The 115,343-nt window shown below is 53.2% G+C and carries 96 protein-coding genes and 2 pseudogenes (2 of these 98 running past the window's edge); 39 read left to right on the top strand and 59 right to left on the bottom strand.

The window, feature by feature from the left end; all coding sequences use genetic code 11:
- Both IAE55_RS12965 and IAE55_RS12960 read right to left on the bottom strand, forming a co-directional pair.
- A protein-coding gene (locus IAE55_RS12965; RefSeq protein WP_200632719.1) for a DEAD/DEAH box helicase crosses the window boundary here: on the bottom strand, positions 1 to 470 show its start. It extends 1,024 nt beyond the left edge of the window; only the first 470 of its 1,494 coding nucleotides appear in the window; it begins with the start codon at positions 468 to 470; the stop codon falls past the left edge of the window.
- Between the two features lie 358 nt (positions 471 to 828).
- The gene (locus tag IAE55_RS12960; RefSeq protein WP_200632717.1) at positions 829 to 7,089 is read right to left on the bottom strand and encodes a phosphodiester glycosidase family protein; all 6,261 of its coding nucleotides are present in this window, start codon (positions 7,087 to 7,089) and stop codon (positions 829 to 831) included.
- Between the two features lie 912 nt (positions 7,090 to 8,001).
- On the opposite strand from IAE55_RS12960, the gene IAE55_RS12955 reads away from it, so the two are divergent.
- The 5 genes from IAE55_RS12955 to IAE55_RS12935 all read left to right on the top strand — a co-directional run bounded on the left by IAE55_RS12955 (position 8,002) and on the right by IAE55_RS12935 (position 16,122).
- The gene (locus IAE55_RS12955) at positions 8,002 to 8,901 is read left to right on the top strand and encodes a carbohydrate ABC transporter permease (RefSeq protein ID WP_200632713.1); all 900 of its coding nucleotides are present in this window, start codon (positions 8,002 to 8,004) and stop codon (positions 8,899 to 8,901) included.
- Positions 8,902 to 8,916: 15 nt separating this feature from the next.
- The gene (locus IAE55_RS12950) at positions 8,917 to 9,792 is read left to right on the top strand and encodes a carbohydrate ABC transporter permease (protein ID WP_145164193.1); all 876 of its coding nucleotides are present in this window, start codon (positions 8,917 to 8,919) and stop codon (positions 9,790 to 9,792) included.
- A gap of 115 nt (positions 9,793 to 9,907) precedes the next feature.
- The gene (locus tag IAE55_RS12945; RefSeq protein WP_145164195.1) at positions 9,908 to 11,260 is read left to right on the top strand and encodes an ABC transporter substrate-binding protein; all 1,353 of its coding nucleotides are present in this window, start codon (positions 9,908 to 9,910) and stop codon (positions 11,258 to 11,260) included.
- A 156-nt stretch (positions 11,261 to 11,416) separates the two neighbouring features.
- Positions 11,417 to 14,674: a carbohydrate-binding protein gene (locus IAE55_RS12940; RefSeq protein WP_200632712.1), complete on the top strand. Its 3,258-nt coding sequence runs from the start codon at positions 11,417 to 11,419 to the stop codon at positions 14,672 to 14,674.
- 290 nt (positions 14,675 to 14,964) lie between these two features.
- On the top strand, positions 14,965 to 16,122 hold the full coding sequence (locus tag IAE55_RS12935) for an epoxide hydrolase family protein (RefSeq protein WP_200632711.1): 1,158 nt from the start codon (positions 14,965 to 14,967) through the stop codon (positions 16,120 to 16,122).
- A gap of 128 nt (positions 16,123 to 16,250) precedes the next feature.
- Here the strand turns inward: IAE55_RS12935 and msrA are convergent, their stop codons facing one another.
- Positions 16,251 to 17,225, bottom strand: coding sequence for a peptide-methionine (S)-S-oxide reductase MsrA (msrA, locus tag IAE55_RS12930; RefSeq protein ID WP_200632710.1), 975 nt, complete (start codon positions 17,223 to 17,225; stop codon positions 16,251 to 16,253).
- Between the two features lie 156 nt (positions 17,226 to 17,381).
- Between msrA and IAE55_RS12925 the strand changes: the two genes are divergently transcribed.
- Positions 17,382 to 18,053, top strand: coding sequence for a YitT family protein (locus IAE55_RS12925; RefSeq protein WP_234489507.1), 672 nt, complete (start codon positions 17,382 to 17,384; stop codon positions 18,051 to 18,053).
- Between the two features lie 56 nt (positions 18,054 to 18,109).
- Here IAE55_RS12925 and IAE55_RS12920 read toward each other — a convergent pair whose 3' ends face one another.
- Positions 18,110 to 19,411: an MFS transporter gene (locus IAE55_RS12920; protein ID WP_145164203.1), complete on the bottom strand. Its 1,302-nt coding sequence runs from the start codon at positions 19,409 to 19,411 to the stop codon at positions 18,110 to 18,112.
- A 539-nt stretch (positions 19,412 to 19,950) separates the two neighbouring features.
- Between IAE55_RS12920 and IAE55_RS12915 the strand changes: the two genes are divergently transcribed.
- Positions 19,951 to 20,394, top strand: a complete 444-nt coding sequence (locus IAE55_RS12915) for a LytR/AlgR family response regulator transcription factor (protein ID WP_200632708.1) — start codon at positions 19,951 to 19,953, stop codon at positions 20,392 to 20,394.
- Positions 20,395 to 20,470: 76 nt separating this feature from the next.
- Here the strand turns inward: IAE55_RS12915 and IAE55_RS12910 are convergent, their stop codons facing one another.
- The 4 genes from IAE55_RS12910 to IAE55_RS12895 form a co-directional block, all read right to left on the bottom strand.
- Positions 20,471 to 23,635 (bottom strand): hybrid sensor histidine kinase/response regulator, encoded by a 3,165-nt coding sequence (locus tag IAE55_RS12910; RefSeq protein ID WP_234489506.1) that lies wholly within the window; start codon positions 23,633 to 23,635, stop codon positions 20,471 to 20,473.
- 178 nt (positions 23,636 to 23,813) lie between these two features.
- Positions 23,814 to 25,556 carry a family 43 glycosylhydrolase gene (locus tag IAE55_RS12905; protein WP_200632706.1) on the bottom strand — a complete coding sequence of 581 codons (1,743 nt, stop codon included), beginning with the start codon at positions 25,554 to 25,556 and terminating at the stop codon, positions 23,814 to 23,816.
- Between the two features lie 423 nt (positions 25,557 to 25,979).
- A complete protein-coding gene (locus IAE55_RS12900) occupies positions 25,980 to 27,377 on the bottom strand; it encodes a family 43 glycosylhydrolase (protein ID WP_200632705.1) in 1,398 nt (465 codons plus the stop codon).
- A 57-nt stretch (positions 27,378 to 27,434) separates the two neighbouring features.
- The gene (locus tag IAE55_RS12895) at positions 27,435 to 29,186 is read right to left on the bottom strand and encodes a glycoside hydrolase family 2 protein (protein ID WP_200632703.1); all 1,752 of its coding nucleotides are present in this window, start codon (positions 29,184 to 29,186) and stop codon (positions 27,435 to 27,437) included.
- Between the two features lie 176 nt (positions 29,187 to 29,362).
- Between IAE55_RS12895 and IAE55_RS12890 the strand changes: the two genes are divergently transcribed.
- Positions 29,363 to 30,277, top strand: coding sequence for an ArsR/SmtB family transcription factor (locus IAE55_RS12890; protein WP_200632696.1), 915 nt, complete (start codon positions 29,363 to 29,365; stop codon positions 30,275 to 30,277).
- Between the two features lie 96 nt (positions 30,278 to 30,373).
- Here IAE55_RS12890 and IAE55_RS12885 read toward each other — a convergent pair whose 3' ends face one another.
- The 10 genes from IAE55_RS12885 to IAE55_RS12840 form a co-directional block, all read right to left on the bottom strand.
- Positions 30,374 to 31,333 carry a glycoside hydrolase family 43 protein gene (locus IAE55_RS12885; RefSeq protein WP_200632694.1) on the bottom strand — a complete coding sequence of 320 codons (960 nt, stop codon included), beginning with the start codon at positions 31,331 to 31,333 and terminating at the stop codon, positions 30,374 to 30,376.
- A 175-nt stretch (positions 31,334 to 31,508) separates the two neighbouring features.
- Positions 31,509 to 32,309 carry a helix-turn-helix transcriptional regulator gene (locus IAE55_RS12880; RefSeq protein ID WP_267918312.1) on the bottom strand — a complete coding sequence of 267 codons (801 nt, stop codon included), beginning with the start codon at positions 32,307 to 32,309 and terminating at the stop codon, positions 31,509 to 31,511.
- Between the two features lie 124 nt (positions 32,310 to 32,433).
- Positions 32,434 to 33,015, bottom strand: coding sequence for a hypothetical protein (locus IAE55_RS12875; RefSeq protein WP_200632690.1), 582 nt, complete (start codon positions 33,013 to 33,015; stop codon positions 32,434 to 32,436).
- A 208-nt stretch (positions 33,016 to 33,223) separates the two neighbouring features.
- Entirely contained in the window at positions 33,224 to 34,780 is a 1,557-nt protein-coding gene (spoVB, locus tag IAE55_RS12870) for a stage V sporulation protein B (protein ID WP_200632688.1), read from the bottom strand.
- A 284-nt stretch (positions 34,781 to 35,064) separates the two neighbouring features.
- On the bottom strand, positions 35,065 to 35,706 hold the full coding sequence (locus IAE55_RS12865; RefSeq protein WP_200632686.1) for a TetR/AcrR family transcriptional regulator: 642 nt from the start codon (positions 35,704 to 35,706) through the stop codon (positions 35,065 to 35,067).
- A gap of 217 nt (positions 35,707 to 35,923) precedes the next feature.
- Complete coding sequence (locus IAE55_RS12860; protein ID WP_105444241.1) at positions 35,924 to 36,757, bottom strand: MurR/RpiR family transcriptional regulator; 834 nt, start codon at positions 36,755 to 36,757, stop codon at positions 35,924 to 35,926.
- 72 nt (positions 36,758 to 36,829) lie between these two features.
- Positions 36,830 to 37,594 carry a PHP-associated domain-containing protein gene (locus IAE55_RS12855; protein ID WP_105444306.1) on the bottom strand — a complete coding sequence of 255 codons (765 nt, stop codon included), beginning with the start codon at positions 37,592 to 37,594 and terminating at the stop codon, positions 36,830 to 36,832.
- Positions 37,591 to 38,739 carry an ABC transporter ATP-binding protein gene (locus IAE55_RS12850; protein ID WP_200632684.1) on the bottom strand — a complete coding sequence of 383 codons (1,149 nt, stop codon included), beginning with the start codon at positions 38,737 to 38,739 and terminating at the stop codon, positions 37,591 to 37,593. The genes IAE55_RS12855 and IAE55_RS12850 overlap by 4 nt, the downstream gene beginning before the upstream one ends.
- The gene (locus IAE55_RS12845) at positions 38,740 to 40,566 is read right to left on the bottom strand and encodes an ABC transporter permease (RefSeq protein ID WP_200632682.1); all 1,827 of its coding nucleotides are present in this window, start codon (positions 40,564 to 40,566) and stop codon (positions 38,740 to 38,742) included. It lies immediately after the preceding gene.
- 41 nt (positions 40,567 to 40,607) lie between these two features.
- The gene (locus IAE55_RS12840) at positions 40,608 to 41,906 is read right to left on the bottom strand and encodes an ABC transporter substrate-binding protein (protein WP_234489504.1); all 1,299 of its coding nucleotides are present in this window, start codon (positions 41,904 to 41,906) and stop codon (positions 40,608 to 40,610) included.
- 435 nt (positions 41,907 to 42,341) lie between these two features.
- Here IAE55_RS12840 and IAE55_RS12835 point away from each other — a divergent pair, with 435 nt between their 5' ends.
- The 8 genes from IAE55_RS12835 (at position 42,342) to IAE55_RS12800 (ending at position 49,745) form a co-directional block, all read left to right on the top strand.
- Positions 42,342 to 43,136 carry a DUF6492 family protein gene (locus IAE55_RS12835; RefSeq protein WP_145164744.1) on the top strand — a complete coding sequence of 265 codons (795 nt, stop codon included), beginning with the start codon at positions 42,342 to 42,344 and terminating at the stop codon, positions 43,134 to 43,136.
- Positions 43,133 to 44,245, top strand: coding sequence for a glycosyltransferase family 4 protein (locus IAE55_RS12830; protein ID WP_145164746.1), 1,113 nt, complete (start codon positions 43,133 to 43,135; stop codon positions 44,243 to 44,245). Before IAE55_RS12835 ends, IAE55_RS12830 begins: the two co-directional genes overlap by 4 nt.
- A gap of 42 nt (positions 44,246 to 44,287) precedes the next feature.
- Complete coding sequence (locus IAE55_RS12825; RefSeq protein WP_200632680.1) at positions 44,288 to 45,628, top strand: sugar phosphate nucleotidyltransferase; 1,341 nt, start codon at positions 44,288 to 44,290, stop codon at positions 45,626 to 45,628.
- A gap of 126 nt (positions 45,629 to 45,754) precedes the next feature.
- Positions 45,755 to 46,324, top strand: a complete 570-nt coding sequence (locus tag IAE55_RS12820; protein ID WP_200632678.1) for a dihydrofolate reductase family protein — start codon at positions 45,755 to 45,757, stop codon at positions 46,322 to 46,324.
- 83 nt (positions 46,325 to 46,407) lie between these two features.
- The gene (locus IAE55_RS12815; protein WP_145164752.1) at positions 46,408 to 46,863 is read left to right on the top strand and encodes a GyrI-like domain-containing protein; all 456 of its coding nucleotides are present in this window, start codon (positions 46,408 to 46,410) and stop codon (positions 46,861 to 46,863) included.
- Between the two features lie 71 nt (positions 46,864 to 46,934).
- The gene (locus IAE55_RS12810; RefSeq protein WP_234489503.1) at positions 46,935 to 48,188 is read left to right on the top strand and encodes a sensor histidine kinase; all 1,254 of its coding nucleotides are present in this window, start codon (positions 46,935 to 46,937) and stop codon (positions 48,186 to 48,188) included.
- On the top strand, positions 48,175 to 48,819 hold the full coding sequence (locus IAE55_RS12805; protein ID WP_200632676.1) for a response regulator: 645 nt from the start codon (positions 48,175 to 48,177) through the stop codon (positions 48,817 to 48,819). The genes IAE55_RS12810 and IAE55_RS12805 overlap by 14 nt, the downstream gene beginning before the upstream one ends.
- 83 nt (positions 48,820 to 48,902) lie before the next feature.
- Complete coding sequence (locus IAE55_RS12800) at positions 48,903 to 49,745, top strand: CPBP family intramembrane glutamic endopeptidase (RefSeq protein WP_105444233.1); 843 nt, start codon at positions 48,903 to 48,905, stop codon at positions 49,743 to 49,745.
- A 79-nt stretch (positions 49,746 to 49,824) separates the two neighbouring features.
- On the opposite strand, the pseudogene IAE55_RS12795 reads toward IAE55_RS12800, so the two are convergent.
- The 6 genes and pseudogenes from IAE55_RS12795 to IAE55_RS12770 all read right to left on the bottom strand — a co-directional run bounded on the left by IAE55_RS12795 (position 49,825) and on the right by IAE55_RS12770 (position 53,446).
- Positions 49,825 to 50,398 (bottom strand): annotated as a pseudogene (locus IAE55_RS12795) (YdeI/OmpD-associated family protein).
- 3 nt (positions 50,399 to 50,401) lie between these two features.
- Positions 50,402 to 50,866, bottom strand: coding sequence for a VOC family protein (locus IAE55_RS12790; RefSeq protein WP_200632673.1), 465 nt, complete (start codon positions 50,864 to 50,866; stop codon positions 50,402 to 50,404).
- Between the two features lie 226 nt (positions 50,867 to 51,092).
- Complete coding sequence (locus IAE55_RS12785; protein WP_200632671.1) at positions 51,093 to 51,461, bottom strand: DoxX family protein; 369 nt, start codon at positions 51,459 to 51,461, stop codon at positions 51,093 to 51,095.
- A 37-nt stretch (positions 51,462 to 51,498) separates the two neighbouring features.
- On the bottom strand, positions 51,499 to 51,900 hold the full coding sequence (locus IAE55_RS12780) for an SRPBCC family protein (RefSeq protein WP_200632669.1): 402 nt from the start codon (positions 51,898 to 51,900) through the stop codon (positions 51,499 to 51,501).
- Positions 51,897 to 52,226 (bottom strand): ArsR/SmtB family transcription factor, encoded by a 330-nt coding sequence (locus IAE55_RS12775; protein WP_200632667.1) that lies wholly within the window; start codon positions 52,224 to 52,226, stop codon positions 51,897 to 51,899. Before IAE55_RS12775 ends, IAE55_RS12780 begins: the two co-directional genes overlap by 4 nt.
- Before the next feature lie 281 nt (positions 52,227 to 52,507).
- On the bottom strand, positions 52,508 to 53,446 hold the full coding sequence (locus tag IAE55_RS12770; RefSeq protein WP_200632659.1) for an alpha/beta hydrolase: 939 nt from the start codon (positions 53,444 to 53,446) through the stop codon (positions 52,508 to 52,510).
- 205 nt (positions 53,447 to 53,651) lie between these two features.
- On the opposite strand from IAE55_RS12770, the gene IAE55_RS12765 reads away from it, so the two are divergent.
- The 3 genes from IAE55_RS12765 to IAE55_RS12755 all read left to right on the top strand — a co-directional run bounded on the left by IAE55_RS12765 (position 53,652) and on the right by IAE55_RS12755 (position 55,611).
- On the top strand, positions 53,652 to 53,987 hold the full coding sequence (locus tag IAE55_RS12765; protein ID WP_105444226.1) for a winged helix-turn-helix transcriptional regulator: 336 nt from the start codon (positions 53,652 to 53,654) through the stop codon (positions 53,985 to 53,987).
- Positions 53,988 to 54,241: 254 nt separating this feature from the next.
- Positions 54,242 to 54,604: a MerR family transcriptional regulator gene (locus IAE55_RS12760; RefSeq protein WP_145164770.1), complete on the top strand. Its 363-nt coding sequence runs from the start codon at positions 54,242 to 54,244 to the stop codon at positions 54,602 to 54,604.
- 23 nt (positions 54,605 to 54,627) lie between these two features.
- Positions 54,628 to 55,611 carry an SDR family NAD(P)-dependent oxidoreductase gene (locus tag IAE55_RS12755; RefSeq protein WP_200632950.1) on the top strand — a complete coding sequence of 328 codons (984 nt, stop codon included), beginning with the start codon at positions 54,628 to 54,630 and terminating at the stop codon, positions 55,609 to 55,611.
- A gap of 165 nt (positions 55,612 to 55,776) precedes the next feature.
- On the opposite strand, the gene IAE55_RS12750 is transcribed toward IAE55_RS12755, so the two are convergent.
- Both IAE55_RS12750 and IAE55_RS12745 read right to left on the bottom strand, forming a co-directional pair.
- On the bottom strand, positions 55,777 to 59,379 hold the full coding sequence (locus IAE55_RS12750; RefSeq protein WP_200632657.1) for a discoidin domain-containing protein: 3,603 nt from the start codon (positions 59,377 to 59,379) through the stop codon (positions 55,777 to 55,779).
- Between the two features lie 337 nt (positions 59,380 to 59,716).
- The gene (locus IAE55_RS12745; RefSeq protein ID WP_145948423.1) at positions 59,717 to 60,565 is read right to left on the bottom strand and encodes a stalk domain-containing protein; all 849 of its coding nucleotides are present in this window, start codon (positions 60,563 to 60,565) and stop codon (positions 59,717 to 59,719) included.
- A gap of 202 nt (positions 60,566 to 60,767) precedes the next feature.
- Here IAE55_RS12745 and IAE55_RS12740 point away from each other — a divergent pair, with 202 nt between their 5' ends.
- Complete coding sequence (locus IAE55_RS12740) at positions 60,768 to 61,325, top strand: GNAT family N-acetyltransferase (protein WP_105444224.1); 558 nt, start codon at positions 60,768 to 60,770, stop codon at positions 61,323 to 61,325.
- A 177-nt stretch (positions 61,326 to 61,502) separates the two neighbouring features.
- Here IAE55_RS12740 and IAE55_RS12735 read toward each other — a convergent pair whose 3' ends face one another.
- On the bottom strand, positions 61,503 to 62,657 hold the full coding sequence (locus IAE55_RS12735; RefSeq protein ID WP_200632650.1) for an MFS transporter: 1,155 nt from the start codon (positions 62,655 to 62,657) through the stop codon (positions 61,503 to 61,505).
- 119 nt (positions 62,658 to 62,776) lie between these two features.
- Between IAE55_RS12735 and IAE55_RS12730 the strand changes: the two genes are divergently transcribed.
- Positions 62,777 to 63,685, top strand: coding sequence for a LysR family transcriptional regulator (locus IAE55_RS12730; protein ID WP_200632648.1), 909 nt, complete (start codon positions 62,777 to 62,779; stop codon positions 63,683 to 63,685).
- Between the two features lie 181 nt (positions 63,686 to 63,866).
- Here IAE55_RS12730 and IAE55_RS12725 read toward each other — a convergent pair whose 3' ends face one another.
- Positions 63,867 to 65,981, bottom strand: coding sequence for an S-layer homology domain-containing protein (locus IAE55_RS12725; protein WP_200632646.1), 2,115 nt, complete (start codon positions 65,979 to 65,981; stop codon positions 63,867 to 63,869).
- Positions 65,982 to 66,533: 552 nt separating this feature from the next.
- Here IAE55_RS12725 and IAE55_RS12720 point away from each other — a divergent pair.
- Positions 66,534 to 67,043, top strand: a complete 510-nt coding sequence (locus IAE55_RS12720; protein WP_200632638.1) for a tetratricopeptide repeat protein — start codon at positions 66,534 to 66,536, stop codon at positions 67,041 to 67,043.
- A 141-nt stretch (positions 67,044 to 67,184) separates the two neighbouring features.
- On the opposite strand, the gene IAE55_RS12715 is transcribed toward IAE55_RS12720, so the two are convergent.
- Positions 67,185 to 67,898 (bottom strand): class I SAM-dependent methyltransferase, encoded by a 714-nt coding sequence (locus tag IAE55_RS12715; RefSeq protein ID WP_200632636.1) that lies wholly within the window; start codon positions 67,896 to 67,898, stop codon positions 67,185 to 67,187.
- Positions 67,899 to 68,085: 187 nt separating this feature from the next.
- Between IAE55_RS12715 and IAE55_RS12710 the strand changes: the two genes are divergently transcribed.
- Positions 68,086 to 68,259: a hypothetical protein gene (locus IAE55_RS12710; RefSeq protein ID WP_167527123.1), complete on the top strand. Its 174-nt coding sequence runs from the start codon at positions 68,086 to 68,088 to the stop codon at positions 68,257 to 68,259.
- A gap of 208 nt (positions 68,260 to 68,467) precedes the next feature.
- Here IAE55_RS12710 and IAE55_RS12705 read toward each other — a convergent pair whose 3' ends face one another.
- Together IAE55_RS12705 and IAE55_RS12700 are read right to left on the bottom strand one after the other, a co-directional pair.
- A complete protein-coding gene (locus IAE55_RS12705; protein WP_200632634.1) occupies positions 68,468 to 69,283 on the bottom strand; it encodes an alpha/beta fold hydrolase in 816 nt (271 codons plus the stop codon).
- Positions 69,284 to 69,309: 26 nt separating this feature from the next.
- Positions 69,310 to 70,551, bottom strand: a complete 1,242-nt coding sequence (locus tag IAE55_RS12700; RefSeq protein WP_234489502.1) for a YbfB/YjiJ family MFS transporter — start codon at positions 70,549 to 70,551, stop codon at positions 69,310 to 69,312.
- Between the two features lie 115 nt (positions 70,552 to 70,666).
- On the opposite strand from IAE55_RS12700, the gene IAE55_RS12695 reads away from it, so the two are divergent.
- A complete protein-coding gene (locus tag IAE55_RS12695; protein ID WP_105444219.1) occupies positions 70,667 to 71,539 on the top strand; it encodes a LysR family transcriptional regulator in 873 nt (290 codons plus the stop codon).
- Between the two features lie 80 nt (positions 71,540 to 71,619).
- Here the strand turns inward: IAE55_RS12695 and IAE55_RS12690 are convergent, their stop codons facing one another.
- Positions 71,620 to 72,372: a hypothetical protein gene (locus tag IAE55_RS12690; RefSeq protein ID WP_200632632.1), complete on the bottom strand. Its 753-nt coding sequence runs from the start codon at positions 72,370 to 72,372 to the stop codon at positions 71,620 to 71,622.
- Between the two features lie 193 nt (positions 72,373 to 72,565).
- On the opposite strand from IAE55_RS12690, the gene IAE55_RS12685 reads away from it, so the two are divergent.
- Complete coding sequence (locus IAE55_RS12685; protein WP_200632631.1) at positions 72,566 to 73,360, top strand: SDR family NAD(P)-dependent oxidoreductase; 795 nt, start codon at positions 72,566 to 72,568, stop codon at positions 73,358 to 73,360.
- Positions 73,361 to 73,434: 74 nt separating this feature from the next.
- Here the strand turns inward: IAE55_RS12685 and IAE55_RS12680 are convergent, their stop codons facing one another.
- Complete coding sequence (locus IAE55_RS12680; protein WP_145948433.1) at positions 73,435 to 73,908, bottom strand: Uma2 family endonuclease; 474 nt, start codon at positions 73,906 to 73,908, stop codon at positions 73,435 to 73,437.
- Positions 73,909 to 74,082: 174 nt separating this feature from the next.
- A complete protein-coding gene (locus IAE55_RS12675; protein ID WP_145948434.1) occupies positions 74,083 to 74,874 on the bottom strand; it encodes an AraC family transcriptional regulator in 792 nt (263 codons plus the stop codon).
- 102 nt (positions 74,875 to 74,976) lie between these two features.
- On the opposite strand from IAE55_RS12675, the gene IAE55_RS12670 reads away from it, so the two are divergent.
- Positions 74,977 to 75,426 (top strand): SRPBCC domain-containing protein, encoded by a 450-nt coding sequence (locus tag IAE55_RS12670; protein ID WP_145164806.1) that lies wholly within the window; start codon positions 74,977 to 74,979, stop codon positions 75,424 to 75,426.
- A gap of 84 nt (positions 75,427 to 75,510) precedes the next feature.
- On the opposite strand, the gene IAE55_RS12665 is transcribed toward IAE55_RS12670, so the two are convergent.
- Complete coding sequence (locus tag IAE55_RS12665; protein WP_105444216.1) at positions 75,511 to 75,939, bottom strand: MarR family winged helix-turn-helix transcriptional regulator; 429 nt, start codon at positions 75,937 to 75,939, stop codon at positions 75,511 to 75,513.
- 161 nt (positions 75,940 to 76,100) lie between these two features.
- Here IAE55_RS12665 and IAE55_RS12660 point away from each other — a divergent pair, with 161 nt between their 5' ends.
- Positions 76,101 to 77,396: an amidohydrolase family protein gene (locus IAE55_RS12660; RefSeq protein ID WP_200632629.1), complete on the top strand. Its 1,296-nt coding sequence runs from the start codon at positions 76,101 to 76,103 to the stop codon at positions 77,394 to 77,396.
- A gap of 118 nt (positions 77,397 to 77,514) precedes the next feature.
- On the opposite strand, the gene IAE55_RS12655 is transcribed toward IAE55_RS12660, so the two are convergent.
- On the bottom strand, positions 77,515 to 77,991 hold the full coding sequence (locus IAE55_RS12655; RefSeq protein WP_145164810.1) for a nuclear transport factor 2 family protein: 477 nt from the start codon (positions 77,989 to 77,991) through the stop codon (positions 77,515 to 77,517).
- A gap of 136 nt (positions 77,992 to 78,127) precedes the next feature.
- Here IAE55_RS12655 and IAE55_RS12650 point away from each other — a divergent pair, with 136 nt between their 5' ends.
- Entirely contained in the window at positions 78,128 to 78,742 is a 615-nt protein-coding gene (locus tag IAE55_RS12650; RefSeq protein ID WP_145164812.1) for a TetR/AcrR family transcriptional regulator, read from the top strand.
- Between the two features lie 18 nt (positions 78,743 to 78,760).
- Here the strand turns inward: IAE55_RS12650 and IAE55_RS12645 are convergent, their stop codons facing one another.
- The 6 genes from IAE55_RS12645 to IAE55_RS12620 form a co-directional block, all read right to left on the bottom strand.
- Positions 78,761 to 80,185 carry a hypothetical protein gene (locus IAE55_RS12645; RefSeq protein WP_200632621.1) on the bottom strand — a complete coding sequence of 475 codons (1,425 nt, stop codon included), beginning with the start codon at positions 80,183 to 80,185 and terminating at the stop codon, positions 78,761 to 78,763.
- A 119-nt stretch (positions 80,186 to 80,304) separates the two neighbouring features.
- The gene (locus IAE55_RS12640) at positions 80,305 to 81,474 is read right to left on the bottom strand and encodes an MFS transporter (RefSeq protein ID WP_145164816.1); all 1,170 of its coding nucleotides are present in this window, start codon (positions 81,472 to 81,474) and stop codon (positions 80,305 to 80,307) included.
- 228 nt (positions 81,475 to 81,702) lie between these two features.
- Positions 81,703 to 81,981 carry an ArsR/SmtB family transcription factor gene (locus IAE55_RS12635; RefSeq protein ID WP_076173865.1) on the bottom strand — a complete coding sequence of 93 codons (279 nt, stop codon included), beginning with the start codon at positions 81,979 to 81,981 and terminating at the stop codon, positions 81,703 to 81,705.
- A gap of 272 nt (positions 81,982 to 82,253) precedes the next feature.
- Positions 82,254 to 82,796, bottom strand: coding sequence for a DinB family protein (locus IAE55_RS12630; RefSeq protein WP_105444211.1), 543 nt, complete (start codon positions 82,794 to 82,796; stop codon positions 82,254 to 82,256).
- Positions 82,797 to 82,862: 66 nt separating this feature from the next.
- Positions 82,863 to 83,810: a helix-turn-helix transcriptional regulator gene (locus IAE55_RS12625; protein ID WP_200632619.1), complete on the bottom strand. Its 948-nt coding sequence runs from the start codon at positions 83,808 to 83,810 to the stop codon at positions 82,863 to 82,865.
- Between the two features lie 43 nt (positions 83,811 to 83,853).
- Positions 83,854 to 84,468 carry a TetR/AcrR family transcriptional regulator gene (locus IAE55_RS12620; protein WP_200632617.1) on the bottom strand — a complete coding sequence of 205 codons (615 nt, stop codon included), beginning with the start codon at positions 84,466 to 84,468 and terminating at the stop codon, positions 83,854 to 83,856.
- A 136-nt stretch (positions 84,469 to 84,604) separates the two neighbouring features.
- Here IAE55_RS12620 and IAE55_RS12615 point away from each other — a divergent pair, with 136 nt between their 5' ends.
- Positions 84,605 to 85,801, top strand: coding sequence for an MFS transporter (locus IAE55_RS12615; RefSeq protein ID WP_200632941.1), 1,197 nt, complete (start codon positions 84,605 to 84,607; stop codon positions 85,799 to 85,801).
- 40 nt (positions 85,802 to 85,841) lie between these two features.
- A complete protein-coding gene (locus IAE55_RS12610; RefSeq protein WP_200632615.1) occupies positions 85,842 to 86,801 on the top strand; it encodes an aldo/keto reductase in 960 nt (319 codons plus the stop codon).
- Between the two features lie 109 nt (positions 86,802 to 86,910).
- Here IAE55_RS12610 and IAE55_RS12605 read toward each other — a convergent pair whose 3' ends face one another.
- Positions 86,911 to 87,567 (bottom strand): SDR family NAD(P)-dependent oxidoreductase, encoded by a 657-nt coding sequence (locus tag IAE55_RS12605; RefSeq protein WP_200632613.1) that lies wholly within the window; start codon positions 87,565 to 87,567, stop codon positions 86,911 to 86,913.
- Positions 87,568 to 87,795: 228 nt separating this feature from the next.
- Between IAE55_RS12605 and IAE55_RS12600 the strand changes: the two genes are divergently transcribed.
- Both IAE55_RS12600 and IAE55_RS12595 read left to right on the top strand, forming a co-directional pair.
- Positions 87,796 to 88,650, top strand: coding sequence for a helix-turn-helix transcriptional regulator (locus IAE55_RS12600; protein WP_200632939.1), 855 nt, complete (start codon positions 87,796 to 87,798; stop codon positions 88,648 to 88,650).
- A gap of 149 nt (positions 88,651 to 88,799) precedes the next feature.
- On the top strand, positions 88,800 to 89,672 hold the full coding sequence (locus IAE55_RS12595) for an SDR family oxidoreductase (protein WP_200632597.1): 873 nt from the start codon (positions 88,800 to 88,802) through the stop codon (positions 89,670 to 89,672).
- Positions 89,673 to 89,724: 52 nt separating this feature from the next.
- Here the strand turns inward: IAE55_RS12595 and IAE55_RS12590 are convergent, their stop codons facing one another.
- From IAE55_RS12590 to IAE55_RS12545, 10 genes are all read right to left on the bottom strand, one after another.
- Positions 89,725 to 90,129, bottom strand: coding sequence for a pentapeptide repeat-containing protein (locus IAE55_RS12590; protein WP_145948441.1), 405 nt, complete (start codon positions 90,127 to 90,129; stop codon positions 89,725 to 89,727).
- 94 nt (positions 90,130 to 90,223) lie between these two features.
- The gene (locus IAE55_RS12585; RefSeq protein ID WP_105444204.1) at positions 90,224 to 91,159 is read right to left on the bottom strand and encodes a sigma-70 family RNA polymerase sigma factor; all 936 of its coding nucleotides are present in this window, start codon (positions 91,157 to 91,159) and stop codon (positions 90,224 to 90,226) included.
- A gap of 80 nt (positions 91,160 to 91,239) precedes the next feature.
- The gene (locus IAE55_RS12580; protein ID WP_200632595.1) at positions 91,240 to 91,908 is read right to left on the bottom strand and encodes an FMN-dependent NADH-azoreductase; all 669 of its coding nucleotides are present in this window, start codon (positions 91,906 to 91,908) and stop codon (positions 91,240 to 91,242) included.
- Positions 91,909 to 92,058: 150 nt separating this feature from the next.
- Positions 92,059 to 93,198: a toxic anion resistance protein gene (locus IAE55_RS12575; RefSeq protein WP_200632588.1), complete on the bottom strand. Its 1,140-nt coding sequence runs from the start codon at positions 93,196 to 93,198 to the stop codon at positions 92,059 to 92,061.
- Positions 93,199 to 93,226: 28 nt separating this feature from the next.
- On the bottom strand, positions 93,227 to 94,912 hold the full coding sequence (locus IAE55_RS12570; RefSeq protein WP_200632586.1) for a vWA domain-containing protein: 1,686 nt from the start codon (positions 94,910 to 94,912) through the stop codon (positions 93,227 to 93,229).
- A 10-nt stretch (positions 94,913 to 94,922) separates the two neighbouring features.
- Positions 94,923 to 95,651 (bottom strand): hypothetical protein, encoded by a 729-nt coding sequence (locus tag IAE55_RS12565; protein WP_145948561.1) that lies wholly within the window; start codon positions 95,649 to 95,651, stop codon positions 94,923 to 94,925.
- A gap of 531 nt (positions 95,652 to 96,182) precedes the next feature.
- Positions 96,183 to 97,331: an MFS transporter gene (locus IAE55_RS12560; protein WP_200632584.1), complete on the bottom strand. Its 1,149-nt coding sequence runs from the start codon at positions 97,329 to 97,331 to the stop codon at positions 96,183 to 96,185.
- Positions 97,332 to 97,434: 103 nt separating this feature from the next.
- On the bottom strand, positions 97,435 to 98,511 hold the full coding sequence (locus IAE55_RS12555; RefSeq protein ID WP_145164837.1) for an LLM class flavin-dependent oxidoreductase: 1,077 nt from the start codon (positions 98,509 to 98,511) through the stop codon (positions 97,435 to 97,437).
- Positions 98,512 to 98,604: 93 nt separating this feature from the next.
- Positions 98,605 to 98,883 carry an ArsR/SmtB family transcription factor gene (locus IAE55_RS12550; RefSeq protein WP_105444201.1) on the bottom strand — a complete coding sequence of 93 codons (279 nt, stop codon included), beginning with the start codon at positions 98,881 to 98,883 and terminating at the stop codon, positions 98,605 to 98,607.
- Between the two features lie 188 nt (positions 98,884 to 99,071).
- Positions 99,072 to 99,575, bottom strand: coding sequence for a GNAT family N-acetyltransferase (locus IAE55_RS12545; protein ID WP_200632582.1), 504 nt, complete (start codon positions 99,573 to 99,575; stop codon positions 99,072 to 99,074).
- A gap of 420 nt (positions 99,576 to 99,995) precedes the next feature.
- Here IAE55_RS12545 and IAE55_RS12540 point away from each other — a divergent pair, with 420 nt between their 5' ends.
- The 3 genes from IAE55_RS12540 (at position 99,996) to IAE55_RS12530 (ending at position 101,860) form a co-directional block, all read left to right on the top strand.
- Entirely contained in the window at positions 99,996 to 100,580 is a 585-nt protein-coding gene (locus IAE55_RS12540) for a GNAT family N-acetyltransferase (RefSeq protein WP_234489501.1), read from the top strand.
- Between the two features lie 223 nt (positions 100,581 to 100,803).
- A complete protein-coding gene (locus tag IAE55_RS12535; protein ID WP_200632580.1) occupies positions 100,804 to 101,388 on the top strand; it encodes a helix-turn-helix domain-containing protein in 585 nt (194 codons plus the stop codon).
- 22 nt (positions 101,389 to 101,410) lie between these two features.
- Complete coding sequence (locus tag IAE55_RS12530; protein WP_200632578.1) at positions 101,411 to 101,860, top strand: VOC family protein; 450 nt, start codon at positions 101,411 to 101,413, stop codon at positions 101,858 to 101,860.
- Positions 101,861 to 101,934: 74 nt separating this feature from the next.
- Here the strand turns inward: IAE55_RS12530 and IAE55_RS12525 are convergent, their stop codons facing one another.
- The 3 genes and pseudogenes from IAE55_RS12525 to IAE55_RS12515 form a co-directional block, all read right to left on the bottom strand.
- Positions 101,935 to 103,155, bottom strand: a complete 1,221-nt coding sequence (locus IAE55_RS12525) for a copper amine oxidase N-terminal domain-containing protein (RefSeq protein ID WP_145164847.1) — start codon at positions 103,153 to 103,155, stop codon at positions 101,935 to 101,937.
- A gap of 87 nt (positions 103,156 to 103,242) precedes the next feature.
- A pseudogene (locus IAE55_RS12520) lies at positions 103,243 to 103,724 on the bottom strand (EVE domain-containing protein).
- 177 nt (positions 103,725 to 103,901) lie between these two features.
- Complete coding sequence (locus tag IAE55_RS12515; protein ID WP_200632576.1) at positions 103,902 to 104,252, bottom strand: hypothetical protein; 351 nt, start codon at positions 104,250 to 104,252, stop codon at positions 103,902 to 103,904.
- A gap of 169 nt (positions 104,253 to 104,421) precedes the next feature.
- Here IAE55_RS12515 and IAE55_RS12510 point away from each other — a divergent pair, with 169 nt between their 5' ends.
- Positions 104,422 to 105,243 carry a helix-turn-helix transcriptional regulator gene (locus tag IAE55_RS12510; protein WP_200632572.1) on the top strand — a complete coding sequence of 274 codons (822 nt, stop codon included), beginning with the start codon at positions 104,422 to 104,424 and terminating at the stop codon, positions 105,241 to 105,243.
- 107 nt (positions 105,244 to 105,350) lie between these two features.
- The gene (locus tag IAE55_RS12505; RefSeq protein ID WP_200632570.1) at positions 105,351 to 106,373 is read left to right on the top strand and encodes an aldo/keto reductase; all 1,023 of its coding nucleotides are present in this window, start codon (positions 105,351 to 105,353) and stop codon (positions 106,371 to 106,373) included.
- Positions 106,374 to 106,438: 65 nt separating this feature from the next.
- Here the strand turns inward: IAE55_RS12505 and IAE55_RS12500 are convergent, their stop codons facing one another.
- Positions 106,439 to 107,647, bottom strand: a complete 1,209-nt coding sequence (locus IAE55_RS12500; RefSeq protein WP_200632568.1) for an alpha/beta fold hydrolase — start codon at positions 107,645 to 107,647, stop codon at positions 106,439 to 106,441.
- A 300-nt stretch (positions 107,648 to 107,947) separates the two neighbouring features.
- Here IAE55_RS12500 and IAE55_RS12495 point away from each other — a divergent pair, with 300 nt between their 5' ends.
- Entirely contained in the window at positions 107,948 to 112,465 is a 4,518-nt protein-coding gene (locus IAE55_RS12495; protein WP_200632565.1) for a glycosyl hydrolase, read from the top strand.
- 89 nt (positions 112,466 to 112,554) lie between these two features.
- On the opposite strand, the gene IAE55_RS12490 is transcribed toward IAE55_RS12495, so the two are convergent.
- On the bottom strand, positions 112,555 to 113,682 hold the full coding sequence (locus tag IAE55_RS12490; protein ID WP_145164856.1) for a beta-ketoacyl-ACP synthase III: 1,128 nt from the start codon (positions 113,680 to 113,682) through the stop codon (positions 112,555 to 112,557).
- 528 nt (positions 113,683 to 114,210) lie between these two features.
- On the opposite strand from IAE55_RS12490, the gene IAE55_RS12485 reads away from it, so the two are divergent.
- Entirely contained in the window at positions 114,211 to 114,744 is a 534-nt protein-coding gene (locus tag IAE55_RS12485; protein WP_145028598.1) for a GNAT family N-acetyltransferase, read from the top strand.
- A gap of 322 nt (positions 114,745 to 115,066) precedes the next feature.
- On the opposite strand, the gene IAE55_RS12480 is transcribed toward IAE55_RS12485, so the two are convergent.
- A protein-coding gene (locus tag IAE55_RS12480; RefSeq protein ID WP_145164860.1) for an N-acetylmuramoyl-L-alanine amidase family protein crosses the window boundary here: on the bottom strand, positions 115,067 to 115,343 show its 3' end. Its footprint extends 1,142 nt past the window's final position; only the last 277 of its 1,419 coding nucleotides appear in the window; the start codon falls outside the window, past its right edge — the gene reads right to left on this strand; the stop codon is at positions 115,067 to 115,069.

Genomic DNA, 115,343 nt, shown 5'->3' with positions numbered 1-115,343 from the left:
TCATCCAGCACGAGCATTTGAATATGCTGCAGATCGATGTGCTTCTGATGGATCAGGTCGATGAGCCGGCCCGGCGTGGCGATCACGATATCCGCGCCCTGCTGCAGCGCCCGTTCCTGCGGCTTTTGCGGAACGCCGCCGACAATGACCACCGCACGCAAATCGGTATACTGGCTGTACGCCTTCACGTTATCCATAATCTGAATGGCCAGCTCTCTCGTCGGCGTCAAAATGAGCGCGCGGACCCTGCGGCCCGCCCCCGGTTTGCGGGGCTCCCGACTCAACAGCTGTATGATGGGCAGGGAAAATGCGGCGGTCTTGCCGGTTCCCGTCTGGGCGCAGCCCAAGAGATCCCGTCCGGCCAGCACGGCCGGAATGGATTGTGCCTGAATCGGCGTCGGCTCGGTATAGTTCTGTTTGGCCAGCGCTTTTAAAATATTCGGGTCAAGCTTCAAATCTTTAAAGTTCATATATGCTCCTTTTCCTTTAATCCTATATTCTTTAATCACTAAACCTGTGTACTTTTCATCCAAGTCACCACAAGCCGTTCTTTTACGTCGTAATACATAACGATACCACATCTGGACACCAAAAAAGAAGCGGAATCTTTCTCCGCTTCCTTAAAAATGATGTATATGGACTAAATTGGCAATAAGCTTCACGGAACGGAGCACGGATCAAGGGAATGAATGCGCAATGAAAGTGTTCCACCAGCTATATTACGGATGATGGCAAAAGAGACCGGAAGGGTCAGCTCACCAAGCTGTTCCCCGCCGGTCTTCTTGTTGTTGGATCTTCTAACTGGGTGGATCGTAAATTACCGGATCGTTATTTAATTTGCCCGTCTTGCCCCAGCTTGGTCAGAACGTTGTACAAGATCTGGGCCGTTTCGGCCCGGGTGGCCTGGCCGTCCGGATGAAACCGGCTAGGCCCCTGCCCTTGAATCAGTCCGGCGGCGTACGCAGACCGGACGGCTTCCCGCGCCCATGCCGGCGAACCGGCGACGTCCGTAAACGGCGCCTGTTCCCCGCCGGCTGCGGCAGTTCCGCCCGCGGCCCGGTAGGCGCGGACGATCATGGCCGCCGCTTCCTGGCGCTTGATCAAGGCGTCCGGCGCGAAGCTTGCGCCGCTGACGCCTTGGACGATGCCCGCCTTAGCGGCGGCTGCGACAGCTTCCGCGTACCATGCCGCGGAAGGCACGTCGCTGAAGGGCGCGCTGCCGTCGCCCTTCAGGTGCAGCAGGCGGACCAGCATCGCCGCCATTTCGGCGCGGGTCACCGGCTGATCCGGCGCGAAGCTGCCGCCGCCGACGCCGTCGATGAGATGCTTCGCCGCCAGCTCCCGGATCACGCCGGAAGCCCAGTGCCCGCTCGTATCGGCGAAGCTTTTGGCGTATTCCAGAACGGCGTAAGCGGCATCCAGCGAACTCACTTCGGCTTTCAGCTTGCTGTCTGTGACCGTTCCGCCGATGTAAGCCAGTTTGCCTTGGCTGTTCAGGCCATACAGCCCGGTCAGCTTGGCATCCAGCCCCGAAGCCACGGGGAGCTCCAGCGTTATCGGCTGCTGCAGCGCCGTGATCGGGTGAACCTGGCCATCCTTCGTCATGAGGCTCAGGTTGAGGGTGAAGAGGCTGCTTCCTGTGCGGAGCACCGCACCTTCCGCCTGCCCGGCCTTCGCCACCCGCTCTGCGGCCTCCGTCTCCGAGGCGCGGGATGCCGCCAGCCGAATCGTGCTGCCTTCGAGCTGATCGGCGGGCACCTTGCCGCTGGCCGCCTGCAGGATGCCTGCGGGCAGCGTCAGCTTCAGGTCAGCCGCGTTCACCGTCAGCGGCTGTCCCTGGAGCAGCGAGGCGGCGCTGCCCGGCAGAATCAGCTCGTTGAACGGCTGATCGGTGTCCAATACGGCTCCGCCTTTCACCAGAATCACCGTCAGCTGCGCGGCGTTCAGCTTCCATTTGCCGCCTTGGCCCGGCTTCGGATCCGGCAGGGCGGGTGGAGTCACCGGCGGCTGCACCGGTGCAGAAGAGTTCCCTCCACTGTTGCCTGAATTCCCACCGTTATTTCCTCCACCGTTGCCTGGGTCGCCTCCGCCAGGGTGATCTCCCCCGCCATTACCCGGATCGCCTCCGCCTGGATTATCTCCCCCGCCGTTACCCGGGTCGCCTCCGCCAGGATTGTCACCATCTCCCCCTCCCGGCTGCTCCGGAGCTTGAACGGTAAGTTCATACTCGGCCGACAACGATCCGTAAGCGGCCGATATCACCGTCTTCCCTTCGGCCAGCGCAGTCACTACGCCCTGTTCGCTCACCGAAGCGACGTCCTCATGGCTGCTGCTGAAGGTTACACCTTCCAGCACCTGGATGCGCGTGCCGTCTGCGTAGACCGCTTCCGTTACCGTCTGATCGGTCTCCCCTTCCTTCAGCACTACTTTGCCCGTCAGCGATAACGATTCCGGTTCGCCTTCCGGCGCCGGATTCACGGTGACGATCGTCTCCGCGAACAGATCCGGGTTCACCGTGCTTGCCGCCCGGATGACGGCCGTTCCCGTGCCGGCCGCCGTCAACCGGCCTTCCGGCGATACCGTCACCACTTTGCCGCCCTCCCCGGTCGGCTCGGCGCTATAGACGGACCACGTGACGCCGGGGTCCGCTCCATCCGGCTTCACCTTGGCGGTCAGCTGCCGGGTTTCGCCTACGGCCAGCTTCACGTCCTGCTGCTCGATCTCGACCGATTCCGGAGCCGGAGCCTTCGTCTGCTTAGACAGCGTAAACTCGTCGACGGTTCGTCCGCCGACCGTCTTCGTCACAAAGTTCAGGCTGTCGCCGTCTACCTCGACCGAAGCGTACATTTGCGTCGCTTCATCGTCGGCAATCCGCTGCCAGTCCCGCTTGGTCAGCGAGTAGAACTTCGGTCCGGTCGAGCCGGCCACGACATAGGTCGTCCCCTGCCCGTCCGGGACGATCTCGTTGTTCATCATCGGGAAGGTCCGCAGGTAAATATGATCATGACCGTTCAGGACGAGATCGACCCGATGCCGCTCAAGCACCGGCGCCCACAGCCGCCGGATGTCGGCCGTATCGTAAATGCTGCCGTACGGGCCTCGGTGGAAGATCGCGATCTTCCACTTTTTATCCGTCCTGGACAGGTCCTGGTCAAGCCACTCCTTCTGCTCCTCGTACTGGTACTCGCTGTTCATAACGGCAAAATGAATATTTTTGTAATCAAAGGAAAAATTGCTTCCCGCCAGGCTTGGCACACCGTTGCCCGGCTGGTTGAAATGGGCCAGGAAATCGTTGTTTTCCTTCGTTCCCATCACCTCATGGTTGCCGATCGCGCCGACCAGCGTCGTGTTCAGGAACGCCTCCTGCGCTTCGCTGAACCACCACTTCCATTCCTGCTCGTTGAAGCCTTTGTCGACCATGTCGCCGACATGGACCATAAACTCGGCGTCCGGCGAATCTTCCACCGCCTTCTTGACCGTGCTGCCCCACAGCTTGAACCCTGCCAAGTCTCCCGCCTGGGAGTCGGCGAAATACAGGAACTTGGTATGATCGCCGTCAGCCTCAGCTGTCCTGAACGTGCCCTGCGGGCTGTAATGGCCGCTTCCGTCACCGACGCGGTACACGTATTCGGTGCCCGGCTCAAGGCCGCTCACCGTCGCCTTATGTACACGGACCGCACCCAGATCGAGTGTCTGGTACAGATAGCTTGTTCCTTCCGTTTTCACCGCATTCGGCTGGTCAAACCCGGTAAAATCCGCTTTTTTCACCACTTCAACCACGGTCTGTTCCACCGCCGGGCTCGTGTGCCAGATGAATCCGCGGGATGCGGCCGGATCCTCGCCCATGCCCACGTTGATGTTGTACGGCGTTTCGGTACCGGACAGCGGCGACACCTTAAACTCCGCCACTGGGCTGTACTGGTCTCCCTTCATCGCCTGCACCTGATACGTCTTGACCTCAGCCGTCAGCAGCTTGGTGCTCAGCTCGCCCTGTGCATCGGTCGTTCCGACCGGACTGCCGTCCGCGGTGATCTGCGCGCCTTCTACCGGCTTCCCCGACTCGTCTTTGACCGAAAAGACCGTTTCGTAGCCCTGGATGTTGCCGTTCTCGTTCCAGGACAGCGACAGGGCGCTCTTGATATCCGATTTCAGCGGCAGCCCAAAGAAGGGATACACCACGCTGCCTGTACCGGCAAAGGTAACGTTACCGGACTCGAACCGGATTTCGTTCGTTCCGGCGGCGTCCTTTTTCACGTCAAAGCTGATTTGTCCGATCAAATCGCTGTCGGTCAGCCCCGCTTGGTCCAACCGGCTGAAGGTCAGCGCGGCCGTACCGTCCTCGCCGATGACTGCGCTTGCCTGGGTCGCATCCAGCTTGCCGCCCGGAATAAATTTGAGCTTCTCCACCTTGCTCAGGTCAAAAGCAAGCCGGAGCTGTCCTCCCTGCAAACCGGAGGCCTTCACCCCTTTGATATCCACCGTGTAGGTACGGCCCCCGTACAATTCCTTCGGCGTGTCATACGTCAGCTTCGAGCCGCCCGTGTCCACGTTGAAGGTCCACGCCTCGGTCGTCCGGTTGCCGGCCAGGTCTGTCACCGACACCTTGACCTGATGCAGCCCGTCCGCCAGCGGCGTCGCCGGGGTGTAATAAATCCGGCCTTCCGGCGGATACAGCGTGTGCTGCACGCGCTGGCCGTCCAGGTCAAACCGGATCGAGTCCGGATCGATCAGCGTCGTGCCCGGATGCTGCGCCGGATCATATCCCGCGTCTTCGCCGTACACCTTGATCACCGGTTGGTTGCTGCGGATCGTCTCTCCGTCCGCCGGTGAGAAGTCCTTCAGGACCGGCGGCTCCATATCGTCCTGGTTCGGACCGTACAAGGCCCGGATCTGATCGACGTAGATCGCCCCGGCATCCTTCTTGGCGGATGAAGTTTCCATGTAGCGCACCGGCATGTCCATGATCAACGGGAGCGTCCGCCCTTTGGGCACTTCCGCCTCCAGGTACTTCCACCCGGTCCAATCAATGCCGATATTCTGGTCGGTAAAGTCGAGCGGTATCGTTCCCTTGCTGTCGCGCAGCTGCGCACGCAGCCAGTGGGTTTTGCCGTCCCCGTACACCCACATGCTGATCTTTTCCGGATAACCCGGGATTTGAATGGCCTCCGCCTGCGTCTTGCTCTGCAGGTAGGCGCCCGAAGTTCCCGGTGTGCCGGTAAAATCATACTCCAGCTTCAGCGAACCGCTGCCGAAACGGACCAAATCTTCATTCGTCTCGATGCTCACCTTGGACGTTTTAAACTGCGCGCCGGCCGACGGCAGGTACTTGTCCAGGCCGTTTTCGAAATCCTCCAGCACGACCGGAGGCTGGCCGATGGTCACATCCATCTGAGCTTCCACCCCCTTGTAGCTCACCACAATTTTGCCGCTCAGCTCATTGCCTTCCGCCGCGGTAAAGACGCCGGCTTCGTCGATCGAGCCGATCGGACCCTCGACGCGCCATGTCAGCAGGCGGTTGTCGGCCTGCACCATCTGGCCGTCCCGGAGCGCTGTTACCTTCAGCGTCTCCGACTGACCAGGCGGGAAGCTGCGCAGCTGATCGCCAAATTTCAGCTCGGTCAGCGTATCGACTACCTCGACTTTGCCGGCTCCGCTTGCGCCCCCGGACGTGACGGCGATATCCGCCTGTCCGGGCGTGGAACCCGCCGTAAAGACGCCGCTGCCGTCGATCGTTCCGATCGCCGGGCTGACGCTCCACTCCGGCGTGCCGTCCATCACGGCCGGATGCAGGTTGGCATCGACGCCGGCCGCCTTAAAGGCCGCCGTCGAGCCGGCCAGCACCCTCGCCAGCTGCGGCTTCAAGACCAGCTTGTCCACCAGCCCTTCCGCCGCCTTGTTTACAAGCAGCAGCCCGTTGGCGGTCTTGCGCTCCCCGCCGTCCGAGGGGGAGTTCAGCAGCGTACGGCTGGTGTCGCCCGGCATGCGGGCGATAAATGTCGAAGAGCCGCCGCCGTCCAGGTTGATGGCGTTCACGACGCCCATTTCCTCCATGATCTGCCCCAGCTCAGCCAGCGTCACGCCTTCGCTGAAGCCCGGCTGGCGCCCGTCGATTTCCAGCATGACGACGGAGCCGTCCGCTTTCGTACCGATCGCCGTGCGCGGATGGGCCGCCGGGTCGGTGTTCAGCTGCGCCACCCCGTCCTTGACGAGCAGCGCGGAACCGCCGATGGCCATCCTCACGTCGCTCCAGGCCGGTTCGAGGCTGAAGGAAACCGATGCCGTATCGCCTGCCTTAAGGCCGGCGAGCACTGCGCGCTGGCTGCCGGAAGCCGACAGGATGACCTGCCCCGGGGCTATCGGCGTGCTGCCTTTGTCTTTATGGACGTCGGCTACCTTCAGCGCCAGCGTCTCCCCGCTCTTGACCTCTCCCTTCACGACGTCTAGAACAACTTCGTCTCCCAAATCGTTGGTCATGGTCGTGCCGTAGAAGTCGGGTGTGTACAATACGAGATCGTTATTGCCTCGCGTCCGGTTGATGGACGTAAGCTCGGTCTCCTGGCCGCCGATCTCCAGTGTCCGCGTAAGCTTCGGACTCGATCCATATATCGTCGTGCCGTCCTCCTTGATGCCAAACGCGTACCAGTCATTGGGCGGACTCGTCAGTATTTTTCCGCTGCCCATGAAGTAACCGAGCGGGACGCCGGAGGACATATCATAAAAGTCCCCGTTGATCCCGGCGATCACCCGATTCCCCGCTTTGTCGATATCCGCAGCCATTTTGCTGACCGGCTGCATGCCGTATACTTTGCCGTCCGTCATGCCGGGCTCAAGCGCCAGAGCCGGATTGGACGGATCGAACTCCACCATGTGCAGCTTCTCCAGCCCGCGGTCCAGCTTCATGTCCTTCCAGGTATAGACCGCGCCCGGTCCGATCTGGACCTGCCGCTCGTCGACGATGCTTCCGGCTGCCGCGGCCTGTGCGCCGGCTTCCGCCGCCAGCACGGGCCGCCCGCCGGGCAGAGCCAGGGTCAGAACCAGCGTGCCGGCCAGCAGCGACGCCCATAGGCTCCTCGTCCGTTTTCTTATCATTCCATCCTTGCCTCCCATTCGATCTGACAGAATTCGGGTCCTTCATAGAACGCCTCGACAGCAAAGTATAGCGGTAGCGTGTAAAGCCATCTCCCCTCTCTTCGTAAAATTTTGTCAGGTTAATGTAAAATAAAATTAAATATTCACTAACAATATAAAATTATATTTCACGATTGGATAGGAGCTTTGTAACTAAGATCGGGACAAAACCAGAGGTTTGAAGCCCTGTTTTAGCAGCAAATTTCGACAGTGAATATGAGTCCGGCAGGCGCGGCGCACCGCGAACAAAACGAAAGCCCTTGCGCATAAGCGCAAGAGCAGCATTGTCTTTTACATAGCATGATATATCATGTATTTTCTACCGCAGCCTCCTCCTCTCCGGACTAGAGTGAAAAAACAGATCCGGTATCCACGCTTGTTCGCTGCACGCAATAAAAGACATGAGCTCGCCCCTCTGCCCAGATTTGTCGGCTGTACCCCAGTTTTGTCGGTTATATCCCATTGCGGCACGATCCCGTATCCGATTCACACGGCTGCCATGACGAACGCCGAACCGCTTTATTCAGCCTCTTCCCCATTCGCCTCATATGATATGTGCATCCAATCGATAAATAATATAACAACAGTTATAAAAAACTTAATTTAGTATATTGACACTATACTGTTATGTCATTATATTGAGAAATGTAAGCGGTTTATTTACGTGACTTTGCCTAAAGAAGCAGATGAAATTGAAGAAAGGAGAAAAAACAGGGGGCCGGAGTGCAGTCAGGACGGACCGATCCACGGATCGCCTGCATTCCGAATGCAGTTGGTTACACCGTACTTTACTTTTACGCACAGGGCCGGGACATAACGGCGGGTACACGCACCGTTCCTGTCCGGATGCTGAATGAGGGAGGTATATGAAAAATGACGGTAAGCAAAAAGAAGCTTCGCGGCTGGGCCAAAGGCTATCTGTTTATTCTGCCTTCCATTATTGGCTTCAGCGTGTTTGTCGCCTATCCGCTGTTGTCGTCCATTTATTACGCCTTAACGGAATGGAGCGGCTACGATAAGCCCCGTTTTGTCGGCTTCGACAACTTTAAATACATGTTCACGGAGGACCCGGCCTTCTGGCCTTCGGTCCGGGCGACGCTGTATTTTGTCATCATGAGCGTTCCTTTATCGCTGATTCTGGGCCTTTTGCTGGCCATGCTGCTGAATAAAAGCCTGCCCGGCATCAAATGGTTCCGCACGATTTATTACCTGCCGACCGTCGTGCCGTCCATCGCGACACTCACGCTGTGGCTGTTTATCTATCAGCCCCAGTACGGACTCGCCAACTCGCTGCTTAGGCTACTCGGACTGCCCGAAGGCACCTGGCTGACGAGCGAAACGACCGCGCTTCCCTCCATCGTGCTGATCGGCCTATGGCAGGTCGGATCCGGCGTCATTATTTTCTTGAGCGGTCTGCAGTCTGTTCCCCAGGAGCTGTACGAGGCGGCCGAAGTCGACGGAGCCGTCCGCTGGCGGATGACCCTGCACATTACGATTCCCATGATTACTCCTATCCTGTTCCTTCAGCTTATACTCGGCATCATCGGCGCCTTCCAGGCATTCAACCAGGTACAGGTTCTGACCGGCGGCGGCCCGAACTTCTCCACATCCCTGCTCAACTTCAAAATTTACAACGACGCCTTTAACGGCCGCATGTTCGGCTATTCGATCGCGGAGGTCTGGGTGCTGTTCGTCATCATCATGATCTTCACCGCGCTGACTTACCGGTACTCGAACCGGTTCGTGTATTACGAAAGCGACAATTCGAAATAAGGAGGTTCCCTGCTGATGGTGATGCAAACGGAAGTACGGACAACAACACGCAAACCCAGACGGAAATTCAGCATCCTGGACACCATCCGGTTTATTATCCTGACCATCGGTGCCATCGCCATGCTGTTTCCGCTGCTGTGGATGGTGACCATTGCCCTGAAGGGCAACAATGACGTGTTTAAAATCCCGCCCGAGTGGTTTCCCCGGGAGCTTCACTGGTCCAACTTCGTAACCGGAACACGGGAGATCAACTTCTGGCAGACGTTCGGCAACTCGATGTTCATCGCGGTGGTGTGCACGATTGGCCAGGTCGCCAGCTCGGTGCTGGTCGGCTACGGGCTTGCCCGATTAAGCTTTCCCGGCCGGAAGCTGTGGTTCTCGCTGTTTGTGGGCAGCCTGATGCTGCCGGGCTTTGTCGGCATGATCCCGCTCTTTAACCTCTACACGAGCCTGGGCTGGTATGACACCTGGCTGCCGATCATCGTGCCTGCTTTTTTCGGGAACGCGACATTTTCATTCCTGTACGTCCAGTATTTGAAGACAATCTCCGTTTCCTTTGACGAGGCGGCCAAAATCGACGGCGCTTCCGACTTCTACATTCTGATGAAAGTGCTCGTACCCATGACAACGCCGGTCATCATGACGATGGTCATCTTCTCCTTCCAGGGAGCATGGAACCAGTATCTCGAGCCGCTGATTTATATTATCGACCCGAGCAAATGGACGCTGTCCCTGGCGATGGCTTCCTACAAAGGTACCTATGCGACCGCCTGGAACCTGTTCATGGCCGCGGATCTCATCTACATTCTGCCGATGCTGCTCATCTTTTTCTTCGGCCAGAAGTTCTTCATGCAGGGGCTTGGCTCCGTCAATTCCGCTTCATTAAAATAAATCAGCCGCCCCGGGCGGTTAGGAGGTGGTGCCTGCCGGCGGTGGGATCAAGGGAATGATATATCAGGTACAGGTGTTAAATGTATTCGAAATGAGATATCAGGGAGGTCTTTCTATGACAAAGGGTGCAAAAAAGTGGTTTAGCGGCATGCTCACGTTACTCCTGTTCTCCAGCCTGCTCGCCGCGTGCGGCGGTGGCGGGTCATCCGATTCCGCCGGTTCGGCGGGCACGTCCGATTCGGGTGGTACGTCCGGTTCGGAATCGTCCGGCAAGAAGGTCGAAGTAACGATGATCACCTGGGAATCGAAAGAAATGAACGATAAAATTATGGCGGCCATGAAGCAGTTTGAGCAGGAAAACCCCGACATTACGGTGAAACTCATCCCTACCCCACTCGACAATTACGGCGTCAAGGTCAACGGGATGCTGACCGCCAAGAAGGCTCCGGACATTTTTATGACAGGCAACGATATGCTGCTGGACAACGCATCCAAGGGACTGCTGTACGACTGGACGTCCCAGGCGGAGCAGGACAAGGAATTCATGGACGGTTTCTACAAAGGCGTCGTGGACAGCTGGCATTATGACGGCAAGCTCGTCGGTCTGCCCGGCCTGCTGAATACGTATGGCATTTTCTATAATAAAAAAGCGTTCCAGGACGCCGGTCTGACCGAGCCGAAAATCGGCTGGACTTATAACGATCTGTTCACAGCTATGGAGAAGCTGTCCAGCAAGCAGGGCGGTGTGCAGCAGTTCGGCTATTACGCTCCGCTTGATCCGTTCTATCTGTCGCTCTATTCGGTCTCCTCGGGCGCCGCTCCGTTCGCCGACTCCATCCTCAATCCGACCAAAGTGGAGATCAGCGACAAGTTCGTGGAAGGCGTGGAGAAATACAAAACCGCTATTGCAAACGGTTACATGAATCCGCCGACCTTTGATTTGACCAACGTCATGAGCTCCTTTAAGCAGGGCAAGGTGCCGATGACGCTTCAAGGCCAGTGGGTTGCGGACGATTTGATCCGTACGGCGCCGAAGGATCTGCAGTGGGGCTTCGTGCCGATGCCGGTCGTGAACACCCAATCCGAGATTTACGACGCGGTGGGCTGGTGCAGCCCGACAACGGTCAAAAATCCGGAAGCCGTCTGGAAAGTGCTGAAATTCCTGGATTCCAAAATGTACGAAGAAGTGCTTCCGCAAACGCCGGTCGCTCCTGCAGCGTACCAGGCATCCTCTTCCGCTTACTTTGAAGCGCTGAAGACGGCGGGCCATGCCGATGTCGGCGAAGGCATCGACCACATTTTGAAATCGCCTGATACGCAGCCGGTCCGCTTCCTCTCGTCCTGGGCAGGCAAAGCGAATCCGTTCATCGAAGCTTCCTGGAAGAATGTCCTGATGGGCAAAGCGCCGATCAGCGAGCTGAACACGATGGCGGATAAGATCAACAAGGTCATTTCGGAAGCCAAGTAACAAGTCGCGGGATTAACGGTCCCCTCTGCACTTCAGGCGTGTATATTCCTGCAAAACTCCTGCCTTTTATTAATCCGGACGCCGGATGCAGGCGGGGACCGTTCATATAATCCATCGTTACAGCGTTCCACAACCACCATAAAGGAGGAGACTTTAATGACTAAGAGCAATCGCCGCATGAACCGGCTGTTGAGCGTGCCGCTGGCGGCCGCCCTCACCCTCGGCTCCGTCACCGTCTGGGGACCGGGCACAACCTATGCGTTCAGCGCCGAGGACGGCGACACGGCCATCGAAGCGTTTAACGCCAAGTTCTGGGATCCGGCGGCCAATATGTTCTGGAGCAGCACCGATCACAAGGATCACCAGGGGTTCTGGGTGGAAGCCGAGCTGTGGGAATTGGTGATGGACTCGTATCTCCATACGTCAGATCCCGAGCTGAAGGCGCAGCTGCGCAAGCAGATCGACGACGTGTATACCGGCACGGTAGCCAAATACGGCAGCAACTGGACGAACAACCCCTTCAACGACGACATTATGTGGTGGGCGATGGGCAGTGCGCGGGCGTACCAAATTACCGGTGACCAGAAGTATTTGGACGCGGCAAAGTACCATTTTGACTGGGTATTCAATACGCAGTGGGACGAAGACTTTGCCGGCGGCGGCATCTGGTGGTTGAACAGCGAGCATAACACCAAAAATGCCTGCATCAACTTCCCGGCGGCCGAGGCGGCGGTCTATCTGTACAACGTCACCAAGGATCAGCATTATCTGGATGCCGCGAAGCAAATTTTCAAATGGGGCAAAACGATGCTGACCGACGGCAACGGCAAAGTGTTCGACCGGATCGAAAAGGAAAAAGGGCCGATCCCGGACGCGACGCACTACAACCAGGGTACATACATCGGGGCGGCGGTAGGCTTGTATCGCATTACCGGAGACACCTCCTATCTGGACGAAGCGGTCAAGGCGGCGGCTTTTACCAAAGACCATTTGGTCGATAACGGGGGCGTGCTGAACTTCGAAGGACCGAACGGTGACCTGAAGGGCGGCAAAACGATCCTGCTCCGCAACCTGTCCTTCCTGCAGAAGGCGCTGGACGAGCGGACCGAAAGCAAATACAAGGACTTCGGCGCACAGTTTGACGCCTGGGTCTCCTTCAATGCCGAGCTCGCCTGGACGCACCGGAACGCCGACAATATCGTCGATGGCAACTGGGCGGGACAGCTGCTCTCCGGCACTTACGAGTCCTGGTCGTCCGCTGCAGCGGTGGAAGCGCTGAATGCGCTGAAGCCTCAGGATGCCGAGATTCATTATCCGGAAAAGGACCCGTACAGCAAACTCGAAGCCGAGCGTTACAACATCGGTCAAGGCTTCATCCTGGAGGGTGCGCTGGAAGGAACGCTGCAGCTGGGCGGCATCGAGGCGGGTGACTTTGCGGCCTATAAAAACGTGAACTTCGGCACATCCGGCGCCAAAGGATTGATCGCGAGAGCGGCCAGCGGAACCGGCGGCGGGAACATCGAAGTCCACCTGGATTCGCTTGACGGGCCAAAAGTCGGAACGCTGAACGTCGAAGGTACCGGCGGGTGGAACAACTACATCGATGCCGTCACCGTGCTCAAGGATGACCAGGGCAATCCGGTTACCATTACCGGCACGCATGACGTCTATCTCGTTTTCACCAAAACGAAAGACCAATACCTGTTCAACCTGAACTGGTTTAAATTCACCACCGGCGACCCGACCCGCACCGATGCTTATGCCAAGCTCAAGGGCGTTAATTATGACAGCAGCGAGGGCCTGAGCAAAGCGCAGGGCGGTTTCCTCGACGCGATCCACAACAACGCCTATGCCTCTTATAATGGCATCGACTTCGGCTCCGGCGCCGCCGGCATAACGGCACATGTCGCCAGCGGCAATCAGGGCGGATCGATCGAGGTGAAGCTGGATTCCCTGAACGGCCCTACCGCAGGCGTAGTGGAGATTCCGGCCCTCGGCGGCTGGGATAAATGGGTGGACATCATGGCGAACCTTGATGATAAACTCGCGGTTGGCGTGCATGACGTGTACCTCATTTTCCACGGAAAAGACGGCAGCGACTTCCCATGCAACCTGGACTGGTTCACCTTTACGACGATGAAGGGCACGGCGAGAGATGCTTACGCCAAGCTGGAAGCTGAAAACCGGACGAACGGCGTCGGTTTCGGCACGGAAAGCGGCGGCGGCCAGACCTATCTGGCCGGCATTTTCGGCCCGAACAACGGGTACGCCATGTACAACTACGTTGACTTTGGCGACACGAGCCCGACAAAGTTCCATGTCAATGCGGCCAGCGATACGAGCGGAGGCACGGTCGAGGTGCGCATCGACAGCCTGAACGGTCCGGTCATCGCCAGCAACAAGGTCACCGGAACGGGCGGCTGGCAGAACTTCAAAGTGTTCTCGACCGATGTGACGACACCGGTGACCGGTAAACATATCGTGTTCCTGCTCTTTAAAGGCTCGGACTATCTGTACAATCTCGACAAATTCACCTTTGGCGATCCGTCCGTCTTTACGAAACCGAACCCGCCGACGGAACCGGTGGAAGATCACGTGCCGCCGGGCGACGTGGAGAACGTGCTCGTCAGCCGCGGTGACGGCCAGCTGACCCTGACCTGGGACGGCCCGTACGATTTGGACGCGGACAAAGTACGGGTCACTGTGACGAGCGGCGGCCAGCAAGTGGGTGACGTTCTCGAAGTGAAGCGCGGCATTCAAAAAGCCGTCATCCCTGGCATCGAGGACGGCAAGGACTACAGCATCCTGCTCAAGGCTGTGGACAAATCAGGCAACGTGTCCAAAGGCGTTACGGTGGACAGCAAGATTGAGCCCGCCTTCGCCCTGACGGTGAACGGTAATGCCGTGAAGGACGGCGATACGCTGGACGACAGCGCGGTGCTGTCCTTCCAGGCCGGCGGCGGCCTTGCCGCAGGCGGATCGGCCGTGCTGACGCTGGCCGGCAAGGAATACAAGGTCGATGCGCAGCAGGCTGGCGTTGACGTGGCCCTGGCCGGCAAGCTGGGCGACCAGACGGTCACCGTCGACGTGTACGGCGGCTCGGGTGAGCCGTCCCGGACGACGCTGCAGCTGCATGTGACGACCGGCCCGGCCTCCATCCAGCAGCTGATCGACCGCTACAGCGCCGCCGGCGACCTGGGCGGCGGGCTCGTGCCGCAGCTGACCAATGCGCTGAAGCAGGCGCAGCATCAATGGGACGGCGGCAAGCCGGACCAGGCCGTGAAGCACCTGCAGGACTTCCTGAAGCATCTGGACAACAAGGGCCAGAGCGGCAACGTCAAGGATGACGCCAAAGCTGTGCTGACCGCGGATGTAAACGCGGTGATTGCGCAGTGGCAGGGCGCGGGAAAGTGATTTGCGCATAGGTTGTGGATAGTGGTAAACGAGGGGCTGTCTTTCACGGAATCATCCGTGAGGGGCTGCCCCTTTGTGATTTCGGCGAGAGAACGAAGTGGAAATAGCTGCAATCATGCAGCAATTTTTGCGGGAGCACTAGAGGTAACCACTTCGAAATTACGAATGTCCGTGCCAGTATTTTTGTGATCCAGCCCGCTTCATTTTTGTTGACAAATCAACAATGTAGATGCTATATTCCTCGTGCAACGTTGATTTATCAACTATATGAAGGGAAGGAGCTTATTTTTATGAATAGGATGGACAGCACCACAATACTGCCGTTTCGCATCGAAATTGCGCAAAGTGCACTCGACGACCTGCAGGACCGTCTCGCCCGTATCCGTTGGCCTGATGAGCTGCCGGATGCCGGCTGGGATTACGGCGTGCCGCTCGGCTATCTCAAGGAACTGGCGGAGTACTGGCTCAATTCATACGATTGGCGCAAGCACGAAAAGCGGTTAAACGGGCTGCCACAGTTTACTGCAACCATCGACGTGGCCAACGTTCATTTCCTGCATATCCGTTCCCCAGAGAAAGATGCGCTGCCGCTGATCCTTACTCACGGTTGGCCGGGTTCGATCGTCGAGTTCCTCGATCTCATCGGGCCTCTCTCTGATCCGCGTTCTCACGGTGGTGATCCGGCTGACGCTTTCCATCTGGTCATTCCCTCGATCCCAGGCTTCGGGTTCTCGGGCCCTACCTTGGATAAGGGATGGAATATGCGCCGGGTTGCCCGGGCTTGGGCGGAGCTGATGAGTCGCCTCGGGTACGGCTGTTATGGCACCCAAGGCGGCGATTGGGGCGCAGGCATTTCCCGGTTGTTGGCCGAATATGACAGTGAGCATGTGTGCGGCGTCCATGTGAATTATTTGCATACCGTTCCAGCGGAGGACTTCGATCCGAGTGAACTGTCTAAAGAGGACCGTGAAAGGCTCGAACGCGCACAACGTTACCGGTCCGCTCCGGCAGGGTATGCGAGGCTCCAATCCACCAGGCCCCAAACTTTGTCCTATGCGCTCACGGACTCTCCGGTCGGGCAGCTGGCATGGATCGCCGAGAAGTTTTACGAATGGACCGATCCTGCCTGCAGGGTGGACGCCGACCGGCTGCTAACGAATGTGATGCTCTATTGGCTTACGGGAACCGCCGGATCATCAGCCCGATTGTATTACGAAAGTTCGAAATCGAAGGGGCCCCTTCGGTGTCCCGTACCATTGGGCGTGTCCGTGCTGCCTTACGACTTGGCATTGCCGGTATATTCTCTTGCGCAGCGCCAACATCCCATCGTCCATTGGACCGAGTTTGAACACGGCGGACATTTCGCCGCCATGGAGGTTCCGGATCTGTTTTTTGAGGATATACGAACCTTTTTTAGAAGATTCCGCACAGAACTTCAACCGTCTTAACCCAGCCGGTGGCTTTACACTTTAACGAACCATGCCCTTAGGCCGTCCTTGAAGTTTGGACTTTAACGAACTATATCCCAGGCCATCCCCAAAGGATGGCTTAAGGTTGCTCCCCCTACTCTCTCACCTCACACTCCCTCAAACAGCTCCGTATACTTCCCGTACCCCTCGCGCTCCAGCTCCTCCCGCGGCACAAAGCGCAGTGCCGCTGAGTTGACCTGGTAATGCTGCCCGGCAGGCGGCGGGCCGTCGTGAAACAGGTGCCCCAGGTACGAACCGGACAAGCGGCCGTAGAGAGCGGTGCGCGCTTTGCCGCTGCGCAGGTCGGCCTTTCGGCGGAGGAAGCCTTCGTGGATCGGCCGGCTGAATGCCGGAAGGCCGGTCCCCGCATCGAACTGATCCCGCGAGCAGAACAGCGGATCGTCGTTCACGACGTCCACGTAGATCCCTTCGCGCTCGTTATTCCAGTACGCATTCTCATACGGCGGCTCATCCGCGCCGTGCTGCGTGACCTCATACTGAAGGCGGGTCAGCCTTTTGCGCAGCTCGGCATCATCCTGCTTTCTGCGCCAATACTTTTCGGCAAACGTTCCCCGCCCCGACCCTTCATGGTAGAGGTTGTAGTCGTAGCGGTGCGTTTTATAGTAGTCCTGGTGCTCATCCTCAGCCAGATAGAACGGCCCTGCGGGCAAAATTTCGGTGACGATGTTCCCCTTAAACCGCCCGCTTGCAGCAAGCTCCCGCTTGGAAGCCTCCGCTTTGGCCCGCTGCTCCCCGCTATGTACAAAAATGGCCGTCCGGTAAGAGTTCCCCCGGTCCATAAACTGCCCGCCCGCATCAGTCGGATCGATCAGCTGCCAATAGATGTCCAGCAGACGCTCATACGGAAACACAATGGGGTCAAAAGCGATCTGAACCGCTTCGTAGTGCCCGGTCGTTTCCGTCCCAACTTCTTCATAAGTCGGATGCTCCGTATGGCCCCCGGTATAACCGGACACGATCGAATGGATCCCCGGCAGCTCGTCAAAGGGCTGCACCATGCACCAGAAGCACCCGCCCGCAAACGTGGCAAGTTCCCACCCCTGATGTTTCTCCTGCTCCATGCCTTCCTCCCCTTTCTTTTAAAAGTAAACATACCACAGTTCCGCATACCTTGCCCGCCCGGCATGAATTGGCATCCTTGTCCGCAGACAAGCATACATTTTAGTAAGGCTTGACCAGCTTATGACCACCAAACTATTCTCCAAAGGATGATCGGGTTGAAAATACAGTTAATTCCCGGCCGTTACCGGCACCACCGGCACCTGTTTTACCGCCGCCTCGGCAGGAAAGTCTCCCTCATTACAGCGGGAGCGGTGCTTCAAGGCTTTGCGATGGCGGTTTTTTTATTCCCGCACAGCATCCCTTCCGGGGGAGGTGCCGGTATTGCCGTGCTGCTGAACCACGGGTTCGGCCTGCCCATGAGCCTCGGCTTCTGGGTTGCCAATTTCGCCTTTCTCATTTTTACCGCCCATCATTTGGGCATATTCAGTGCCATTGGCACCATTTACGTGATCACGGCCACGTCCGTATCGGTCAATTTTTTTGAGGTATATGTTGGGCCGCCGCTGCTGAATGTGTGGCTCGATCTCCTGATCGGCTCCCTTATTCTCGGTACAGGCGTCGCTATGCTGATGAGGCAGCGGGTATCCAACGGAGGCATCGGCTATACCGCTTTGGTGATATATAAGTATAAAAAAATAAAACCCGGCACATCCCTTTTCTGGATGAACGGGGTTATCTTTATTCTGGCGGCATATGTCGTCAACTGGAGAATCATCCTTTTTGCCATCGGATGCCAAATGATCTCCACACGGGTCATCAACTACATCCTCGGCCGTAAGCCGCAGCGGAGATGGACGGCCGGGTTCGCCTGGCGCAGCAAAAAATAGCAGCTTGCTCCTGCCTTCTACCGAGACCACAGGATCCACTCAATAAAAAAGCCGGATCAAGATCCGGCTTTTTGGCGTCCGCCGAACGGCCGAATGAGGCCCGCCGGCTTGTTGCGGTAAGCTTTGGCGCGTTTGCCTCCGGACGGCTTGCCTTCCCCGGAATCGACCCGGATCAGGAAAAGGGCAAGAAGCCCGATCACAAACGTCAGTCCGGCAATGGACAGAAACATGCCCGGCCGCGACCATCCCATCATCCACCCGAACAGCGGCGGACCGACGGCCACCCCGAAGAACCGTACCGACCCGTACAGCGAAGTCACAAACCCCCGTCTTTCCTTGCCGACCGCTCTCGTGATGAAGCTGTTGATACACGGCAGGATCAGTCCCGTTCCTAAACTGCTGACGGCCAGCACCGAGATAAACAGGGTCAAGTGCCCGATAAACGCCAGCAGGACGTAAGCAATCGTCATCAGGGTAAATCCGATCACGATGAGCCGTTTCATCAGCTTTTTGTTTTCCCCGATTTGGCTGCCCGTCACATAGGATGTCGTGCACATGACAAGCAGAGGAATGGCCAGCACCAGCCCTTTGCCTGCCCCCATGATGTTGTGTTCCTTTTCCAGCATGTCGGACAGGTAGAAAAGGATCCCGAACAGCGCAAACAAACAGGTCGCGCCGGCCAAGTATGCGGGGATCAGCCATCGGCCCTCATGCTTGAACACACTGCCAAGGCCGTGAATGTATTTCTTGAACGGCATCGGCTCTTTCTCTTTCTTCTTCTCTTTGATCAGGAGCCATGTGAGCGTGATCGAAATAATCACGACCGCCGGGAAGGTGAAAAACACGCTGTACCATACGATCAGTGCCACCAGCGATCCCAGAATCGGCGAAATGACCTTGCCGAAACCGTTGGATGCCTCGACCAGGCCGAGCACTTTGCTCTCCTGGGATCCCTTGAACAAATCACCCGTGAGCGCCATGGCAATCGGGGCAGTCCCCGCCGCACCTATGCCTTGAAGCGTCCGGCCCACCATAATCCAGAGGAACGGCTTGGGAAACAGAGCTGCCGCAAATCCGGCCAGCAGCCCGCCGATGCCGTACAGAATCAGCGCTGGTACAATGACGACTTTTCGGGAATAGCGATCGGATAAATACCCCAGAATCGGTATAAAAAAAGCAGCTACCAAAGAGAACACGGTGATGGTCAGGCTCGTTTGAAACGATGAAATATGCAGCTTGGACTCCATTTGGGGCAGGATTGGAATCAGCATGGAATTGCCAAACGTCATGATAAAGGGAACCGAGCCAATGGCCGCGATCGTTTTCCCTGATGGACGTTCCTGCTGTTCTTCAGCCATCGCAGGATTGCTCCTTTCTTAGGAAAGTACAACCTTTTCTGCTTAGATTGTCCCTGGAAACGTCAAGTTATGCTCTATCCTGTTGCTTGGAGATTATTCAGAACGTATTCAGAGCCGTGTGGTCTAATGGAGGTATCGCTTTAAACGGAGGCATAAGTATTGTTATCAATTCATGGATTTGCTTGGTGGTGAAGGAATGTTATCGAAAATACAGCAAGAAGCATTAAAACAAGCCTGGAAGCATGGAGGTAAGCTCGTTCGTTGGAATGACGGAGGCTTTTGGACATATGAGGGCGTACTGCCAAAGGCAAGAAGTGGCTCAACAAGGCTGCCTGATGTCGAATGGTGCTGTACGACAAATACGATTTTTGCGCTGGTCCGCCGCGGGTACATGGCCATGGATGATTGGCATACGTGTTCGGTCGTACAAGAAGAAACGTATGAGCAACCGGGTAAACATGGAGTGTTAGAATAGTTTCAGAATACATAAGTATACCGCATCCGAGAAAACACGGGTCTGTTAGGGGAGAGAAAGCCGCTTGAAGGTAATTATCGTCGATGATGAGCATCTGGCATTATTAAAAATGGAAAAACTGCTTCAGACACAGACCGCTGTTCATGTTCCGTGTAATGTGAGCGGATCCTATATGAATCCGCACGATGCGCTGGCGGCATGCCGGATCGAGGTACCCGATGTGGCCTTTTTGGATATCGAATTGCCGGAGATGTCCGGCATGGAACTGGCTGAGCAGCTGCTCGCGATTCATCCGCAAATGCACATCGTTTTTGTGACTGCCTTCCAACAGTTTGCAGTTCACGCATTTCAGGTGAATGCCCTCGATTATTTATTGAAGCCCGTTCAACCCGCGAGATTGGCTGTCACGCTGAAACGAATCGCACAGTGCTTGAGCCTGAAGGCTGCGGGTTCCGGAACGATCCTGGTACCCCTGGAACAAAACTTGTTGGCAAGCCAAACCAAATAAGCCAGGGAATGAAACGCTGAATACGATGAACAAAAGCACAAAGCAGCCTGCTGAACAGGCTGCTTTGTGCTTTATTCTATGCTTTGAGGGGGCTCGAATTCCCGCTGGTCCCTGGAGCCTGGCTCGGAATCACGAAGGACATCACCGTCCCCTGCCCCAACTGGCTCTCGATCTGAAGTCCTCGGCCGTACCGCTGCAGAAGCCTCCGGTTCGTATTCTTCAGTCCAATGCCACCGGATGACGGTTCGCTCGTGGAATGCGGTTGAAGCAGATTCTGTACTTCCTCTGAAGTCATGCCCTTTCCGTTATCCCTGACTTCAAATCGCGTGCCATCCTCTTCCCGGCGGATGATAATCTGCACGGTTCCGCCTTGAATCCGGCTCAGCAGCCCATGCTTAACTGCATTCTCGACCAGCGGCTGCACCGTGAGCGGCGGTATAAACAGCGATAATTGCGGATCGATATCCCAAATGACCGCCAGCCGCGGCCCGAAACGCGCCTTCTCGATGTATAAATATGCCCGGACAAGCTCGAGTTCATGGGAGAGCGGCACCGCTTCCTCCGAGTTAATAAAATCGATGCTGATCCGCAGATAGGAAGTAAAGGCATCCGCCAGCACCCGCATTTGATCCAGGTCGATATCGCTTAAAGCCATAATCGAATTGATCGTATTAAACAGAAAATGAGGCTGAATCTGCGCCTGCAGATATGCCGCTTCAAGCCGGAGGCGCTCTTTTGCCGATTTTTTAAGCGTCGCCAAGGAACGTACCCGGTATTTCAGCTCAAGCGCATCCACCGGTTTCGCCACATAATCGTTGGCGCCGGCCATAAATCCGGCATAAATATCCTCCGGCCGGCTTCTTGCGGTCAGCAGCAGAATCGGCAGCTCGAAGCTGTTGTACCGTTCGCGGACGATTCGCGTCAGCTCATAACCCGACGTATGAGGCATCATGACATCCGAAATGAGCAGGTCCCATGTCGAGGACGAGAGCTGCTGCAGCGCTTCCTTCGCCGATAAAGCGGTTTGAATCTCATACGGCTCCTCCGCAAAAATGCCTGCGAGCACCCTCAGGTTTACCGGATCGTCCTCGACGACTAAAATTTTGATTCCAGCGGATATCGATTCGTCCAGCGATCCACCGGCATGGCCAGTATAAACCGTCTCCATGGAGACTGCCGCTTCTGTGATGTTCAGGGGATTCGATGGGGCATCCTCCAGATCCAGCTCCGGCTCGGTAAGGCCTCCTGCGGAATTCTCATTCTCTAGATCCGCCTGCAGCCCACTCTCAGCCTTAGGAAGCGTGAAGCTGAATACCGCTCCTTGTCCAGGGGCCGATTCGGCGGTCAATCTCCCCCCGTGCAGCTCGACCAGCTGCTTGCAGATGCTGAGGCCAAGCCCGATCCCCCCATGATCGTCTTCATCCTCAGCCTGCTCATAGGGAAGAAAAATCCGTTCCAATGCGCTCTGTTCCAGCCCTCGGCCCGAATCGGCCACATGAATGACAACCGCCTCTTCCTTGGCTTCGGCCGAAATTTCGATGACGCCTTCATCGGTAAATTTGATTGCGTTGTGCAGCAGGTTGAACACAATTTGGGTCAGCCTTTGTTCATCCGCATCAACCGGAGGAAGCTTGTCCGGTATCGACAGGATCACTTGAACGGGTTTCCCTTCCGTCATATGAGCCAGCATGCTGACCACGCCGGACACGACCGATTCAACCTGCAGGGCTTCCCGTCGGAGCACAATCCGCTGATCCTTCAGCATAACAGCGTCAAGGAGGTCATTCAGCAGCTGTGACATCCGGCGGCTGATGGTGACGAGCAGCTCCATATTTTGCTGGCTTGCTTCCGACATGGAGCGTCCCTCGCGTGAAAGGACCGATTGCGCAATGTTGATGATTCCGTGCAGAGGTGTCCGCAGCTCATGGGAAGTGTTCGCCAAAAATTGATCCTTCCGTTCGTCCGCCCGGCGAAGCTCGGCGTTCAGCCTGGCATTTTCCGCCGCATTCCGGAAATATCGCTTAAACCAGTACACCGAGAAGCCGACAACCCCAGCCACGATATCGACCGGATAATAAATCGGGGTGAAATTCCAGTCGAAATTGACAAATCCCCATACGATATTGGAGATGACGCTTGTTGCCGCCAGCAGAATGATAAAGGCATCCTTCCGCTTTTGATACACCATCTTGCCGATGAGCCCAAAGAACCAGATGCTCGGAATCAGGTAAAACCAACCGAAGACATGATGGGTCCTTGTGATATGAACCAGATTGGCGGGGGCTGCAAGTATAAAGATCCAGTACAGCGCAGAGGCGACCAAATACGTAAGGAATACTGGCCCGCGCCGGACTTGCCCGGTAAAACCCCTGCCCATCAGCAGCATACAGAACGGAACGCCCAAATACGACAAAATCCGAATTTTCAGCATCCAGGTGTAATTCAGGGGGAACCAGCTCATCAGCACATACTCGTGATCCGAGACTACCGTCAATCCCGCGAAAACGAGCAGGAACACAAAAGCAAGCAGCAGCTTCTCCCGCGGGTTGATCAAGAACATAATACCGGCGTACAGGGCATGAAGAAGCAGGATCGTAAACACGACCACCTGAAATACAATCGAATACCACCACTCAAAATCAATCGCCGCCTGCGTCCCGAACCGCATGGACTCGATGATGCCCCCGCTCGTGGGATCATGATAATTCGCCGATTGTACGAAAATATCAATCACGTTCTGCTCGTTCGGAGCAGCGTTCTTGGAGAAAGACTGGATGACCGGAATATACTCTTTAGCACTCGCCGCTGGTTTGCCGGCCTCGCCGACGATGTTCCCGTTGACGATCACAACGGATGAAGCTTTAATTTCTTTAATCCATAACTTATAACGCTCGTCCGGCTGCTCATCGACAAGAATCCGGAGCCTGTAGGTCCCGTACCCGAACGACGAACTGCCTTTGTCCTGCCAAGCCGGGCTCCAATCTCCGGGAACATGGATCATACGCCTATCCTGATCAGCTTCGTCTGCCTGGCGGCTGTCCGAGATCAACTGATCCGGATAAAACTCCCAATCCCCGTCCAACAGGAGGGAATGCCTGTCTTCCATAGGATGCCCGCGCAGATCAAGAGTGCCCTGCACAACCTTGGGCTGCTCATCCGTACCAAACATATCCCACCAGAACCATCTTGCCCCCAGCATGAGGGCTAAATATGTAATGAATATGATGATTTTCTTAACCAAATTCTCCTGAGCCTCGCTTCACTTGAAGTCGTCCATTTTCATAGTAACGGAAACAGCCGCATCCCGCTATTGCAATCTTGGAGCGCCTGAAAAAAGAGGCTGGAAAGTAAGAGGCGTCAGCAACAAAAAAGACGGCTTCCTGTAACAGAAGCCGTCTTATATTGGAACTCCTATATCTTCAATCCAAACGGTACAGCAGCCAAAACTGCGCGGTTCCGCCGGGAATGTCCTGCCAAGTTCCTACATCCGTACCGCTATTAATGCTTGCCCCGTTGACGTCAAGCGCTTTTCCCGTCTGCACATTAAACCATTTGCAGTAACCGTTGCCGGTATCCACGAGTTTCCACTTTTGCGTATCCAAGCCTTGATACTCGGCTAAGCCCGCTCTCCCCCAAGCGGCCGCAGGATCGATCACCGTCAAGGCTTTGCCGGACTCTGGATTCACGAATGAATAGGTTCCATCCTCATTTAGGGTAACCTTCCAACGCTGCGCCGCCCCTCCGTCGGAATCATCCTTCATTTGGGTCCATGTCTCGCCCGCTGCATTTGGGTCGGCCACACTGAGAGCTTTGCCGCCATTCGGGTTAATCAGTTTATACTCGGCCCCAGGCTTAATCGAGAATGTGTTGCTGCCAGCAAGTTCAATATAGTCGATGTCAATGGCATGTTTGCTTTTCGCAAATTCGATGACGTTGTCGTAGCCTTTCTTCAACTCGACTTGGATCGAAGCCGTTGCATATTGTTTGCTTCCCGTGTGAGGCAATGCCACCGTCACGGCCGGATGACCGTTCACCGACACCTGTTCCGAGGCATCGGGACCTGCGGTGTTTGAATACCTAATGTTTAAGGTATAGCTTCCTTCTTCGGGCACAATGACATCCTTGATCGATAAGGAGCTGTTCGTGTTATTGAGCAGCACGACTTTGCCGCCGGATGCGCCTGCCTCCTCCTTGATTAATGCTTTGGCCGGTGTTCCATGCTCCGCTTCAATCCGATAATCGCCGGACGGAACCGCAAGCGGACCGTTGGTCGGAACTCCGAAATTCGGGGAACCGTCGTTATTCCAGGTAAAAGGCTGTACCCTGGTCGGCCGGGCGCCGCAGCCTTGGCCGGGTCCGCTGTTGCCGTGGTACACGATCAAATCTTGCGTTCCGTCCTTGGAAGGGACAAAGGAGTTATGTCCCGGAGCGTAGACGCCATTGGCCGCAGACTTGGCGAAAACCGGCTGATCGCTCTTCGTCCATGACGCGGGATTCAACAAGTCGCTTGCAGCATCCGCGCTCAGGATACCAAGCGAGTAGTCATCCTCCCAGCAAGCGCTTGCAGAAAAGACAAGGTATATTTTACCCTGGTTTTTCAAGATGACAGCGCCTTCATTAACAGGCATGCCTTTCATTTCCCAATCGTATTCGGGCTTGGTCAGAATACTGCTGTCTCCGTCCAGCGTCCACGGATTCGACATAGGTGCGATGGCGATCGCGCTGCCGTGGCTGCCCGACCAATCCCCATATGCCGCATACAAAAAGTACAGCCGGCCATTATGGTCGAATACGGTGCCGTCAAGTCCCGCATATTGTGTATTCAGCTTGCCTTTGTCCGTCCAGCTGCCCTGTAAAGGATCCGGGGAATCGTTCTCCAGGACGTATACGCCCCGGCAGTCATCGCCGCAGCCGGTATTCGCCGTATAGTAGATATACCATTTGCCGTCGATATTGTGGATCTCAGGCGCCCAAATATCCTTCAAACCGGAAGGGGGCGTCCATACCGTCTTTCGTTCTCCCAGATCGATCGCGGTCAGTGATCTGGATTTCCAAATGTCCAGCCTGTTGCCTAACGTGCGTGTAAAGTAATAGTACCCATCCGAATGCAGCATCACGTACGGATCTGCTCCCGCCGTATTGATCGGGTTTGAATAGTTCATCGTTGACGCAGCTGACGTTGGGTAAGCCCACAGAGAAGTCCATGTCAGCATAAAGAGAAGAAGGAGCGATGTGCATTTAAAACCGATTCTTCTGACAGCATACATTGTTCTGGCACCTCCGGTATGTATAGTGGTTTTGTTGATCGCGATCACGCAAAAACCATTATAGGCCAGGAAAGGCATGTAAAGTTCCGGAAAGCGGCATATTTCTGCCGGACAAATAAACATAAGATAAACCGGATTCGACGGTCGAAAGCAGGAAAAACATGCATCGACGTACATTACTAGAAGACAGACCGCGCACAGCTGCCCCAAAAACCAAAGGCCGGCTCAGGAATGAGCCGGCCACCGATATGGGTCCTTTTCAATGTTAACGTTCGGATTAAATTTAGCCTATGATTACGTGCAGATTATTCATTAAATCTATTTGGCCCGCTTGATGTCAAAAAAGTCGATCTCCCCGTAGCCTGCGCCCTTGGTGAAACGGATCGTGTTGGTGCCTGCATGGAGCTGAATGCGCGCCGTGGACAATCCCCAGTTCTCCCAGCCTTTATTCGTGATGTAAAAGGGGCTCGGCATGCCCGAATTGACGGCCAGCTGAAGATGGGACCAGTCCCCACCGGCCGTTCCGTTCGCGGTTCGTGCCAGCAATATATATTCGCCGGCTTTCGGCACCTTCACGGCATAGTCCACGTAGCTGTCCGGCGTATCAATATGTCCGGCCTTCATGCCGCCCGACCCGTTTGGACTTTGCGAAGCGTACGCTGCTCCGCCGAACGTCCCTTTTTCCCCTTCGATGCGGATATGCGGCGTTTCACCGGAAGGCAGCGGAATCGGAACATTGGGATCGGCCGGTACGCCCAAATTGGGCGTATGGTCGGCATTCCACGTGAATTTTTGCATACGGATCTCCCGGTTCCATCCGGCACCGTCGAATTTGGCCGTATGGTACACGATCCAGTCTTCGGTTCCGTCGGGCGATTGGGTAAACGAATGATGTCCCGGGCCATATAGCCCGTTTCCGGACGCAAAGATCGGCTGGCTGCGTTTCGTCCAAGAGGCCGGATTCAGCAAATCGCTGGAAACGCTGGCTGTGATGAGCCCAAGGCAGTAATCGTTCGTCCAGCTTCCGCTCGCCGAGTACACCAGGCTGATGACGCCGTCCCGCACAACAACCTGCGGGCCCTCGTTAACATAAGGCGAGTGGTTGGTCTCCCACGGATAGGTCGGCCTGGAAATTTCAACGCGGCTCGAGTCAATCGTCCAAGGATTGCTCATATGGGCGATGTACAGGTTCTGACTTACGTTGACATCCCCCTCCCAGCCCGACCAAATAAAGTAGAGCTGTCCGCCAGTCTGCAGCACGGTACCGTCGATAGCCCATTTATTCGTCGGGTCGGTGATCTGCCCCTTGTCCTGCCAGGTTCCCTGCGTCGGGTCCGCGGACGTATTTTCCATCACGTACATGCGGTGATTCGCGTTGTCGCCGTCATCCTTGGCGTAATAGATGTACCAGGCCCCGTCAATATAATGGAGCTCGGGGGCCCATATATTGCAGCAGCCTGTCTCGACAACTCGGGTCGGGGCCGCGTCGATCGTCGTCAGCTCGGCCGATTTCCAGATCGTTACGTTGCCGCCCGTCGTTTTCGTGAAATAGTAATAACCGTCCGTATGTTTGTAAACCCAGGGGTCCGCTCCATCCTGCATGACGACGTTATAAACATTGTTCCGGCTGGAAGCCGCGTCCGTGACCTGCCCCATGGGGACGAGCAGCAGCATGCATAACGCAAGCAGCAGCGGATTACGCACTATAGCCTTCATGTACAGGCATCCTCCTCTTCGGGAATATAAGCTCGTACCGTAACCTTCACTCAAGCCTTAATCTTCAATGGCCGCTTTGCGGGAATTGATGCGGCGAATCACTTCCGGATCAAACTTCTGGCGTCTGTCGTAGGTGTACAGCCCGTTTACTTCCTGTTCCACGTCATACAGCTGGGTATAACAAAATCCGAACATCATCGGGTGCTCCAGCAGAGCGCTCGTCAGCGCTTCGTACCGCTTAAGAAACGCCTCCTCGGATGTCGGCCGGTCGCCGTAGCCCCAAGCCTTGTCGTCCTTCTGGTCGGGGTTCCACCAGATGCCGCCGTATTCGCTGATAAAATAAGGCTGCCCGCCGTACGTCTGCCGGTTCGGAAACGTGTTATACACCTCGCCGCCCGTTTTCATCGGCTCGTATCTGGCCCGGAACGTCTCCGGATTTTGATCATAATCGTGCAGGTCGAAAATATCCGTCACGACGTGGAAGTTGCCGCTCGTATCGATCACCGGGCGCGTCGGATCCAGCCGTTTCGTCGTCTCGTACACGATGCGCAGCACTTCGTTATCCTGCTTGGCGCCGTCCCGGTCCCACGTCTCATTGAACGGGCACCAGCCGATGATCGCCGGATGATTGTAATCCCGCTCCACACCTTCCAGCCATTCTGGCAAAAACCGCGACAAGCTTGCGGGAGTAGTAATATCCAGCCCCCAGTTGGCATGCTCTCCCCAGACGAGGTATCCCAGCCGATCGGCCCAATACAAGAAGCGCGGTTCGAACATTTTCTCATGAAGTCTGGCCCCGTTGAATCCGAGCCCCAGCGAAATCTCAATATCCTTCCGCAGATCCTCGTCCGTAGGTGCGGTGTAGATGCCGTCCGGGTAAAAGCCTTGATCCAGCACGAGCCGCTGGAACACCGACTTTTCGTTGATCCGGAACGCCAGGCCGTCCAGCCGCACCGTCCGCAGGCCGAAATACGAATCAACCGCATCGGCGTCCGTCAGGCCCGGCCGTTCAAGCGACAGCTTCAGGTCATACAGCCGGCCGTGGCCCGCCTCCCACAAATGGACTTCCGATACAGGCACGGTCACCTTGACGCATGGCCCTTGCACCACAGCCGTAGCCTCGCCGACTTCCTTTCCTTCATAGAAGGCGGACGCCTTCAGCTGCGCTCCGGCGGTATTTCCGCTGACCTTCACTTCCAGGTGCACGCATGCATTCGCCGGATCGGCCACCACCTTCATGTCCGCTAGATACGTTTCAGGGACCTGCTCCAGCCATACGGTCTGCCAAATGCCCGTCGTGCGTGTGTAGTCGCAGCCATGCGAGTGGAAGCGTTCACTTTGCTTGCCGCGCGGCTGGCTACCCGAGCGAACGTCATCCTCCGCATAGACGGTCACCACGTTGGCGCCTTCCTTGACATGCGGGGTAATATCGAAGCTGAACGAGGAGTACCCGCCGCGATGCGTGCCGACGGAGGTTCCGTTCACCCACACCTCGGTTTCGTAGTCGACCGCGCCGAAATGAAGCAGGATTCTGCCGCTGTTCCAATCCTCCGGCAAGGTGAATTCCCGCTTATACCACACGGCGGCCATGAAGTCCTTATATTCTACGCCGGACAGCTTGCTTTCCGGACAAAACGGAACGGTGATCGTTCCTTTGAGCGCATGCTCCGGCTGGTGGTAGCCGCGTTCCTTCCCGCTCTTGCCTTGATCGATTTCGAACTGCCAAGGGCCGTTCAAATTCAGCCAGCGGTCCCGCACCCATTGCGGACGCGGGTATTCGGGACGGGGGATGCTGAGGTTCGATTCCATAGAATAGCTCCTTTTCGGGTTGATTTTTAGTTAACTAATTAGTTAATTATTAATCCTAAAATACTCACATAGATAGTAAAATAACCGTGATATTTAGTCAATGATTTTCTTGTTTAGTTAACCATTTGGTTATACAATGGATAGACAACACCTATCAGACCGAATCGGAGGCATCTATGGAAATCAAGGTAAGCCACGAAAATCTGCCGTTATTCGTTGCGCTGGCGTCGGATACGCGCATTCGGATGGTCGAAATGCTCAGCAAAGAAAATCTCAATATTCGGGAAATGGCGCAAAGGCTGAATCTCTCCTCCGCCATCGTGACCAAGCATGTTCAGCAGCTGGAAGAAGCGGGCATTCTCCGTACGGAGGTGACTGCGGGCAAGCGCGGTATGCAGAAGCAGTGCTCTCTTCGTCTGGAACAGGCATCGCTGGTGTTCAAAACGGACGATGTTCTGCCGCCCGAGCCACAACAAGACGGCTATGACGTCGACATTCCCGTCGGCCAGTACTCCAGCTGCCAAGTCAAGCCCACCTGCGGACTGGCTTCCGAAACCAAGCTGATCGGCATGCGCGACGACCCGCGGTATTTCGCCGAGCCGGAGCATGTCAAAGCCCAGCATATTTGGTTTGCCGCCGGCTATGTCGAATACCGCATTCCGAACTACGTCTCCGGCAAAAACAGCATCAGCGAGCTTCGCATCTCCCTGGAGATCGGATCGGAGGCGCCCGGCTACGCCGAAGATTGGCCGTCGGACATTACGTTTCTGCTCAATGACGTTCCCGTGTGCGTCTGGACCTCTCCGGGCGACTTCGGCAGCGTACGCGGAAAGCTGAACCCTTCGTGGTGGGATCCCGGAAGCTCCCAGCACGGCCTGCTGAAAACGCTGCTGGTGACCTCTTCCGGCACGTATATGGACGGCGTGCGGATGTCGGATGTATCGATACAGGATATTCCGATCCTGCCCAAAGAAGAAATCCGATTCCGGATTCTGTCGCCGGAGGATGCACGGAACGCCGGCGGCGTCAGCTTGTTCGGCAGGCACTTCGGCAATTACGGGCAGGACATTCAAGTCCGAATCCGCTACTAAGCCAAAGGCTCAGGCCAAACGGTTATGTTTGCAAGAACATGCCGCTTAGTCTGAGCCTTTTTCGTTACTCTTTTCACACGCTTAGCCTTCCTTCGATCATTCCTCTCCAGAAGGCACAGGTAGATAATGCGTATCGCTCCAGGGAACGCCGAAATCGGGCGTACCATCCGGATTCCAGCCGAACTTCTGTATGCGCGTCGAGCGGAGGCTCGTATCGGAGCCGGGCGAAGGAAGGGCATGAAAGACGATCCAGTCCTCCTGATCATCCGGAGACTTCGTAAAGCTGTTATGGCCTGTTGCATATACTCCGTTTTCTACACTTTTGCGAAATACAGGCTGCATCGATTTTTGCCAGGAAGACGGATCCAGCGGATCGGCATCTTCATTCATCGTGAGCATACCTAAGGCATAATCCTCAGACCATGTGGTGCTTGCCGAATACACCAGAAAAATCCGGCCGTTGCGATGCAGCGTGACGGGACCTTCATTAATCGCCATTCCGCCTTGCTTTTCCCACGGGAGTGTCGGGGCAGTGAGCAAGTGATGTTCCCCTGTCAATGTCCAAGGATTGGCCATTTGGGCAATGTATATCGCAGATCCATAATCGGGGAAGTTTCCGTAACCGGCATACAGAAAATAGAGCTCGTTCCGCAAGGACATCACGGTGCCGTCCAATCCCGGGACAGGCGTCTCCAGCGCCCCTCTCCAGCTCCACTCGCCTTCCAGCGGATCAGCATTTTCGTTCTCCAGTACGCATATCCGGCGGGATTCATCGCCTCCCCCATCGTTCGCTGTATAGTAGATGTACCATTTGTGATCCAAATAATGTATTTCCGGCGCCCACAAATTGCAGCTGTAGGGACCTCCCGGTTCGGGCGTCCAGATGGTCTTCTTGCGCCCCCAGACCAATCCCGTCAAGCTGGAAGATTGGGTAAGCTCCAAGCAGCCCGACCTTGTTGTCATAAAGTAGTAGCTGCCATCCGTGTGCTTAAGCACCCAAGGATCGGCAGCGTTGGCTACGATGGGATTGCAAAACGTCTTCGTTTTGGTGGACATCTTCTCACTCCTTTTTCCTGAACAAAGCAGTCATCCCTCTAATTATCCCGTGCGATCCTATCGTAAACAATGTTGAAAGCGATTTACTTTTTGCGCATAAAAAGGAATTACCGAATCGTTTTCGACCGACGAAAAAGAGAACCGTCCTGCCGAACGGTCCTCATCATCCTTCAATTCATTGATTTTGTTTACGCCATTCTAGTGGAGTGACTCCAGTCGATTGGATAAAGAACTCATAAAACCGGCTGGATGAGGTAAAACCGACCTCCGAGGCAATCAAATCGATCGCCTTGCTCGTTTGCTGTAACAGCCGTTTGGCCTCCATCAAACGAAGGCTGATGATATATTGCTTGGGCGAGACGCCCACCGACTCCGTAAATTTCTTCCGAAGGTTGCTTTCGGACAAAAAATGACGCGCTGCCAGTTCATTGACGGTAATGCGGGTATGATAGCTGCTGTGAATTTCTTTTAGCACTTCTTCTATGACCCCGTGACGGATATCTGCTCCAGGCACCGCCGATTCTATGTTACGCTGGAATACCAGCAGTGCTGTCTCAAAAGCGATCCTCATCATGTTGTAGGAGTCGATCGTTTTCCTTTCGGAATTCCATTCTTTCTCCAACTGAATTAAACTGATTTCCACCCAGCGCGTATCGTCAGCGTCAAGATGGCTGCTCCGGATGCGCTGCGACTCACTCTCCGCTTCATGAAAGAGATACTGGCAGTGGACCGGAAGCTGATCATGGAGAAAATGAACGGAAACACCCTTCCAAGGTTTTGTACACACGAAGCCATGATGAAGCCCGGAAGGAATCAGGATCAGGTCGCCGGCAGCAACCTTGATATTCTGCTCGGAAGAGCTATAGTATCCATCCCCTTCCAAAATAAGCGTTAACTCATCATATTCATGGGAATGCGACATAAAGAGGCCCTCACCTTGACTTGCCTGAAAGGTGTGAGGTTTAAAGCGCTCCATACTGACTACAAAACTCTTAACACGGTTTCCCAAAGTTAGCATCCTCTTTCCCTTGACGCTTCTTTCTCCTTATCATTCTATGAAGTCCGCTTCTCCCCGTCAATGATCCCGCTAAGCCGAAATTTCAATCCATCAGCGCAATGAGCCAAGCCCCGCTCGCTTTGTCCTTCAATAAAGAATAGGTCATGACGCCTTGCTCTATCTCTTTATGGTTTATATTTCGATAAAAAGTAACGACCACTTGAATACGTTTCGAGTCTTCCTCATAAGAAATTTCATTAACTTCGAAGAACTCAAACTTCACTCCATCTCCATTCATATAATCGAACCAATCCATATTCGCCTTGATGTCATTCTCACTAAGCATATTTTGTTTGAATTTCGCTGCATCATGATCAACAATAGCTTCCATATTATTTTGGACCTTCTCGGCTATATCCTGCGTTAAAAAGTCCTCCACGTGATCCGATAATTCAAAGAAAACGCCCTCTTGGAAATTCTCCAGACTTGGTTTATCCTGACGGAAGTCTTTTTGATAAAGAAGCGTTTTGCTGCCTGTTTTGGCATGGGAAGTAGCGGGAGAAGTGTTCGATTCATTGGCTTCCCCAGTGTTTTCTGCACGGTGAGTCACCACTTCCCGGCTGACATCCACACGTTTCGGTTCTTGAACACATCCAGAAGCAGCAATGACCGCTAGAATAGCCATGACATGAAGCCCCTTTTGAAACCTCATTGTAATCAACTCCAATTCACAGACGGCATCTATCCCTATATATTCCAATATATCACATTAAAAAATGCACCCTCCAACCGGTCCAATGAGCACGAGAAAATCGCATCATTTGATCCTATGGAAAGATGCATATGAGAGTATACGACCCACTCTTCTGCAGTAAGGATGAACTCAACCTCTCTCAGGACACCGGAATCGTCGGCGCCTTCGGCCGGCTGCGCAAAGCCCGGGTCGCCTGCAGGGTGATGGCATACACGAGCAGCGATACAAGAATGGCCCCAAGCAGCGCAGCCGTCGCTCCCAGCTGAACATGCTGCTCCAGGAAACGATGCGCGGCCAGCCCCGTCACCGTCATGACGATCCCCCCGATGCCCGCTTTGATCACCATGCGGAAGTCAAAATAAAAGCCGATCGACCCCGCCACCGCATAGAAGTTGAGCACGGTCAGCATCAGGATGCCGAGCCCGAACCCGAGCGCCACGCCGCGGATTCCCAGGTTCGAACCGAGCACGAAGATCAGGCTGATCTCAAAAATGTTGGTCATGATATGGTTCCACATGACGGTGGATGCTTTGCCCAGTCCAAGCAAAATCGCCTTCAGCGGCGCCTCAAAATAATGGAGGAAAAACAGCGGTGCCAGCAGCTGCAGCAGCACGCCCGCTTCCGGCGAATGGTACACGACCGTCGTCAGCGGCACCGCCCACATATACAGAATGACGGTGCAGGGCACGCCGACCAGCAGCCCCGTGCGCATCGCCATGTCCATGCGGCTGTGCATGAGCCGGGTGTCGCCCTCCGCGCTGGCTTCGCTGATCGCCGGGATCAGCGCCGTCGACAGCGACTGGGTGAAGAAGCCGGGGAGGAACAGCAGCGGGATCGCGTACCCTGCGAGCATGCCGAACTGCTTCGTGGCCATCTCCACGCCAACACCGGCAAGGACGAGGCTCTTCGTAATGACGAGCGGCAGAAATGCATGATAGATCGAATGGATGAAGCCGCTGCCGGTCATCGGCAGGCCGATGCGCAGCAGGTCCCGCAGCGTGCGGTCCCCCTTGAGCCGCACGCTCGGAACAAACCGCCGCTGCTCCTTCGCTTTTCCCCGGTTCGCCCACTTGAACACGGAGAACAAATACAGCAGGCCGACGCCTTCGCCGATCACCGAAGCCCCCATGGCTCCCGCCGCCGCGTAGGCGATGCCATAAGGCAGCAGCATGTTGACGACGCCGATGATGACGATGATCTGCGCCACATTCTCCAGAATGTCGGATAAGGCGAGCGGGTTCATGTTCTGCCGGCCGCGGAAATACCCCTTCAGCACGGCAGACATGGCGATAATCGGAATGATCGGCGTAATCGCCACCATCGCATAATACGCCCGCTGGTCGGCCAGCACGATCGAAGCGATCCACTTGGAGCCGAACAACGCGGCCAGGGTCAGCACGACGCTGAGCGTCCCCGTTACCGACAGCGAGACGGCGAGAATCCGTTTAATCCTCGACTCGTCCCCTTTGACTTCCGCCTCGGACACCAGCTTCGAAATCGCAACAGGCAGCCCGAGCTCGGTCATCGTAATAAACAGCGGAAGCAGCGGATGGGCGATCATCAAGAGCCCTACCCCTTCCGCTCCCAGAAAACGCGCCAGCACAATGCCGTTCACAAACCCAAGCCCTTTGGTAAAAAAAGACGACAGGGTCAAAACGAACGTTCCACGGATAAAGCTTTGCTTGTTTAATCCCATTGGTCACATCCCACCCACTGTTTGTCCTGATCTCTCTTTTATTAGCGTATTCGGACAAGGGGCAATACATGCAGACAACCCTGACATCTTCGAATGCCTTTCCGGCTCTATGCAACCAAAGAAAAACATAAAGGAAGCCAAATGGCGACACCTATCTCGCCATTGACTTCCTTCGAAAGAGAATATGAGCTAAAGGATTACTTGTAAGTTCATAGCAGTTCATTACATAGGGGACAGTTTACCAAAGGGGCGTACGGATTTTTCGTCTTGCTCTATACGACCTTTTAATACGATATTTTTTGGATCGTCTGCAGCAGCAGCTCTTCCATCTCGGCATCATCCACGGAATCGAGCATGTCCGGGACGAACAGCTGGTATTTTTTCATCTTATAAAATTCAAACAGCGCCTGCTTCAACGAGAAGTCATGCCTCACAGCGAACGAAGGCTCTACCAACTGGCGGAGCATGAGATCGTCTTGTACAACAGACAAGGTGGAGTTAACCGGATGAAAAACATTTTTCTCCACGCCTGCCTCATAAAACCGGCGCAAATTCCGGTGCCGCTTCTGTTCCGCTGTAACCAGCCTGTCGTATAGAACCGGGTATACCGACTTGAGGTCCTCCAGCAAAATATCGGGCATGTACAGCACGCATTGCAAAGATTGGATGTATAACATGTGGAACCTCTTGCCCCATGAGAGCTCCTCGTCCTGCAATTGGACGTCGGCATTTTGCAGAAAGGCGATGCAGTGATCCACAAACATTTCAATGATTTCGTCTTTGGATGAAAAATATTTGTACAGCGTCACTTTGCTGATATCCATGTGGCGGGCCATGTCGTCCATATTGATGGTGCTGAACTTGCTTTTTCTCAACACAGGCTTGATTTTATCCAGGAACAAATTTTTGTTCTCTATCTTTTTCATGTTGTCCTCCGCTCCAAACGCTTAATACTCCTATTATATCATATTGAACTCCTTTCATTCCGTGCATTAGCTTATATGAAAAGAACTAAGTTAACGGTTTTTCAGTAAACCAGTTAAACTTAAGGCGACCGGATCCGTACCGTCGGCTCTTTACACCACGGATCATATCCTTAACACCCCTAACTCTTTACCACACAAAAAAAGCTGCCAAGCGGCTCTAAACCCGCTTTGGCAGCACTTTCTGATATCTGCGCCGCAGCTCGTGCAGCTCCTCGCTTCCCGCAACCGCCTGCTCCTCCATCTGCTTGCCGACCGCCACGATCAACGTTTCGAGCAAGGCCACCGGCGCCACCATGGAGTGGAACTCCCACAGCTGGCCGCGTGCGGTGTACAGGGTCACGTCAGCCTTCTCCAGCATGCCGCTGACCGCTAGATCGGTGACGAGCAGCGTGCGGTAGCCCTTCACCTTGGCGTGGTCCAGCAGCACCGACAGCTCCGGCGACTCGGACACGAAGCCGAAAATGACGATCACGTCCTGCGGCTGCACATGCACCAGCAGGTTAAACAGCTCGTGCCCGCCCCGGTCGAGCCGCTTGACCCGCATGCCGAACCGCGTCAGCCGGAAATCGGTCAGCGCGGCCAGGCTCTCCGCGGAGCCGGGGCCGTAGATGTACACGGTCCCCGCTTCGCGCAGCAGCGACGCTGCCCGGTCGAACGCTTCCTGGCTGAGCCGATCGGCCGTCTGCTGCAAATAATCCGCGCCGACGAGCAGGCTTTGCGCCGCGTCGTTTTCGTTCATTTTCGAAAACGCCGACTGCAGCTTCTGCGAAGGGGACAGCAGCATTTCGTCCTTCACCTTCTGCTTGAATTCCTTCAGGTTTCGGCATCCCACCTCGGACCAGAACCGCGACACCGTTGACGTGCTGACCTGGCAGGCAGCGGCGATGTCTTCCTCCACCATAAACGGGATGTCTTCCATATGCTTGCTGATATAATCCGCGATCCGCTGGTGTCCGCGGGACAGCTTATGGCCTTCCAGCGCCAGATTCATAGTTCTTGCCACCTCTCTATAGCGGGATGAATGATCAACGGCCTTAACGATGCAGGGAATGAAGTGTTAACGTTACACGGTTTCCACTTCAACCCTCTTTTTCAGCAGCTTTTTCACTGCGCCCGCCGCGCGCACCTGCAAGTGCAAGCTCGGAGAGATGACCCGTTTGCAAGCCTCCGCCCGAATAGCCGCCTTCAGCTCGGCGACGGTCTCATAATCGCCCGGCAGGACGTTGTAGACGCAGCCGACCTGGAACATCTGGTGGGCGTCGCTGCCCGCTACGACCGGCACACCCAGCTCCGCGCCAAGCGGCAGCACCAGGGCGATATTTTCCTGAATGCCGATCTCATGCAGGTCCTTGCCGTTCAGGTCGAACGCGTCGAACCGGCGCAGCAGCTCGCGGTCCACATGGTACAAATGGTTGGACTCCCGGAACGGGTGGCCGCCGATCACCATCATGCCCCGCGGCTCGCACAGCTCGAACAGCTCGGCAAGCCCGATGAACGACCCGGCTGCGGTGTGCGGCTCAAGCAGGGCGCGGATTTCGAGCAGGGCGTCCTTGGGTCCGGAGACGAGAATATGCCCGCCCTCGGCTACGTCCACTTCCATGCCTGTAAAGATTTTAAACCCGTCGCGGTCGTAGTAGTGGTTGTTGCCCGGCAGCATCTTGTCGAGCGTCCCGTAGACCTCGTCGAAGCGGCGCGTATTGAAATGCTCGGTCAGCGTGATCGCCTGCAGCCCCTGATCGCGGGCTTCATCCAGCATCTCGTTGAAGTGGTCCATGGAGAAATCGGTCTTCTTGGACAATTTAACATGAAAGTGAAAGTCAATATTCATCGGTGTATTTCCTCCAATATGGGTGTAATGGTCGTCGCGCCGGTCTCCAGGCGTCTGCCCGTCTCCCGGTCGTACAAGTTGATGCGTTCTTCGCGGAAGGACGCGTACAGCATGCGTCCCGGGGCGTAATCCGGGTCGCCGATGACGCGCACGCCCAGATTCTCCTGGCCGTAGGCGACCCTCACCAGCGTCTCGCCGCCGGCGGGCAGCACGTCCTCCACCTTCACCGGGATGGAACCGGCGGTGCGGGTCTCGTGCAGCACGACGTCTTCCGGCCTCACCGTCAGGACGACCGCTCCCGCTTCCTCCGCTCCACTGTTCATTCCCGCAAGCCGGAAGCTTCCGAGCGCCGTGCTGACGGTGCTGACGCCTCCGCTCGTGCGGCACACGCCCTCCACCCGGTTCAGCGGATGGTCCGAGCTGCCCATGAACTCCGCCACCTGCAGCGTCCGTGGATGGCGGTACAGCTCGCGCGGCGTATCCGCCTGCACCAGCTCGCCGCCGAAAAACACCGCGACCTTCGTCGACAGCGTGATCGCCTCGTGCTGGTCATGCGTCACGTAGACGATCGTCGTGCCCAGCTCGCGGTGCAGCCGCTTCAGCTCGGCGCGCATCTCCGTCCGCAGCTTGGCGTCCAGGTTCGAGAGCGGCTCGTCGAGCAGCAGGATCGACGGGGACGTCACGATCGCCCGGGCGATCGCCACCCGCTGCTGCTGCCCGCCGGACAGCTCGCCGGGATAGCGGTCCGCCAGCTCCGGGATGCGCATTTTGTCCAGCGCCGCCATGACGCTCTTGCGGATTTCGGCCTTCGGCTGTTTGCGCACCTGCAGGCCAAAGGCCACGTTGTCAAAGACGGTCATATGCGGCCACAGCGCATAGCTCTGAAACACCAGGCTCACGCCCCGCTTGGCGGGATCCAGATGGTACGCCAGGCTGCCGTCGGCCACCTTGTTCCCGGAGATGACGACGGTTCCTTCGTTCAGCTTCTGCAGGCCGGCGATCGCGCGGAGCAGGGTCGTCTTGCCGCAGCCCGACGGGCCGAGCAGCGTCACGAAATCTCCCTCTTCGACGGTCAGGTCGATGCCCTTCAAAATATGCTTCTGCTGCACATGCACATGAATCTGCCGCAGTTCAATCGCGTTCATTCATTGCCCTCCCAATCCTTTGGTCAAATCGGCCTTTCCAAACTTTACCGCAAGGGCGTAGACCGCCACGACGATCGCGATAATGATCATCACCACGACGTTGGTAAGCTGGTCATACCCTTTTTCCACATAATAAAAGGTGAGCGTCGTCAGCGTCTCCGTCCTTGGCGTTACGAGCATGATGATCAGCTCCATCTCCTTCATCGCCCCGATGAACACGAGGATAAAGGCGGACAGCAGGCTCTTGCGGTTGAGCGGCAGCAGCAGGCGCCGGAAGCGCGTGAACCAGGAGGCGCCGCCGAGCACGGCCGCTTCCTCGAGTTCCGGACCGATCTGCATCATGGCGGCGCCGCCCGCCTTGACGGTAAAGGGCAGCTCTTTGACCACCGTGATCAGAATAATGATCATAATGGTGCCGTACAGCGCCGGAATGAACAGCACCGGCTTTGCAAACATTGTAATATAAATTGCCGCGAGCGAGATGCCCGGGATAAAATACGGGAAAAACGACAGCTGATCGACGAGCCTGCCCATGGCCGTGTTTTTGCCACGGGCCACCGCATAACCAAACAGAAGTCCGATAACTGCGGCCGCGACCGAGGCGATGCCGGCGATGATCAGCGAATTTTTCAGCGCGAGCAGGAAAATCGGATTCTGCAGCACGCCCTTCTCCCCGGTGTTAATGCCCGGATCCGATCCTCCCGTCCAGTAATGAAGCGTGAAGTTGTCCGGGCTGAGCGATCCGTCCTTCAGCAGGAACGTCTGCAGCAGCAGCACGATAAAGGGTACGACTGCAATCAACGCCATGCCGGCCGCCGTCCCCACAGCCGCCGGAAGCCGCCATTTGCCAAGCGGCACATGCGTCACCGCGCTGCCCTTGCCCGTCACCGTCACATAGCTGCGCCGGCCGCCAAGCAGGCGCTGGTTGAAATAGATCGCCAGCATCGTGATCAGCATCAGCGTCAGTGACAGCACGTTCGCCTCGGTCGTCAGCCGCGACCGCATGCTGGAGTACAGCATCGTCGAAATCATGTAGAAGTTTACCGGGGTGCCGAGCAGCGCGGGCACGCCGTAGGAACTGACCGCTTTCGTAAAAATCAGAATGAATCCCGACAGCACCGACGGCAGCATCAGCGGAAACACGATCCGGCGCAGCACTTGCATCCGCCCCGCGCCGGCCATTTCGGCCGCCTCTTCCAGCTGGCTGTTCATCGAGCTGAGCGCAGCGCCCACGAGCAGGAAGAAATACACGCTGTCGTGGATCGACAGGGTCAGCACGATCGGCACGAAGCCGTACGCCAGCCAGTCCGGCGGCGTCACATGCAGCACCGACTGCAGAATGCCGGGCGTGCCGCCGATTTTGCTGTTTTTGAAAAAGGTCAGCCACGCCTGGGACAGCATCCATGACGGCAGCAGATACGGGATGATCGCCAGAAACGTAATCGTCTTCTTGAGCGGAACGTCCGTCCGCGTCACAAGCCAGGCCAGCCCGCAGCCGAACACCATAGACAGCGCCGAGACGGTCACGCCCACCGCCAGTGCGTTCAGCACCGGCTTGTAGAAGAGGGACCAGCTCATATCGCTTGCCAGCACGCGGCTCCAGTGGTACAGCGTCAGGTGCCCCGGGTCCGCCGCTGGCGTAAGCCGGGCGTCCTGGGTTTTCCATACGAACGTCGACCAGATCAGGTTAAGGACCGGCCAGACGATGGTGTACGCCAGAAACAGAAGGGCCGCCGCCCCGATCAGATATAGCGGATTCCGCAGCGCGTCCCGGCACCGGTTCAGCCACCTTGCTTGCCATGTATTCAGCACGGGCTTATGCAGCATCCCGTTTCCCTCCTGTTTGTGTCTTTCGGTCTTTCGTTCCGTCATTTCTGCTTGATCCAGAAATCGCGGACCTTCGGCGCCTCGAAGTACAGCTTCTCCCCGTCAAACACCCACAGGTTCAAATCCTCGAAGGCCACCTCGTTTTTGGTCTTGACGTCGGAGCGCGGCACCCAGGAGCCCACTTCATTGAACGGCGCCATGCCTTCGCCCTGGCCGTCCTTCTCGCCCATCATCCAGCGGATGAACAGCTTGGCCCCCGCCGGATGGGGCGCTTTGTTCGCGAGGAAGAGGTAGCCCGAATCGGGTACCGACGTCTTCGGCTTGATGTCATAGATCGGCAGGATGCTCCAGCCTTTCTCCTCGACCTTGGACACGTCGCCGGATACCGCCAGCCCGACCGCGTCGCTGTTCGCCTTGCCGATCGCATCCAGCACGTCGTCGCTTCCTTTTAACACGACCAGCCCGTTGTCGAACAGCTGCTGAATGAACTCGTACCCCGCGTTCTCCGTGCCGTGCAGCTCGATGTCCTTGCCGAACTTCTCCTTGTACGCCGCCGCCATATCGTCGCTATGGATGACCATCGTCGTAAACAGGTCCATGAATGCCGGCGAGCTGAGCGGATCGGCCGTATAGACCTTGCCTTTGAATTCCGGGGTAGTCAGGTCCCACCAGTTCGTCACCGGCGCGGACTTATAATGCTCGGTATTATAGAAAATCGTGCGGAACTCCAGGTAGTTGGCATACCCTTCGGCCTGTGTGCGGTACGGCTCATCCACCTTCTCCGCCAGATCCCCCGGAAGGTACTTGACGTACCGTCCCGGCTTCACCATCTCTTCTTCGACGGCCCCGCTCACTTCCTTCGTGATGATCACGTCCGGATTGAACTGCCCGGCATCCTGCTCCTTCGTCACCTTGTCCATCATCTCATCGGACTTGACTTTGCTTACCTCGACTTTGATGCCGGGATACTGCTTCATGAACGTCTCCGCAGCGTCGTTGGCACGCCCCGAAGTGGAGTAGACGATAACCTTGCCTTCCTTCTTGGCCAGCTCGTACAACGCCTCCGGCGTTTCGCTGCCGGACGCCTCTGCGGTATCCGCGCTCTGCACCGTTCCCGCCGGCTTGGCCGATGCGTCTGAACCGCCCGCCGTGCCGCCTTCTCCCTGCCCGCATGCGGTCAGCAGCAGGGCTGTGCCCAAGATGAGCGCCGCCGCTTTGCCTGGCCAGGACCAGGCGGTCCGTTTTCCTGTGAGCGCGTATGGTTCCCGCCCGATCCCCGTACTTTCGTTCGCATTTACCATCAGAATGCTCCTCGCGTTTCCGTTCCTTTTTGACCTCATATCCTATGGCCTCCCCATCGTTCATTCAGAATTAGTGAAGCGTGATTGGTATCCGGATGTTTCGCTTACCTCTTCACTATAGGGACGGAGTGTCAACGGAATGTTAGGCGGACGTGCGATTTTGGTAAAAAATTATCACCAATTTATTATAAGATAAAAAACTTTCATTTTTCATGATGCCGATTCCTTTCTGAAGCGTCCAAGTTCCCTCTGTCTTCTCCTGCGATCGGCATGCCCAAGGCGCCCTTCGGTCTTCTCGTATCCTCTGCTTTTGATCTATAAAAATCATTTTCATAGCCGTGTCTGCGAACCCCAACGTTTGCTCCAAAGCGGCAAATCCCTTGATTATTGTGCGTTTTACAATCTCTCTATGCCCATTCCCTTTCTCTCTTCCGGCATATGATACTCATACATTTGATATTTGGAGATGAGCAGATGACAACCCCCATTGATGTGTTTATTCCGGCGATTGAGAAGGATTTGGCAACCCTCCCCTATGTCATTGATGCCGTCAGAAAATATGTACAGCACCCTATCCACGAAATTATCATCGTGGCCCCCCGGAAGCAGCGGATTGTGGATTTGTGTACGAAAAAGGGCTGCCGATTCGTGAACGAAGACACGGTTCTGCCCATTACGAAAAAGGACATACACTACCAGTCCAAGACGTGGGACCGGTCCGGTTGGTTGTACCAGCAGCTTCTGAAGCTGGGCGGCGATAAGGTATGCTCATCCAAATACTATTTGGTGATCGACGCCGACACCGTGCTCATTCGCCCCCATACGTTCAAGACGGGCGACAAGACCGTGTTTTACTGCCGGAACTGGAGCCAGCCCGAATATTTCAACACGTACAAGAAGCTGATGGGCAAAAGCCGCGCTTCCAAGCGCTCCTTCGTTACGCATTACATGCTGTTCGAGAAGGCCAAAGTCAAACAATTAAAGCAGGCGATCGAGGCCAAACATCATACCAGCTGGTACTCCGCCATTATGAGAAGCATGAACAAATCGAAGCAGTTTGCTTTTTCCGAGTTTGAAACGTACGGCAACTTCCTGTATTCGTCGGAGCCCGGCAGGATGGTGCTGAAACAGGCCAACAACAAAAGCCTGCATACGAGCTTTTCCCAAATCTCGCCTTCCAAGATGTCGTCCCTGCAGCAAAAATACCGGTCTGTTTCTTTTCATGAACGAAAAGGGTATTCGAAATCTTCCAAGGTGAGACCGAAATGAAGCCCTATGTCGTTGTCTGGAAGGGCCCCGTCCACAAAGCCAGCGGTCTTGGCCGTGCCAGCAGAGCCTATGCCAAATCCTTGAAGCGGCAAGGGGTCGCCGTCCGGTTAAGCCCGCAAGACCACCGCAAGCCAAACGCCGCCCAAGTCAAAAAGATTCTCATATACCACCATCTTCCCAGCCGCATGCAGTGGAGAAAAGAGCGCAGTACGTATGACTTCATCCTGTTGAACACGGTTTGGGAAACAAGCAGGCTCCCCAGAAGCTGGCTGCCCCATATGAATAAATTCGATGCTGTGTGCGTGCCGACCCAGCATAATCGGCAAGTTCTCAGGAACTGCGGCGTCACCGTCCCGATTTTCGTCGTTCCCCATGGGGTGGACGCCCGGGAGTTTCATCCGAACCATCCGAAGCTATCGTTGCCCGCAGCCGCCGGGAAGTTTACGTTCGTATCCGTCTTCGGCTTTCAGCACCGTAAAAATCCGGAGGGACTGCTGCGGGCGTATTGGGAAGAGTTCTCTTCCAAAGATAACGTCATCCTGGTCATCAAAACGAACGGATATGCGGCCAATGAGACGGAGGCGTGGATTAAGCAGCAGGTCATGCGGTACAAAAAGAGGCTGGGCATTCAGAAGGATACGGCCCCTGTCGTCATCATCGGCCGCCATATGAGTGAAAGCCAGCTTAAAGGCCTGTATGCGCTCGGCGATGCCTTCGTCCTCCCTACACGCGGCGAGGGTGTCGGGCTGCCTTATTTAGAAGCGCTGGCAAGCGGCATACCGGTCATCGCCACCGGCTGGGGCGGGCAGATGGATTTCCTGACGCCCCGCAACTCCTTCCTGGTCCCCTATCGCCTTAAGAGCCCGGCGAGCAGCATGAACCGCGCCATTTCCAGAAGGTTCAGTAACCTGTTTGCGCAGAAGGGGCAGCGATGGGCCGAGCCGGATTTAAGCAGCCTCAAAAGGCTGATGAGGCAAGCGTACGAAAATCCCCGGCTTTGTAGACAGAAAGGAAGCCAGGGCCGAAAAGATATGCTCCAGCTGTCGTGGGACCAGGCCGGAAAGCTCATGAAGCAGGCGATTGAAGAGACGATGCGTTCCAAGAGATAAAGATGAAGGGTGATGGTTTTCGAAGGAAGGAGGATGAGAAACATGCGTATTGTACTGTTGTGCGGGGGATCGGGAAAAAGGCTGTGGCCTTTATCCAACGATATACGCTCCAAGGTATTCTTAAGGCTGCTGACCACTGAAGACGGGGTCAAGGAGTCGATGATCGAACGGATCTGCAGACAACTGGACGAGGCGGGGCTGCTCCAATCCACCTGTATCGTCACTCATCACAGTCAAGCAGAGATTACGCGCCGCTATGTCGGCAACAATATCCCGATTATCAGCGAGCCTTTTAAAAGAGGCACGTTCACGGCCGTCGCATTGGCCGCCAGTTATCTTCATGAAAAGCTGCAGGCCGATCCGGACGAAACCATTTGCATCCTTCCGGCGGACACGTACGTCGACACCGCATTCTTCCGGCTGCTGCACCGGTTTCCCGACGTCCTGGGACGCTCCAGGGCGGATCTTGCTCTCCTCGGCACAAAGCCGATGCAGCCTTCGGATCAGTTCGGCTATATCGTCCCGGCTCTGCCCAAGGCGGACGGAGAGTATGCTTTTGTCCGGCGGTTTATCGAAAAGCCAAATATACGCACGGCCCGCCGCCTCATGGCGCATCAGGCGATGTGGAACTGCGGCGTCTTCGCCTTTCCCTTGAGGTTCATGCTGACCTATTTGAAGGACAAGGGCCACCCTGTCCGGATCGCGGAATGGCTGACAAATTACGAACAGCTCCCCGAAGCCAGCTTCGATCGGGAAGTCGTCGAAACGACTGTCCCTGTCGTTGCCATGGAGTACGTGGGGCACTGGACCGATCTGGGCAGCTGGATGGCGCTTACCGGCCATATGAAGGATCGAGCGATCGGACTCGGGCACATATCGGATGATTCCGCGGATACCCATCTCATCAACGAGCTCCCCTACCCCATTGAAATGATTGGTGTCTCTGGGATCATTGCCGCGGCCAGCACCGACGGCATCCTGATCGCAAGCAAGGAGCATGCGCATCGGATCAAGGAACGGCTTGCCCTGGCGCCTCAAATCCCGATGTACGAAGAGAAACGGTGGGGCTCCTGCCGGGTCCTGAGTTACGGGAAAGATACATCCGGCGTGGAGACGATGATCAAGCAGGTGCGACTTGCCGCCGGCAAGTCTACAAGCTATCACATTCATCACCGCCGGCAAGAATTGTTGACCGTGGTGACGGGCAGCGCGGAAGTGATCTTGGAGGAGCAGCGGTACCGCCTGAACGCCGGCGACGTGCTGAAAATTCCGGCCGGCGCCAAGCATGGCATCAAGGCCATTACTCCTCTGGAGCTGGTGGAAGTCCTGCTCGGCTCCGATCTTCCTCAGGAGGATATCACCCGCATTGCTGTGGACTGGTAGAATGGCGTTTCGATTGTGCTGGATTTCTTTTTGCCCGGCATGTCGATGATGGATCATCCTGTTCGTCGCTATTGTATAAGCCGGTAGATCCGGGCAAATACAATACGAATGCGAGGAACATAGAATATGGGAAAAGTGATCGTACAGCAGTTTGTGACTTTGGACGGCGTCATGCAGGCCCCGGGCGACCCGGGTGAATTCGAGCATGGCGGTTGGCAGAAGCCTTATGTTTGCGAGGACCATCTCACTTACATCGTTCAGCAGGCGAACGAGGCTGAGGCACTTCTGCTGGGGAGAAAAACGTACGAGGGATTCGCGGCGGCCTGGCCGTCAGCGGCCGGTATGCGCGGGCTGGCGGACCGGATGAACGCCATGCCGAAGTACGTTGTTTCCTCCACTCTGACGCATGCAGCCTGGAATGCAGCTTTGATTCACGGAGATGTCGCCGATGAGGTCGCCAAGCTGAAAAAGCAATTGACCGGAGACCTGCTGGTCGTCGGGAGCCGGCGTTTGACCCAGACCTTAATGGAGCATCATCTCGTTGACGAATACCGGATTTGGGTTCACCCGGTCGTGCTCGGCTCCGGAGAGCGTCTCTTCCTGGAGGGGGGCCGTCCGTTCTCGCTCGATTTGGCCAGCGTGCAATCGACAAGCGCCGGCGCGGTGATTCTCACCTACCGGTCCAAAATGTCGTAAATTTGCAGTAGGAATTGTGACCGGCCGAACCGAAGTAGTCATCGATCAAACATGATTCTGCGAATAGCGGAAAGAGGAGGCCGATGATGGAGCCAATGGTGGAGCCTGTGATCAAGTCGGAAAGAAAGGCGTTTACCTTGTTCGGATGTTCCAAAGCTCATGATCCGGGCAAGCCGTACAGTGAGACGATTTTCGAATTGTTTGACCAGGTCTGGCATGAAGTACGCAGCAAAGAACTCGCTCACAGGGGGATCAATCACGTCGTCTATGAGCAGGGAAATATGGTGTTTGCGGGAATCGAGCTGGTGTCCCCGCCTGAGGAAAATTCCGTCTTGAAGAAGAAGGACGTCGTACTCGAAAAATACGCCTATGGCAAGCACATCGGGCCTTACAGCGAATTGGACGCAACGTACCGGCGTATTGATGCGCTTGTCCAAGCCGCAGGAGAACACAAAGAGCTTCCCCTGATTGAGGTTTATGGCCACTGGAACGAGGACGAGTCCAAGCTGGAGACGGAAATTTATCACAACCTCATTTGATATCATAATGAAATCAATCTTAGGAGCAGTTTCTCTACTGCTCCTTTTGCTATATAGAAGTTCGGCAGAACATGGTTCTATTGCTGTTTTTGGTCAACTTCCTTGTAATTTTCATGCAAGTTTTTTTAGATTTCCTGTATGATGATGCTATGAAAAAAATATTATCTTTCATGGATTGGGGTATATTCGCTCTTCGTTTATACCATTATATTTTGCTGTTGTCCCGGGTTCTGGCAGTAAGCGAGTTTTCGAACCGGACGTTACTAAACGTGATCTGGCTGAGCATGGCCCTTGTTGCCCCTTTGCTGTTCTGGTTTCCCGGGCGCCGGATGAACAAAGTCTGGTTTTGCATATTGGAGCTATTGCTCGGCGGTTCTTATTATGTGAATTCTGTCATTCATCCGGACCTGACTTCAAAAGCGGACTATTTGCTGCCAAGTCTTACTATCGGGTACTTATTAACCAAGCGAACCCTTTGGATCATTCCCTTACTTGTTTTCATTCCTTTCTCCTTTCAGTCCTCCCTAAAATTATCTTGGGAGCAAACCCTGGGTATCGGAACAGATAATCTGCTGTTCTGCTTCATCGGCATGTGGGCAAGCTCCGTAGCCAGTGCATATGATCAGAAGAATAAACTGGCAGCCGAAGTGGAGCATCAAAATAAGCTCTTAACTCACTACTCGGCCGAGGTCGAGAAAATGACTTTGCTTGAAGAACGCAACCGCATGTCGAAGGAGCTTCATGATACACTAGGGCATTCCTTTATCTCACTCATCCTCAGCCTCGATGCTTCTATTGCCCTGATGGATAGCAAGCCCGCCGAGGCCAAAGACCGGTTAATTCGCTTAAGAGCATTGGCTGAGAACAATCTGGAGGAAATGAGGAACGTCGTGCACGAAATGGGCGAAGAAGAGGAATCCAGTCTGATCCGGCAGGTTGAATCCCTCGCAGCCCGTTTCCGGGAGCATACGGGTACGGCTCTGACCCTGAGTCTGCCGGGGACAGAGCGGTCCATACGTTTCGAAGTACGGCAAGCGGTTCTTCGGGTCATCCAGGAATCCTTTACGAATGCACTAAAACACGGAAAGGCCACCCAACTGCATCTGGAGCTTTCTTTTTCTGAGAACCATCTGCAATTGTCCGCTCGAAATAACGGCACGCCGATCGACAAGCTAGATTATGGCTTCGGCTTGACCACGATGAAGCATCGGGTTGAGCGGTTGGGAGGCAGCTTACAGATAGCATCTGGGGAGGGTACTCCTGTGATCACCGAAGTCAGATGCGAAATCCCGCTGAAAGGAGTCATGCCGCATGGAGAAGATTAAAGTGCTGCTTGCTGATGACCAAGAGTTAATTCTCGAGAGCTTACAAATCGTGCTGTCCATGGAACCGGATTTGGAAATTGTCGGTTTAGCCAGGAATGGGGAAGAAGCCATTAAGGGCTGTGAGCAGTTGATGCCGGATATGATGCTGATGGATGTCAACATGCCGGTCATGGACGGCGTCGCCGCAACGGCCCTGATTAAAGAGCGAATGCCTGCAACCAAAATCATCATGCTGACCTCCTATAAAGAAGTAGAATATGTGTTAGCGGCGTTAAGCCACGGAGCGGAAGGTTATCTGCTCAAAGCCATTCATCCAAAAGATCTGGCTGCAGGTATACGGGTGGTTCAGGCGGGAGGGACTTTAATTTCGCAGGAAATGGCGAGTAAAATGATCAAGAACATGAACAGTACCACCCCTGCGAAACATAATGAATTCGGGCTCACTGCCCGTGAAATCGAAGTGCTGCATAAGCTGGCTGCCGGCCTGCGTAATCAAGAAATTGCCGAGGCATTGTTTCTTAGCGAAGGGACGGTCAAAAATTATATCTCAACGATTTATTCAAAGCTTAATGTGAAAGGACGCCGGGAGGCCGCTCGTAAAGCCCGGGATTCGGGAATGATGGATCGTTAAATGATGACCAAACGGCACTGTCTCTTTATGACTTTTTCAGCCTATACTCATAGCATCAAACAACAGAGGTGGCGATGTAAGACATGAAGAACAAAGTGTCATTTTGGCGTTTTCCAATCGTCTGGATGATTGCGGGGGCTATTGGTATTGTTCTCATAAATATGATATTCCAGCAACTGACAGAGCAAGGAGAGGGGATCGTCTCTCTTATTTTCACACTGGTGATGGGATTTCTGGCCCTCTTGGTTTATAAGCTCACGCTGACATACCTGGCCGGGCGGCCCACACCAGAGATATCAAGAAAGCGCGCAGGGATCGAAAGTGTCCTAGGCATGCTAACCGGGACCATCTTTATCGCAGGGTCCGCTTTTATGATTATTGCTCTGGGAGGTTACTCCTTTCAGTGGGCAAGTTCTGCGGATACGAGTTCCGTTCTAATAGCCTCCATTGAATCAGCGTTAGCAGGAGCCATTGTCGAGGAACTTATCTTTCGCGGACTTATGCTTCAAGCCATTGATAAATTGGGGGGAAAACCGCTCGCACTCGCAGTAACTTCTCTATTCTTTGGAGTTGCCCATCTTGGAAATCCAGGGGCGACATTATGGAGTGGGTTCGCCATAGCCCTCGAAGCAGGTGTTCTCCTTGGATCCGCCTTCTTGTGGCGGCGGAACTTGTGGTTTGCCATAGGACTGCATTTTGCTTGGAATGCCATTGAAGGCCTGCTTGGCATTCCTGTCTCTGGACACCCTGCTACCGGTCTATTTACTGTAAAGGTGCACGGTGCCGCACTTCTCACAGGGGGCAACTTTGGACTTGAGACCTCTATTGTTCCGGTTGTATTCAGTCTTCTGATCTCCATTCCGATGCTGATCGGGACTGCACGGAATCAAAGGATTGACGGCGGAAACCATTCAGTATCAAAGTAAACGGCAGAATTGACCAAATTCTCGATAGAAAAAACTGCCGACACTTTGTCGACAGTCTGGAGCATCCAGATTGGATGACCTAATAATCTAGTAGACGGCCATTATCGTTCCATTGACCGTACATTTTGTTTTCACGCGTATTTGTTATGAATTTGTCCAATCTGCTCTGAAATAATTCGGGCTGATTCTTATAGCTTTGGATCGTGTCGATCCGGACTAGTATAAAGATCTGGAAAAGCCATGAAATTCTCATACACTTGCTTGTCCTCTTGTAACCTTTGCTCTATAACCGGATCGATTCGAAAAGAATCGTAATTCATATCAGGAAGGACCTTTCTCCCTTCGTCTGTCATCAAGCCCAACCTTTCGAGGCGGCGGACACGCTCTTTATTCAATTCAGTCCATGAGCTTTTTTTGCTTCGAGGGGACAGTCTCTGAGCCAGCTCCGTCTCAGATATTTTCTTCTTGACTCCATCGATCCATCCAAAGCACAAAGCCTCCTCGACCGCGTCCAAATATAAGAGCGTATCCGATTGGGGCGTCATACGAACCAAGACCCAACAAGATTTTTCAGTCTTGCTATTTTCCTGCAGCCAAGCCCTTAATGCTTCTCTCGATATGACCGGAATTAAGCGATCTACTTCTCTCAGCATGAGTTACTGTTTCTTGGAGATTACGTTATCAAGAAACTGATCTGCGTCGCTATTAAATTTCCAGCAAACTCCGAACTTATCGACCAGCATTCCGAAGCACGAAGACCACGGCGTATTGGATAACGGCATGATGACATAACCGCCCTCGGACAAATTAGAAAAGTAATTTTCCAACGTCTGTTGATCCTCATTAACGATACTAATCAGTATATTGTTGCCTTTAACCAACTCGCCCATTACATTCTTCATTGAAGGCAAAATATCCGACATCATGATTTTCCCGCCTGCAAATGCTATTGAAGACTCCATGACCATGTTTAGTTCATTTTCCGGCAACGGATAGTTTGGATCCTGCGGGAAATCCTTAAATTTCACTTTTTTTACTTCAGTTGCGTTTAAAGCTTTCACATAAAAATCAATCGCTTGTTCAGCAACTCCATCAAAATTTAAATAGACTACAGCTGACATATAGTAAAACCTCCTTCTTGTGATAAATGTAGTATATTGAATAAGAGGTGACAGCTGTATGTCACCATTTATAAATAAAGTACATGCCTCCGAAATGGGCCTATCCAACTGCCGTTTTGCGATCGGGAGGTTGGAGTTGCATTGGTGTGGGTTTATATTGCAAAAAAGCTCCACATGTTCACCGCGAACATGTGGAGCCTTTTATTCCTGGATGCAGCTGGATTGATTATGCAAAAGGCTGGAGCATTTGGCCGGCATTCGCAAGAATCAGGGCAATATTCAGTACGGCAAAGAACAAAGCCGGCGCCGTTTTGCCAATCGGATCTTTCGTGCGGATATGCACCAGGCTTGCCACCAGCATCGTCACACCAAGCCACACTCCCGCCCATGCGACCAGTCCGGTATACCAGTAGCCGGCGATCAGCACGGCCGCACCTGCCAGTTGAACCAGCCCCGTGACCTTAAGGAACCATTGCGGCAGGTGAAGGTGTTCGAACATGTCCGCCCAGTACTTAGCCCCTATCATTTTTGCGGTACCCGAAAAGAGGTAGTAAACAATCAGCAAAGATTGAAGAACGATAGTAAAAATGGCCATTTCGATCTCCTCCTATTCGATCACAACATCATTTGGATTACAGCTCAGCCAATACCACTTCAAGCTGATCGGCCATCTTGACCCAACCGAGTCTGGCTCCGTTATACGACAAGCTCTCGCTTTGAAATCCGGTATGCTCAAGATGAAGGTGGGTTGCACCATTGGATGAATGGAGCGTCCATGTAACGACTGTACTTACTCCCGCGGTTACCCAGGTGTAGGATAGGCGGTGAGGTTCTTCCACGACCAGCACTTCTGAATCGACGACTCCATCCCATACTTTCGACGGTTTGGCCCGGAATTGAAAGTGATGGCCGACAACCGGCTTAAAGTCGTTGTCCATCACCCATTTCGCAAGCATGTTGGAATCAGTCAATGCAAGCCATACTTTCTCAATCGGGCTATCGAATTGAAAATCCAGCTTCACTTCCGGTTTCATTCCTCTTCCTCCTTCAACAATTGACTCAGCTTAGCCGATCCTTGGTTCCAAAAAGCCGTGTGAAAAGTGACCCAATCTTCAATTTCTCTCAGAGGCTCTGCGTTCAATCGATACCTTGTTTCCCGCCCGGCCTTGCGCTGCCTGACCAGATCGGCGGCTTTGAGGATCGCCAGATGTTTGGAAATGGCTGTCCGCCCCATCTCGAAATGCATCGTTAATTCGTGTAAAGGCAATTCATCCGCCTCGGCCAGCAATCTAAGCAATTTGCGCCGCGTCGGATCGGCAACCGCGGCATATACATCCCTCGCTTCATGTTGTTCATCCATTCCCATCATCCCTATTCTGGTCGATGATAGGACACCAACTGGTGTCTTATGAGTTCATAATAAGACACCCGTTGGTGTCATGTCAAGCCATAATTCGGAATAAAGTTTGGATGGCTTGTCACCGAACATTTGGGCCTCTGTATACGCCAGGCATGATGCAGTAAAAAGTTTAAGGCATCCCTTAAGGATGCCCCAATGCTGATATATTGAAGTTTTACGGATCAACTGAATATACATTTACCGGTTCGGCTTTATTCTCGCACACTTTATATTGCTATCTCTCAGCCTCTCTCCTGTCCATGCAAAGCCTTCCGCAGTGCACTTACGGCATGCTGCACCGCTTGTCTTCCTTGGTCATAACCACCGGTCTGAAGCATGAAGCCGTGGACCATGCCGTCATAGCGCTTCGCTTCCACGGGAATGCCGGCGGCTTGTAATTTCGCTGCATAAGCCTCCCCGTCATCGCGCAGCGGATCAAATTCGGACGTGATTACGAGAGCAGGCGGAAGGCTGCTGAAATCGGCAGCCAATAACGGCGAAGCGTAGGGGTTCCTTCCGTCCTGCTCCTCCGCCAGGTATTGGCCCCAGAACCACCGCATCGTGTCCGTAGTCAGGCCGTACCCTTCGGCGTTGTCACGGTAAGAATCCGTATCGAACGCGTAGTGGGTCGCCGGATTGAACAACAGCTGAAACTTGATGAAGGACAACCCTTGGTCCCTTGCCATCAAGGTTACGGCAGCGGCCAAATTTCCGCCCGCGCTGTCTCCGCCGACCGCAATCCGGTTGGGATCCGCTTCTAGCGAAACGGCATTCTCCGCAACCCAGGCAGCAGCCGCATAGGCGTCTTCGATGGCAGCGGGAAACCGATGCTCCGGTGCCAAACGGTAATCTACCGAGACCACGATAACGTTTGCCCCATTGGCCAACTGCCGGCATAACACATCTGCTGCATCCAGGTTCCCGACGACCCAGCCGCCTCCATGATAATAGATGAGAACAGGGAGCGGGTATTTGCTTTGAGGACGATATACCCGAACCGGTATGAGACCGGCCGGACCCGGGATCTTTCGATTGTCGACATTCCATACTTCTTCCGGCTGGGCGGCCATGGAGCTTAAGTTGACGGTTCTGGCACTCTCCACGGATAGCGTGTGAAGAGGCGGGACCCCTTGTTTCTTCATATTTTCCAACACAACTTGAACTTGAGGGTCAAGCGGCATGACGGTTCCTCCTTAGGGATCAAATATAATGGATACGAGTCTTCTTATACCCGAAATAAACAACCATTCACGAGCAGCGTCTTTCGGTAAGACAGCTACCATTCCGGTCAAAATGAAGTATACTGAATGGAGAATAACCTTGTAAGTACGCACTTTTGCGTGACATAGTACCCATTTGGTAACTTCATGGGACGGATTGGATGTGATGGATATGGGCGGTTGCCCGGTAGAGGCAACATTGTCCGTGGTTGGAGGAAAGTGGAAGGCTGTGATCCTATGGCGTTTGGTTGGTGGGACCAAGCGCTTTAACGAACTCCAGCGTTCGATTTCACAAATTACCCGTAAAATGTTAACGGAACAGCTTCGGGAACTGGAGCAGGATAACCTCATTATTAGAACCGTCTATCCGGAAGTTCCGCCGAAAGTCGAGTACTCGCTAAGCGAATACGGCAGGACGTTTATTCCTGTTTTGGATGCCATGGCCCAGTGGGGATTGGTCCATCGGGAACTCGTGTCTGACCCCGGCCGCTCTACGACTTAGATTACCATTCTAAAACAAAAACCATAGCTCGATTAGGAGAAAGCGCAGGAAAGCTGACATTCAAACGCCTCCAAACACCAAAAAGCAGTCCGCCATTACCGGCGGACTGCTTTTCTTTATTTTTATGTCATTTACGCGCCAATCCAAACATTCGGTTAATCCAAATAAAGGAAGTTACAGACGCTTGACTTGGAGTTCACTCCAAGGGCTATCCTATAGCTGTCCGGACGACAAAGGAGATGAAAGGAGAAGGCATGTCGCGACAATATTCCATTTCCGAAATAGCTGAAAAAACCGGTTTGACTCCCGATACCCTTCGGTATTATGAAAAGATTGGACTGATTCCGTCCCCCGAACGCGGACCGGGTGGGTCCCGTTTATATAGCCAGGAAGACATCGGCAAAATTCATTTTCTACTGCATCTCAAAAATACCGAGATGCCGCTTAAAAACATTCAGGAGTACATTCGGGCGTATGACGACCAGGATGAGGAGCTGTGCTATCGGCTGCTTGACGAGCACCGGATCCGCATTGAAGCCCAGATGGCCGCATTGAACGAAACGCTCATGCTCGTCAAGTATAAGCTGGATCATTTTCAGGAAATTAAAGACGGTTGAACGAAAGGAAGATCACTTTGAACATGCAGAAAACTCCCCAAACACCGATCGGGTCCGGATTTGGACCCCGCACTACAGCCATGGAAGCACTCGGACAAGCCGATTTGACCGGACAAACGGCAGTCATTACCGGCGGACATTCCGGACTGGGTCTGGAAACGGCAAGAGTGCTCGCGAAAGCGGGGGCCAAGGTCATTGTCCCGGCCCGATCCCTTTCAGCTGCTCAAGCGGCCATTGCCTCCATCCCAGGCGCAGAGGCGGAGCTGCTGGATTTAACCGATCCGCAGTCCATCGATTCGTTTGCGGAGCGGTTGATCCGTTCCGGACGGCCGATTCATATGCTGATCCACAGCGCCGGAATTATGGCCGTACCCCAGCAGTATGACAGCCGGGGCAACGAGCTTCACTTTTCCACGAACTATTTGGGCCCTTTCCAGCTTACAGTGCGGCTGTGGCCGGCACTCCGGCTGGCCGGTGGTGCGCGCGTGGTCGTGGTATCTTCCCGTGCTCACCAGTTCAGTCCGGTAGTGTTCGAAGACATCCACTACAAGGAGCGCAGCTATGACAAATGGTCTGCCTATGGGCAGTCCAAAACGGCGGATGCCCTGTTCGCGGTGGAACTGGACCGGAGAGCACAGGCCTATGGTGTCCGGGCATTTTCGGTGCACCCGGGTTCGATTGTCACCTCGTTAGCCCGGCATCTGTCGGATGACGAACTGATGACCATGGGCGCGATTAACGAGCAGGGGCAACGGCAATATACCGAATACGACAGTGAGCGGAAGACCGTGCAGGAAGGGGCGGCCACCATCGTATGGTGTGCAGCCAGCCGTCAGCTGGACGGTATGGGAGGCGTATACTGTGAAAACGTTGACGTCTCTCCGCTCATTGATGAGGATCAGATCGGCATTGCCGGCGTGCATCCAAGCGCCGTTGATGCGAAAGCCGCTGAACGTCTTTGGAGCGTTGGCGAAGCACTGACAGGCATTCATTTTGACATTTCATAAGCTAAGCGGAGGGTAAGAAATAACGCTCAACTTGTCCCACGAATAAAAATCCTGAACCGGCAAGGTTCAGGATTTTTATTTTTTGAGACGAACATCATACTATCGTATGCAGTTTTAGCGTAGGGAGATGCGAAGCAGCTGACCGAAAGCGGCTGCCTCACATCATTACTTAGAGGGCACTACGTTATAACCGACAGGCTCGGCCGTATTGCCCGCCCGATCCGATGCCGTGACTTCGATCCTGTTCATGCCCGGCTGAAGGTCGATATCCGCGCTGAACGTCAGGTCATCCTTCACGTCGGCCTGTACTCCATTCACGAGAACAATGCCGGGCTCGCTGATTTTACCCGTAACACGCAGCGTTCCCTTTTCCACATTGTAGTGATTGCCCGTCAATTTCCCCGGTTCATCCAGCACGATGGTCGGCGAAGCCGTATCCAGTACAGTAATGCGGGCGGTCGCGGTATATTCGCCGCCGGCGGCTGCAGCCGTGATTACCGCAGTCCCCGGACTTTTGGCCGTAACCTTACCGGTGTCGCTCACTTCCGCTATGCCGGTGTCGCTCGATGTCCACTTGATCGTCGTATCTCCCGCATCCACCGGTGTAACGACCGCAGTGAGCTGCGCAGTTTCGCCTTCCTTTAACTCTACTTGTTCCGGTGTTACGTTGATGCCGGTTACGTGCGGCTGATCCGTCTTCACAGACACCACATCTGATGGAGCGGATTCCCCGGCTGCGTTGACCGCTTTGACGATGTAGAAATATTCCGTCGAAGCCGACAGGCCGGTGTCGGTATGCGTCGTACTAGACAGTACCTCGTCGTTAAGTTTGACAAATTCGCCGTCGGCCTTATCGGACCGGTAGACGCTGTACCCTTCCGCCTGCTCTACCGCGTTCCAGTTCAAATCAATCGCGCTGTCACCTGCCGCCTTAGCCGTCAGGTTAGCCGGAGGCGCAGGGACCGAATCTTCATGAACGGGTTCTCCATACACCTTGAATTCGTAGCTGGAAGCACTTCCTCCGCTGTAGTTGGATCCCGTCACCGTTACGCGGAGATAGCGGAACGCCGCATCGAGGGTATCCGTCGTCAAGCCCTGCGTTTTATTGTCCGTTCTGTCCAGGAGGGTCGTGTACGTGACATCGTCATTGCTGCCTTCAATTTTGTACTGGTAGTATCTCGGGTAGGTTGCACTGTTGTACCAGTAGCTCTCAAGTTTCGTGATATGCATGATGTCGCCAAGGTCGACTTTCCACCACTGCGGGTAGGAATTCGTGACGGCCGCCCAGCGCGTACCGGCTTTGCCATCATTCGCGTACTCGATATTGTTCCCTGTTTGGAATGAGCTTGCTGTTGCCGTCTTGCCTTCCGAAATGACCCCCGACGTCGTCGTGGCTTGGACCGGCAGGCTCCACAGGCTCGATCCCGAGCTGCTGCGGGCTCTTACTTGATACGTATGCGTCGAGCTCGCATCAAGCCCCGTATGCTTGTATGGGCTGCTTACTCCGCTGATCAGCGCGCCATCCACGAACAGATCATAGCTTGCTGCCCCATTAGCATCGTTCCAGGTGACGTCGATTTGGGACTGGCCCGCTGCCTTGGCGGTCAGCCCAGTCGGTGCAGCCAATCCTGCAGCCGTCGGCGTAATAGTCAGCACCTGAGCATTGGAGGTATCGAACTTGATCCCCTGGATGGACGCTTGACCCGACACGTATTCAACAGCACGGTCGCTGGCCCGGTTGACCAGCCGGTACTTGGTGATCCCGGTTAAGCTCGTATTCGTTGCGGCCTCGATATCCGACGCCGAAGAATCCGGGGATAGGTCAGCCGGCTTCGCGTTGCCGACCGGAAGAAGATACCACTGATCGCTTCCGGCCGCGGCGCCGTTTCCGCCGTTGCCGTTCGGATCGGCATTCGGATCCGCAAGCCCTGTGGTGACTGCAGCGCCCATCGCCCGTGTCTGCGCCGGCGTCGATCCGGATACCTTCAAATAATTTCCGGTCTCCACATTTTGCAATCGGTAGAAGCCGCTGTTCTTCGACGGGTCGAATTCGTCAGGTACGGGAACGAACTGCCACTGGCTCGCCGTGCCGTCCTTAAGGTCGCTGCCTCCGATAGAGACCGTGTATGAGGACAGCGGGGAGATATCCGTTCCATCGTTGTCCTTCGGCGGATTGTAAGAAGAATAGTAGGCATGGCCGGCATCGGGTTCGGGCAGGGAGTAACTGATCTGCTTGCCGGACAAGTCGGAGATCGCCCGGAACGAATAGCCGCTGACTTGTTGGTTCGTCAGGCTTCCGGAATCGATCTGGGACATATAGCTCCCCACCGTGGCAGGCAGCTTGCCGACGAGGCTGAAGGTGTCCGGCTTGCCGAGATCGTCGGTCTCGTAGACGTAGCCGTCATAACCGACAGAGCGGTATTTGCCGCTGTACACGTTATAAGAAAAGGCGTTCTCGTACTGCGTATTGACCGGAACAAAAAGCCGTTCCGTCACGGTATCTTTAAAGATCGGATTGCCTGCGCTGACTTTGACCGAGGTCACATAGCCGGTAGCGTTGTTCTCCTGCTTGATCCATACCGCGCCGCTCTCGACATAGACCGTTACCGTTGCATCCAGTGCGGGATCGGAGTACGTCACCGAAGGGACACTGCCGCCAGGACCGGTGATCGTTCCGCTCACCGTATTCGCCGTATATGTGCTGCCTGCCGGGTCTTTGAAGGTGAAATCACCGCTGCTCGGCACTTTCATATAGCCGATATCGAGCGAAGAGTTATCCATCCCGATGCCGGTCAGCCTCAGGTCATCCGTCTCTGGCGTATAGTTGACCGTGAGGTTATGATCGCTGCCTGCCCCCATCGGACTTCCAATCCATCCGGCATACCCTTTTAGAGCAGAGCGCGTCCACGTGCCGTTGTACCATACGTCCCACGAGCCCTCAGCCATCTTTGCGCTGATTGGCGAGCGGGCGAGGTGGAAGTAGGTGAGGACATTGCTGTAGCCCGTTTTCCAATTAATATGGTTGTTGTATAAAACGTAAAAATAACCGTTGACGTTATCGACGAAGAAGCGCGTCCCGGCCACCCCGTACGACCAGGTCTTCCCCGGAAAACCGCTCGCGGTGACCGCTTCGTCACTGTCGTTCCACGGCGAGGTTGCCACCTGTCCGATCAGGTTCCATGTCTTTCCTTTATCGGTCGAGTACATGGAGAGAACGCGGTTGTTGTGCACGCCCGTGGCGATCCGCTGGTTATTCGTCGGGTTCCCGGTAGCAAATGGATTAAATTGATACTCATCATTGGTGAGCGAGTACCAGTAACCGGTATCCGGATCGACCCAAATGCCGATACCGTCGTTGTGATCATCCTGATAAGGCGTCGGAATGCCGTTCGTTTCGTCGATTTTGTAATTGATCGTCCCCGGCCGGTTCCAGTAAGAATTATAAGTCACAGGGGTGCCCCAATTCGTGTTCAGCTTGCCCAGGTCCGTGCTGGTGTTGTACTTGATCCAGGATCCCCCGTTGTCCGCCTGCTCATAGTTGGAGACGGAATACATCCAGTGAAACTCCCCGTCCTGATCCACAAACGCGGTGCCGGCGATATCGGCTGTACCGGAGGTGAGGCTGGGGACAGCGTGCTGAACGAAGGTCGGGAATTTCTCCGCGGCTGCGCTGGCCGGCTGCATTCCGAACGGAACCGTACCGGCAGCCAGCACGATAGCGGGAATAGCTCTAAGCACCGCGAGCTTTGCTTTCCATCTTTTACGCATCAAATCGAATAACCTCCTGTCTAGGTATCGTACACACATCCTCCCCGTCCCGGGAGACTTCCCCACCTCCTGTTGGCGCAAGATGACCTCGACTTTTGCCCATGCTTTGAATGCTGTTTAAGCAGTCAGAACCTTTCGCCAATGAATAAAGCGCTTTCAAAAATAGTCTAAAGCGGTGCAGCCTGCAGCGTACACTTCCGTTTTTTCACATAGGCAGTACTTTCGTAAGAAACACCCTTGGGAATTAAATATCGTTCATGCAACTTAATAATTGTCGGAGGAACATGATCACGCAAAAAAGCCACCCTTTGCAGGATGGCCCTATGCTTGCTTCTGTTTATGCAACCGTATTGCTGATTACCTTCAAAAATCCGTTCTTTCCGGCCGCATCCACCAACGATTGAATGGAGTCTCTTGCCGCTCCGCTGAACAGGTACCATTGATCCTCGGTAGCATCATACAAGAGAACTTCCGGGTAGCCGGTCAACAGCTCATCGGGAAAAGCGTGAAGGAGAGAATAGACATCAAACCGCTGCACGCTGCTCCCTTTCTCATCCAGAAAATCGTACTGCGCATTTTTGTAATACGACCCGGGCACGTCGATGTTTACCATCCACGAGTAACTGGCGGGGGCATCGACTTTGGCGCCTTTGTTACGCACAAAAGCATCATAAATGGCTGCGTTATACGCATTTCCTTTTAACTGCTGTACGACGCCGCCCATCGTCATGTGGTATTCTTCCTGCAGTGCTTTTACTTTCACGTTGTGAATGACGAGTGGCGCCGTTTCGACGGTAACCTTCGAATTGCTGTAATTCACTTTACAGCCGAACGTTTCGGCGATAAAACGGAGCGGAACCATCACGCGATTGTTCTTGATGTACGGCTTGACATCCAGCTGCACCGCTTCACCATTTTTCATGGCCGCCGTGCTGTTCGTTTGCAGCGTCACTTTCATGCTGCTTTTGGTAAGCGTCACTTTCGAATTCGACCAATCGACCTTGGCCCCCAAATTCTCACTGACCACGCGCAAAGGCACCATCGTACGCTTGTTTTTCGTCTCCGGCTTCACATCGGACGCCACCGCGACGCCGTCAATTTGGATGGGATGGTTCGCTGCATAAGCAGGCGACGATGCGATCGCAAGAATGAATGCAAAAATGATGCTTGGGATGATCTTCTTCATGTTTTGTCATCGCTCCTTCTATAAGTTTCTATCTTATCCAATCCCCATCCCTTATCCTACCAATTTCCATTATTAATGTTAAGAGTAAACAGGCAATTCATCCGTACAGCCATTCAAGAGCATTTGTCCCTCGCTCTCCTTTCTGTAATAATCAATTCATCAAGATGGCGACGATCAAAAACGGTTATGGAGGTAGATCCCATTGATTACTGGTGAAAAGGTCGAACTGCGCCCCGTCTCTCTGGATGATTACAGACGGGCATACGCCTGGAGGAATGATGAGGAAACAGCCAAGCTGGAAGCGGGTTCGGCCCTGTTCTTGTTCAGCCATGTTCCACTGGAATATTTGGAGGATGCATACAGAAAGGAAATCCTGGAACTGGATAAGCGGGAAAAAGGACGATTCTCCATTTATACGCGCGGCGAACAACCCGAGCATATCGGATTCATTGAGTACCGAGACGTGAACATCGTCTCCCGCCGCTGCACCGTCGGCATCGGTATTGGAAACAAGGACTTCTGGGGGCAAGGCTGGGGATCGGATGCCCTGAAAGCGCTGATCCGGTATGTATTCCAGACGATGAACCTACGGCGTGTTCAACTCGAAACATGGGGCGGTAATGCAAGGGCTATCCGTGCCTACGAGAAGTGCGGCTTCGTTATTGAGGGAAGACTGCGCGAGCATTCCTATATTGATGGACAGTACGTCGACACCATCGTGATGGGGCTCTTGAGGGAGGATTTTAAGTCAGGGGAATAACAGCAGCTAAATTTTTAAAAAGAGGGCTAGCAAGCCCTCTTTTTTGCCTAATCCTTACCTCTTCCAACTCCGTGTAAAAGCCTACGGATTCATATAGTGATAGGGCTGTTTTGTTTGAAGTACCATGAGATTCTCGAGGCCGGTTCTATCATCCCTAGTCAATCTCCCTAATAGCCTTTAAGAACCTGCCCCCTCCTCAGCCTTTTTGCCTGCGATCAGCAGCTGCACCCCGATCATCGCCACGATGATTACGAGCATCGCGAGAAGCGCAGCGTGAAAGCTTCCGCTGTAATCATGGATCGTTCCCACCAGCAGCGGGCCGAATGCGCCGATAATGTAACCTCCACACTGAGACATCGCGGCCCACGCCCCCGCTTCCTCCGAAGTGTTCGTCTCGACAATCGGCAGCATCAGCGCCAGCGGGAATAATCCGCCTGCCCCGATTCCCAAACAGATGATAGCCGGCAGCATCGGCAGGTGGAACAATAACATCACAATGCCGATCAGCTCAAACACGCTGCACAAAACCAGAAACAATCTTCTTTTGCCAAAGCGGGAAACCAGACCCGGAACGATTAAGGAGACAGGAACTTGGATAATCGTAAACACGGTAAGGAACACCGCCGAGCTCGACGGACTGTACCCGAAGCTGTGGGCAATCGGTGAAATCCATGCGGTAATGGAATAGAACATGCTTGCCATAAAACCGAAAAATAACGTTAATAATATCGCTCTTTTATTACGGATGGGCAGCCTGGAACGAACCAATCTCTTCCGCTCGGCCCTGTTCCGGAGAAATGCCGACCAGATCAAGAGGGCAATTACACCTAAAATAGCCCAGCATGACAAGGTCAACGTTAAGCTGTGATGGCTCCGGTCGTATATCGGAATGGAGAAGGCGGATGCTAATGCAGCCCCCACAGTCATTGATGCGGAATAGATGCTGACGATGCCGGGCTTCGTCGGGAAATATTTTTTAATAAAACCGGACAATAGAGGCCCTGCCAAACTGATCCCGATTCCGCCTACCAACGCTGTAACCACCAGGATCGTGACGGAGCCGACGATTCCTCGCAAAGCGGTGCCTCCTGTAATGAGCAGCAAAGCGATGACAATCGTGCGCTCCAGCCCCAGCCGATCACTCAGCGCCGTCGCTGCAGGAGCAAAAATCCCCATACATAATACAGGCAGCGTCGTGAGCAGACTTGCAGTCAGCCCGCTCATTCCCAAATCGCTCTGCATGGTACCGAGCAAAGGGGCGACAGACGTAAGAATTGGCCTCAGGTTCAACGCCGCGATAAATATAGCTAATAATAAATAGAACTTTCTCATCGATTTCCTCCACCCATCTGCTTTATGTACATTCAGTATATGGAACCACCTTTCATTGTTCAATCCTATAATTTATATTATTATGATAGTAAAATACTATTAAAATCAGGAGACCTTGCATGGACACTCGAAATATACAGTACTTTATGGCCGTATATGAGCATCTTCATTTTACGAAAGCCGCCGATGAGCTAGGCATCTCCCAGCCCACACTAAGCCAGCAGATTCGCATCCTTGAAGCGGAGTTCGGCATGCCGCTCTTCGACCGCATCGGCAAAAAGGTGGTTGCGACGGAAGCCGGTAGGCTACTGCGGGAGTATGGAACGAAAATGCTGCAGGCGGAACGGGATGCCAAAAATGCCATCAAGGAGCTCCAGTCCGGCAAACAAGGCACCGTTCGGCTGGCCGTGCTTCCTTCTGACCTGGATTTTCAGCTCGTTCCGCTGTTTGTCCAGTTCAAATCCACCTATCCTGACATCCAGCTGCAGGCCTTCTCAACGATCTTCGTACAGGACGAAGTGCTTAATCATAAAGTAGATCTCGGCATTGGATTGCGCGGGCCGGTGGATAAAAGGCTGACCCAAATTCCGCTTGGATGCGAACCCTATCATCTATTCGTGAATTCGGCAAGCGAGCTCGCTGACAGGAAGGAGATCACGCTGGAGGAACTGAAGGAGCATGCCTTAGTGATGTATCCAAAAGGGTATCTCGGCCGCGATCTGGTTGACGATGTATGCAGACAAGAGGGCTTCGAATTAACGACGGTGATGGAGGCCAGTTCAGCCACTTCGCTGCTGCAACTAGTATCAGCCGGGGTAGGCGCGACGATTCAACCGGCTGGATTGCTCAGACAAAATCCGGAGCGGCCCGAAATTGCATCGATCCCGATTACTGGACCGACGCCGGTGCGTTATCTCGAGCTGATGTACTATGCGGATCGATTTATTAGCGGCTCCCAGCAGCAATTGACGAATTGGCTGATCGATTACTTTAACGCCAACATAGGCCAGAGTCCGCATGACGGTTAGGCTGGACGCGCATCAATACGGCTCCCAGACTCCAAGATGGCATTTACTAGGCACCGACACCGAGTGGAATGGCTTTTATCAAGCGATTTCCATCTCTTGCGGGCCTTTTACTTAGTCTGATTGGCATGGGCGTACTGAAAAAAGCCCGAATCACCTGCCGGTAGATTCGGGCTTTGCATGCTTATTCCTCGAAAAACTGATTTTTATCCACGCCGGAAACGGTTAGCTGAATGCCCGTCGAGTTGGCAACCAGCCTAAACTGATTGGCGTTTACCGTTTCCGCCGCGGCGGAAACGGATGCACCTTGCAGTTGGCCATTAATAGCCTCAACCAAAGACTCCATGCCGGTATACTGCCAATCTAACGTTACGACGGTCGTATGCTCCCCATCACTCACGTTAAACGTACGATTCTTGCTATGGTCGATATCGCTTCCGTTATATTGGCTCTGTGGAAAGAAATAATTCCAGTCAGGACCGCCTAACGTAACGGAAGACTCCGAGCCGGTGCTGAATGCAAAGATCGAGAACGTATCCCCGAATCCGACGGCACCCAAGGTTCGCTTCCCCAGGTCGATTCCATACGCATTGCAGTAATCCTGAATAGCACTGTCGACGGCCGAGCCAACGACTTGCCCTACAGTAAACTCCCCTAGGGGGATATTCCATGTCAAATCGACAGGGATCGTTATCTTCCCGTCGCTGATCGTGAAATGTTTGGGCGCGCTTTGGAAGTCAGTCGTTTGGACCTGGAAGCTCTCCCCTCGGGCTTGCGTTGCATAGATGGTGGAAAAGTCAAAATCGGCGATGGTTTTGCTCGTGATCACCTCTGGTTCGGCCTTAATAGCTTTCACGCGAATACTAATCTCTTTCGTATCGGAAGCAGCTCCTGCGGCGATGTTCGCGACAAGGACGACGTCCGTGTTTTCTTTCAATCCTTCACGCTGCACGCTGCCGGTCGTTATATCCACGATCGTTGATTGATCCTTGTTTTTCAGGATCCAAGTAATCGTCGCGCCGTCTTGGGCGTTTTGCAGCTCGATCTTTTCCGCAACGCCGTTGTAAACGACCTGCAAATTCCCTTTGGCCATGGCCACGATTTTCAAATCTCTGATCATGTCCTCGGCGTCCGTCAGTTTGCCGATATCGCCTATCTGCTTCTTTTGGCTATCTGTTAAACCATCGTAATGGGCGCGGGCTGACGTTACAGCCAGTTCATCGGTCAGCTTGGTATTCGCTTTCGCCGGCAAGGACGCGATTTCGGCTCGGACCGGCGCTGCAGCCTGCTCATCCAGCGCTGCTTGGGTTTCCAGTTCAGCAATCGTTTGTTCAGCCTCCGTCAACTTGGCGGTATCGCCTACCAAGGCTTTTTGCGCATCTGTTAACGCATCATAGTGTGCGCGGGCTTGGACGACGGCCGGTTTGTCGGATAACTTGATATTTGCTTTTGCAGGCAATGCTGCGATTTCGGCTTTTACCGGTTCTGCAGCGGCTTGATCCGGATTCTGATGAGGAGTTTCTCCTCCTCCATTGGAGGGAGCGCCCCCGCCGGAAGATGGCGTCGACGGAATCGGAGTCGGTGTTGGTTGTGGTGTTGGTTTTGGTGAAGGAGTTGTGGGCGACGTTGGCGTTGCGGGCGGTACCTTGGGCGGCTGGGTGCTGCCTTCGTCAGCCTTTGCCTTGTCGTTCAGAAACTGGACCGTCACCAGGGCTGCGTCCTGGCGGGTCGCCTGATTTCCGGGATTGAAGGTACCATCGGGGTATCCATGAATGAGTCCCAATTCAACGGCAGCGGCGACGGCATCTCTGGCCCATGCGGAGATGGATGCAGCGTCGGAGAACGTTAAATTACTTCCTTTTCCTGCAGGGTTGACGCCTAGGGCGTTCACGAAAATCACTGCCATTTGCTCACGGGTGAGGTTTTGGCCCGCTCCGAAAATCCCGTTCCCCATGCCTTTGAACAATCCTGCCTTGAACGCAGCTTCCACGGCAGCATAGGCATAGTTTTCTTTCGGTATGTCTTTGAAGGTCGGCGTTACCGGCGGATGGCTAAGATCCAATTGGAGCGCTCTGGCCATGATGATCGCAAAATCCTGCCGCTGGATACCGCTAGCCGGATTGAATTTTCCATCGCCTGTTCCATGGATGATTCCTTTGCTGACAAGCTCATTTATCGCGTCTTTGGCATTACTGTTTGAAATGTCGGATAGGGACGCATCTGCGGATACATGCGGCACCAGAGCGCCCAGCAGGGCAGCCGCCGATAGAATCGATATCGATTTCCCTTTTAAACTCATCAGGATATTTCCTCCCAAATAATAAAATCGCTAGAATCAACGCATTGATCTGCTGACGACATAAGCCCCCGGGCTATAACGATGCGATCGAATCCATGCGGATGCTGCTTTCATTCTAGCGCCGATAGATTAACGTCATGTTAATCCCCCATGGTTTTCTCATCTAAGGCATGGGTTCCAGCGCGTATTCATGATACCCCTCCTTTGCATCCTTATTGATTGGTTTGCGCTGTATTTTAATACTATAAAACGATTTTGTATAATAGAAAATCCCCCGTAAGGGGGACGCCGATTCGATTCCTTCACTTTGCTCAAAGAATGCTAAACTTATCACAATATTTCCCTTAAGCGTTAAATAAGCATTGACCTGTTCGAATTGCCTTTTGAATTTAGTAGACCCGCATAAAGTAATTACTCGCATCATTTCACCCTCTCAAACCCAAAGAGCAAGCTTTCTATTCGCCATCATACCATTTTAACCAGACTTCAAATAGACGCCCTTCAGATGCTGTGTTAGAATTCCTTCATGTGGAAAAAGAGGAGTGAAGCAACGTGCCAAAAGACCAACTGCAGCAATTAATTGCTCTCCGTGAACAGGGGCGCGCCAACCAGGATCAAGAGCTTCTCGCCGATGTGCGCGCCCGGCTGTTGGGTCTGCTGAACGAAGATCCGAATGATGCGCAGGTGAACTACCAGACCGCAATAGCCCATGACAACTCGGGATTGGGGAAAGAAGCCATCCCATACTACGAACGCGCCCTGCAGCTCGGCCTTTCCGGTAACGATCTGGAACGCTGTCTACTCGGTCTGGGGAGCACCTACCGGTACTGGGGCCAATATGAGAAGTCGATCGCAACGCTCCGCAGGGGCGTTCAGGAGTTCCCTGACAACCGGGCACTCCGGGTTTTTCTGGCCATGGCGCTGTACAACGGCCAGCAGTATAAAGAAAGCGTCGAACTCCTGATTACCAATCTCATGGAATCGACTACGGATGAAAAGCTGCTTTATTTCAAGCGCGGCATTTTGGCCTATACGGAAGACTTGGACGAAACCGCAGAGTAAGCAGCTCTTTCGTAAAATCCGGGACGGTTCAGCATCTAACCCTCGGCGTTCTCATGAATCTCGCACGTTAGCAGAACAGCCTGCCGGCTTAGGCCGACAGGCTGATTCATTGCAGAAACCATGCGGATATTCTGTTTCTTTTTACTTTTTAGCAGCAAAGATAAAGGATTTGGCATGGAGCCCCGCCTGCTGGAATTCCCAGTCTCCGTATATATTCACCTGCTGAAAGCCTGCAGCAAGCAGATCCTGCCTGAGCGTCTCCCTCTCCCTAAAAATCAGCGTATCGTCTTCGCTCCGAACCTCATGGGTATCCAAATTTTCATAAAAAGTATCGTACGTCACCAGGGGCAGATGAACCGAGGTCGTCTCATGCCAGGTTCTGATGTTCGCCTTTGTTGCCGGATCCACGACTTCACTAAGAGAGTGTTCCTTGGTCCAGCGTTCCCAAGAGCGTGCGAGAGGATTTCTGGTGTCGAACAGAAGATACCCTCCCGGCATCAAGGACTGAAAAATGTTGTGCAGCGTGGCTGTCCATTCCGCGTCCGTCACAAAAACCTGTGCCACGTTGGACGTCATCATCACCACATCAAACCGCTCCGCCCCCAGTTTCTCGGACGTTCCAACCTCCCATAGCACGGCGTTCTCTGTGTCCTTCTGCTTGGCAATCCGAATCGACGCCTCGTCGGGATCCAAACCGGTCACGTGATAACCCTTACCCGCCAAATGCAGCGTCAGCCTTCCGGTTCCGCAGCCTAAATCGGCTATTCCGTCAGGCTTGATCCGCTCAATGATGCGCACGAAAAATGTGTCGTCCTTCCCCCATCGGTTCAATTGATCGTAAATCGATTCGAACATCTTTTCCCTCCCGATTCGCTTCCTGAATTTTCGCTATTCTGATCATAGTTCATTAGCCTGTAGGGGGATAGGGAAAGAAAAAATATAGCCGTTTAATATCCATGTAAGGGATGGAATGCATAGATGCAGACTGGAAGTTGCATCCTAATGATAAATGGATTTTAGACAAGGGAGGCATCGAAACGAAATGGAAAAGGATAACCACTTAGCCAACGAAGCGGAAGCGAAGGAACAAGCGGCCAAAGCAAACCGTAACAAGGGTCCGGAAGCCCCGGACACCGAATTCGCTGGAGAACTCAGCCGCAGCGATATCAAGTCCGCGTTCAAAAATCCGGTAACCGGCGAAGAACGGTTATATTAATTCCGCTTAACGTGAATCAACATTCGGTGCAAGAGCTCGGACAGTCGTAACCAAGTAACAAAAATAAGGTTAATCTTAAAGCGCAAGAAGCGCCCTTAAGGTTAACCTTATTGCATTTGGATTCCGGCTCTGCGGCTGTATTAACAGCAGGTCACGACCTCCCGCTTTCTTTAGATTACTTCTGTCCCGCCCATCTCACTGCGCTTTTTCAGGTGCTATACGGGTCAGCCAGAAATTCGTTCACCGCTTGAGCATAACCGTTTAAATCATCGGAGTGGACACCGTGACCGCATTGTTCGAAAACGACAAGCTTGGTGCCCGGTCTTCTTGCCTGCATGCGTCTCGCCTGTTCGGTATCTAGGATGAAGCTCCTGCCGCCATGAATCAGGAGGATCGGGCAGCTTGAGTGCAGCCAGTCGTCCCACCACACCCCGTTGGATTGGGGGACGGATACCTGCAGCCCTTTCAAATCCGTTCGGAAGCCCCAGCCCCGTTCATCCTCCAGCACGCTTTCGGCAAAGTAGTCGATCGCCCGGAGTCCTGCGCTTTCAAGTGATTCCCTCAGCTGCTTCAAGGAAGGCGACCGGAACGGAAGCTTGACGGCAAAGGAAAAGTCCGCGTTAATCTCCGCGCCGATATCCTCAACGATCAAGGAGCTCACCAGTTCAGGATAACGGGCAGCGAATTGATAAGCATTTAATCCACCCAAAGAATGTCCCAAAATCGTAACCGGCTGTCCACCGAGCTCCGACTGGACCAGATTCCAAATATCCATTACATAATCTTCTCTGGCGTATTCCTGTCCGGAAGGATGATCGCTCCATCCATGTCCCCGCTGGTCCAGAGCAATCACCCGCCAATCCTTGAATCGGGCCGCCAGCTCCGAGAAGGTCCTTGCATTAGCCATGTAACCATGCAGCATCACCAGCACCTGCCTGCTGTCTCCGCCAAAATCAAGATAGGACAACTGAAGATTTCCCGATTTAAAATATTTCCTTCGTGCCAATGGAGTATGCTCCGTCATTGTACTGTTCCTCCTTTTTATACGATTCAGACGCCAAGATGCAGGTCGCGTGTTTTCGTTTTTCGCTGCTTCTGTCCATACAAGCCCGCCAACCCGGCGGAAATTCCCATAAAGATCGCGCCTGACGCCGCGCCGAATTGCAAACCGTACTGCTGCACTCCTACCCCGCCGACGATGGGTCCCATCATTTGTCCTGCCGCGAAAAAGGCGGTGGCGATGCTGAGGCATGCCGCATAGGCGCGATATGGAACGTGGCGCCGAAGCAGCGAAGTCGTCATCAGCGGCGGAGTAATAAAAGAAACAAGTCCGATCATCACTGCTCCTAGTGCGGTAAAGAACAAATTCCCGGTCGTTATACCGAGCACCCCGACGGTTCCCAAGGACAGCCCCGCCGCCAGTGTATACCCGCTCGGCCACCGGTCGATAGCCCTGCCGCCGATCCAGCCGTTAAACATGCCCGCCAAGCCGATACCGGACCAGATCAACCCGGCGAAGAGGGCCGGTATGCCCCTGCTTACCAGATAAGGGATGAGATACGTGAAGTAAATAATGTATCCCGCACCAAAGAAAAAATAAGAACCGATTAAGAACAAGAGCTTCTCGGGGCTGAATAGAAGCCGGTATACTTTGACGCGTTGTTGATCCGGGGTTTTCACTTCTGCCTGGGACGATGAACTTCCCTGTCTCCGCTTGCTCGTGACCACCGCAAAACCGAACGCGGCCGCGATGCCGAATACGCCCATGGCTGCCCAAGCGTACCGCCAGCCCTGCAGATGGGACGGGTCAATCGTAAGGGGAGCGGATAAACCCGTGAGCAGAATGCCGGCGGAGCCGCCCAGCCAAATCAAGCCCGAAGCCGCTCCCTGCTCAGCCGGCCGAACGGCGTCCATTGCAATAGACAAGACGAGCACCGTGGCGAGAGCTGATAGAAATCCTATGGCAAAACGCCATAAACCGAGTTGGGCCAAATGATCGCTGAATGCCGAGCCGATCATGGCCAATCCGAGCAAAAAGCATGTCGCTTGATTGATGGCATGCTTCCGGTCCGGAAACCGCGAGATCAATGGAGGCAGGCACAAGGTCCCCGCCAAGTAACCGATAAAATTGATCGTCCCCAACATACCCAATTGACTGTAGCTCCCCCCGATTTCCCGCTGAATTCCCGGCAGAAACATGCCATAAGAGAGCCGGGAAAAACCGAGGATCACGACAAATAACAGCGATGCCCACAAGGTGATCCCGTTCCATGCCGATTTTTGGCCCATCATTTGATTTTCCTTCCATTGTTTGGTTTGAAATTAGTTTAAAAGAGTGCGATTATTTTGTAAAATTGAATTATATGAATGAATTGTTTAATTATCTTAAACTAAGGAGGGGACGAAGATGGATTTGCGAGCCTTAAAAACGTTCGAAGCCTGCGTACGTCTCGGACACTTTCAGAAAGCTGCCGAGGAGCTTCAGTATGCACCCTCCACGGTAACCCTTCAGATCCAGCGTTTGGAGGCTGATTTGGGTGTTTCTTTATTTATTCGGGATGGCAAACGTGTGATCGCCACCGAGGCTGGCCGGTGGCTCCATCAAGAAGCCGGGATATTGCTGAAGTCCGTCCAATCCATAAGGCAGACCGTCTCCGAAATCGCTTATGGAGAAGGAGGGACCGTTCGTTTTGCCGCGATCGAACCCATCGCAAGCCAAAGATTGGCGGCGGTCGTTGCTGATTTTTGCAGGCTGCATCCGAAAGTGCAGTTAACGATGGAAGTGAGCGGCAGCCAGCCGATTGCGGAAAGGGTTCGATCCGGCGAACTGGACTTTGGGATATGCTCGGTTCCCTCGGCTAAATTCATGCTGGATTTTGAACCGCTGTTCGAGGATCGACTCGGGGTGATGATGCATGTGGATCATCCGCTTGCCAAACGGGATGAGATTGCAGTAAGCGACCTCGCGGGACTTACGATTCTGGTCAAAGAACCGACTTGTATCTATCGAAAGCTTTGGGAGAGGGCGGTGAGCCAAACAGAACCCCATCCTTTTTCTTGTATGGAGGTAGGAAGTTTCTTTGTCATTCAGCAAATGCTTAAGGAAGCATCCAGTGTGGGGGTCGTTCCGATGTACAGCGGACTCGAACTGGAGGGTTCTTTGGTCATCCGTCCATTTTCCGACATCCACCCTATCGTTCCGCTAGGCATCGTTTATAAAGATAAACACCTCTTGGGCAAAGCGACGCTATTATTAATGGATGCGATCAGGGCGATTTAATAGCTGCACTATAGAAATAACTTTATGTAAAGTACGACGCCAAGGAGAAGCTGACCAATTCGGGCCAGCTTCTCCTTTATTTATTCAGAGGTAATTTGTATTTGATCTGCAGCAAACTCATTTAGGGCTTGGTCATATTTATACGTTACATGAACAGTGCATACGTACTCAGGTAGCACGCCATCAATGGGTCTAACAGATCCGACTATATTAACTGTCAGTTTCTGATCTTTTACATTGTTTAGAATTACATTACCAAAGTAAAGTTTGTTTTCAAATTGATCATCTGGATCATGCGCTAACGCTAACTCGCTGATTTTCTTGCTGAATTTGTATTCTTTCCCTTGAGCTTTGGTCTTAATTAGGAGCTCACCGCCCTTTTGGTTGACCTCGGTTTCTATACCCGCAAGAATTTCCTCAACACTTTGTATCTTTATTTCCGCAAGGTTTTCCCCGTTTAAAATATGGGCTTCATTCGTATCTAATTCAGTACCATATCCAGTAACCATAATGATGACCGCTTCTTCTTTACCATCACCTGTCAGATCAACATAGAACACCTGTGGATTAGAAACACCTTTAAGTATTTTCCAATCGAATTTCTTTTGGCTGCCGTTAACGTCTACAATGACTCCATTTGTTGTTTCAAAAAGCTCTACCTCTCCATTTTCAGAAGCGCTGAGCAGCTTAGATGGCTCTTGTTCTTTTTCCATCGAAGAAGTTACGGACTGTTTGACATCTTGTGAACCGCTCGCCGGCTTGTCCGAAGCGCATCCTGAAAACACAAAAGCGGCAGACAATAACCATGCAGCAAATCCTATTCCCTTTTTCAATCCTAAAGCCCCTTTCCGGTCGTCTACGAATCATGTTAACAGAGCAAATCAAAAACTGATTTACTATTTTTTAATAATTAGTCATGACTTGCCAGTCCCATGGTCCCCTAACTTGCCTGCCCCAATAAACTTTGATATTATTTAGATGTCTAAATATTAATGTTCTAAACAAAAAGGCGGGTGTTCATTTCATATGGCAAGAGTAGAAGGAAAAGTTGCCCTTGTAACGGGAGGTGCTTCAGGAATTGGGTTGTCCTCCGCAAGACTGTTGGCTAAAGAGGGAGCCAAAGTGGTGATTGCGGATTTTAATGCGGAAGGAGCGCAGCAGGCAGCTGCTGAGATCAACGCACAAGGCGGAGAAGCCTGCGGCCTATTCCTCGATGCAGGCGACGAGAGCTCGATCCGGGAAGCTGTCGAGTTTACCGTCAAGCACTTCGGCACAATTACGGTGCTGTTCAATAATGTAGGCTTAACCAATCTTCAGAAGGATTTGGATGTTGTGAGTATGGATCTGATGGAGTGGGACCGGCTCATGAATGTCAATCTGAAAAGTGTGCTGCTCGGCAGCCGCTTCGCGATCCCCCATATGATCGAGTCGGGCGTCGGATCCATCATCAATACGGCATCCATGGCAGGCTTTACGGGCGATTCCATTCGTTCGGCATACGGTGCTTCCAAAGCCGCGGTCGTGAATCTGACGAGATATATCGCCACCCAATACGGCGCCTCTGGCATCCGCTGCAATGCAGTTGCACCTGGCTTAATTCTCACTCCCGCCGCTAAAAATAACATGCCGCCGCAAGTGCTGGACATTTTCGCCAAGTACAACAAGCTCCCGTACCACGGAGAACCGGACGATATCGGATACACCGTCCTATTCCTAGCTTCGGATGAATCGAAATTCATTACGGGCCAGACCATCCAGGTCGAAGGCGGGCACTATATCGCGAATCCGAGCATTCCCGATTTTGCTGACTTCATGCAATAAAATCCCAAGCCACCGAAGCGAATAATTTCATATATTTACAAAAACGCCGGTCAAGACAACGTCTTGCCGGCGCTTTACATTTGAAGGCTGAACAGCCTGTTCAATGATATTTCAAAATCTTTAAATAAAATGGATTTAACGGTATCCTGTTCGGTATACAGCTCCCGGACTTGGTACAAACCATCTTGCAGCGCATAAACGTGAACCGTACGATTTCCTGGATCAGCGATCCAGTACTCTTGGACACCGAATTTCTGATATAAGTTAAATTTCTCGTTAAAATCTTTTAACGCAGTAGATGGTGATAATACTTCGACGATCAGCGTTGGAGCGCCTTGGCAGCCATTTTTAACAATTTGATCTTTCGAGCAAACAACGGACAAATCAGGTTGTACAATATGATCTGGCATAACATATTGGTCACTTTCGCTAAAAAACACATCAAACGGAGCGACAAATACGTAGCAATCCCGATTTTGAAGGTAGGTCCTTAGTGCAAAATGCAGCTCCCCAACAATGAACTGATGGAGGGAATTAGGAGTAGACATTCAAGCTCAACCTCCTTTGCCCTTTTGATAACCGCTAGCCGTACTTGAATTATAACATGTTTTAAACCGCTGCCTGAAAGCCATTCTGCAAATGACGACTGATGTTTCCAGCTTAACCACAAGGCGACGACTCCAATCCCCAGAACTCATATAGTCATTAAGTGCTGGACTATCTTAATCCCCCCGCCGGTAGGCATCGGGAGACGCTCCTACGATCGCCTTAAAATCTTTGCTGAAATGCGCTTGGTCAAAATAACCGAGCTCCAAGGCTACTGTGGCGATATCGGCTCCATTTTCAATCGCGTCGCTGGCCTCGTGCATGCGGTATCGCTGAATGACCCATTTGGGGCTTACCCCTAAGTACTGTTTAAACATGCGCTGCAGCGTGCGTTTGGATGCGTTGAACCGGTTCACCAACAAATCTACGCTCGTCAACGAACGATCCTCCATGATCGCCCTGACGATCTTGTTCAGTTCGTCCACTTTGTCATCCGGCTCCGGAATGTAACTGGACAGCAGTCCTTCAATAAAGGCAACCCTCTCTTCCAGACTGTTCGATGCAAATATCCCCTTCTCTGCAGCTTCTGCATCAAACGGAAAATACCTGGAGATATCCACTTTACGGTCCACCAGTTCCGACATAGGCTCTGAACTATAACCGTAAAAGGCCCCTGGCCGATAAAGAATTCCTACAATCATCCCCATCCCCTGCAGCGTATAAGCCGCTTTCCTGCTTTCGATTCCGCAGACGTATGAACTTCCTTGTTCAAACACGATGTTGACCCCGGGATGCTGCAATACCTCCTGCGTATACGACGGCTGCCCCTCTAAATTCCATTCGACGAACCAGTAATGCTGGATCAAATGCCGAAGCTGTTCTGATGGCGGATGACGTGTAATTCTGACGTTCGTTTGTGCCGGGTCAAAATGCAATATCCCTCGGTTAGGGTTAACCTGATGGCGCATCGAATTCCCCCTAATGGCGCGTTTTTACAAGAAACCTAAAAGACGGAAATGGTACGTTACATGTATACAACGTTAATATTTTTGTTTCAAGGAGGATTCGACATGCAGTTAGAGTACACCTTCTACATTGGAGCCAGCCCCGAAGAGGTTTGGGACGTGCTGTTCAACCCTGAGAAATCGTCCCGCGCTTTTATGGGAGGCGTCATTCAATCGAGTCTACAGGCAGGCGATCCGATCCGGTTCGTCGGCCCTGGGCCTGACGGGGAAAACACGGTGCACATTTACGGAGAAATTTTGGCCTATGAAAAATACCGGGTACTCAGCTACACCGACCATCCTGGCCCCTCCCACTTCGCCGAACACGAGACGATGCAGAGCCGGGTAACGATCCGGTTAGAGCCGGTGGGATCGTGCACCAAGCTGCACCTCATCAATGATCAATGGACCGACAGCAACCCTTTGTTCCTGAAAACCGAGAAGTTCTGGTGGATGATTCTAAGCAACATCAAGTCCATCGCCGAGACGGGCAGCTCCCTCGATTTCGGTTTTTAAACGCGCATCCAGCACCAAAAGACGATCGCCCATTAAAGGGGATGATCGTCTTTTTTGGCTGTCCGCTTGGTTCTCGCAAACGGATTATAAGCGTTCATTAATTTTGACCAGCAGTCCCTTTAACAGCTGCTTCTCCTCTTCGGTCAGGGTCTGAACGATTTCGTCCTCAACCTTCTGAAAGGATTCGTTAAAGGCATCAATCAATTCAACGGCCTTTGGCAAAACATAGATGTTTTTCTGCCGTTCATTATTGGCCGGAATTTTCCGCTCAATATATCCCTTTTTCTCGAGGCCTTGGAGCATGCTTGTTATGCTGGCCCCCTGCAAATGAAACCGATCGGCTAAATCCCTTTGAATGATATCTTTATCCTGGTTTTTATGAATATAATCAAGGACTTTGCCTTGCTGCGCGTTTAATCCCAGCTCTTTAATGCTGTCATCCGCCTTTTTCTTCAACTTCAGGCCGATAATCTGAAACAAGTCCAGATAGAGTGTATCCTTGCGAGGTTTCATGATCGTTCCTCCTCAAAATGTTAGGAGACTAATTTTTAACATTTAAACTATACGGGGATTGCGGAAGGTTGTCAATTTAAATATTAGTTTATTGACTGTTAGAAAACTAACTGTTATACTTCGAATTGTTTTCAAGCACACATCCAAGGAGGAATAACGAAATGAAGAATACGCTGGACAAGGTTACGGCCATTATAAATGCACGGATTTTCGATGGGGAACAAGTGATTGAGGCAAGAAATGTGCTCATTCAAGGGGAGACCATCATTGCCGTGGGCACTGACGTTCCGGAGGATGCAGTCATCGTGGATGCAAACTATGCGACATTATTGCCGGGCTTGATTGATGCCCATGTTCACACTTCCATTGGAGGATTACGGGATGCTGTAAAATTCGGTGTGACGACCGAACTCGAAATGAACGGAGATTTTACGGAAAGAGGACGGGCGATTCAGCTGAAAAATGTGGAAGGCGCCGCCGATGTCCGTTCCGCCGGAACCGCGATCACCGCTCCGGGCGGTCATCCGGATGAATTGCTGCCCGATGGAGACGAGATCCCCGAGTTCGTGTTAAAGGAATTGGAGAAGTTATCGAAGGAAGACCGGGAAGCGATGCTGGCGGCTTACGCCCACGATCACGAAGAAGTGCCCCAGGTGACGACGGTGGAAGAAGCGATCAAACACGTGCATACCCAAGTGGAGAATGGCGCGGACTATATTAAAATCATGATTGAAGAAGGCACGGTCATGGGTGCCCCCGGCCTGCCTGTCCTGAGCGACGAGATTCTTAAAGCTGCCGTTGAAGAGGCTCACAAGTTTGATAAAATCGTCATCGCCCATGTCCTGACGGCTCGTTCTTCGCAGACCGCCATCGCTCTCGGAGTGGACGGATTGGGCCACCTGTTTATCGACAGACCTGAACTCACGCCCGATTTGGTCCAATCTATTGTCGATTCTGGCGCGTTTGTAACGCCGTGCCTCGTATTGAACTCGTCCATCCTTGGAAATCCGGCATCCGATTTGGCCAATGATCCGCGGGTGCATTCCAAATTAAGTCCGGAATGGATCGATATTCTGAACTCCAGCTTCAATACGTTCCCGCAAGGCGATATGGAGAACAGCTTTAAGAACGTGATGGATCTTCATCGGGCTGGCGTGGACATTCTGGTAGGAACGGATGTCTCCCCTGTTCCCGTTCCGAATCTCGGCGGCCTAGCGCATGGTGCCAGCGTCCATCATGAAATGCAGCTGCTCGTTCAAGCTGGGTTCACTCCGATCGAAGCGCTTCAGTCCGCCACCTCGAAACCGGCCCGCCGCTTCGGGCTTCACGATCGCGGACGCATTGCCGCAGGTTCGCGCGCAGACCTTATTCTGGTGAATGGCGACCCGACAAGTCATATCTCGGATACCCTGTCGATCGAAGCCGTGTGGCTTAAAGGCGTGCAGCAGCAAAGCTAACAAGGAGAAATATTCATTAATCAAACCTTCTGCAAAAGAGAAGCTTTTCCCTACAGGGAAAAGCTTCTCTGCCTAAATGAAGGTACTAGGCCTGCTGCTGGGCTGCACAGCTTAGTGCTCAATTCGATGGCGTCTGGTCCGTAAGCGCCTGGAATAACTGCGGCAGTCTGTCAAACGCCTCCGCCCCGTCGATCGGGTTGGAATAGTCGCGGGAGGATAAGATCTGTCCGTCCCGGACCCTGACCACCATAATATACGAAAAGGTGAATGAGCGGCCGGTCTCTGTCACATGACCGTGAACATTCCATTCGGCAACAACGACTTCCGGATCCCGGGTCTCGTGCAAGGCGAGTAACTCAGCCTTATCAAACCGTCTCATTCCGGCGACGCTCTTAAATCGTTCGCGGAGTACCTCCCTTCCTTCTGTCCGCTTGGGAACCCCAGGGGGAGCGAACGGGATTTCGATAACCACGTCAGGAGCGTATAGATCTGCAAGTTCATCCCATGCATTGTCAGCTGTAGCCCGTATAAAACATTCAATGATTTCGCGCGGACTGGCGCCGGCTGATTGTGTCTGTTCTGTCAAACTGATCACCTCGCTTCATGAATTTGAAATCACCATAATCTTAAACGGAGAATATTCTCCGGTTAAGATTATACGGAGAACACTCTCCGTTTGTCAACGGTTTGCCCATTGTGTAATATAGATTCAAGCGAGGTGTTATCCCAAGATGTCAAAACAGAACATACCGGCTGATCACGGTGGTGGTACCGACTCCAACGGTGCCATGCCCTCTTCCAAAGCACTGCGTGCCGACGCCAAACGAAATCGGGATAAATTGCTCGATGTCGCGCACAGGCTCTTTACTACTGAAGGCATTACCGTCTCGATGGATGAAATTGCTCGACATGCCGGGGTTGGCGTAGGCACCGCCTATCGGCATTTCCCGACCAAGGAAGAATTGTTTGGAGCGGTGATGGTCAGCTACAAGGCGCGTCTTGTTGAGGAAGCAAAAAAATGGCTCCGCCACGAGGATCCGGGCGAAGCGTTCTTCAGCTATTTTAGAATCGTGATCCGTGAAGCCATAGCTAACAAAGCGATAACCGACGCCCTTGTCGGCAGCGGTTTGGACAAGGACGCCGCGCTTAAAGAAGTTGCGGGAGACTTCTGGAGCGAGCTCGGCAAACTGCTAGCCCGAGCCCAACACAACGGCTCCGTCCGGCCTGACGCCAGCATTAGCGACATCCGGATCCTGCTTGTCGGTATCCTGCAAGCGCACAGCGAGAGTGCTCCATATCCCGAGCGCATCGTGTCGATTATATGTGACGGTCTACAGGGCAAATAATCATTCGGATTGCTGGACTTACAACACTAAAAACTGCGTCCCAAAGCCCTTGCCGGAAACATAGGCTTTTTCCAGTTCTTCTGGATCGCCGTTGTCTAATATAACCACATTTTCGGGATACAGCTTACCAAGCAATGCCCACCGTACAAGCTCGTTTCCATCGGTTGGAATGAAGTGGATTCCGTCTGTATTTGTCACCAATCCGGAAAGCGCAAGGATGTCCGCTGCCGAATGCAGGCTGACAGAGGTACGCTTCACAATAGCGACATCGGCGTTGTCGTTTCCTTCGGGCCGGTACATAAAGCGGTGCCCCCTAAAGAGCTGACCGAGATCCACCGAAAATTCACGTCCGTCCACTTCCAAGCTCAATCGCAGGGTCGTTCGATCAGAAGCAGTAATCGGCAGTAAACGCGCGACGTTCGGACCAGCGAAATCTCCTAAGGAGACAGGAAGCGTATCTTTATTCCCTGGTGTACCGCTTCCCGCCTCGGTGCGCGGTGCCGCATAATAATCGTCATATTCGTAATCGAACGAGATCGCAGCCATATCCTGCGTTTCTTCTGCCTGTATCGTTTGTACCGGATGCCATTTCAGCAGGTACCGCGCCGCCGTCCCGACCGGCTCTCCCAGCCCGGCAGGCAATACCGTGCCCAGACGATATTGGAATCCGTAACCGGCTTCGGACAGTCCCGAGCTGACCACGCTTTGCGCATACTGGACAATCGATTTGTGAGTTAACTTTTTCCCGAGTAGCTGAGTTAAAAAGGTCTCCCGGGCCGGTTCCAGAAAACGGAGTCCTTTAAACTCCGTATGTTCCTTCACTTCAAACGGAACCTGCTCCCAATTGGCAAACGGAAGCAAAGCATCCCGCAGCAAAACCATCTGGTGCAGGTATTCATTATAGATCTGCATGATTCTTGGGCCGCCAAAGGGTCCCCAGACCTGTGCAACAGCGTCCGGAATCAGGGCATGACCGTAGCAGTGGCTTCTAAATTCCAGCTGTCCAAGCGTTTCCGGCCCATACTCCGCGAGAGTTTTCTTCCCGGAGTTAATCTCCCGCGCCCAGCGTACCAGTTGCTCGCCGATACGTACTGCCTGGGCCGTAAGCTCGGTGCCGGCTTTATCCTCTAAAGCCAGGGGACCGAGCGGCAGAGATGACACGCGCCCGGAAATCGCCAAGTTGGCCTGAAGGCTGTCCAGTAGCACCGTCGGATCGCCGTTTACCGGTTCACCCAGCTGGATCAGCATCGCCTCAAGCAGCTTATCGAGCTCCATGACGACCTCTTTTGCCCGATATATACCGGCAGGCAAGTTCCAATCCAAGGCGCTGCCTGCCCCTTGCCGGAACGAGTCATTCGAAGAGTTTCCAATTCGCTGCTCCACATCGATCTCATTCCCCCATACGATACGGTTGTCTTTCAAAGTAAGTTGATATTCAGTCATATTTTTCACACCTCATTTAAAAGTTTTGGTTGTATACGACAGCAAAATATTCTGTTCAATTGATCCCTGCAGCATTTTTCAAGGTCAGGCATCCCCCCTTTCACGGTGAGTTCCAGAGGTTAATTACTCAGTACCGATTCTTTTCTGCTTTTGAGCGAAAAAGAGTACAGCGCAGTGATCACGCTAAGCAGAATGCTTACCGCTCCTACCCAACCCAGCTGCATCAGAGACGTCTGATTGGCCACCCATCCGCCTACCCCGGCGCCTACCGCCATTCCAAGCTGCAGCATGGAACTGTTCAGTCCCAGCGCAAGACCCGAAGTCTTCGGGGAAAGGGAGATGAGGTAATACTGCTGAGCGGGAGTCGTCATCCAAGCCGCTCCGAACCAGACCGCCAGAATGATCAGCGCGCTCACCATCGTGGCTGCGGCCAGTGGAAGTACGGCCAGTGCGGCTGCATGAAGAAGCAGGCTGACGAGCAGCGTTTTGCCAATTCCCCACTTATCCGCGCCGTACCCGCCAAGGCGTGATCCCATGACAGCGAACAGGCCGCATACGAAGAGCGCCGTGCTGATCATCGTCGTATTCATGCCCACGGCCGTCTCAAGAAAAGGCGCAATGTATGTAAACATCAACTGATAACCGGCAATCCAGAAAAAAGTGATCATCAAGCCGCTGACCATTCGGCGGTCCTTCAGCGCAAGCAGCTGGTCCCGAATCGAGGTCGGCTTCTGTTCTTGTACCTTCGGCATCCACGCGGCGATTCCGATCATGGCAAGCACACTCAATGCCGCAATGAGCATAAACACCGGCCGCCATCCCCAAAATTCGCCGATGATGGTTCCGAGCGGAGTGCCTGCAACCAAGGCAGTACTAAATCCCATATAAATGATGCCGATGGCATTCCCTTGCTTTTGGGGCTCCACCAGGCTGGAGCCGACCATGAGAGCCACCACCGTAAATACGCCTTGACTGGCTGCCAGAATCATTCTGGAAATCATCAGGACGGTAAAATTCGGACTAAAGAAGGCGACCAAATTACCAATGACAAACAAAGTAAAGGTCAGCAGCAGCAGCCTTTTTCTCTTCATTTTGCCGGTAAGCGATACAAGGATCGGGGTTCCGATCGCAAATACAACGGCATACAGCGTAACTAATTGCCCGGCTGTGCCTACGGATACGTTCAAATCATTCGAGATCATCCCCAAAATCCCCATGACGACCATTTCAGCCGTCCCCATGACAAAAGCGCCGAAAGCAAGCAGATAAACGAGTCCCATTTTATTCATTGAATCCTCTCCTTTAGGTTATTAACATGAATAGCTTGATATTTTTATGTTTATCGAAATATTAATCAATAAAATGCATGCATATTGAATCCCCCCTTTCTTGTACTCTTATAGATTTAAAACTATCAATCTATTGGTCAAAAAAAGAAACTGCCGCTAATGACAGCAAACTTTTTGGGATCTTATCTTAATATATTTAAATTTATCGAAATATGGGGCCGAAAAAAATTAATCTGGCTGAAGCACGACATGACGATCTAATGTATCCTGATTGACCCGATAAAAATGATAAGTCCCTTCCTTGCGCGCCAGCCTCAACACCCCGCACTCCACCAGCTGTTTCAGATGATGCGACAGGGTGGAACCTTTATAATTCAGCTGCTCCTCAATCTGGCTGCAGCTTAATTCATCATGCTTGCATAAGAGTTTGACGATATTTAATCGGGTCGGCTCCCCGAGTGCTTTGTATATTTTTACAGCTTCCTGATGTGACTGCTCCTTGTTCATGGGGTTGCCCTCCTTCCATAGGTTTATAATTCTATATTTATCGATATAGTAAGCGATGAAATTTCCTTTGTCAACAGCGATCTAGAATAAATATGATTCCTTCTGAACCAAATCCCTTTCCCTAGAGCAAATGCCCCGCTGGCTGTGGTGTTTTTAAATGGAGCGACCGTTAAGTAAAAAAACAGCCGCAGCCGAGGAAGATGACAAGCCTTGGACTGCTGCTGTATTTTCTGCTTTTTGGGCCTCAGGATATAGGCGGCAACGCTAACGGGCTAAACCAGGCTTAACTCGCCTTTCAACCGCTCCAGCTGCATAAAATGGTGCCGGTAATGCATCTCAACCAGCAAAAACCACTCCTTGGCGCTTAACGGCCCAAAACGCGGATGGGGGATCTTATATTGTTCAGGTTCCTGACTCAAAGCAGGCTCCGTCCGCTTCATCCGTTCCACTACGCTCCGGAGCCCTTCGATAATCTGCTCCTTGCTCTCCGGCTGCTGCGGGGTGTACTGCGGTGAAGCCGGGACCCGGACCCGGACCGGCGGAAAGCTACCCAGCTCGTATACCTTCCTGCCAATCTCCGTCTTGTCCTCCACGGTGGAGAGTGCCGCCCCGTTGCCGGCCAGACAGCTATCAACATGCTGCAGATGCATGAACTGCGCCGTTTGAATCAAATGGATATACATCTGCCCTATCGACCATTCTTCCTGGTTCGTTTTTATCAGCAACTGCTCCATATCAAAGTTCTCCAGTTCAATCAAATACCGTTCTACCGACGTCTCCAAATCCTGCAATGCGTTCGCTGTGCTTTTCAACATGGGAACAACTCCTCTTTATTTATGGATTTTCTCCCATTATAAAAAACCGCTCCTGACAACAGCGTGTCAGTAGCGGTTTAATATCTTTTCGGCCTCGATCTGAATTTGGCGGCGGAAGGATTCCGGCTCCAGCACGACAACCGCCCCGCCCCAACCAAGGATATAGGGGAGCAGCTCCTCCGGCTGACGCACGCGAAAGGTGACCCGCAGACCGTCCTCGCGCTCTTCCGCCTGTTCCATATAAAAATGCGTGGTCTCGGCGATTTTGTCGGCGATATCCGGATTCGCCCGAACCACCACCCGTAAGTTGCGGTCATCGGGCGGCTGGTAACGATTCAAATCGAATCCGGCCGGCATGGCAAAGCCCTCCTCGAGCACGGCAAGCTCTGTCATCCGCGACAACCGGAAATGGCGGATATCCTGCCGCAGGTCGCAGTGCGCGACCAATGTCCAATTCCCCTGAACGAGCGTCAGTCCGTATGGAGCCGCCTCCCTTATATTCATCCGGCTCCCGTCCGTTTCCGGATATTTTTTTAAATACGCAAACCTGATTTTGCGGCGCTCCAGAATCGCACGCCGAATTTGTCCGAGATAGTCCTTTTCCTTCCGGCTGGTTACCGGCTCGCCGGCTTGGAGAAGGCGCATCGTTTCCCGCACTCGCATAGAATCAGCGCGTACCGGCTCCGGCAGAACCGCTACAATTTTGCGTTTGGCCGCCTCCGCCACCGGGCTGTAGTCCGCATCCAGTCTTTGCTCGATAAAGTCCGCGCCCATCAGCAGGGCCACGGCCTCTTCCGCCGTGAAGCTGACCGGAGGCAGGAAATAGCCCTCCATCAGGGAATAGCCCTGCCCGGGAGCCCCGGCGATCGGAACCCCCGCTTCGCTTAGTGCCTGAATATCGCGGTAGATCGTCCGGACGCTCGTTTCGAACCGGGCCGCCAGATCCTCTGCTCTGACCAGCTTGTTTCGCTGCAGCTCCAGCGTAATGGCGAGCTGCCGTTCCGTTTTGTTCATGTTCTCTCCCCCGCTGCTTTCATCAGACGATTTGTATTCCTTGTCATCCGTTTTTTCGAGACAGGGCATCCCAGATGCTCATCAACTGAGTGATGGCTGCATCAATTTGTTTGAACGGGATACCGTCTCTCGCCTGCGTCGATATGCCAAGGAGAAAGGTGTTGAACAAAGTCACCAGCATGGGAACATCGACTGTATCGGGCAGCTCACCATTGGCAACTGCCCGTTCGATGCAGTCCTTAATCCCGTCCCGGTTTTTTTCCCGCTCCTTGGCCAGCATTTCTTGGATATGCTGGTTCTCGGGCGAACAGCTTATGCCGGATAACACAACCAAACAGCCCAGTGGATGAGAGCCTTCGGTCTGCATTCGCGCCGAGCGGCGCAGCCCTTGTTCGATGGCAGCCTTCGGTGCCAACCGTTGATCATGAAAGCTCTCCATCACCTGGCCGTAAGTTGCTTTATACCGTTCCACCGTCTCGCGGAACAGCGCCTCTTTCGATTCAAACGCAGCGTAAAAACTCGCGGCGGATATATGCCCCATCGCCGCGCGCAATTGGGCCAGCGAAGTGGATTCAAAGCCGTGCTCCCAGAACAGAAACATCGCGGCAAGTACGGCCTCGTCCCGATTAAACGCACGGGGGCGTCCTGTCCGTGGCATACAATTACCCCCTTCATGAATTTTATACTAATCGATCCAGAAGTTCTTGACAAGTCAGCCGGGCTGAACTTAGTATATGGAATGATCGATCCAGAAATTATGTTACCATTCGAAGGAGGTCACTCACTTGTCCCATATGTCATCTTCCACGAAAGTTGTCCAGCCGGTATCCGTCCCAGCCAGGCTTCCCTGGCTGGCGCTGCTGGCACTTGCCATGACCGGTTTTATCTGTATTCTCACGGAAACCATTCCGGCCGGGCTGCTGCCGCACATCGTGGAAGGGCTGAATATTTCCAAAGGAATGGCGGGTCAGCTCGTCACCCTGTATGCCATCGGCTCGCTTGTGGCAGCCATTCCGTTTGCCATGTTTACCGCCGGGATGAGGCGGCGTCCGCTGCTGCTCGCCATTATTGCCGGATTTTTGGTATTCAACACCATTACCGCTATTTCGAGCAGTTATGCCCTGACGCTTGTAGCCCGTTTTTTTGCCGGTGTGGCCGCCGGTGCGGCGTGGGGCATGATCGCCGGGTACGCGCGGCGGATGGTGCCGGATGCCTTAAAAGGCCGCGCCTTGGCAGTCGCCATGGTAGGAACGCCGATTGCTCTTACCTTCGGCGTACCGGCCGGGACCTTGCTCGGCGACCTGATCGGCTGGCGGGCCGTATTTGGGCTTATATCTCTTCTGACCCTTGTTCTCATGGTTTGGGTGCTGTGGAAGGTGCCGGATTATCCCGGGCAGCCCGCAAACGAGCGCATGACAATTGGTCAAGTGTTTGTATTGCCCGGCATCCGCCCCATTCTTATGGTGGTACTCACCTGGATGTTGGCCCATAATATCCTATATACGTATATTGCGCCGTTTCTCGAGCGTTCCGGGCTGGGCAGCCGCGTTGATCTGGTCCTTCTGATCTTTGGTCTCGCGGCAATTGTGTCCATCTGGATCGTCAGTTTGCTCATCGACCGCAAGCTGCGCCTGTTGACGCTGCTCAGTCTGCTTGGTTTTGCGCTGGTTTCGGCCGCATTGTGGGTTGGCGGCACATCGGTACCGGTCGTCTATGCCGCCGTCGCATTGTGGGGACTTACCTTCGGCGGAGCAGCTACGCTGCTGCAAACCGCCCAAGCGAATGCAAGCGGCGAAGAAGGCGTGGACATCGTGATGCCCATCAATACGACCGTAAGGAATCTGGCCATCGCCGGCGGGGGCATCGTCGGCGGGGCCTTGCTGGAGCTCATCGGCGTCCAGTCGTTTCCGGCCGTGCTGCTGATTCTGCTGCTGATCGCTTGGATCATCGCATGGAGCGCGAAGCGGCATGGCTTTCCAGGAAAAAGATAATCGTCTTTGTCCTATCCCACTGTTAAAGGAGAAATACACGATGAAAACTTTTCAGTTAAAAAACATAACGATCCCGGCTGTAGCCCTCGGTACCTGGTCCTGGGGGAACGGCGCCAACGGAGGAGATGCGGTTTTCGGGAATGACCTGACTGCCAAGGATCTGAAGCCCGTATTTGATGCGGCGATGGATGCCGGATTAAATCTTTGGGACACGGCCGCAGTTTACGGCATGGGCGCTTCGGAGACGATTCTGGGCCAGTTCATCCGCGGGAGAGATGACGTCCTGATCTCAACAAAATTCACGCCCCGCGGCGAGCAGACGGACGAGGCTGTTGAAGAATTTCTCGCCGGGAGCTTGCAGCGGCTTGAAAGGGATCATGCTGACGTGTATTGGATCCACAATCCGAAAGACGTCCAGCGGTGGACCTCTAAGCTGATCCCGTTGATGAAGAGCGGAAAAGTTAAATACGCAGGGGTCTCCAATCATAATTTGGAGGAAATCAAGCTCGCCGCGGACATTTTGGCTCAAGAGGGGCTTCAGCTCTCAGCCGTTCAAAACCATTACAGTCTGCTCTACCGTTCCTCAGAAGATGCTGGCATCATTGAGTACTGCAACGCCAATGATTTGATCTTCTTCTCCTATATGGTGCTGGAGCAAGGGGCGCTGACCGGGAAATATGATACAAAACATCCTTTTAAAGCAGGGACCCGCCGAGGAGATGCCTTCGATGAGAAGGTACTTGCCAAGCTGGAAGATCTGATCGGGGTAATGAGAGAAATCAGCCTCCGTCACCATGTTGAACCTGCTGAAATCGCCATAGCCTGGGCAATCGCCAAAGGAACGGTGCCGATTATCGGCGTGACGAAACCGTCCCATATCGCCAGCGCCGTGTCGGCTATGGACGTCCAATTATCGGATGACGAAATCAAAGAACTGGAACGGGCCGCCAAGTCAACCGGCGTGGAAATTCGGGGTGCATGGGAAAAGAGCATGATATAAGCATGGTCTATACTTACCACTATTGAGGTGAAATAAAGGACAGCTACGAACGCTCTGCGGCTGTCCTTTTTTTGTGAAACGATCCCTGTCCATGAATGAGCGTCAATGATTATTCCTTAAATAAATATTCCTTCCGGTCTCTATTGGTATACAATTCCCAATATACATCGGCGATCCGGTCCGGATCGTAAAATGTCCCTTGCTGAACATGATCGGCGATTAGAACTTGGCCCACATAAATTCCATGGGGCTCCAGTGTCTCGGCCAGGGAAAGCGCAAGTGAGCGGACCGCGGCTTTGCCGATGGATAAAGAAGCATACAGCGGATTCGGGTTCAACGCAATACCGCCCCCTGTGAAAAAGAGCGTCCCCTGTTTCCGTTCGACCATGTCCGGAATGACTTGCTGCGCGCTGGTCAACGCTCCGACCGTATTTACTTTCAAATCATCGATCAGCTGCTGTTCCGTTAACGATAGCGCATCTCCTGGCGCAATGTGCGCCGCATTATATACCAAAACATCGGTGATTCCATATAAGTTTTTGATCTGTGTAAAGGTTGCTTTGATGGAATCTGGATCTGAAGCATCTGCAGTTATTCCATACGATTCGATATGTACCTGACGAAGATCCTCCAAGCTGCGCTGCAGCGAAGTCTCGGTTCTCGATAGAAGAACCACCCGGAAGCCATTGCTCCCGAATTTGCGGGCTATACCCGCGCTTACGCCCGAACCGGCACCTACAATAACCAATAGAGGTTTATGACTCATCCTTACCACACCTTCTTTCAGATATTGGCTTCATTGTTGATCTTTATTTCTATATTTCTAATAATATAAATATAAGGATTCTTCGTCAAACATTTTACTTCTGTTGTTGCAATTCAGTTGAACCATTCAGAAGCGGAAGATGGAAATCAACAGGTTGAAAGGATTACAATGTTCTATATGGCTGTTGTCGGCCTACTTGGAAACGCAAGGATGGTGACGTACATGAAAATGAAAACAAATCGTTCTTCATCTCCATTGGGTGATTTCATCAAATCGCGCAGGGAACGGCTGCAGCCTTCTGAAGCGGGGATCCAGCCGCTGCCCGGAAGAAGGCGTACCCCAGGGCTTCGGCGGGAAGAGGTCTCGTATCTTGCCAATATGAGCGTGACTTACTACACCTGGCTGGAGCAAGGCAGAGAAGCTAATCCTTCGCCGGAAGTGCTGTTAAATATCAGCCATGCGCTGCAGCTCGACGAAGACGAGCAGAAGCATCTGTTCGATTTGGCCAATGTGGACCCGGCAAGCGCCGGCGCCGTTCCGATCAGCGAGGAACCGGATCCCGATGTGCTGCAGCAAATCGTCGATCAACTGTGGTACCCTTCGTTCATCACGGATGCGGGCACGGATGTGATCGCCTGGAACCGCGCCGCAGAAATGGTCATCGCCGACTTCGGCCGTATGCCGGAGAATGAAAGATATATGCTGAACATTATATTTTTCAAGGAGGATTACCGTAAACGGCTTGTGAACTGGGAAAGCTTCGCCCGCTACTCGGCAGCGGTGCTGCGGGCAAGCTTTGACCGAAGCCAAGACAACCCGTTGTATATGGAACGTTTCGAACGCTTGAGACGGGAAAGTGAGGAATTTGAGCACTTCTGGAACCTCTACGAAGTCAAGCAAAAGCGTGTAACCACCGCTTTGTTCCGCCTTCCGGACGGTCAGGAAATGGAGTTTATGCTCCATTCGGCGGCCGTCATAGACGGCGACCCGGACCTGCACTGGTGTTTCTTCGTGCCGGTACCCGGTTCAGGCACGGAGGAGAGGTTAATGTCTCTGCTGGAACAAGACTCGCTGCCTCAATAGAGCAGAACCTATCTCGTCTGGATTGCAGGTGGACATTCGGCTCATGATCGTAGACTGTTACTCCCGTTAATAGTATAAACATGCTGTGGCTAGCGCCCTTTCACTGCTCGTATGATACAAAGGAATACAGCGATTGGAGGGCTTTTAGCATGCAAACATGGTTTATTACAGGAGCGTCAGGAGGCTTGGCTTCGCGCATCACCCGCCGGTTGCTTGAAAGAGGCGACCGTGTAGCCGTAACGGTGCGCAAGCCGGGCGTGCTGGACGATCTGAAAGCTCAATATGGTTCCCGATTATGGCAGGCTCATTTGGATCTGACGAACCCGCAGCAAATTGTTGAGGTGATCGAACGGGCATGGGAGGAACTCGGCACGATTGATGTGTTTGTCAATAACGCAGCCTATGGATTGTACGGTGCAGTGGAGGAAGCAAGCGACGGGCAGATCGAGCATCTGTTCAAGACCAACGTCCTCGGATCACTGCGCGCAGCCCGTGCCGTCCTGCCTTTTTTCCGCAAACAGGGCAGTGGGCACATCGTGCAGATATCGAGCATGGCGGGGCATTATTCCACGCCGGGAATGGGGCTGTATTGTTCTTCCAAATGGGCGGTCGAGGGCGCCTTTGAAGCGCTGGCCAAGGAAGCCGCGCCGTTCAATATTAAGACGACTATGGTGGAGCCGGGCGGAATCCGTACGAATTTCATTACGAGCAATGCGGTATTCGGAGAACGGATGGACGCATATCGGGACAAGGAGGCAGGCCAATTCGTCAGCCTGATGAAAGGGGAACTGCCGGGCATCGATATGAGCATGTTTAATCAAATGGTTGTCGGCGATCCGGATAAAATGGCGCAGCAGATCATCCGCCGCGTCGATCAAGGAGAAGGTCCGATCCGGATGGCGCTGGGCAGCGATGCCTATGAGCAAATCCGGGAAGCTCTGCTGGACAGATTGGCCGCGCTTGACGCGCAGAAAGAACTCGCTTATTCCACGGATGCGGATGATGTGGTACGGCAGGCATAATGATGAAAGCCACTCCAGACCCTGGGGTGGCTTTCATAGTTTTATCTGTATCCTACTCTCTCTGTTCCACAGGAACATGCTTTTGGATTAATTCTTCGATGTTGATCCCATTGATGACCAATCCTGATATGTCGCAGTTTTGAAAATTGGCGTTCGTAAAATCACAGTCGGTGATCCGCCCGTTCTGGAAGCTGCAGTCTGAAAAACGGACGCCCTCCTTGTTGTGTTCTGCATCAGGCTTGCTTGGATCTCCGTAGCCGATGGATTGAAAAAGTGCGCCGCCCCATTGAGCACCATCAATAGCGAGTTCGCTCAAATTCGCATCGGAAATATGCATTCCCGTCAAATTCACATCGTTCATGCTCATCCCGCTGCCATTGCAGCATTGAATTTCCGTTTCACTGAGGTCGCAGCAATTGAAGCTTGAATGGCTTAAATTTTGTTGTTCAAATTTCAAAATGCATACCTCTTTCCCATCTGGAATTTTTAACCATATGGGATATTCTACATGTTGTTTCCGAAACCCTTTTTATGTCTGCCAAAAAAAGCCGTTACGGGGTCACATGCTGCAGTTTATCCGGATTCGTGACCATAAACATACGGACAGGCCGCGCGTCGCTGTCAAACTGGAAGGACAGCACCGCAAAGAGCTCGTCGCCACGGTTCAACCGCAGGCCGGGCTGCCCGTTGACGTCGATCAGCAGCTGATTCTCCGGCTTGATATTTCCCGGGGCAATCCCTTGAAGGAAGGCCAGGATACGATTGCTGCCGATGATCGGGAAGATCGCCGAGCGAACCTTGCCGCCGCCATCCGTGTACAATCGGGCATCATCCGCAAGCATGCCGACAAATTCCCTGAAATCGCCGGAATTCGCCGCTGCCATAAAAGCGCGGGATAGTATTTCCGCATGCTTGGCGTGGTCGGAAGTGACGCGAGTGCTTTCTACAGGCACTGCAATCGGCGGCTCGGCGGCCGCTCTCTCCTCCCGCCCCGGAACCGGCGCGGTGCTGACCTTCTGCTTCGCCCGGCTGTACAGCTTCCGGCAGTTCGCATCGCTTTTGTCCAGCAGCTCGGCGATATCCCGGTAATCGTAATCGAGCGTTTCCCGGAGAATGAAGACGGCTCTCTCCACCGGCGACAGCTGTTCCAGAAGGACGAGCAGCGCGTAGGAGACCGATTCGGCTTGGATCGCTGCCGTTTCGGGAGTTTGACCTGCATCAGCCGTCTCAGGCTCCGGCAGCCAAGGGCCGGTATATACTTCGCGTGTTTTGCGGGCCGACTTCAGCATATTGATGCTCCGGTTGGTAACCATTTTAAGCAAATAGGCCTTCATGTTTAAAATATGATCGGTCTGCATTGTTTCCAGCTCCGCAAAAATATCCTGCACAATATCCTCGGCGTCCGTGAGTGACCCCAGCATTCGGTAGGCGATGCTGCTCAGCAGCGGCTTATACTCTACATATAAACTGGATGTATCTGTTGTCATCTATCCATCTCCGTCCCCGCTCTTTTCCGCTTATTGTAACATAGCCGACGTGAATCCGGGGCTGACGCCCTCACGATGAATTACTTGCTCCCTGCCTGATTGGACACTTGCATTCCCTGATGTGCCAAAGAGGCCGCCACAGATTCGGCTTCTTGAAATGCCTTGGCCAGCACCTCATCCCTCTTCAAGGAATGATTGCCCTGTGCCCGGATGATTTGATAATCGACGCCCATAAAATTAAACATCGATTTCAAATAACGATGGGAGTACTCGACTTCCGTGTACCAATCCTGGTTCGTATAAATCCCGTCGCTTGCCTGAATGACGACAACGTTCCGGCCGTCGGTCAACAGACCGATCGATCCCTTGTCTGTATAGGCGAAGGTCTCTTTGGCAATCAGGATGTTATCCATATAATCTTTGAGCTTCGAAGGAATATTAAAGTTATGCAGCGGCATGGCGATGACGTACTTCTTGGCGCTCTTGAACTGCCGAAGGATATCCGACATCCGGGAAGTGAGCCTCTGTTCTTCTTCCGTTAAGCGCTCATTTTTTTGCATTTTTTCCTGTGCGCTGAAAAATATCCGGTCAATGCAAGGCACATCTTCCGCATATAAATCAATTTGTTCGATAGGTCCCTCCGGATTCAGGTTTCGATAAGTTTCTAAAAAGTGCCGAAGTACGGTCAAGCTTACGGATGAATCGTCCTCCACTTTCGGATGCGCATTAATGACGAGCAGCTTGTCCATAAATTCGATCTCTCCCTCCTGGTTTCGATACTCTTAAAGACAATTCATGATTTAATTATGTGACATGATGGAGAATTGGATTCAAAAAAAACAGCCGGTCACAAAACCGGCTGTCTTCGCACTTCCAATATAGAGTTTCCATGAAACCGGTCACAGACCCAGCGCTTTCCCTTTTTCCAGACGCTGAATGTGCTTCTCCCCCTCATCGGACAAGGCACGGAACTGATTGATCGTATCCCGCATTTTCGGAAGCGCCGCCTGTTTGTAAGAGCTGATCGCTTCAAAGGCGGAGATGGCATCGGAGAAAGCCTGCTTGAGCGTGTCAACGGAGACGCTGGTTTCGATGGCCTGCTTCTGGATCGCTACACCTTGATCCTTCAACATCCGAGAGGTGCCGGCAATGATATTGTTCGTCGTTTGATTCAGCAGCTCGATCTTCTTGAGCACAATGCCTTGATTGTACAGCGCACTGGCCACGGTCACCGCGATTTTCAGCGCCGAGATCGTGACGGTTTTGGCCCGATCCACGCCCCGGATCAGCTCGCGGTTGTTGCGGATGACCACTTCATAGGCCATGATGCCCTGCTGGTTGACCACCAGCATCTGCTGAAGATCCATCACGCGCTGCCGCATCGGAAAGAGGACTTCCTCCGTAATAAAACGGACTTTTTCCGGATCTTCTCCCCTTTGCTTGGCCGCTTCGATCTGCGCCTCGATCGATTCGTCCATCATCGTCCCCAACTGAATTTCTTTCTTCAGCGTCTTCGTCAGCTCCCGGATCGTTTGCTGCTCCAGCTCCAGCGTCGTATTGTCGTTTTTGAGCGTCGTTTTCCCTTTGTCGAGGGATACGACAATGTCAGCAATGACGTCGTCTGCCTTCTCAAACTTCAAAAAGTATGCCCGCAGCGGGTTGAACAGCCTGCCGAGGAATCCCTTTTTGGCAAAGTCGATCAGACTGGGGTCCAGATCCTTCAGCTGCGTATGCAGTTCCGTCAGCCCTTTGGCGACAGCTCCCCCTTCGTCCCCGCCTTTGGAAAGATTGCCGACGGACACCTGCAGCAGGTTGTTCTTCTCGGAAGAAAGCTTCATCGTATCCAGCCCGAAGCTGTCAATCGATTGCAGAATCTCCTTGCGTTTGTCCAGCGACTCCACATCCAGCTCCATAATGGAAGCCACATTCGCATCGGCGATTTCTTTCAGCTTCGCTACCTCTTCCGGTACCGGCTTGACCTCCTCCTCGATCACAGCCTGGATCTGCTCCGCACTTGAGACACTCATCGTAAACGCCATATCTCATCCTCCCCCTTTGATTTCACCCTTACATTTGAACGTTGAACAGATTTCCGATCTTGTACACGACGTCATCGGTATCCGCATTGATGCTGGCGGCTTCGTTAATGCTGGAAATGCTTTGCAAAGCCTTGATATTGGCGTTATAGCCAATGGTATAAATCGGAACTTTGTAGTTCTCAATCAGTCCTTTGATGTCGCTGAGCGAATTGCCTTTGTTCGTTTCACCGTCGCTTAGTACAAAAATAACGGGTTTCATGTTCGGATCGGCTGCCAGCTGGTCCTTCAGCATCTTGAGCGCAACCACGATGCCGTCAAACGTCGCGGTCTGGCCGCTGGCCTGAAGGCTGTTCACTGCGCCCACGAACATCGACTGCTGATTGACGTCGTATTTTCCGATCGGGAGCTGGATGGTTACGTCGTCGGAATAAGAAACCATGCCGATGCTGTTGTCTTTGCCCAAATATTTTTGGCCCTTGATCAGCGATTCCTTCAGGCGGTTCAGCGGTTCACCATCCATGCTGCCTGACGTATCCGCCACAAATACGGCTACGATCGGCTTGCTTCCGTTCTTCTTCTCTTTCCATACCTTCTGGGCGGATGTCAGCAGCTTCCCGTCAATCGGGCCCATCTCGGATTTGTAATCCTCCAGCCCGTTGAAGCCTTTGTCTTTCGCTGCTTTAACGTACTTATCCTGGGTTACGAATTCTCCGAACTTTTTCAAAATGGCCAGCTTCTCCGGCGTAGTATCGCCAAGCGCGTAGAGCGGGCTGTCGTGACGCACGCCAAAAGGTGTGAAGACATAGCCGCTTTTCAGGTCAGGTGCGTTGACGAACGTCTGGTACTCCAGAATGAACCCGTCGAGGGAGCCCGATGTGGCCGCATCCCTCATTTGGATCGTCGTCGAGGCAATGAACGGTACGTTGGCTTGGAATTGCTCGAACCCTTGAACCGCTTTATCGCTTAAAATATTGGAGCTGTCGAACGTATTCAGCGAGGTCACCAGAAAATTCAGACCGGTCGAACTGGCAAAAGGATCCGTATAACCCATGACAAGCTCGTTGCTTGCGATCGCATCCGTTACCGTTTTGACATTGATGGAACCATACTTTTCGACAAGTGCATCGTATTTGGACTTCTTGATAACGATCCCGGGAACGTTGCCCACGAGGCGCTTAGACACCAATTGGGTTTTGACGCCGCTGGACTTGACCATCTCTCCCCATAATTCGTTGGAGGGCGTAAAGGCATCCGGTACGTATTTACCTGACATGATATAGTCTGCTGCCGTGCCGGAAGCGATGTTGCGGACCTTAACCGATACGGGAGTTCCGTTTACAGCCACATTCGCTTTATTGAACTCCGTCGCCGCCTCCGTGAGCCAGCCGTCCACGCCGGTTCCCGACTTCTCGGTCGATGAGAAAATCTCGACATAATGATCATTCGTGTTCGGTACCGTAATCGGAAATTTGCTGATATCCGGAAGGGATGAGGCCACATCCACCGGGTCCAGGTCAATTTGTCCTTTTACAGGCGTTGCCGTTGTGGGTGAAATCTTCGAATATAATTTATCCAGCCGTTTGGCTGCGTCTTCCGCGGTCACCTGGTCTTTCGATTTCCCGAGATTCGAGGTTACCGTAATTCCCCCGTACACGAGCGCAAATACAAAAATCAACACGATCACTGAAGTCAGAATAAACCTGCCCTTCTTCACATGAACACCTCTAATTCTTATAATATTTGGTTTGATTAATTAACAGATCGATTTCCTGCATGCACGGCATCTTCTCGATGTCGCCGGCTTCGAAGCTGTCCAGGCGGGATATTTCCAGCAGGAGCTTATCCAGCTTGAGCAGGATCTCTTCATTGGTCGCCAGGGAGTTCTTGGTGAATGTTAAATACTCGTTGTAGATCTGCTTTCTTTCTTGGAGTAATTCTGGAGGTAGATGGGAGGCTTTAGATCCACTAAGACTTTTAAACTCGGATTCGTCGAATGCGCCCAGCCGGTTCAGGATGCTTTTGAGGTTGAGGTAAAATACGTTTTCTACCGCCTGGACCGTCGACATGAATTTTTTGTAGCTAAGCTCGCTCGGATCGAAACGCTGGGTCAACACGCCGACCAGTTTGTACTTCTTGCGTGCGATGCGGTCGAGCTGATTTAGAGCAAGGGATATATCCGCTTCTAACGCTTTGACTTTCTTGTAGTACTGCAAGGCATTTACGTAGTCGTCATGCGTCTGGATCTGTTTGACCGGTACGGCGGCCGGAGTCTTGGCGTTAACACTGTAAACTGAATAAATAAGGACCAGAACACTCGCCAGAAGGAAGGTAATCCCGAATGCCGTCGAAAAGGCGTTGCCGCCGATGTTAAGACCGATAAACCCCGGGGAGAACAGAACGATGTTCACGACGATGACCCCCAGAGTGATACCCAGCAGTTTTATGTATTTCATTCCCAATTAGGTTCGCACCTCCTTCATCACTAATCTCATCCTTTACCATATTCTACATGATGATGTTTTGGGATGTCATTTTTTGTAACGATTTATTTTTAATACGGTTTGTTCTCCGTTTTGGCTTCATTTATATAGATTGAACTAAAGTTTGACATTGAGCTTCCTTTTACAGCGGCTCACTAGAGGCCTATAACACGTTCATTTCTTTAGTTCATTCTATGTTAAAGGGCTACTTATTTTCCTTATGCTCGGCAAGGTGGCAGTATGAACGAATGGAAGGAGATAAACTGGCGAAGAAAGCAGGGTCGGCATGTTTCCCTGGCCGCAAAAAGACAGCCGCTTAACAAGCCGGCTGCCTTTATTTTGGACGGAGCAATCGCACTTACGTTAGATGATGAATCACTCAGGTGATGATGGGGGCAAGTACGTAAAATGTTCCTACGATCGCTCTTGTTTTCGGATTTCTTAATGTATAGAGCCTTCTTAAGGGAGAAATCCGAAAGCCAAAGCCTATGCTTCCAGCTCTTCTCATGCAGCCCGGCGGCGCATTGTCAAAGAATACACGGCCGGGATCAGCCCAAGGGCGACCCCTATTCCACCCAGCCAGCCGGCTGCTGTCAGAGAGATGCTGTCCACAATAATGCCTCCGATGACGGCCCCTACAGCCATCCCCAACTGCACAATGGAGGTGTTCAAGCTTAAGATGATCCCCGAAGCCTGGGGAGCTATACCGATTAAGTACACTTGCTGAACCGGACCCGTCGACCAAGCAAAGAAGGACCACAGCATCAGCAATGGGAGCACAAGCATGGAGTAATGGGCAAACGCTGCCAGCAAAAATAAAATACCCGAGTGAAAGACCAGACTGCCTACCATCGTGCGGGGGATCCCCCATTTGTCTGCACCGTAGCCGCCGACTTGGGAGCCCAGGAGACTTGCCAGCCCAAATGCAAACAGCCCGATGCTTACCATCCGCTCGCTCATCCCCGTAATGGTCAGAAGAAACGGCGTGATATAGGTATACAGAATCGTATATCCCAATATCCAGAAAAAGCTGATGGACAGCGCAGCGGAAATCCGGGGCGTTTTGAACAAGGCGAGCTGTTCCCGAATGGGAACGGGAGCCTCTCCCTCTGATTTGGGGATCACCAGCAAAAGAACCAACATGGCGAGCAGGCTGAGCACCCCGATCCCTGTAAAAATGACCTTCCAGTCATACGAGCCCGCGATGACCCTTCCCAGAGGAACTCCCAGAATGAGCGCGAGATTAAAGCCCAAGAGAACGGTGGCGATCGAACCACCCTGCTTACCGGGACTTGCCATCTTGGCCGCTACGGTAAGGGCGACAACCATGAATACCCCGGTACTGATGGCCAAAATGATTCTTGCCCCCATCAGCGTGCCGTAACCGGTAGATGTGATGGTGATCAGATTACCTATGAAAAACAAGCCCAAAGCCGACAGCATCAGCTTTTTCCGATCCATCCTTGCCGTGAGCGCAACCAGAATCGGAGTACCGATCGCATAGGCAAGCGAGTAGACGGTAATCAGCTGGCCGGCCGCCGCTACCGACACGCCAACGTCCTTTGCAAGCATATCCAGTATGCCGGCAATCACAAACTCAGAAGTTCCGACTAAAAAGCTCGCAATCGCCAATATATAAATTTTCCATCTCATATCGTATCTCTCCTAATCCAATCAGTTTCATAGTTCTAAATCTGTAGAAATCATGGGTAAAAAATATTATCTCCGCCCTTTGGCATCTAACGCCCCAGTCGGGTCACTGCGCTCCATCATTACCGCTTGATGCTTGACGGTCGAGCTCTTGACGGACGATCGGTGCTACCTTGGTGCCGAGCAGCTCAATCGTTCGCAGCAATTCGCGATGAGGGAGCGTGCTGAAATCCACGTACATGAGAAATCGGGTTAGACCCAGGTTTTTGTGCAGCAGTAGGATTTTTTCCGCCACATATTCAGGGTCCCCGACATAAAGAGCACCATGAAGGCTGCAGGATGCATCGTATGAGTCACGTGTATAAGGAGACCAACCGCGTTCCCGTCCGATCCGGTTCATTTGTGCCGCCATCACAGGGTAATACCGCTCTGACGCCTCTTGTGTCGTATCGGATATAAAGCCATGCGAGTGCGTAGCAATCTGCAGCTGATTTGGATCATGTCCGGCTTTCACAGCCGCTTCCTTATAGAGCTCCACCAAGGGTGCGAATCGCTGCGGCGGTCCGCCAAGGATTGAGAAGACGATCGGAAGTCCCAGCAAGCCGGCCCGAATAGCAGATTCCGGGCTGCCGCCTGTGCCGATCCAGACCGGTAAAGGCAGCTGCACAGCACGAGGATAGATGCCCATATTGTCAATCGCAGGACGATGTCCGCCGCGCCATGTCACCCGCTCTGAAGCGCGGATCTTGAGCAGCAGTTCCAGCTTCTCTTCGAACAATTCCTCGTAATCCTTCAGGTCATAGCCGAACAGAGGGAACGATTCGATGAACGAGCCTCGTCCGGCCATGATCTCAGCCCTCCCGTCCGACAGTCCGTCAAGCGTCGCAAAGCTCTGGTATACCCGCACCGGATCATCCGAAGACAACACCGTCACCGCGCTCGATAGACGGATCTTTTTCGTGGTCGCCGCAGCGGCAGCCAATATGACGGCAGGAGACGAGCTTGTATAGTCGATACGGTGATGCTCGCCGATGGCAAAGACGTCAAGGCCGACTTGATCGGCCAATTGGATCTCTTCGATCGCTTGACGCAGACGCTCGGCATGTGAGACACCCCCTTTTTCGGGATCTGCATGAAGAAACGTACTGATTCCAATCTCCATTGTATTTGCTTTGTCGCTCATAAGAGTGCACTCCTTCTTCATAGGGTATAGAGGATGACTTGTATAACCATCAATTCCTCAGTTCTAGAACTATCGAAATGTTGGTTAAAAAAATTACGCCATTAAATAAGGCGCAAATTTTTCCGCCACTTCCCGATTGACGTTATAGTGAATATACGATCCGCTTTTCCGTGAATCAATCAGACCGGAATCCGTCAGCTGCTTCAGATGATGCGACAGCGTCGAACCCGCAACTGATTCAAGCTTTTCACCGATGGCCGTGAAGCATAAATCACTTTCTTTCGAGAGCAGCAAGGCGATCTTCAGCCGGGTTGGTTCCCCCAGAGCTTTATATACCTTAACGGCCTGCAGATCTGTTTGATGATCACCCATGATGATGCTCACCTCCTCCATCTATTCCGCAGTTCTATAACTATCGAAATCTAGTTTAGCATGATGCCGTTGGAAAGTAAAGGGCTCCACCTAGGAGCTGCAAATGGCCTGCTAGATCAATGAAAGGCAGCCGGTCCTTGGGCCGGCTGCTGCTTGGTTTTAGGTTTGGTTTTGGGTCTGGCGTATCCTTAGACACAAATAATAGAAGGTGGCGAGTTGAGCCGCAATACCGTGATTTGCTCGTCTCCGATCACTTCACCACTGTCACGGAAGCCGAAGCTCTCATACAGCTTTTTGGCGGGCGTGTTATCAGCCTTGTAAGAAATCCAGCAGTATTGTGCAGGACCTGCCGGAAAAGTGCGGATAAACTCCAGCACCTTTTTCATGGCTTCCCGGCCATAGCCTTTGTTTTGGTGCCGCTGATCCATCATCAGCCGCAGAATACAATAGCCGTCGTCTGCAATGGCCGGGGTATCGTAACCGGTAATTTTATACGTGATCATCACAAAACCGACGGGCTGCTCATCCGCGTAAATGGCAAACGGAAAAGGATGCCCCCCATTGGTGGTAAGGACGTAACACGAAGCTACGCTGGACAAATTGGACGCAACGAAGCGGCGCTGATCTTCGGAAACCTCTAGTTTAAATATTTCGCGTCTGTTTTCGAGCGTGATTTTTCTGAGTGTAATCATGCAGGATTTCTCCCTTCCTTATGTTCGGCAAGATCACCGATTCGTTTTGCGCCGCGGTCGCTTTAATAACATACAATCTATGCAAAAAAAGTAATAGACTTATATTGAATTTTTTTATAGACTATTATGTATCCATGGCATTTTTAGGAATATGTCTATATGGCATTTCGTGAACCGGCGCGTCGTTGTGCCGGTTTTTTATTTTTATAACGATAATAAGAAAAACGTCTATCGACGTACCTTCAAAGAAGACAGACCGCGTTTAAAGGTAATTTTTCTTGCAATATCAGGAAGCCATGGCTCTGGAGTCTATACTCTCTGATATTATAAAAAATTTAAACCATTCATTATCTCCAGAATTAGGATATCCCGTGTTAATATGGATTTTAACCAAATTCATGTTTATCATTGGAGGTCGTTATGATGCGAGAGATCGATTACAGCCATTATTTTTGGCAAGATGATGAAGTTAGATTGCGTGCCATAGAGCCTGAAGATTGGGAAAGTTTTTACATTGGTCTCTATGACACTCCCGCACGCCTCCTACTGGAATGTGCTGTGGAATTACCCCCTACCATTTCAGGAGCAAAGAAGTTTGCGGAAGACAATGCTGACTTTACTTCTACGAACGGACGAATCATGTTTACGGTTGAAACATTACATGGGGACAGTATCGGCGGGATCAATTTAAACAGCATCGACGAGAGAAACGGAACGTTTAGTATCGGGATCGTGATCGATAAAGAGCATCGTGGCAAGGGTTATGGTACTCGGGCAATGGAAATCCTCTTAAAATATGCCTTTTTGGAACGAAGGCTTCATAAATTTAATGATTATGTTCTAGAAGGAAATGAAGGTTCTTCGAGGATGATGCAAAAACTGGGCTGCGTTCAAGAAGGTGTGCGGAGACAAGTGGTTTATATCAATGGCAAATACATGGATTTTATTTTGTATGGTTTAACCAAAGAGGAGTTTATTCAAAAGCAAAACGAGAAACTCAGATAAACGGAGAAGGGGCTGCCCAGCGCAGCTCCTTTTTCTATAAATTCACTAAAGAAGGAAAACACAGAAACCGTCGATTTTTCACAATACTCCTGATGGTGTTCTCTGTTATGATCTCGTTAGAACTTCCATAAATGAAGACACCCTGAATACAAGTGAAACACTGGTGTGTGAAGCTCTTTCCAAAACCTGTTCTCGTTGAACACACGAAGAGGTGAGTTGCACGATGGAAATACCCGGTACTATTTATCAAAAACAGATGCCATTGCTTGATCAGAAGACTATGCCGCTCTATGTCCCACGTGATGGAATTTGGCTTCGCCTTGCCCTCACATTGCAAGGAACGGTAAGCCGCAGTTCTTATGCCAAGCAAATCCTTTGCTCACAGCAATTTAACGCCGCACGAACGCGCTGGACTCTTGCCGATTTGACTTTTCTGCAATCTGCACTTGAGCTGCTTTACAATACACAGGGACAAATCCGTATGAGTACCCTTGCCGCTGAGTGCGATCTTTCATTGCGCCAATTTGAGCGACGATTTAAGCAGTGCATAGGCGTATCGCCCAAGGTGTTCGCACGTCTCCTTCGCTTCGAGGCGCTGCTTACCTCATTGATACAAGGGCCAGCCACTTCTCTCGCTGACGTCTCTTCCCATCTTGGCTATCATGATCAAGCCCATGTCATCCATGAGTTCAAGAAATGGGCAGGCTGCACGCCAACGGCGTTTCTCGCGCGGGCAAAACAGCGGAAGATGCAAAAGCCTATCGTTCCCGACCCTCGTAGTGCCCCTATCCCCTTATATATCGTCTAGAAAAAGAAGGAGCTGATGTAGGATGTCTCACACAGAGCAATCTTTTCAAATTCCTTGGCAAGGTATTCATCACATTGCCTTGATTACAGCGGATCTGGACGCGACGATTCGCTTCTACCGGGACGTGTTGGGGATGCATGCCAGTGATATCGCCCCGTCCCAAGAAGGTCGCGGCAGGCATTGTCTTATTTTGGTTAAACCCAACGACGACAACGTATGGGGCTTCCATTTCTTTGAACGACCGATAGCAAGGACAACGCTGGGTGCTTCAGATACCCATCCGCAGAGTTTAGTCCCTCATGTGGCCCTGCGGCTCCCGAACGGGGATGCAGTACAAGCCCTGCGCGAGCGTTTGAGCCATGCTCATGTATCCGTCACAGAGATTCCTGAACTGGGGACATTTGTGTTTTTTGACAACAACGGTCTATGTTTAGAAGTCACTTGGCCTAAAGGCGAACATGTCTCTTCGTGAAGAGCTTTGGTCGTTTTTTCTGCCTTTAAAAGCAAAAAAGTCACAGCCACGGATCGTGGCTGTGACTTTTCGCGCTAAAGATCAATAAGCACGCTTCGGCTGGCATTGTCCCACGCTACGGAGATGCCGAAGGCCTCAGTAAGAGCGCGGATCGGCACGTAAGTCAAGCCTCCGATCAGAATAGGCTGAAGCTCCGGGGAGGCCAGCTTGCCGTCGATCCACAGCTGCGGCCGCAGGTATGAAGAATCCGATTTCTGGGGCGGTTTAGAGCGGATCAAGACACTCCACGAGGAGGCATCCCAGACGACAGATTGACCTGCGAGCTTCGCCGCTGATCGAAGAGGAAGCATCGCCCGGCCTTCCCTCATTAACGGCCGCAAATCATTGCTAATGGACGGCACACCGTTCACTGACAGAAAAGGTTTGCTCGACGGCAGCAGCTTCATATGATCAAAGTGGCTGCCTCCTTCTCCCGGCCCGCCTGACACATGGAGACTTCCTTTGCTCCCCACAGGCTTCATGTTGCCGTCGGCTGCCTTTCCAAGGGCCGGCAAGAGGAACGAAACGTCGTAATAACCGAATTTCTGCTTGCCTTCATACAGCAGCAGAGCCGAGTCAACAGGGTAAGAAGGCGTCCTCGATGATATTGAGGGAGAAGATGTGTACGAGTCGCTCTCTGGAACCCAAAAAACATAAATAGAGTCTGAGAAAAACATAGGCTGATGACCCTTCAGATGCACTTGCTCGCCAAAGCGGGGTGTCTCCGGAGTTATGGACAGAAATTCCGTTCGTTTGAAGAAAGAGTTGTAATCCTGTATCGCCTTCATGTCCGTCAACTTGAGAAATTGGTCTCCGCTCTCCAAATAAATAGCATCCAAATAAACAAAGACAGAAGCACTGTTGCCTTGGGCAAAGGTTAGACCCAGTCCGTAAAAGAATGTCTCTGGCGCAGGATTGAACGGTTTTACCGGCTTGCCTGCTGCTGCGAATTTCTTGACAATGCCGCAAATTTTGTTCAGGCGTGGACGGTCTTCCTTGCGAGCACCATACAGTGTGTCATACAGCATATCTCCGCCGGAAATGACTGCACGAGTTAGCGTATCCGGGCCGCAAGAAGCTGCCAGCCGGGAAAAAGAATCCGAGGGCGAAGCGCTCGATTGCGGATTGGTGGAAGCCGAAGCGGGAGGCACGGCCAGCGTAAACAGCAGACTTGCAACAAACAGCAGGACGCAAGCCCTGCTGGTAAGGTGCTTCCTCCAACGTGAAAATTTGCGGATCAAATCGTGTTTTCTCATCTGCTCCCCCTATCAAGATCTGAAGTCATGTAATTCCTCCTTGTTTCTCCAAATGAAACTACATTCCAGCTATTCTATAGTTCCATTTTATGGGATTACTATTTGAGATTCCAGCACATCTTCGACTTCACCTAACATGATGCCGGCAATCGTCTGAAAATCCTCATATCCGATCTCAAATTGCCCATAGCGGAATGCGTATCCCCAGCTGCGCTTCCAACCGCGGGTAAAGGTAAGCCGGTCCAATAGAGGGGCAATCTTCACTTCACGGCATGGAAGGTAACGGATATCCCGGCGAAAAGGTACAAAGGATTCGGACATCGGATACTCGTAGACCCTGTCACCGGTCACCTGCCCAATGGCGGTAAACGCTTGAAGTGGTTCCCTTTCGACATGTCGGTTCGTGGAGAGTAGTATATGAGCCAATCGCCGGGACTCATCCGGCGCAGAGGTGCTGCTTTTCCATGACAAAGCTGGGCAAATCCGCCTTGAACCCCCCGCTTCACGTGAGAGGCGGATACAACGCCGATCCAGTAGCGGCTGTTTTGCTGATCAGCGGTAACCGGCATGGTTTGATTTTCGTTTTTCTTTTCCAATATGGGTGCCTCCTTAATAAATCATCTCCTATGACTATATAAAAACGCTGCTGACAACGGTCTGTCAGTAGCGTTTTAGCATTTCGGTACAAACCAATGATATGACTTCTAAATGGTCCTCACTAATCCTGAGAAAACCGAAAAAACTTGCTAAGCGGAATGGTGTAAACCTCGATCATAATCGTCCTCCTGCTGAAAGAGTACCGTGACATGGCAATGTGCTAGTGCCACATGATCTGTCAGATGTTCGGCGATATGGTACAACATGCGTTCTTCACTTTTCTCCAAACTTTTAGATGAAAACACATGCGCTGTGATATGATTTTCTCTTTTGTCCTCTCCTATTCCATCCTTAAGCCATGGAAAATCCTCATCACGGCTTGGCCGCCCCTCATCCACAATGATAATCCGGCAATCTTTACCGTTCATGGCAACATCCCATGCTTCCAAATCCTTTAATCTTAGGATTCTTTGAAGTTGTTTTAAAAAATCGATGTTCATGTTAGGCTCCTTTCAAAACAGTACTTACACCTGAGTGACGACTACTTGGTTCAGTCAATCCCTTCCTATCGTCACAGGTCCCTATGGTATACTTGTATCGTAAATCAGCCTCAATGATCATGCTGATACCTTGAACGAAACCCAAACCTACAGGTGGTGATCGACATTAATGACGGTACATAACAGCAGGGCCAAAACGATGGGAGCATTCCTCAAATCGCGCAGGGAACGTCTCTCGCCAGAGGATGCGGGATTAAACTTCTCCAGCGGTCAGCGCAAAACACCCGGCCTTCGGCGAGAGGAGGTAGCCATTCTGGCAGGCGTAAGCGCTACTTATTATACGTGGCTTGAGCAAGGAAGAGAGCTATCCGCCTCCAGGGAAGTCATCGAGAGCATCGCCAATGCGCTTCAACTGTCTCCGGACGAGAGAGGCCATTTGCTTCAGCTGTGGAATCCTTACGAGCCCAATTCCAATGCTGCGGGTTCGACGCCTCCGGCTGCCGTGGATCCCCAGCTGCGAAAGATCATCGATCAAGTTTCCTTCCCCTCATATATCACCAATAAGAGAACTGAGGTTCTCGCATGGAACGAAGCCGCCGGTCGGATGTTAACCGATTTTGCTTCCATTCCAGCCGAAGAACGTTCATTAATTCGGTTGGCATTTGAAAATGAAGAATTGCGCCGACGAATCGTGAATATCGATGAATTCGCGAGTTATGGGGTTGCGGTATTCAGAGCCCATTACGATAAGCATCGGGACGATCCCTGGTTTGAGGCGACGGTGCAGCATCTGATCCAAAGCAGTGAGGAATTTAACCGCTTGTGGAAGCCGTACGAGATTCGGCTCAAGAAATTAGACCGGGTCATCTTGCAGCCCTCTGCCTCTGATGATCCTGTGGCTTATGACATCCGGCCGCTCGCGAATCTGTCCGACAACCCGGATCTTCATATCTGCGTCTATATGCCGGCAGTAGAGGACAAGGAAGACTGACAGGTAATATTTTTACTAGTAAAAACGCTGTGTGGTTGCCTCAGGTTGGATCGCTTAGAATTGGTTCATGTTCGAGTGATACTAATGCAGGAAACGAGGGAATCTCTATGGTACAGAAAAGAAAACTAGGCAAAGAACTTGAAGTATCGGCCATCGGCCTTGGAACGATGACGATGACGATGCCGAATAATGATGAATCCGTCCGCACGATCCAGGGAGCGCTGGATCTGGGCGTGACGATGTTCGATACAGCCGATTATTACGGCGATCCGGAGTTCCGGCGGTTTGGGGAAAATGAGAAGCTTGTCGGGCGCGCTCTGAAAGGCCGACGCGACGAGGCGATAATCGCTACCAAATTCGGGATCACACACGGCCAAGGCCCGAAAGGCGACCCTGCCTATATTAAAAAATCCGTCGATGCCAGCCTCTACAGCCTGGGCCTTGATTACATCGACCTCTACTACCAACACCGGCCCGACCCCAACACCCCCATCGAAGAAACGGTCGGAACGCTGGCCGACCTCATGCAGCAGGGAAAGATCCGCTACATCGGGTTATCGGAGGCACCCGCGGACATCATCCGGCGAGCCCATGCCGTCCACCCTATCACCGCAGTCGAAACCGAATATTCGCTATGGAGTCGGGAAGTGGAGGATGAAGTTCTCTCTGTTCTTAAGGAGCTGGGAATCGGCCTCGTCCCGTACAGCCCGCTGGGCCGCGGCTTTCTCACCGGTCAAATCAAGAAACCTGAGGACTTGCCGAAGGATGATTACCGGCACCGTTTTCCGAGATTCCAAGGCGAGAACTTTGTGAAGAACGTCGAGGTCGCCTCCCTCATCGAGAAGATGGCAGCGCAAAAAGGCTGCACGCCTGCCCAACTGAGCCTGGCCTGGCTCTTGGCGCAAGGCGAGCAGATCGTCCCGATTCCGGGAACGAAACGGCTCGACCGTGTGCAGGATAACCTTGGCGCGCTGAATGTAAAGCTAACGGCCGACGATTTGGCGGAGATCGAGCGAATCTCACCTAAGGGATTTCCTCCGGCAGCCGCTTTCACAATTCCTGACTCGTATGAATCCGGAAGGCATATGATCCTTGGAGTACAAGAAGGGCACCCGCTAGGGGTGCCCTGATTTTATATATTTTTTAATCCACTTCAAAAAGAGTGTATGCAGCTGAGCCATTTCCATGTGTTATGTTATCTCATAAAAAAGCTGCGAAGTAATCCGGCCAATGCTTGCGGCTGTTCCAACGCTAGACAGTGTCCGCAGTCCAGTGACTCGGCCGTTACGTCATCCGCAACCCGTTTGGCTACGCGATGAACTTCCCCGTTCATAAAGTGAATGCCCCCTATGGCGATTACAGGCATCTTCAGTTTACGCTGCATGTGCTTTTTCACGAAATCTATGTTATCAAAATCATGCCGGTACACTTCGAAAATGGGACGAAGACCTCCGGGGGCAGCCGAGCCGCGGACGACTTCATCGAGGAGCTCCTGCGAAATCGCACTTGGATCCTGGCATTCATCCCGCATCAACCGTCCCCAAAATTCCCTTTCCTTGCCCGCGATCAAAAATTCAGGCACATCCGGTACGGCAAAAAAGTTAATGTGCCAGAACCAGTGATTGGAATAAACGTTTTCCGGCTTTAATACGGACCAATCTTCCAGACCGAGACCCGGCAGCAGCATTTCGGAAAAAGATAGCTTTTTCACCCGATCCGGATATTTGGCCGCCAGTGCGTAGGAAAAAGCCGCTCCCCAGTCCTCACCGTGCACGTAATACGTGTTGCAGCCCAATTGTTCCATCAGCTGGGCGATATCCTCTGAAATATGGTGCATGCTATAGCCGCTCGGGGGTTTACCCGAATCCCCAAAACCGCGAATATCAGGCGCTATGACCGTATAGCGATCCGTCAAAAGGGGGATGAGTTTATACCAGTAGAACGAAGTCTTCGGCGCACCGTGCAAGAGTAGCAGAGGCTCACCCGAGCCGGCGGACACATAGTGTAGGCGGACCCCATTAACGGTTACACGTCCATGGTCTACTTTTTTTCCGTTGTGATCATACATTTGCTTCGGATCGGACTGCCGTGGAAATCCGACCATGGACCCAAGTAAGGGTTGTGTCTGAACAAACCGATTAAACCCGGTATGCAAATCATGACTACGCTGAAGCAGCCGGTGCAATACCGCCAGATGACGGCCGGAAACCAGAAATCGCTTCGCCTCCGTTTCTAATTGGCGAAAAGCGTCCTCCCATGCTTTTAAAGAAGGATCGCTTCGATCTGGAACCGCCTTAGATCTATAGGTTAACGAAATATACTGGATTTCTTTGGAGCAGCCGTCCATAATGCGGATGCAGACTGACACAGGATCATCAACCGGATATCCATAATAGGCGTACAACGCGTATCCTCCTTAACCTAATCATGCTATAAAGCTATGCGGGCAAATGCCTAGAGGTGAACTTGATCTGATGGCCCAAGCCGTTCAGAAGGATGGACCACAATAACAAATTATATTTAGTTATTATTTTATTAGCATTATTATATAACTTAATTATTGCCATCAACACGCCTCTATGATAGTATATTGACTCGAAAAGGAATAAATAAAGCGGTTACATCATTTCTTGAGTTATCCTTTTGTTAGGTGTAACGGCCGCTTTGTTAGCCCTTTATCTTCTATCAATCAAGGGGAGTTTTCATGAAAAAGTCATCCAAATGGCTGGGCACTACCCTATCGGCGGTATTGATCGCTTCATTATTGTCTCCCGCCTACGGATCGGCAGCGGCCCAAGCGGACCGCAGCGGCATGACTGCCAAGGACCTTACGGGGCACTGGGCACAGGCCAGCGTTCAAAAATGGCTGAGCAGCGGGCTGATCCAGGGCTATCCGGATCACACCTTCCTCCCTAATGCAGAAATCACGCGTGCAGAATTCGTATCTCTCTTTAATCATTTGTTCGGCTTTACGGCCCAGTCGAAGGAAGCTTTTGCGGATGTCCCTGCCGACACCTGGCTTGCAAGCGCTTTCTCCATTGCCAGAGAAGCCGGCTACTACACCGGATATCCCGGCAACGCGGCCAAGCCCGGCGAACCGCTAACCCGTCAGGACGCTGCGGTGCTGCTGGCACGGGCGTTTGAAATAAGCGAAAACGATACAGCCCCCACCCTCTTCTTCCCAGACCAAGAGAACATTGGGGTTTACGCCCGCGAAGCGGTCCGGGCCCTCTCCGGTTACTTCCAAGGCTACCCGAACGGGACCTTCCGTCCCGAGGAACCTATTACCCGCGCGGAAATCGTTACCCTGATCGACAAGCTGGTCAGTGCATACTATCCGGCTGCGGGTACTTATACCGCCGGGAAGATTCAAAGCAGCGCCGTGGTGAACCACGGGGGGGTCGTCCTGAAGGATGCCGTCATCCAGGGTAATTTGTATCTGGCGCCAGGGATCGGCGACGGCGAGGTTACCCTCGATCATATCACGGTTCAGGGCACCACTTTCATCGAAGGCGGCGGCGCCCATACGGTCATCGTGAAGGACTCTGACCTCGGCAGCGTCCTCGTCAACCGCCGCGACGGCCAGGTGCATGTACAGCTGTCCGGTACGACCCATATCGAGCAGCTGACGGCAAACAGCCCGTCCCAACTGGACGCGGGTGACAGCTCGATCATCGACAGTGCCGAGTTCAATCAGCCGGTGCAGCTGAGCCTCGGCGCCGGTGCCTCCATCGCTTCCCTGAACGTGAACCCGTCGGCCGCAGGCACCGCAATCACAGGCACGGGCAGCATCAAGCAGGCGGTGATCCAAGGCAGCGGCATCACGCTGAACGGCAAGGCGCTTCCGTCTGGAACGACCAGCATCTCAGGTGGAGCAGCCAATGCAAGCCCTGCGCCTTCCGGAAGCACGGGCGCAGGCGGCAGCTCTCCGGGCAGCACAGGCGGCGGTTCCAGTTCCGGCGGGAACGGAAACGGCAGCGGCGGCAATGGCAGCAATCCGGTGGAAAACGTCACGACCGTCAACCTGACGGACGCAGCGGCAACCGACCGCACCCAATCGCTGTTCGTCTATTTGAACCAGCTCCGCGGCAAGAACATCCTGTTCGGCCAGCAGCATGCCACGACGGAAGGAATGTCCATCACGGCGAAGGACGGAACCCAGTCCGACACTTTCAACAGCGTCGGTGCCTATCCGGGGCTGTTCGGCTGGGATACGCTGAGCCTGGAAGGCAAAGAAAAGCCGGGCGTGGCCGGCCATGCCGAGCAGAGCCGCGACAACCTCGTCGCCGTCATGAAGAAGGCTTACGCCGACGGCGGCGTGCTGACGCTCAGCTCCCATATGCCAAACTTCGTCACCGGCGGGGATTTCTACGACACCAAGGGCAACGTCGTGTCCCACATCCTGCCGGGCGGGGACAAGAACGCAGCGTATAACGCTTTTCTCGATCAGATCGCCGACTTCGCCCTGCACCTCAAAACCGATGACGGCAGGCCGATTCCGGTCATCTTCCGGCCGTTCCATGAGCAGAGCGGAAGCTGGTTCTGGTGGGGGGCCGCTTTTACAACGACCGACGAATATAAGGAAATCTACCGCTACACGGTCGAGTATCTCCGCGACAAGAAAGGCGTCCACAACTTCCTCTACGCCTACTCGCCGGGCGGCGGTTTTGGCGACTCCGTGGATACCTACTTAAAAACCTACCCGGGCGACGACTACGTCGACATCCTCGGGTTCGACAGCTACTACAACGGCGAGGGCGACTCCTGGTTTAACGGCGTCAAGACGGAAGCCAAAACCGTGTCCAACATCGCGGACAGCCGCGGAAAAGTCGCTGCCTTTACCGAATTCGGCTACCAGAAAATGAAGGTCATTGGCAATACGACGCCCGACTTCTACACGAAGCTGGCAAACACGCTCAAATCCGATCCGGACGCGAAAAAGATGGCGTTCATGCTGACCTGGGCCAACTTTGGACCGGACTCCATCTACGTCCCTTACCCAACCGGCGATCCAAATCAGGAGCATGAAATGCTGCCGGATTTTAAAAAGTACTACCAGGATGCGTACACGCTGTTCAGCGACGGGGTCATTGGCGCCTATGATAAAAAGGTCAACACCGCCTCCGAACAGGGCTTCATGCATATCGCCTCTCCGACGGGCCAAAGCACCATCAAGGAGGCTTCAACGACCATTCGCGTCCGCGTCCTGAACGAAGCGCCGGATCGCGTCGTCTACAGCGTACAAGGTTCGGATACCGAGTATCCGATGACCCTGAACCCGGACAGCGGCTACTACGAGGCGCCGTGGACGCCGGCGGCGGAGCAGAACGGCAAAACCGCGGACATCACCGTCAAAGTGTATGGCAGCAGCGGGGCCGTGCTGCATGAACAGACGAACACGGTGTTCGTGAAGATCGGCGAGGTGCTGGCCGGTGCCTACACTTTCGATACCGCCGCTGACGCGGAAGGCATCCAATACAACGGCGAATACACCAGCTCGGCGGGAGGAACGAATGACGGCAGCGCGGCGTACAGCGATTTTAACGGCGGATCCCTGAAGATCAGCGCGCCGCATTTGAACGGAACCGATTCATGGCAGGAGCTGAAGCTGGAGTTAAAGAACGCCAAGGCTAAAGCCGGCGCCGGCTCGCTCGCGGGTATCCAACGGGTCAAAATGGACGTGTGGGTCCCCGCTGCAGCCGGGGCATCCAGCGAACAGGCCAGCTTGCGCGCCGTAGGGCAGCTCCCACCAGACTGGACTAATAAGTACGGCATGGACACGACGTATTCGTCGTTTGCGTCCCTGCCCAAAGAAACGATCGATGGCGTGGAGTACGTTAAATTCAGCCCAACGATCGATTTTACGAACGCGGATGCGCTGGCGGCTGCCGACGACATCGCCTTGTCCATCGTGGGCAGCGCGCTGCAAACGGACGGAGATACGCTTCCGGTCTACGTCGATAACATCCGGCTCTACAGCGCCTATGCCGAATCGGCGGGCGACCCGGCCGTCGTCGACGACTTCGAGAGCTACCTGGGCAGCAGCGAGGCCCTGGCCAGCAAGTTCGTGCACGCCGGCGGCGACCCGGCCGGCGCTGCGCTGGACGGCACGCACAAGCACGGCGGCAGCTACGGGCTGAAGTACACGTACACGCTGGCAGGCAGCGGCTACGCCGGCATCACCAAGGCGATGAACGGCGCGGATTGGTCCGGCTTCAACGCCCTGCAGTTCTGGTACCAGCCGGACGGCCAAGGCCAGAAGCTCGTGATGCAGATCAACGCGGACGGCAAGACGTACGAGTACTACCCGGACACCAAGACGGCCGAACCGGCACTCATCACCGCTCCGTTCAACGAGTTCAAGCCCGCCAACGGGGCGACCGGAACGTTGACGAAGACGAACCTGAAGAACGTCCAGGCGTTCTCCATCTATACGAACGCGGTGCCGGACGGCAACCGGCTGACGTCGTCGATGTATTTTGACGACATCCATGCCCTGCTCGATCCGGCTGTAGGCACCGTGCCGAACGGCAGCGCAGGCGGCGGCACCGCACCCGGTGTGCTGTTCGACTTCAACAGCTCCATCACCGGCTGGTTGCTGAACGACGACACGCTCGGAGCCGGCAACCTCGCCAATCCGGAGGATGGCGGCAGCAAGGTGCTCAGCGCGGACTTTCCGTCTGCGGGCGCAGCCGACAAGCACTTTGAGCTCGCCTACATGAGCGACCAGGATCTCAGCCAAGGCAGCACGCTGATGGTCCGCGCCCGAGTGGCTGGCGGCACGGCCAAAGCGAAGCTGTTTATCAAGACCGGGTCGAACTGGGCCTGGGCTTCCACTGACGAAGTCGAGCTGACAGGCGAATACCAGTGGATCAAGCTGAATTTGAACGGCAAGGACTCCAACGGCGCCGCTATCGATAAAACGCTGATCAAGGCCATCGGGCTGCAGATCGCTTCACCAAGCGGTGAAGGAACGATGACCGTGTATGTGGATGACGTGACGCTGGATGAGAAAACGCTGGATACCGTGGTGAATGGCGACGCTGAGGTCAGTGGGGATGGCGCTGACAGCGACACAGGAAGTGACGTCGCCGGTTCCAACGAAGCCGGTAGCGCCACTGGTGAAGGAACTAACAGTCAAGAAATTGTGATTGAAGGTGGCGAGAATGAGGGGACGATGAATGAAAGCCTGGAACCATCTTCATTACTAAATTCTCCTTAATCAACGATGCAAAAAGGACCCTCCGCTGAGGGTCCTTTTATGCAAGTTATGGAAACCGTATTGAATACTCGATTGTTACAAGGAGGCTTTCAAGCCCCAACTACCGTCAACAGCATCGTCGAAGCCTGAAAGCGGCCGCTTTCCGGAACGACGCAGACGATTTGCTGCCCCGCGGAGAGGCGTCCGGAATACAGCAGCTCCTCCAGCATGATGTAAATCGAAGCCGCCGCCGTATTTCCTTTTGTGTACAGATTCGTAAACCATTTTTCCTCAGGGATCGTCACGCCGCCCTGCTCAAGCAGCAGGAAGATCTCTTCCCTGAACACATGCGATGAATAATGGACCACCATCCAATCGACCGTGTCCGGGTCAATCCGCCCTTCTTCCACCAGCTCCAAAAAACGCCGCGTTCCGACCTTCGTAATTTCATTGACCAGCCGGACGTCCTGCTTCAAATTCAGCGCGCCGTGATCGGCCGCTTCATGAATAGAGGCGTAGTCCAGCCACGAACGGCCGCCATCCTCCTTGCTCATGCCGGAATACATGCAGGTCTCGTACTCATTGGCATACGACTTGTTGTCGATCCACTCGATGCGCAGGGAGAGCCCTTGTGCGGAGGGTTCATTTTGCAATAGGGCTGCCCCCGCCCCGTCCGACAGCATGAACCGCAGAAAATCCGTGTCAAACGGTACCCGGCCGTTGCTGTAAATGCCCTGCGCTTCGAATTTCGTATGTTTGAACTCTCGGCTCAGAAACTCGCTGGAACAAGCGATGGCCGTCCAGTGCTCTCCTGACTTGATATGTAAAAAGGCGTTCTTCAGCGCATGCATCCCGCTCGCGCATAACCCCGAGTGCGAAGAAATCTCCATCACCGGCAGTCCCGTCTCGGCATGCACCATACTCGCAAAACCCGGCAGCAGCAAATCCGCTCGTGTCGTACCGGTCGCCAAGAATTCGACGTCCTCCGGTCGGACACCGGCGCTGCGTTCCAACGCCTCGCGTATGGCCAGGGCCGCCATCTCCGCGTTGGTGTACAAGCTCTTCTGCTCCTTGTCCATCGCGTAATAGCGCTGCTTGATCTGATTCTTTTCCAAAATGATACGCTTCGTTTTGGAGGATCTGCCTCCGATTTTACCAAGGTAATCTTCCATTTCCTCATTGCCCACCGGGGCGCCGGGAAGGAACTTCCCCATGCTCGTGATATAAACGGATTTCATATAACACCTCGCTAAAGATATGATTACTAATTATGATATTATTCCCACTAATTGTAAAGTAGATGAAAAATTAGTAGATTCAAATGCTTTTCAGGCGTGTTTTCAAACAACAAAAAAACCGCTTTATTCAGGCAGCGGCAGCCTCTGCGATCCACTCTTTTACCGTTGCAGTCACGGGATGAAGGAAGCCAGTTCGAATGCAGCGCAGACAATGGAGATAATCCAGAAAGGCTCAATCAAGAATGGCATACCATATCTTATTGGAAAAGCGTTCATGCGTGTTGGGTAAAAGCGGGATTTAATAAAGTTGGTTGTATGCTGGATCGGAAAAAGAAGGGACGATCGGTGTATTTGCTTTATTTCACGCATCATGTTATAGTCATAAATCTGCCTAGCTATTTATTTACATAATCATGCTTACGAGGAAGGAATAGGACACGCATATTCAGTTGATAAGTACGATTCGTGTTCGATTAGGGAGCAAAGCTCTCGATTACTATATTCATAACAAACCGGTAGGAGTGATGAATGATGAATCAACACGAGTTTGTTATTGTGGTCAAACCAGCCGAGGATTCTCAATTGAATTTGCTTGAGGAAGTGTTCAGCCCCGGGAATCTGACGTATCCCCAGCATCGCCGATTCGAAGTACAGAGGAAAGGTGAGGGCGTATTTCTGATCGCATGGCATACAAATCAACCGATTGGACATTTCTTACTGCGATGGAGTGGCCCTGAGGATCCACGTGTAACTCAATATATCGATGTGACTCACAGTGCCTTTCTGGAGGGAGGACTCACGAAAGAGGGCTACCGCAAAAAAGGTGTAGCGACGGCGATCATTCGTGAGGCTGAGAAATTAGCAAGCGAAAGAGGCTGCACTCATATCGGTTTGGAAGTGAGCAGCAAAGACAATCCCGAGGCAAGAAGGCTATATGAACACCTGGGTTATATCGACTGGGGTTACGGTGAATTTCAGATCAGTTGGGAATACCATGATAAGCACGGAACAAGCACCCGCTCCGATATTGTTATTTTTATGCAAAAACCACTAGTCTATTGATCAGACGAAAAGTCCCCCCATTCCAGCCAAGGACGTGGGGGGCTTTTCTATAGGCTGATCTCATAACCTATCAAATTGTGCCTGTTTGTCCAGTCAAATCTATTCGTAAAAGCATAGATTGTTAATATAGGAGGTGATCATTATGTGTTGTAATCGAAAAAAAGTAATCGTCGTAAAGCTGCACCCCGGTCAAAAAGCTGTAGTCATCTGTAAGAAAAAGAAAAAACATCGGCATGATCATTGGAAATTCTATTAATTCTCTCTGAAAGAACGCTCTTCGAGCGTTCTTTTTTTGTTTCTCTCTCTCCCTGCGATGTTCTCCCTATGTAATGCTTAAGTACTCTTTGATGCCATCAACAATCGCTTGAGCTGCCTTATACTGAACGGTGTCAGACAGCATGGCTTGTTCATCCGAGACATTGCTTAGAAATCCGACCTCTAATAGAACCGCAGCCATATGGGTCTCACGAATCACCTGCAGGCTGGTGTTTTTAACGCCGCGGTCTTTCAGACCCATCGCCTGGACCAAACGCTTGTGGATCGCATCGGCGAGCTGTTTGCTGCTGCTCCGCTGATAATAATGGGTCTCTGTACCGGTT

It is taken from the genome of Paenibacillus sp. S28 (genome assembly GCF_016624415.1).
Taxonomy (GTDB): domain Bacteria; phylum Bacillota; class Bacilli; order Paenibacillales; family Paenibacillaceae; genus Paenibacillus_AQ; species Paenibacillus_AQ favisporus.
This window is presented reverse-complemented; position numbering and strand designations above follow the sequence as displayed.

What these genes read in the sequence shown, in the direction of transcription:
- IAE55_RS12960 (WP_200632717.1), bottom strand. Translation starts at nt 7,089, where the DNA reads ATGATAAGAAAACGGACGAGGAGCCTATGGGCGTCGCTGCTGGCCGGC.
- IAE55_RS12955 (WP_200632713.1), top strand. Translation starts at nt 8,002, where the DNA reads ATGACGGTAAGCAAAAAGAAGCTTCGCGGCTGGGCCAAAGGCTATCTG.
- IAE55_RS12950 (WP_145164193.1), top strand. Translation starts at nt 8,917, where the DNA reads ATGGTGATGCAAACGGAAGTACGGACAACAACACGCAAACCCAGACGG.
- IAE55_RS12945 (WP_145164195.1), top strand. Translation starts at nt 9,908, where the DNA reads ATGACAAAGGGTGCAAAAAAGTGGTTTAGCGGCATGCTCACGTTACTC.
- IAE55_RS12940 (WP_200632712.1), top strand. Translation starts at nt 11,417, where the DNA reads ATGACTAAGAGCAATCGCCGCATGAACCGGCTGTTGAGCGTGCCGCTG.
- IAE55_RS12935 (WP_200632711.1), top strand. Translation starts at nt 14,965, where the DNA reads ATGAATAGGATGGACAGCACCACAATACTGCCGTTTCGCATCGAAATT.
- msrA (WP_200632710.1), bottom strand. Translation starts at nt 17,225, where the DNA reads ATGGAGCAGGAGAAACATCAGGGGTGGGAACTTGCCACGTTTGCGGGC.
- IAE55_RS12920 (WP_145164203.1), bottom strand. Translation starts at nt 19,411, where the DNA reads ATGGCTGAAGAACAGCAGGAACGTCCATCAGGGAAAACGATCGCGGCC.
- IAE55_RS12905 (WP_200632706.1), bottom strand. Translation starts at nt 25,556, where the DNA reads ATGAACTATTCAAACCCGATCAATACGGCGGGAGCAGATCCGTACGTG.
- IAE55_RS12900 (WP_200632705.1), bottom strand. Translation starts at nt 27,377, where the DNA reads ATGAAGGCTATAGTGCGTAATCCGCTGCTGCTTGCGTTATGCATGCTG.
- IAE55_RS12895 (WP_200632703.1), bottom strand. Translation starts at nt 29,186, where the DNA reads ATGGAATCGAACCTCAGCATCCCCCGTCCCGAATACCCGCGTCCGCAA.
- IAE55_RS12890 (WP_200632696.1), top strand. Translation starts at nt 29,363, where the DNA reads ATGGAAATCAAGGTAAGCCACGAAAATCTGCCGTTATTCGTTGCGCTG.
- IAE55_RS12885 (WP_200632694.1), bottom strand. Translation starts at nt 31,333, where the DNA reads ATGTCCACCAAAACGAAGACGTTTTGCAATCCCATCGTAGCCAACGCT.
- IAE55_RS12880 (WP_267918312.1), bottom strand. Translation starts at nt 32,309, where the DNA reads ATGGAGCGCTTTAAACCTCACACCTTTCAGGCAAGTCAAGGTGAGGGC.
- IAE55_RS12875 (WP_200632690.1), bottom strand. Translation starts at nt 33,015, where the DNA reads ATGGCTATTCTAGCGGTCATTGCTGCTTCTGGATGTGTTCAAGAACCG.
- spoVB (WP_200632688.1), bottom strand. Translation starts at nt 34,780, where the DNA reads ATGGGATTAAACAAGCAAAGCTTTATCCGTGGAACGTTCGTTTTGACC.
- IAE55_RS12865 (WP_200632686.1), bottom strand. Translation starts at nt 35,706, where the DNA reads ATGAAAAAGATAGAGAACAAAAATTTGTTCCTGGATAAAATCAAGCCT.
- IAE55_RS12860 (WP_105444241.1), bottom strand. Translation starts at nt 36,757, where the DNA reads ATGAATCTGGCGCTGGAAGGCCATAAGCTGTCCCGCGGACACCAGCGG.
- IAE55_RS12855 (WP_105444306.1), bottom strand. Translation starts at nt 37,594, where the DNA reads ATGAATATTGACTTTCACTTTCATGTTAAATTGTCCAAGAAGACCGAT.
- IAE55_RS12850 (WP_200632684.1), bottom strand. Translation starts at nt 38,739, where the DNA reads ATGAACGCGATTGAACTGCGGCAGATTCATGTGCATGTGCAGCAGAAG.
- IAE55_RS12845 (WP_200632682.1), bottom strand. Translation starts at nt 40,566, where the DNA reads ATGCTGCATAAGCCCGTGCTGAATACATGGCAAGCAAGGTGGCTGAAC.
- IAE55_RS12840 (WP_234489504.1), bottom strand. Translation starts at nt 41,906, where the DNA reads ATGAGGTCAAAAAGGAACGGAAACGCGAGGAGCATTCTGATGGTAAAT.
- IAE55_RS12835 (WP_145164744.1), top strand. Translation starts at nt 42,342, where the DNA reads ATGACAACCCCCATTGATGTGTTTATTCCGGCGATTGAGAAGGATTTG.
- IAE55_RS12830 (WP_145164746.1), top strand. Translation starts at nt 43,133, where the DNA reads ATGAAGCCCTATGTCGTTGTCTGGAAGGGCCCCGTCCACAAAGCCAGC.
- IAE55_RS12825 (WP_200632680.1), top strand. Translation starts at nt 44,288, where the DNA reads ATGCGTATTGTACTGTTGTGCGGGGGATCGGGAAAAAGGCTGTGGCCT.
- IAE55_RS12820 (WP_200632678.1), top strand. Translation starts at nt 45,755, where the DNA reads ATGGGAAAAGTGATCGTACAGCAGTTTGTGACTTTGGACGGCGTCATG.
- IAE55_RS12815 (WP_145164752.1), top strand. Translation starts at nt 46,408, where the DNA reads ATGATGGAGCCAATGGTGGAGCCTGTGATCAAGTCGGAAAGAAAGGCG.
- IAE55_RS12810 (WP_234489503.1), top strand. Translation starts at nt 46,935, where the DNA reads ATGGTTCTATTGCTGTTTTTGGTCAACTTCCTTGTAATTTTCATGCAA.
- IAE55_RS12805 (WP_200632676.1), top strand. Translation starts at nt 48,175, where the DNA reads ATGGAGAAGATTAAAGTGCTGCTTGCTGATGACCAAGAGTTAATTCTC.
- IAE55_RS12800 (WP_105444233.1), top strand. Translation starts at nt 48,903, where the DNA reads ATGAAGAACAAAGTGTCATTTTGGCGTTTTCCAATCGTCTGGATGATT.
- IAE55_RS12790 (WP_200632673.1), bottom strand. Translation starts at nt 50,866, where the DNA reads ATGTCAGCTGTAGTCTATTTAAATTTTGATGGAGTTGCTGAACAAGCG.
- IAE55_RS12785 (WP_200632671.1), bottom strand. Translation starts at nt 51,461, where the DNA reads ATGGCCATTTTTACTATCGTTCTTCAATCTTTGCTGATTGTTTACTAC.
- IAE55_RS12780 (WP_200632669.1), bottom strand. Translation starts at nt 51,900, where the DNA reads ATGAAACCGGAAGTGAAGCTGGATTTTCAATTCGATAGCCCGATTGAG.
- IAE55_RS12775 (WP_200632667.1), bottom strand. Translation starts at nt 52,226, where the DNA reads ATGGATGAACAACATGAAGCGAGGGATGTATATGCCGCGGTTGCCGAT.
- IAE55_RS12770 (WP_200632659.1), bottom strand. Translation starts at nt 53,446, where the DNA reads ATGCCGCTTGACCCTCAAGTTCAAGTTGTGTTGGAAAATATGAAGAAA.
- IAE55_RS12765 (WP_105444226.1), top strand. Translation starts at nt 53,652, where the DNA reads ATGGATATGGGCGGTTGCCCGGTAGAGGCAACATTGTCCGTGGTTGGA.
- IAE55_RS12760 (WP_145164770.1), top strand. Translation starts at nt 54,242, where the DNA reads ATGTCGCGACAATATTCCATTTCCGAAATAGCTGAAAAAACCGGTTTG.
- IAE55_RS12755 (WP_200632950.1), top strand. Translation starts at nt 54,628, where the DNA reads ATGCAGAAAACTCCCCAAACACCGATCGGGTCCGGATTTGGACCCCGC.
- IAE55_RS12750 (WP_200632657.1), bottom strand. Translation starts at nt 59,379, where the DNA reads ATGCGTAAAAGATGGAAAGCAAAGCTCGCGGTGCTTAGAGCTATTCCC.
- IAE55_RS12745 (WP_145948423.1), bottom strand. Translation starts at nt 60,565, where the DNA reads ATGAAGAAGATCATCCCAAGCATCATTTTTGCATTCATTCTTGCGATC.
- IAE55_RS12735 (WP_200632650.1), bottom strand. Translation starts at nt 62,657, where the DNA reads ATGAGAAAGTTCTATTTATTATTAGCTATATTTATCGCGGCGTTGAAC.
- IAE55_RS12730 (WP_200632648.1), top strand. Translation starts at nt 62,777, where the DNA reads ATGGACACTCGAAATATACAGTACTTTATGGCCGTATATGAGCATCTT.
- IAE55_RS12725 (WP_200632646.1), bottom strand. Translation starts at nt 65,981, where the DNA reads ATGAGTTTAAAAGGGAAATCGATATCGATTCTATCGGCGGCTGCCCTG.
- IAE55_RS12715 (WP_200632636.1), bottom strand. Translation starts at nt 67,898, where the DNA reads ATGTTCGAATCGATTTACGATCAATTGAACCGATGGGGGAAGGACGAC.
- IAE55_RS12710 (WP_167527123.1), top strand. Translation starts at nt 68,086, where the DNA reads ATGGAAAAGGATAACCACTTAGCCAACGAAGCGGAAGCGAAGGAACAA.
- IAE55_RS12705 (WP_200632634.1), bottom strand. Translation starts at nt 69,283, where the DNA reads ATGACGGAGCATACTCCATTGGCACGAAGGAAATATTTTAAATCGGGA.
- IAE55_RS12700 (WP_234489502.1), bottom strand. Translation starts at nt 70,551, where the DNA reads ATGATGGGCCAAAAATCGGCATGGAACGGGATCACCTTGTGGGCATCG.
- IAE55_RS12695 (WP_105444219.1), top strand. Translation starts at nt 70,667, where the DNA reads ATGGATTTGCGAGCCTTAAAAACGTTCGAAGCCTGCGTACGTCTCGGA.
- IAE55_RS12685 (WP_200632631.1), top strand. Translation starts at nt 72,566, where the DNA reads ATGGCAAGAGTAGAAGGAAAAGTTGCCCTTGTAACGGGAGGTGCTTCA.
- IAE55_RS12680 (WP_145948433.1), bottom strand. Translation starts at nt 73,908, where the DNA reads ATGTCTACTCCTAATTCCCTCCATCAGTTCATTGTTGGGGAGCTGCAT.
- IAE55_RS12675 (WP_145948434.1), bottom strand. Translation starts at nt 74,874, where the DNA reads ATGCGCCATCAGGTTAACCCTAACCGAGGGATATTGCATTTTGACCCG.
- IAE55_RS12670 (WP_145164806.1), top strand. Translation starts at nt 74,977, where the DNA reads ATGCAGTTAGAGTACACCTTCTACATTGGAGCCAGCCCCGAAGAGGTT.
- IAE55_RS12665 (WP_105444216.1), bottom strand. Translation starts at nt 75,939, where the DNA reads ATGAAACCTCGCAAGGATACACTCTATCTGGACTTGTTTCAGATTATC.
- IAE55_RS12660 (WP_200632629.1), top strand. Translation starts at nt 76,101, where the DNA reads ATGAAGAATACGCTGGACAAGGTTACGGCCATTATAAATGCACGGATT.
- IAE55_RS12650 (WP_145164812.1), top strand. Translation starts at nt 78,128, where the DNA reads ATGTCAAAACAGAACATACCGGCTGATCACGGTGGTGGTACCGACTCC.
- IAE55_RS12645 (WP_200632621.1), bottom strand. Translation starts at nt 80,185, where the DNA reads ATGACTGAATATCAACTTACTTTGAAAGACAACCGTATCGTATGGGGG.
- IAE55_RS12640 (WP_145164816.1), bottom strand. Translation starts at nt 81,474, where the DNA reads ATGAATAAAATGGGACTCGTTTATCTGCTTGCTTTCGGCGCTTTTGTC.
- IAE55_RS12635 (WP_076173865.1), bottom strand. Translation starts at nt 81,981, where the DNA reads ATGAACAAGGAGCAGTCACATCAGGAAGCTGTAAAAATATACAAAGCA.
- IAE55_RS12630 (WP_105444211.1), bottom strand. Translation starts at nt 82,796, where the DNA reads ATGTTGAAAAGCACAGCGAACGCATTGCAGGATTTGGAGACGTCGGTA.
- IAE55_RS12625 (WP_200632619.1), bottom strand. Translation starts at nt 83,810, where the DNA reads ATGAACAAAACGGAACGGCAGCTCGCCATTACGCTGGAGCTGCAGCGA.
- IAE55_RS12620 (WP_200632617.1), bottom strand. Translation starts at nt 84,468, where the DNA reads ATGCCACGGACAGGACGCCCCCGTGCGTTTAATCGGGACGAGGCCGTA.
- IAE55_RS12615 (WP_200632941.1), top strand. Translation starts at nt 84,605, where the DNA reads ATGTCATCTTCCACGAAAGTTGTCCAGCCGGTATCCGTCCCAGCCAGG.
- IAE55_RS12610 (WP_200632615.1), top strand. Translation starts at nt 85,842, where the DNA reads ATGAAAACTTTTCAGTTAAAAAACATAACGATCCCGGCTGTAGCCCTC.
- IAE55_RS12605 (WP_200632613.1), bottom strand. Translation starts at nt 87,567, where the DNA reads ATGAGTCATAAACCTCTATTGGTTATTGTAGGTGCCGGTTCGGGCGTA.
- IAE55_RS12600 (WP_200632939.1), top strand. Translation starts at nt 87,796, where the DNA reads ATGAAAACAAATCGTTCTTCATCTCCATTGGGTGATTTCATCAAATCG.
- IAE55_RS12595 (WP_200632597.1), top strand. Translation starts at nt 88,800, where the DNA reads ATGCAAACATGGTTTATTACAGGAGCGTCAGGAGGCTTGGCTTCGCGC.
- IAE55_RS12585 (WP_105444204.1), bottom strand. Translation starts at nt 91,159, where the DNA reads ATGACAACAGATACATCCAGTTTATATGTAGAGTATAAGCCGCTGCTG.
- IAE55_RS12580 (WP_200632595.1), bottom strand. Translation starts at nt 91,908, where the DNA reads ATGGACAAGCTGCTCGTCATTAATGCGCATCCGAAAGTGGAGGACGAT.
- IAE55_RS12575 (WP_200632588.1), bottom strand. Translation starts at nt 93,198, where the DNA reads ATGGCGTTTACGATGAGTGTCTCAAGTGCGGAGCAGATCCAGGCTGTG.
- IAE55_RS12565 (WP_145948561.1), bottom strand. Translation starts at nt 95,651, where the DNA reads ATGAAATACATAAAACTGCTGGGTATCACTCTGGGGGTCATCGTCGTG.
- IAE55_RS12560 (WP_200632584.1), bottom strand. Translation starts at nt 97,331, where the DNA reads ATGAGATGGAAAATTTATATATTGGCGATTGCGAGCTTTTTAGTCGGA.
- IAE55_RS12555 (WP_145164837.1), bottom strand. Translation starts at nt 98,511, where the DNA reads ATGAGCGACAAAGCAAATACAATGGAGATTGGAATCAGTACGTTTCTT.
- IAE55_RS12550 (WP_105444201.1), bottom strand. Translation starts at nt 98,883, where the DNA reads ATGGGTGATCATCAAACAGATCTGCAGGCCGTTAAGGTATATAAAGCT.
- IAE55_RS12545 (WP_200632582.1), bottom strand. Translation starts at nt 99,575, where the DNA reads ATGATTACACTCAGAAAAATCACGCTCGAAAACAGACGCGAAATATTT.
- IAE55_RS12540 (WP_234489501.1), top strand. Translation starts at nt 99,996, where the DNA reads ATGATGCGAGAGATCGATTACAGCCATTATTTTTGGCAAGATGATGAA.
- IAE55_RS12535 (WP_200632580.1), top strand. Translation starts at nt 100,804, where the DNA reads ATGGAAATACCCGGTACTATTTATCAAAAACAGATGCCATTGCTTGAT.
- IAE55_RS12530 (WP_200632578.1), top strand. Translation starts at nt 101,411, where the DNA reads ATGTCTCACACAGAGCAATCTTTTCAAATTCCTTGGCAAGGTATTCAT.
- IAE55_RS12525 (WP_145164847.1), bottom strand. Translation starts at nt 103,155, where the DNA reads ATGAGAAAACACGATTTGATCCGCAAATTTTCACGTTGGAGGAAGCAC.
- IAE55_RS12515 (WP_200632576.1), bottom strand. Translation starts at nt 104,252, where the DNA reads ATGAACATCGATTTTTTAAAACAACTTCAAAGAATCCTAAGATTAAAG.
- IAE55_RS12510 (WP_200632572.1), top strand. Translation starts at nt 104,422, where the DNA reads ATGACGGTACATAACAGCAGGGCCAAAACGATGGGAGCATTCCTCAAA.
- IAE55_RS12505 (WP_200632570.1), top strand. Translation starts at nt 105,351, where the DNA reads ATGGTACAGAAAAGAAAACTAGGCAAAGAACTTGAAGTATCGGCCATC.
- IAE55_RS12495 (WP_200632565.1), top strand. Translation starts at nt 107,948, where the DNA reads ATGAAAAAGTCATCCAAATGGCTGGGCACTACCCTATCGGCGGTATTG.
- IAE55_RS12490 (WP_145164856.1), bottom strand. Translation starts at nt 113,682, where the DNA reads ATGAAATCCGTTTATATCACGAGCATGGGGAAGTTCCTTCCCGGCGCC.
- IAE55_RS12485 (WP_145028598.1), top strand. Translation starts at nt 114,211, where the DNA reads ATGATGAATCAACACGAGTTTGTTATTGTGGTCAAACCAGCCGAGGAT.